This is a genomic window from Daejeonella sp. AP26 (assembly GCF_056680515.1).
The window spans coordinates 4496397-4611739 of record NZ_CM155286.1; the positions used below are offsets into that span (position 1 = coordinate 4496397).

104 protein-coding genes and 1 tRNA gene (2 of these 105 cut by a window edge) are annotated in these 115343 nt (G+C 41.2%); 65 read left to right on the forward strand and 40 right to left on the reverse strand.

What is annotated here, in order from left to right:
* Positions 1-291: the 5' portion of an ABC transporter ATP-binding protein gene (locus AC1MCB_RS19135; protein WP_479966325.1), read on the reverse strand. Its footprint begins 387 nt before the window's first position; the window shows 291 of its 678 coding nt (coding positions 1-291); it begins with the start codon at positions 289-291; its stop codon lies off the left edge, out of view.
* Positions 292-450: 159 nt separating this feature from the next.
* On the opposite strand from AC1MCB_RS19135, the gene AC1MCB_RS19140 reads away from it, so the two are divergent.
* Positions 451-831 (forward strand): four helix bundle protein, encoded by a 381-nt coding sequence (locus AC1MCB_RS19140; protein WP_479966326.1) that lies wholly within the window; start codon positions 451-453, stop codon positions 829-831.
* Between the two features lie 17 nt (positions 832-848).
* On the opposite strand, the gene AC1MCB_RS19145 is transcribed toward AC1MCB_RS19140, so the two are convergent.
* Complete coding sequence (locus AC1MCB_RS19145; RefSeq protein ID WP_479966327.1) at positions 849-2099, reverse strand: efflux RND transporter periplasmic adaptor subunit; 1251 nt, start codon at positions 2097-2099, stop codon at positions 849-851.
* Between the two features lie 288 nt (positions 2100-2387).
* On the opposite strand from AC1MCB_RS19145, the gene AC1MCB_RS19150 reads away from it, so the two are divergent.
* Together AC1MCB_RS19150 and AC1MCB_RS19155 are read left to right on the forward strand one after the other, a co-directional pair.
* The gene (locus AC1MCB_RS19150; protein ID WP_479966328.1) at positions 2388-3743 is read left to right on the forward strand and encodes a sigma-54-dependent transcriptional regulator; all 1356 of its coding nucleotides are present in this window, start codon (positions 2388-2390) and stop codon (positions 3741-3743) included.
* Positions 3733-5088, forward strand: a complete 1356-nt coding sequence (locus AC1MCB_RS19155; protein ID WP_479966329.1) for a sensor histidine kinase — start codon at positions 3733-3735, stop codon at positions 5086-5088. Before AC1MCB_RS19150 ends, AC1MCB_RS19155 begins: the two co-directional genes overlap by 11 nt.
* Positions 5089-5097: 9 nt before the next feature.
* Here the strand turns inward: AC1MCB_RS19155 and AC1MCB_RS19160 are convergent, their stop codons facing one another.
* The 3 genes from AC1MCB_RS19160 to AC1MCB_RS19170 form a co-directional block, all read right to left on the reverse strand.
* Positions 5098-5574, reverse strand: a complete 477-nt coding sequence (locus tag AC1MCB_RS19160; RefSeq protein WP_479966330.1) for an exonuclease domain-containing protein — start codon at positions 5572-5574, stop codon at positions 5098-5100.
* Positions 5575-6152: 578 nt separating this feature from the next.
* Positions 6153-6551 carry a GreA/GreB family elongation factor gene (locus AC1MCB_RS19165; RefSeq protein ID WP_479966331.1) on the reverse strand — a complete coding sequence of 133 codons (399 nt, stop codon included), beginning with the start codon at positions 6549-6551 and terminating at the stop codon, positions 6153-6155.
* A gap of 136 nt (positions 6552-6687) precedes the next feature.
* Positions 6688-7098, reverse strand: coding sequence for a GreA/GreB family elongation factor (locus AC1MCB_RS19170; RefSeq protein ID WP_479966332.1), 411 nt, complete (start codon positions 7096-7098; stop codon positions 6688-6690).
* Positions 7099-7776: 678 nt separating this feature from the next.
* Here AC1MCB_RS19170 and AC1MCB_RS19175 point away from each other — a divergent pair.
* Positions 7777-8295: a hypothetical protein gene (locus AC1MCB_RS19175; RefSeq protein ID WP_479966333.1), complete on the forward strand. Its 519-nt coding sequence runs from the start codon at positions 7777-7779 to the stop codon at positions 8293-8295.
* Positions 8273-9340 carry an FMN-binding glutamate synthase family protein gene (locus AC1MCB_RS19180; protein ID WP_479966334.1) on the forward strand — a complete coding sequence of 356 codons (1068 nt, stop codon included), beginning with the start codon at positions 8273-8275 and terminating at the stop codon, positions 9338-9340. Before AC1MCB_RS19175 ends, AC1MCB_RS19180 begins: the two co-directional genes overlap by 23 nt.
* 137 nt (positions 9341-9477) lie before the next feature.
* On the opposite strand, the gene AC1MCB_RS19185 is transcribed toward AC1MCB_RS19180, so the two are convergent.
* A complete protein-coding gene (locus tag AC1MCB_RS19185; protein ID WP_479966335.1) occupies positions 9478-10026 on the reverse strand; it encodes a hypothetical protein in 549 nt (182 codons plus the stop codon).
* Positions 10027-10336: 310 nt separating this feature from the next.
* On the opposite strand from AC1MCB_RS19185, the gene AC1MCB_RS19190 reads away from it, so the two are divergent.
* Positions 10337-10585 (forward strand): hypothetical protein, encoded by a 249-nt coding sequence (locus AC1MCB_RS19190; RefSeq protein ID WP_479966336.1) that lies wholly within the window; start codon positions 10337-10339, stop codon positions 10583-10585.
* A gap of 76 nt (positions 10586-10661) precedes the next feature.
* Here the strand turns inward: AC1MCB_RS19190 and AC1MCB_RS19195 are convergent, their stop codons facing one another.
* Positions 10662-11336 (reverse strand): SGNH/GDSL hydrolase family protein, encoded by a 675-nt coding sequence (locus AC1MCB_RS19195; protein WP_479966337.1) that lies wholly within the window; start codon positions 11334-11336, stop codon positions 10662-10664.
* A 382-nt stretch (positions 11337-11718) separates the two neighbouring features.
* On the opposite strand from AC1MCB_RS19195, the gene AC1MCB_RS19200 reads away from it, so the two are divergent.
* Positions 11719-13506, forward strand: coding sequence for an ABC transporter ATP-binding protein (locus AC1MCB_RS19200; RefSeq protein WP_479966338.1), 1788 nt, complete (start codon positions 11719-11721; stop codon positions 13504-13506).
* Positions 13507-13565: 59 nt separating this feature from the next.
* Here AC1MCB_RS19200 and AC1MCB_RS19205 read toward each other — a convergent pair whose 3' ends face one another.
* Both AC1MCB_RS19205 and AC1MCB_RS19210 read right to left on the reverse strand, forming a co-directional pair.
* Positions 13566-15503: a beta-N-acetylhexosaminidase gene (locus AC1MCB_RS19205; protein ID WP_479966339.1), complete on the reverse strand. Its 1938-nt coding sequence runs from the start codon at positions 15501-15503 to the stop codon at positions 13566-13568.
* Between the two features lie 117 nt (positions 15504-15620).
* Positions 15621-16571 carry an aldo/keto reductase gene (locus AC1MCB_RS19210; protein WP_479966340.1) on the reverse strand — a complete coding sequence of 317 codons (951 nt, stop codon included), beginning with the start codon at positions 16569-16571 and terminating at the stop codon, positions 15621-15623.
* A gap of 213 nt (positions 16572-16784) precedes the next feature.
* On the opposite strand from AC1MCB_RS19210, the gene AC1MCB_RS19215 reads away from it, so the two are divergent.
* The 4 genes from AC1MCB_RS19215 to AC1MCB_RS19230 all read left to right on the forward strand — a co-directional run bounded on the left by AC1MCB_RS19215 (position 16785) and on the right by AC1MCB_RS19230 (position 21012).
* Entirely contained in the window at positions 16785-18059 is a 1275-nt protein-coding gene (locus AC1MCB_RS19215; RefSeq protein WP_479966341.1) for an NAD(P)/FAD-dependent oxidoreductase, read from the forward strand.
* 13 nt (positions 18060-18072) lie between these two features.
* Positions 18073-18267 (forward strand): hypothetical protein, encoded by a 195-nt coding sequence (locus AC1MCB_RS19220; RefSeq protein ID WP_479966342.1) that lies wholly within the window; start codon positions 18073-18075, stop codon positions 18265-18267.
* Positions 18268-18757: 490 nt separating this feature from the next.
* Positions 18758-19981 (forward strand): IS256 family transposase, encoded by a 1224-nt coding sequence (locus tag AC1MCB_RS19225; RefSeq protein ID WP_479966343.1) that lies wholly within the window; start codon positions 18758-18760, stop codon positions 19979-19981.
* Positions 19982-20637: 656 nt separating this feature from the next.
* The gene (locus AC1MCB_RS19230) at positions 20638-21012 is read left to right on the forward strand and encodes a response regulator (RefSeq protein WP_479966344.1); all 375 of its coding nucleotides are present in this window, start codon (positions 20638-20640) and stop codon (positions 21010-21012) included.
* Here AC1MCB_RS19230 and AC1MCB_RS19235 read toward each other — a convergent pair whose 3' ends face one another.
* Positions 21013-21705, reverse strand: coding sequence for a DUF421 domain-containing protein (locus AC1MCB_RS19235; protein WP_479966345.1), 693 nt, complete (start codon positions 21703-21705; stop codon positions 21013-21015).
* Positions 21706-21801: 96 nt separating this feature from the next.
* The gene (locus tag AC1MCB_RS19240; RefSeq protein WP_479966346.1) at positions 21802-22053 is read right to left on the reverse strand and encodes a hypothetical protein; all 252 of its coding nucleotides are present in this window, start codon (positions 22051-22053) and stop codon (positions 21802-21804) included.
* Between the two features lie 173 nt (positions 22054-22226).
* Between AC1MCB_RS19240 and AC1MCB_RS19245 the strand changes: the two genes are divergently transcribed.
* Positions 22227-23192 (forward strand): isopenicillin N synthase family dioxygenase, encoded by a 966-nt coding sequence (locus tag AC1MCB_RS19245; protein WP_479966347.1) that lies wholly within the window; start codon positions 22227-22229, stop codon positions 23190-23192.
* 259 nt (positions 23193-23451) lie between these two features.
* Here AC1MCB_RS19245 and AC1MCB_RS19250 read toward each other — a convergent pair whose 3' ends face one another.
* Entirely contained in the window at positions 23452-23967 is a 516-nt protein-coding gene (locus tag AC1MCB_RS19250; RefSeq protein WP_479966348.1) for a hypothetical protein, read from the reverse strand.
* Positions 23968-24018: 51 nt separating this feature from the next.
* Entirely contained in the window at positions 24019-25383 is a 1365-nt protein-coding gene (gene tilS / locus AC1MCB_RS19255; RefSeq protein ID WP_479966349.1) for a tRNA lysidine(34) synthetase TilS, read from the reverse strand.
* Between the two features lie 132 nt (positions 25384-25515).
* Between tilS and AC1MCB_RS19260 the strand changes: the two genes are divergently transcribed.
* Positions 25516-27597, forward strand: coding sequence for an OstA-like protein (locus AC1MCB_RS19260; RefSeq protein WP_479966350.1), 2082 nt, complete (start codon positions 25516-25518; stop codon positions 27595-27597).
* Here AC1MCB_RS19260 and AC1MCB_RS19265 read toward each other — a convergent pair.
* Together AC1MCB_RS19265 and AC1MCB_RS19270 are read right to left on the reverse strand one after the other, a co-directional pair.
* The gene (locus AC1MCB_RS19265; protein WP_479966351.1) at positions 27594-28169 is read right to left on the reverse strand and encodes a non-canonical purine NTP diphosphatase; all 576 of its coding nucleotides are present in this window, start codon (positions 28167-28169) and stop codon (positions 27594-27596) included. The two genes, AC1MCB_RS19260 and AC1MCB_RS19265, sit on opposite strands and share 4 nt — an antisense overlap.
* Positions 28169-28717 (reverse strand): hypothetical protein, encoded by a 549-nt coding sequence (locus AC1MCB_RS19270; protein ID WP_479966352.1) that lies wholly within the window; start codon positions 28715-28717, stop codon positions 28169-28171. The genes AC1MCB_RS19265 and AC1MCB_RS19270 overlap by 1 nt, the downstream gene beginning before the upstream one ends.
* Positions 28718-28992: 275 nt before the next feature.
* On the opposite strand from AC1MCB_RS19270, the gene AC1MCB_RS19275 reads away from it, so the two are divergent.
* The 3 genes from AC1MCB_RS19275 (at position 28993) to AC1MCB_RS19285 (ending at position 33404) form a co-directional block, all read left to right on the forward strand.
* Entirely contained in the window at positions 28993-30879 is a 1887-nt protein-coding gene (locus AC1MCB_RS19275) for a peptidylprolyl isomerase (RefSeq protein ID WP_479966353.1), read from the forward strand.
* Positions 30880-31051: 172 nt separating this feature from the next.
* Positions 31052-32413 (forward strand): peptidylprolyl isomerase, encoded by a 1362-nt coding sequence (locus AC1MCB_RS19280; protein ID WP_479966354.1) that lies wholly within the window; start codon positions 31052-31054, stop codon positions 32411-32413.
* A 31-nt stretch (positions 32414-32444) separates the two neighbouring features.
* Positions 32445-33404, forward strand: coding sequence for an AAA family ATPase (locus AC1MCB_RS19285; RefSeq protein WP_479966355.1), 960 nt, complete (start codon positions 32445-32447; stop codon positions 33402-33404).
* On the opposite strand, the gene AC1MCB_RS19290 is transcribed toward AC1MCB_RS19285, so the two are convergent.
* Positions 33401-33715 (reverse strand): phosphoribosylpyrophosphate synthetase, encoded by a 315-nt coding sequence (locus tag AC1MCB_RS19290; RefSeq protein ID WP_479966356.1) that lies wholly within the window; start codon positions 33713-33715, stop codon positions 33401-33403. The two genes, AC1MCB_RS19285 and AC1MCB_RS19290, sit on opposite strands and share 4 nt — an antisense overlap.
* Before the next feature lie 48 nt (positions 33716-33763).
* Between AC1MCB_RS19290 and AC1MCB_RS19295 the strand changes: the two genes are divergently transcribed.
* Positions 33764-34810, forward strand: coding sequence for an isoaspartyl peptidase/L-asparaginase family protein (locus tag AC1MCB_RS19295; protein ID WP_479966357.1), 1047 nt, complete (start codon positions 33764-33766; stop codon positions 34808-34810).
* Between the two features lie 13 nt (positions 34811-34823).
* Here AC1MCB_RS19295 and AC1MCB_RS19300 read toward each other — a convergent pair whose 3' ends face one another.
* Together AC1MCB_RS19300 and AC1MCB_RS19305 are read right to left on the reverse strand one after the other, a co-directional pair.
* Positions 34824-35696: a nuclear transport factor 2 family protein gene (locus AC1MCB_RS19300; protein WP_479966358.1), complete on the reverse strand. Its 873-nt coding sequence runs from the start codon at positions 35694-35696 to the stop codon at positions 34824-34826.
* A 5-nt stretch (positions 35697-35701) separates the two neighbouring features.
* The gene (locus AC1MCB_RS19305) at positions 35702-36673 is read right to left on the reverse strand and encodes a sensor histidine kinase (protein WP_479966359.1); all 972 of its coding nucleotides are present in this window, start codon (positions 36671-36673) and stop codon (positions 35702-35704) included.
* Between the two features lie 36 nt (positions 36674-36709).
* Between AC1MCB_RS19305 and AC1MCB_RS19310 the strand changes: the two genes are divergently transcribed.
* Positions 36710-37387, forward strand: a complete 678-nt coding sequence (locus tag AC1MCB_RS19310) for a hypothetical protein (RefSeq protein WP_479966360.1) — start codon at positions 36710-36712, stop codon at positions 37385-37387.
* Between the two features lie 44 nt (positions 37388-37431).
* Here the strand turns inward: AC1MCB_RS19310 and cysS are convergent, their stop codons facing one another.
* Genes cysS through mutL form a run of 5 tightly spaced genes read right to left on the reverse strand, consistent with a single transcriptional unit; the run spans position 37432 to position 43490 of the window.
* Positions 37432-38895 carry a cysteine--tRNA ligase gene (gene cysS, locus AC1MCB_RS19315; protein WP_479966361.1) on the reverse strand — a complete coding sequence of 488 codons (1464 nt, stop codon included), beginning with the start codon at positions 38893-38895 and terminating at the stop codon, positions 37432-37434.
* Between the two features lie 34 nt (positions 38896-38929).
* Positions 38930-40042 carry an endonuclease/exonuclease/phosphatase family protein gene (locus tag AC1MCB_RS19320; RefSeq protein WP_479966362.1) on the reverse strand — a complete coding sequence of 371 codons (1113 nt, stop codon included), beginning with the start codon at positions 40040-40042 and terminating at the stop codon, positions 38930-38932.
* Positions 40042-40896: a rhomboid family intramembrane serine protease gene (locus AC1MCB_RS19325; RefSeq protein ID WP_479966363.1), complete on the reverse strand. Its 855-nt coding sequence runs from the start codon at positions 40894-40896 to the stop codon at positions 40042-40044. Before AC1MCB_RS19325 ends, AC1MCB_RS19320 begins: the two co-directional genes overlap by 1 nt.
* Entirely contained in the window at positions 40889-41605 is a 717-nt protein-coding gene (locus tag AC1MCB_RS19330; RefSeq protein WP_479966364.1) for a rhomboid family intramembrane serine protease, read from the reverse strand. Before AC1MCB_RS19330 ends, AC1MCB_RS19325 begins: the two co-directional genes overlap by 8 nt.
* A gap of 22 nt (positions 41606-41627) precedes the next feature.
* Positions 41628-43490 carry a DNA mismatch repair endonuclease MutL gene (gene mutL / locus AC1MCB_RS19335; protein WP_479966365.1) on the reverse strand — a complete coding sequence of 621 codons (1863 nt, stop codon included), beginning with the start codon at positions 43488-43490 and terminating at the stop codon, positions 41628-41630.
* A 313-nt stretch (positions 43491-43803) separates the two neighbouring features.
* Between mutL and AC1MCB_RS19340 the strand changes: the two genes are divergently transcribed.
* From AC1MCB_RS19340 to bshA, 4 genes are all read left to right on the forward strand, one after another.
* The gene (locus tag AC1MCB_RS19340) at positions 43804-45435 is read left to right on the forward strand and encodes an amidohydrolase (protein WP_479966366.1); all 1632 of its coding nucleotides are present in this window, start codon (positions 43804-43806) and stop codon (positions 45433-45435) included.
* 74 nt (positions 45436-45509) lie between these two features.
* Entirely contained in the window at positions 45510-47366 is a 1857-nt protein-coding gene (locus AC1MCB_RS19345) for a serine hydrolase domain-containing protein (protein ID WP_479966367.1), read from the forward strand.
* A gap of 26 nt (positions 47367-47392) precedes the next feature.
* Positions 47393-47860, forward strand: a complete 468-nt coding sequence (locus tag AC1MCB_RS19350) for a hypothetical protein (protein WP_479966368.1) — start codon at positions 47393-47395, stop codon at positions 47858-47860.
* A 654-nt stretch (positions 47861-48514) separates the two neighbouring features.
* Positions 48515-49654 carry an N-acetyl-alpha-D-glucosaminyl L-malate synthase BshA gene (gene bshA / locus AC1MCB_RS19355; protein ID WP_479966369.1) on the forward strand — a complete coding sequence of 380 codons (1140 nt, stop codon included), beginning with the start codon at positions 48515-48517 and terminating at the stop codon, positions 49652-49654.
* Between the two features lie 11 nt (positions 49655-49665).
* On the opposite strand, the gene AC1MCB_RS19360 is transcribed toward bshA, so the two are convergent.
* Together AC1MCB_RS19360 and AC1MCB_RS19365 are read right to left on the reverse strand one after the other, a co-directional pair.
* Complete coding sequence (locus AC1MCB_RS19360; RefSeq protein WP_479966370.1) at positions 49666-50805, reverse strand: lactonase family protein; 1140 nt, start codon at positions 50803-50805, stop codon at positions 49666-49668.
* A 76-nt stretch (positions 50806-50881) separates the two neighbouring features.
* Positions 50882-52621 carry a pseudouridine synthase gene (locus tag AC1MCB_RS19365; protein WP_479966371.1) on the reverse strand — a complete coding sequence of 580 codons (1740 nt, stop codon included), beginning with the start codon at positions 52619-52621 and terminating at the stop codon, positions 50882-50884.
* A gap of 214 nt (positions 52622-52835) precedes the next feature.
* Here AC1MCB_RS19365 and AC1MCB_RS19370 point away from each other — a divergent pair, with 214 nt between their 5' ends.
* From AC1MCB_RS19370 to AC1MCB_RS19380, 3 genes are all read left to right on the forward strand, one after another.
* On the forward strand, positions 52836-53669 hold the full coding sequence (locus AC1MCB_RS19370; RefSeq protein WP_479966372.1) for a lytic transglycosylase domain-containing protein: 834 nt from the start codon (positions 52836-52838) through the stop codon (positions 53667-53669).
* A 150-nt stretch (positions 53670-53819) separates the two neighbouring features.
* Complete coding sequence (gene uvrA, locus AC1MCB_RS19375) at positions 53820-56660, forward strand: excinuclease ABC subunit UvrA (RefSeq protein WP_479966373.1); 2841 nt, start codon at positions 53820-53822, stop codon at positions 56658-56660.
* A gap of 66 nt (positions 56661-56726) precedes the next feature.
* The gene (locus AC1MCB_RS19380) at positions 56727-58244 is read left to right on the forward strand and encodes an NAD(P)H-hydrate dehydratase (RefSeq protein ID WP_479966374.1); all 1518 of its coding nucleotides are present in this window, start codon (positions 56727-56729) and stop codon (positions 58242-58244) included.
* Between the two features lie 4 nt (positions 58245-58248).
* On the opposite strand, the gene AC1MCB_RS19385 is transcribed toward AC1MCB_RS19380, so the two are convergent.
* Genes AC1MCB_RS19385 through lipA form a run of 3 tightly spaced genes read right to left on the reverse strand, consistent with a single transcriptional unit; the run spans position 58249 to position 60521 of the window.
* Positions 58249-59070 (reverse strand): anti-sigma factor, encoded by an 822-nt coding sequence (locus AC1MCB_RS19385; RefSeq protein ID WP_479966375.1) that lies wholly within the window; start codon positions 59068-59070, stop codon positions 58249-58251.
* Between the two features lie 2 nt (positions 59071-59072).
* A complete protein-coding gene (locus tag AC1MCB_RS19390; RefSeq protein ID WP_479966376.1) occupies positions 59073-59621 on the reverse strand; it encodes an RNA polymerase sigma factor in 549 nt (182 codons plus the stop codon).
* A gap of 21 nt (positions 59622-59642) precedes the next feature.
* Entirely contained in the window at positions 59643-60521 is an 879-nt protein-coding gene (gene lipA / locus AC1MCB_RS19395; RefSeq protein ID WP_479966377.1) for a lipoyl synthase, read from the reverse strand.
* Between the two features lie 131 nt (positions 60522-60652).
* Between lipA and AC1MCB_RS19400 the strand changes: the two genes are divergently transcribed.
* The gene (locus tag AC1MCB_RS19400) at positions 60653-61075 is read left to right on the forward strand and encodes an OsmC family protein (protein WP_479966378.1); all 423 of its coding nucleotides are present in this window, start codon (positions 60653-60655) and stop codon (positions 61073-61075) included.
* Between the two features lie 8 nt (positions 61076-61083).
* On the opposite strand, the gene ytxJ is transcribed toward AC1MCB_RS19400, so the two are convergent.
* The 4 genes from ytxJ to AC1MCB_RS19420 form a co-directional block, all read right to left on the reverse strand.
* The gene (gene ytxJ, locus AC1MCB_RS19405; protein ID WP_479966379.1) at positions 61084-61419 is read right to left on the reverse strand and encodes a bacillithiol system redox-active protein YtxJ; all 336 of its coding nucleotides are present in this window, start codon (positions 61417-61419) and stop codon (positions 61084-61086) included.
* Entirely contained in the window at positions 61416-62153 is a 738-nt protein-coding gene (locus tag AC1MCB_RS19410; protein WP_479966380.1) for a hypothetical protein, read from the reverse strand. The genes ytxJ and AC1MCB_RS19410 overlap by 4 nt, the downstream gene beginning before the upstream one ends.
* A gap of 458 nt (positions 62154-62611) precedes the next feature.
* Positions 62612-63106, reverse strand: coding sequence for a 6,7-dimethyl-8-ribityllumazine synthase (ribH, locus tag AC1MCB_RS19415; protein WP_479966381.1), 495 nt, complete (start codon positions 63104-63106; stop codon positions 62612-62614).
* A 65-nt stretch (positions 63107-63171) separates the two neighbouring features.
* Positions 63172-63852 (reverse strand): tetratricopeptide repeat protein, encoded by a 681-nt coding sequence (locus tag AC1MCB_RS19420; RefSeq protein WP_479966382.1) that lies wholly within the window; start codon positions 63850-63852, stop codon positions 63172-63174.
* A gap of 131 nt (positions 63853-63983) precedes the next feature.
* Here AC1MCB_RS19420 and recF point away from each other — a divergent pair, with 131 nt between their 5' ends.
* A complete protein-coding gene (gene recF, locus AC1MCB_RS19425; RefSeq protein WP_479966383.1) occupies positions 63984-65114 on the forward strand; it encodes a DNA replication/repair protein RecF in 1131 nt (376 codons plus the stop codon).
* A gap of 102 nt (positions 65115-65216) precedes the next feature.
* Positions 65217-65507, forward strand: coding sequence for a DciA family protein (locus AC1MCB_RS19430; protein WP_479966384.1), 291 nt, complete (start codon positions 65217-65219; stop codon positions 65505-65507).
* On the opposite strand, the gene AC1MCB_RS19435 is transcribed toward AC1MCB_RS19430, so the two are convergent.
* Together AC1MCB_RS19435 and AC1MCB_RS19440 are read right to left on the reverse strand one after the other, a co-directional pair.
* Positions 65508-65702, reverse strand: coding sequence for a hypothetical protein (locus AC1MCB_RS19435; protein WP_479966385.1), 195 nt, complete (start codon positions 65700-65702; stop codon positions 65508-65510).
* Positions 65703-65807: 105 nt separating this feature from the next.
* Positions 65808-66227 (reverse strand): nucleoside-diphosphate kinase, encoded by a 420-nt coding sequence (locus AC1MCB_RS19440; RefSeq protein ID WP_479968762.1) that lies wholly within the window; start codon positions 66225-66227, stop codon positions 65808-65810.
* A gap of 120 nt (positions 66228-66347) precedes the next feature.
* Here AC1MCB_RS19440 and AC1MCB_RS19445 point away from each other — a divergent pair, with 120 nt between their 5' ends.
* From AC1MCB_RS19445 to AC1MCB_RS19605, 33 genes are all read left to right on the forward strand, one after another.
* Positions 66348-67358 (forward strand): DHH family phosphoesterase, encoded by a 1011-nt coding sequence (locus AC1MCB_RS19445; RefSeq protein ID WP_479966386.1) that lies wholly within the window; start codon positions 66348-66350, stop codon positions 67356-67358.
* An 80-nt stretch (positions 67359-67438) separates the two neighbouring features.
* Positions 67439-68392, forward strand: coding sequence for an FKBP-type peptidyl-prolyl cis-trans isomerase (locus AC1MCB_RS19450; protein WP_479966387.1), 954 nt, complete (start codon positions 67439-67441; stop codon positions 68390-68392).
* A gap of 583 nt (positions 68393-68975) precedes the next feature.
* The gene (locus tag AC1MCB_RS19455) at positions 68976-69764 is read left to right on the forward strand and encodes a TatD family hydrolase (protein WP_479966388.1); all 789 of its coding nucleotides are present in this window, start codon (positions 68976-68978) and stop codon (positions 69762-69764) included.
* 20 nt (positions 69765-69784) lie between these two features.
* Positions 69785-70804: an asparaginase gene (locus tag AC1MCB_RS19460; RefSeq protein ID WP_479966389.1), complete on the forward strand. Its 1020-nt coding sequence runs from the start codon at positions 69785-69787 to the stop codon at positions 70802-70804.
* A 489-nt stretch (positions 70805-71293) separates the two neighbouring features.
* Positions 71294-72076: a polysaccharide biosynthesis/export family protein gene (locus AC1MCB_RS19465; protein WP_479966390.1), complete on the forward strand. Its 783-nt coding sequence runs from the start codon at positions 71294-71296 to the stop codon at positions 72074-72076.
* 64 nt (positions 72077-72140) lie between these two features.
* Positions 72141-72629, forward strand: coding sequence for a transcription termination/antitermination protein NusG (gene nusG / locus AC1MCB_RS19470; RefSeq protein ID WP_479966391.1), 489 nt, complete (start codon positions 72141-72143; stop codon positions 72627-72629).
* 35 nt (positions 72630-72664) lie between these two features.
* Positions 72665-75001 (forward strand): GumC family protein, encoded by a 2337-nt coding sequence (locus AC1MCB_RS19475; protein ID WP_479966392.1) that lies wholly within the window; start codon positions 72665-72667, stop codon positions 74999-75001.
* 338 nt (positions 75002-75339) lie between these two features.
* Positions 75340-76392, forward strand: a complete 1053-nt coding sequence (locus AC1MCB_RS19480) for a Gfo/Idh/MocA family protein (protein ID WP_479966393.1) — start codon at positions 75340-75342, stop codon at positions 76390-76392.
* 1 nt (position 76393) lies between these two features.
* Positions 76394-76882, forward strand: coding sequence for an acyltransferase (locus AC1MCB_RS19485; protein WP_479966394.1), 489 nt, complete (start codon positions 76394-76396; stop codon positions 76880-76882).
* 8 nt (positions 76883-76890) lie between these two features.
* Complete coding sequence (locus AC1MCB_RS19490; RefSeq protein WP_479966395.1) at positions 76891-78009, forward strand: DegT/DnrJ/EryC1/StrS family aminotransferase; 1119 nt, start codon at positions 76891-76893, stop codon at positions 78007-78009.
* A 2-nt stretch (positions 78010-78011) separates the two neighbouring features.
* Complete coding sequence (locus AC1MCB_RS19495) at positions 78012-79043, forward strand: hypothetical protein (RefSeq protein WP_479966396.1); 1032 nt, start codon at positions 78012-78014, stop codon at positions 79041-79043.
* Positions 79040-79981 (forward strand): methionyl-tRNA formyltransferase, encoded by a 942-nt coding sequence (locus AC1MCB_RS19500; RefSeq protein ID WP_479966397.1) that lies wholly within the window; start codon positions 79040-79042, stop codon positions 79979-79981. Before AC1MCB_RS19495 ends, AC1MCB_RS19500 begins: the two co-directional genes overlap by 4 nt.
* 209 nt (positions 79982-80190) lie before the next feature.
* Positions 80191-81165, forward strand: a complete 975-nt coding sequence (locus AC1MCB_RS19505) for an NAD-dependent epimerase/dehydratase family protein (protein WP_479966398.1) — start codon at positions 80191-80193, stop codon at positions 81163-81165.
* A gap of 100 nt (positions 81166-81265) precedes the next feature.
* Positions 81266-82447 (forward strand): DegT/DnrJ/EryC1/StrS family aminotransferase, encoded by a 1182-nt coding sequence (locus tag AC1MCB_RS19510; protein ID WP_479966399.1) that lies wholly within the window; start codon positions 81266-81268, stop codon positions 82445-82447.
* 124 nt (positions 82448-82571) lie between these two features.
* Positions 82572-84056 (forward strand): O-antigen translocase, encoded by a 1485-nt coding sequence (locus AC1MCB_RS19515; protein ID WP_479966400.1) that lies wholly within the window; start codon positions 82572-82574, stop codon positions 84054-84056.
* Between the two features lie 112 nt (positions 84057-84168).
* Positions 84169-86574 carry a glycosyltransferase family protein gene (locus AC1MCB_RS19520; RefSeq protein WP_479966401.1) on the forward strand — a complete coding sequence of 802 codons (2406 nt, stop codon included), beginning with the start codon at positions 84169-84171 and terminating at the stop codon, positions 86572-86574.
* Between the two features lie 40 nt (positions 86575-86614).
* Positions 86615-87517, forward strand: coding sequence for a glycosyltransferase family 2 protein (locus tag AC1MCB_RS19525; protein WP_479966402.1), 903 nt, complete (start codon positions 86615-86617; stop codon positions 87515-87517).
* A gap of 33 nt (positions 87518-87550) precedes the next feature.
* Positions 87551-88672 carry a glycosyltransferase gene (locus tag AC1MCB_RS19530; RefSeq protein WP_479966403.1) on the forward strand — a complete coding sequence of 374 codons (1122 nt, stop codon included), beginning with the start codon at positions 87551-87553 and terminating at the stop codon, positions 88670-88672.
* Positions 88673-88678: 6 nt separating this feature from the next.
* Positions 88679-89272 carry an acyltransferase gene (locus AC1MCB_RS19535; protein ID WP_479966404.1) on the forward strand — a complete coding sequence of 198 codons (594 nt, stop codon included), beginning with the start codon at positions 88679-88681 and terminating at the stop codon, positions 89270-89272.
* 19 nt (positions 89273-89291) lie between these two features.
* Positions 89292-90551 (forward strand): glycosyltransferase family 4 protein, encoded by a 1260-nt coding sequence (locus AC1MCB_RS19540; RefSeq protein ID WP_479966405.1) that lies wholly within the window; start codon positions 89292-89294, stop codon positions 90549-90551.
* A gap of 99 nt (positions 90552-90650) precedes the next feature.
* On the forward strand, positions 90651-91934 hold the full coding sequence (locus AC1MCB_RS19545) for a hypothetical protein (protein ID WP_479966406.1): 1284 nt from the start codon (positions 90651-90653) through the stop codon (positions 91932-91934).
* Positions 91935-91983: 49 nt separating this feature from the next.
* Positions 91984-93807: a glycosyltransferase family protein gene (locus AC1MCB_RS19550; protein ID WP_479966407.1), complete on the forward strand. Its 1824-nt coding sequence runs from the start codon at positions 91984-91986 to the stop codon at positions 93805-93807.
* A 244-nt stretch (positions 93808-94051) separates the two neighbouring features.
* The gene (locus tag AC1MCB_RS19555) at positions 94052-95227 is read left to right on the forward strand and encodes a glycosyltransferase (RefSeq protein WP_479966408.1); all 1176 of its coding nucleotides are present in this window, start codon (positions 94052-94054) and stop codon (positions 95225-95227) included.
* Between the two features lie 87 nt (positions 95228-95314).
* Complete coding sequence (locus AC1MCB_RS19560; RefSeq protein WP_479966409.1) at positions 95315-96199, forward strand: glycosyltransferase family 8 protein; 885 nt, start codon at positions 95315-95317, stop codon at positions 96197-96199.
* 13 nt (positions 96200-96212) lie between these two features.
* Positions 96213-97382: an XrtY-associated glycosyltransferase XYAG1 gene (locus AC1MCB_RS19565; protein WP_479966410.1), complete on the forward strand. Its 1170-nt coding sequence runs from the start codon at positions 96213-96215 to the stop codon at positions 97380-97382.
* 43 nt (positions 97383-97425) lie between these two features.
* Complete coding sequence (locus AC1MCB_RS19570; RefSeq protein WP_479966411.1) at positions 97426-98214, forward strand: glycosyltransferase family 2 protein; 789 nt, start codon at positions 97426-97428, stop codon at positions 98212-98214.
* A 49-nt stretch (positions 98215-98263) separates the two neighbouring features.
* Complete coding sequence (locus AC1MCB_RS19575) at positions 98264-98845, forward strand: WcaF family extracellular polysaccharide biosynthesis acetyltransferase (protein WP_479966412.1); 582 nt, start codon at positions 98264-98266, stop codon at positions 98843-98845.
* Positions 98846-99011: 166 nt separating this feature from the next.
* Positions 99012-100292 carry a WcaI family glycosyltransferase gene (locus AC1MCB_RS19580; protein WP_479966413.1) on the forward strand — a complete coding sequence of 427 codons (1281 nt, stop codon included), beginning with the start codon at positions 99012-99014 and terminating at the stop codon, positions 100290-100292.
* 74 nt (positions 100293-100366) lie between these two features.
* Positions 100367-101371 (forward strand): GDP-L-fucose synthase family protein, encoded by a 1005-nt coding sequence (locus AC1MCB_RS19585; protein ID WP_479968763.1) that lies wholly within the window; start codon positions 100367-100369, stop codon positions 101369-101371.
* 307 nt (positions 101372-101678) lie between these two features.
* Complete coding sequence (locus tag AC1MCB_RS19590; RefSeq protein WP_479966414.1) at positions 101679-103031, forward strand: undecaprenyl-phosphate glucose phosphotransferase; 1353 nt, start codon at positions 101679-101681, stop codon at positions 103029-103031.
* A gap of 272 nt (positions 103032-103303) precedes the next feature.
* Entirely contained in the window at positions 103304-104095 is a 792-nt protein-coding gene (locus tag AC1MCB_RS19595; RefSeq protein WP_479966415.1) for a HipA family kinase, read from the forward strand.
* Positions 104073-104468, forward strand: coding sequence for a DUF3037 domain-containing protein (locus AC1MCB_RS19600; RefSeq protein ID WP_479966416.1), 396 nt, complete (start codon positions 104073-104075; stop codon positions 104466-104468). Before AC1MCB_RS19595 ends, AC1MCB_RS19600 begins: the two co-directional genes overlap by 23 nt.
* Before the next feature lie 32 nt (positions 104469-104500).
* Positions 104501-105049 carry a GNAT family N-acetyltransferase gene (locus AC1MCB_RS19605; protein WP_479966417.1) on the forward strand — a complete coding sequence of 183 codons (549 nt, stop codon included), beginning with the start codon at positions 104501-104503 and terminating at the stop codon, positions 105047-105049.
* A 563-nt stretch (positions 105050-105612) separates the two neighbouring features.
* Here the strand turns inward: AC1MCB_RS19605 and AC1MCB_RS19610 are convergent.
* A tRNA-Ser gene (locus tag AC1MCB_RS19610) sits at positions 105613-105699 on the reverse strand.
* A gap of 154 nt (positions 105700-105853) precedes the next feature.
* On the opposite strand from AC1MCB_RS19610, the gene AC1MCB_RS19615 reads away from it, so the two are divergent.
* The 3 genes from AC1MCB_RS19615 to AC1MCB_RS19625 are packed head-to-tail and all read left to right on the forward strand — an operon-like array spanning position 105854 to position 109383.
* The gene (locus AC1MCB_RS19615) at positions 105854-106825 is read left to right on the forward strand and encodes a polyprenyl synthetase family protein (protein ID WP_479966418.1); all 972 of its coding nucleotides are present in this window, start codon (positions 105854-105856) and stop codon (positions 106823-106825) included.
* 1 nt (position 106826) lies between these two features.
* On the forward strand, positions 106827-107879 hold the full coding sequence (locus AC1MCB_RS19620) for a TerC family protein (protein WP_479966419.1): 1053 nt from the start codon (positions 106827-106829) through the stop codon (positions 107877-107879).
* Between the two features lie 34 nt (positions 107880-107913).
* Positions 107914-109383 (forward strand): M28 family peptidase, encoded by a 1470-nt coding sequence (locus AC1MCB_RS19625; RefSeq protein ID WP_479966420.1) that lies wholly within the window; start codon positions 107914-107916, stop codon positions 109381-109383.
* A gap of 90 nt (positions 109384-109473) precedes the next feature.
* Here AC1MCB_RS19625 and AC1MCB_RS19630 read toward each other — a convergent pair whose 3' ends face one another.
* The 3 genes from AC1MCB_RS19630 to recJ are packed head-to-tail and all read right to left on the reverse strand — an operon-like array spanning position 109474 to position 113504.
* Positions 109474-110988, reverse strand: a complete 1515-nt coding sequence (locus tag AC1MCB_RS19630) for a GH3 auxin-responsive promoter family protein (RefSeq protein ID WP_479966421.1) — start codon at positions 110986-110988, stop codon at positions 109474-109476.
* Positions 110989-111001: 13 nt separating this feature from the next.
* Positions 111002-111742, reverse strand: a complete 741-nt coding sequence (gene lptB / locus AC1MCB_RS19635) for an LPS export ABC transporter ATP-binding protein (protein ID WP_479966422.1) — start codon at positions 111740-111742, stop codon at positions 111002-111004.
* A gap of 49 nt (positions 111743-111791) precedes the next feature.
* Positions 111792-113504 (reverse strand): single-stranded-DNA-specific exonuclease RecJ, encoded by a 1713-nt coding sequence (gene recJ, locus AC1MCB_RS19640; RefSeq protein ID WP_479966423.1) that lies wholly within the window; start codon positions 113502-113504, stop codon positions 111792-111794.
* Between the two features lie 142 nt (positions 113505-113646).
* On the opposite strand from recJ, the gene AC1MCB_RS19645 reads away from it, so the two are divergent.
* Positions 113647-114360: an MBL fold metallo-hydrolase gene (locus AC1MCB_RS19645; RefSeq protein ID WP_479968764.1), complete on the forward strand. Its 714-nt coding sequence runs from the start codon at positions 113647-113649 to the stop codon at positions 114358-114360.
* Here AC1MCB_RS19645 and AC1MCB_RS19650 read toward each other — a convergent pair.
* Positions 114341-114751: a response regulator gene (locus tag AC1MCB_RS19650; RefSeq protein WP_479966424.1), complete on the reverse strand. Its 411-nt coding sequence runs from the start codon at positions 114749-114751 to the stop codon at positions 114341-114343. The genes AC1MCB_RS19645 and AC1MCB_RS19650 overlap by 20 nt on opposite strands.
* 124 nt (positions 114752-114875) lie before the next feature.
* A protein-coding gene (locus AC1MCB_RS19655; RefSeq protein ID WP_479966425.1) for a YceI family protein crosses the window boundary here: on the reverse strand, positions 114876-115343 show its 3' portion. It continues 114 nt past the right edge of the window; the window shows 468 of its 582 coding nt (coding positions 115-582); the start codon falls outside the window, past its right edge; the stop codon is at positions 114876-114878.

Here is a 115343-nt window from a genome sequence, read left to right on the forward strand (position 1 = left end):
CTCATCAATCAGGTTAAAGCTCTGAAACACAAAGCCAATATTTCGCTTCCTGATCTGTGCTCGCTTGCTTTCAGAGTAGTGAGCGATCTCTTCGCTGTTAAACATAAAGCTGCCGCCATCGGGGTCATCAAGCAGACCCAGGATATTTAACAGCGTAGATTTGCCACATCCCGAAGGACCCATAATGGCTACAAATTCTCCCTCTTTAACCTCAAATGAGAGTTTATTCAGGGCTACCGTTTCAATGTCTTCCGTACGGTAGATTTTTTCCAGGTCAGTTATTTTGATCATGTTTTTAAGCTATCAGTAATCAGCTTTCAGCAGTCAGCTTAGACCGTTACGGTGTAAATATTTGTTTAAGTTTTTAGCTATCAGTAGTCAGCTTTCAGCTTTGAGTTATTAGCCTGACCGATATTTTATCTTTTAATTATATTAGTATAAATCTATTTTATGCGCGACTTTCAGCAGCTTTCAATCTGGCAACGGAGCCATCAGGTCACATTAAAAATCTATAAGATCACTCGAGCATTCCCTAAAGAGGAAATCTTCGGTTTAGTCTCGCAAATCAGGCGTTCTTCTGCATCCGTCCCTACAAATATTGCTGAAGGCTGCGGTCGGGATACTTTGCCCGAATTGAAACGATTCCTCATAATTTCATCTGGTTCTGCCTCCGAACTTCATTATCAACTGATACTCAGCAGAGATCTTAACTATATTTCAGAGCAACTATTTAAAGAACTTGAGGATGACCTCATTCAGATTAAAAAAATGATATATGCCTATTCTATCAAACTATCATCCTCTCAGATAACTCGAGGGGCTGAAAGCTGATGGCTGATAGCTCTCAGCTATTTCAACATTAACTCCTGGTTATCTCCATAATTCTCATAACTCGACGACACTACTTTATCACCTGGTTTTAATCCTTTCAGCACTTCGTAATAATCTGGGTTCTGACGTCCTAGCTGTATTTCTGCTTTGTATGCTTTTGTTTCGTCTTCACTGATCTTGTAGATCCAGTTGCCTCCGGTTTGCTGATAGAAGCCACCTTTAGCTACCAACACCGCTTGTGTTTCGTCGCTTAAGGATAAGCGCACCTGAAGGCTTTGTCCCCGCCGGATACCCTTAGGAACTTCACCTACGAATTCCAGATCCACCTGGAACCGACCATTGTTAACCTGTGTGTATATCTTGCGAACCCGCAGCTTGTAATCCGTGCTGTTCAACGTGAAAATACCCTCCAGATCAGTGAAGATCCTGGAGATATAATGCTCATCAATATCTGCCCGAACTTTATATCCTGAAATCACATCCACCTGTCCAAGGCGTTCTCCTTTATTTTTTGACTGACCTATTTCGGCGTCCAGCGAGGTAAGCTGACCGTCCACAGGTGCGCGCACAATCAGGTCGCCTACTTTACGGCGCATCAGCGATAACGCATTTTGCATCCGGCTGTATGATTGCTGCATCTGGCTCACCTGCTGCTTACCTGAGGATGAGTCTTTTTTTAAGGTTTCACGGGTTAGGTTAAGACGACGCACCTGGTATTTATAATTATTCTCAGACGATTTGAATTCCTGCGAGCCGATTGCCTTCTCCTGGAAAAGAAGTTTATTGAGCTTGTAAAGACGTTCGGCTTCTGCCAGAGCATTCTCTACTTCTGCAAGCTGGTTTAGCTGCCTGATCGTATTTTGATCCGAGTTATTCCGGGTATTCTGCATTTGCGTGAGCACATCGAAAACCGCCGTTTCCTGGTTCGCAAGACTTAATTCAAGATCCGAATTGGATAATCTGAGAATGGGTTGCCCTTTTTTCAGGAAACTACCATCCTCTGCATAGATCTCTTCTACTCTTCCGCCTTCTGTGGCGTCCAGATAAATGGTAGTTAAAGGCATCACAATCCCATTCACGGGTATGAACTCCTGGAACGGCCCTTTGACGACTTCTGATATCGTTATCTTTTCCTTTTCTACGTTTAGCTTTGACTTCCCGGAAGTGAAATAAAAGGCACTTACCATCAAAATAACTAAAAGGGCTATACCAGTCAGCGTTATGATCCGCCTGTTAGTCCATTTCTTCTTTTCAATAACTCTATCCACTTTAATTTTTTATTTTTATACGGATTACAACCATTGTTGACCAGTACCATTCTCTTAATCAATAAAATGCCATAAACCCAAAATGCTCATAATCAATACTTTGCAGTTGTATCCACTTGTGAGTTGTTCGCTTGCATTACAACTGGTGTTCGGTTTCGATACATATGGTAGGGAGTGTAGCCGTTAAATCACTCTGCTTCAGAAAATTAAAGAGCTGGTATAGTTGCTGTATAACCAGATCTTAGTCGTGTGCGGGTCTAACTACTAACTACTAACTACTGTCCTTCCATGAAATTAAAAAACGCCTCCATACTTGTAGTTGACGATGATCAGGATGTACTCACTGCCGTAAGATTATTATTAAAAACCGAAGTCAAAGAGGTAGTCACGGAACGGAATCCGGAAAATATTCTAAAGCAGATCAAATCAAAAACTTTTGATCTGATCATGCTGGATATGAATTTCAATACGTCCATCAACACCGGAAATGAAGGGCTTTTCTGGCTCCGAAAAGTCAAGGAGCAGAAAAGTGATGCTGCTATTATTATGATCACCGCTTACGGCGATATTAATCTTGCGGTACGCTCCTTAAAAGAAGGTGCTGATGATTTCCTGGTAAAGCCATGGCATAATGAAATATTGTTAAAAACAATAGCCGAGGTGCTCGATAAAACGGTTAAGACAAGCCCTGATCATTTTTCTAAAAGAAATGCCTCCAACGACAACGAACTTCTGGGGGAGTCTGAACCCATGCTTGAAATATTTCACAAGATTCGAAAAGTAGCACCAACTGATGCGAACATTCTTATTCTTGGAGAAAACGGTACAGGGAAAGATCTGATCGCTAAAGCTATTCATCAACAAAGCAGGCGGTCGGCAAACCCCTATGTCAAAGTAGATGTTGGAGCATTATCGGAAGGCTTATTTGAAAGTGAGCTCTTTGGTCATAAAAAGGGTGCTTTTACTGATGCGCGGGAAGACAGGATGGGACGTTTTGAAGCGGCTGATTCAGGTACCTTATTTTTGGACGAAATCGGGAATATCTCCTTACATCAGCAGGCTAAGCTTTTAAGCGTGCTTCAAAACCGCCAGGTCACCCGGCTTGGGGCCAATCAGCCGGTAGAAGTGGATATTCGTCTAATATGCGCCACCAACGTCTCCCTGAAAGATCTGGCCAATGAAAACCGTTTTAGAAAGGATTTGGTCTACCGAATTAATACGGTTGAGATCATAGTTCCCCCTTTAAGAGACCGGAAAGATGATATACTGTTATTAGCCAATCATTTTAGCCGTATATACGGGCGGAAATATTTAAAGTCCCCCCTTCAATTTGATAAAAAAGCTGAAGATAAATTGCTGAACTATCACTATCCCGGAAACGTCCGCGAGCTTCAGTACACGATTGAGCGGGCAATTATCATGTCCGAGGGAGACGTGCTGGAAGGTAAAGACCTTATCTTTTCACCTATTGAGCAGCAGGCTCCTGAAAATCATCAAGCCTCCGAGTCGAAGCTAAGCGCAATTGAACGGAATACCATATTGCGGGTAATTGAACAGAATCAAGGCAATATTTCCAAAGCCGCTAAAGAATTGGGAATTACACGTACCGCTTTGTACAGAAGGTTAAGCAAATATGACATTTAGAAAATACGAGATCAAGCTGGGTATAAGGATCAGCCTGCTGGTTTTGACAATGGCTATAATAGCTTATTTAATTTACGGCAGGCAGTCTAACTATCTCTACATTCCAGCTTTCCTGTTTTTATACCAGTTGTACGAGCTTTTCGCAAATCAGAAACGGGTTTACCGTGAACTGGAAGAATTCTCCGAAGCCATGTTTTACCGTGATTTTTCGAGGCACTTCGATGTGAAGCGATCTGCCGCTGAACTACAACCGTTAAGGCTTTCTTTCAATATAATAACGGATACCTTCAAGCGAATATCACGGGAAAAGGAGACACATTATCATTACTTGCAGCATATCCTTGAAGTAGTAGGTACTGGAATTATTTCTTATGAAACGGAGACAGGTGAAATTGCCTGGATGAACGACGCTTTGAAAAAGATGCTAAACCTGCCGCATTTTAAGAATGTTCATGCGATCGAAAAAAGAAATCCTGATTTATATTACGAGTTGAGCGATATTAAGATAGGAGATTCGAAAATTTATACGGCCAAAGTAAATAAGCAGAGTGTTAAGTTATTGCTATCTGCTACAATGTTTCAAATAGAAGATAAACATTTCAAGTTACTTAGCCTGCAAAATATAAATGAAGCGCTTGATGAAACGGAAGCTAATGCCTGGACACGCTTACTAGGTGTGATGACCCATGAGATCATGAACTCCATTGCCCCGATTTCATCCCTCGCTAATACCTTAAAAAGTCGCCTGCAATACTCACTTGAACACCATGAGGTGCAGCCGTCTTACCGCGAAGATTTGGAAATAGGTATTGATACTATTCGAAAACGAAGCGAGGCCTTGTTGAAATTTGCTGATACCTACCGGAATTTAAACCGTATCAACTCTTTGGTCTTAAACGAGATCTATGTTCGTGACTTGTTTGAAAATCAGCATAGCCTGATGATACCAACATTATCCGGACGGAATATAGAGCTTGAAATAGTATTAAAAGATCCCAACATCAAAATCCTTGCTGACAGTAACCTTGTAGAACAGGTTCTTATCAACTTGATATTAAATGCCATGGAAGCCGTTAAGGGCACAGAACATCCCCGGATCGTATTGTCAGCCTCCGCCGACCAGCAGAAAAAATGTGTTTTAAAGGTGACTGACAATGGCCATGGAGTGCCTCCTGAGTTGCTAGACCAGATCTTCATTCCTTTCTTCAGTACCAAGAAGAATGGCACAGGGATAGGGTTAAATCTCTGCAAACAGATCATGCATCTCCACAAAGGAACAATACAGGTTCAAACTATTGAAGGCTCAGGAACCAGTTTTGTAATGACCTTCAATGCGGGGGTGTAGTCTCCACACCTAAACCCTAGACAGGTGTATACGGTAAAGGTGTGCACAAGCCATAGCGTCACTCAAAGCATCGTGGTGTTTAAGCTCGATCCGGTGTTCCATGCATAGAGTTGCGAGTTTCTTTTTGAAGATCTTATAGGTACACATCTTATTATATTCGGGCTGCTGCAAACGGTAGTAATCTAAAGTTTGCGACAGACAGCTGAAATCAAAAGCTCCGTTATGCGCAACCACCGTTTGATTGTGAATAAACGGCCTAAGTTGGGACCATACATCATGGAAGTTTGGTGATCTTAAAGTATGTTCTGCTCTAATCCCATGAACTTCCGTATTCCTGTAAAAATAATAGTTATCTGGCGGGCATACCAATTGGTTAACTTGTGCTGTGACAACTCCTTTCTCTACCCTTACAAGCCCAACCTGGCAAATACTCCAACGCTTACCGTGTGCAGTTTCAAAATCAATGGCTGTGTAGGTATCACTCATAGTCAAATAGTAAAAATTATTGGCGAGCAATGATACGGCATTAAATTAGTTTGAACGATCTTTTTGTCAACCAGTAGTTGCTAGCATGCAGCTTGCTGACGTTCAGCTTACGATAGATTACACGTATTTTCCGGAGATTCGTTAAATACCTGAATATCCAATTCTTCAAAACCGCATTAGGTCGGCGATGTTAATTGGGAAGACCAGCGGAAGAATATCAAAGGCTGGGGGCAAGGAGCAAATCCCGAGAATGACCCTACATACCCTATGAATAAACAGGACCAATGAAGAACATAAGGTTATACATTGGACCGATCACCACAGCAGTCGGTGAATATGGAGATTCTTCACTCCAACGAAAGCCGAACATTGCGGTGTGTTAGACACTTCGACGCCCGACCTCCGGATTAACTGAAAGATTCGGAGGCCGCTTTTAATTATAGCTAGTCAGGTCTATGGTCATTAGTTCCCATAGTTTAAAAAATAGGTTGAAGGAGGGTGTAGGAGGTAAGGTCAAAGAATTTGGGGGCATTAAAACAAAGCAGCATCCACTTGTAAGTGGATGCTGCTTTGCACTATTATAACTTAGTTACCGACTCAATGCGGTATGATTTTATACCTTCAGGCATTTCCCATTTCACTTCGGCACCTTCAACATAGCCAAGTACGGCCACACCAATAGGGGATAGTATAGAAATAGTTTTATTCTTCTGCTTAGCCTTAGCTGGAGCTACAAGGTTATAAGTGTATTCTTGTCCCGATTCAAGTTCTTTCACCCGGACAGCCCTGTCAACAGTTACTACATCTTCTGGCAGTTCTTTATGTAATACCTGTTTGGCCGACTTGAGTTCCAGAATCAGCTTGTCTTCATTGTACCTGCTTAGTTTACGGGTACGCAAGTGGTTTTTCAGAAGGTCATAAATTCCGGTTGATAAAATAATAGGTGCCTTGGTTTCTTCTACTGTTGTCGTATTCATATTTTAAAAATTAGTGTTAATGGATAATTTCATTTTGAATTCTGCCACTTAAGTTAGTATACTGCTTGGCCCTGGTGGCTTAAGCTCTTATCGTGTCTTCTTTTTGGGGTGATTTTTACTATTAAAATGTTCCTGCTCAATGATTCTCCGATACAAGTACCTTGGTATCTGATCTTGATACGTGTAATAGCTTATATAACTTAAATCCAGTCGGCATTTCCCATTTAATTTCCGCATTCGTTTGATACCCGAAGAGTGCCATTCCAATGGGGGCAAGGCAAGAAACTTTGTTGCTTTTAATATTGGCATGCGCAGGCGCGACCAGGTAAAATCTATATTCCTGGTTAGTTTCAAGATCCAGAAGTTTGACGAACGTGTTCATCGTAACAACGTCAGCCGGAAGCTCACTTTCTTCAACAACCGTTGCTTCCCTCAAGTTATTTGCAAGCCGAGTCTTATTAAATACAGAAACATTAGCGCTGGAACTCAGATGGTTGTTAAATAGATCCAAGTCTTTCTGGGTAATGATTAGAGACCTTTCGTTCATAGTTGACATTAGTTTACTGTTCCGTCTGCTGCACTTTTGAACCTCTTTAAGAGGTATATCCTATGTTTATGAAGCTTAGAGCAACATACACAAGATGGCAGGGCAGCACAGAGGGTTATCCTTCGTGATGTTTATTGGTTACTAAATTTGAGAAATGAGAGGGGCCCTTACCCGGATCGGGTGGGCTTACTTTATAAAGTCCTTACTGGTTTTAAGGAACGCATCTCCTAGTCGGTACTGCAACGACAGGAAACGATTAAACATAGCAAGAGCAGTTCGCACCTTTTGTGCAAATTGAGAGCTGCCATTTATATGCTGGTTACGAGAGTCCATTAATTCAAATATAAGTCTTAAATGTATATCTAAAAATCTTACGGGCAATTATTACCTTAATATGCCAAACCGCATCTTGTAAATAGAGTGACTTCTTTTCCCTTAATTTATAGCTATCTTTGCCACGTGGTCATTCAAATCAATAATACTGCTCCGTACTACCAAAGGCTTGAAGAAGCCTTATGGATTCCGGTAACGAATGATCACTTTAAATGCTTTTGTTACAAGGTATTTTACTTCTCGAACTTTAAGGACTTCAACACCATAGCCCCGGCCTGCTAACCTACTGAAGCACCGGGGATCTAAATTTGGTTTCCTTATTAACTCACGAAAAATTTTAAAACTATGTCACGGAATCTTACGGTTTCGGCAAAGGGCATTATACTCTGGACTCTCTTAGTTCTGAATATAACTGCTCTAATTTTAGCCATCTTTGTTAACACCATTTGGTTTGCAGTTTTATTTATCACTTTTTCACTGCTCCTTTTGGCTCTTTATAATATTAAGCAGCGAGGTCACACTATCCTCAAGAACTTTCCGGTCCTTGGTTATTTTCGCTATCTGTTTGAAGCCATCCGGCCGGAGATGCGGCAATATTTCTGGGAGTCGGATCTGGATGGTAAGCCGTTTAACCGCAGACAGCGTTCAGTGGTTTATCAGCGTGCAAAAAATGTAAAGCAGACCGTAGCATTTGGCATGCAGGAAGATCCAAATAAGCCGGGGCATGACTGGGTGGCCCATTCAGTTTATCCTGTCAAGATTGAAGACAATGACCTTCGGGTTACTATTGGAAACTCTCAATGTAAGCAACCGTACAGTGCAAGTATTGAATGTAGGAGCGATGAGTTACGGCGCACTGAGTAAGACAGCAGTCAGCTCGCTGAATGAGGGTGCGGTGCTGGGCGGTTTTGCCCACAATACGGGTGAAGGTGGAATCAGCCTGTATCACCAGCGGGGGGGCGATTTAATCTGGCAAATTGGAACCGGATACTTCGGTTGTCGTGACAGTAATGGCAATTTCTATCCAGAACTATATAAACAGAATGCCGGACGCGAAAACATAAAGATGATCGAGTTAAAACTTTCTCAGGGAGCTAAACCCGGTCATGGCGGTATCCTGCCAGGTGATAAGAATACACCTGAAATAGCTGCGATACGTAATGTGCTGCCTGGTACAACAGTTTATTCTCCTCCTGCACATAGCGCCTTTTCAAATCCAATGGAGATGATGGGATTTATCAGGCAATTAAGACAGCTTTCGGCGGGTAAACCAGTGGGTTTTAAGCTTTGCATTGGGGACAAGTCGGAGTTTATAGACATTTGCAAAGCAATAAGCATAACGGGAATCATTCCAGATTTTATAGCTATTGATGGGTCAGAAGGTGGAACAGGCGCAGCTCCATTGGAATTTAGCGATAATATGGGGATGCCACTTTATGATGCCCTTGCATTTGCGTCACAAACACTGAATAGGTTTGGCTTAAAAGAACAGATCAAGCTTATTGCCGCCGGAAAGATCATCACGGCCTTTGATATATTAAAAGCTTTATCTCTTGGGGCAAGCGCTTGCTACAGCGCCCGGGGGATGATGTTTTCTCTTGGATGCATTCAGGCATTAACATGTGACAGCAACCGGTGTCCGGTCGGTATTGCTACACAGAATCCGTCACTCTACAAAGGTTTGAACGTTGAGGAGAAACGGGTGCGGGTGGCCAACTATCATAAAAACACTATAAAAGCAACCATTGAAATGATGGAGGCATGTGGTTTTAAAGAGGTTTCAGATATTCAGCCTCACAAGTTTTTTATGAAAGTTGACCCGCTAACAACAAGGAGTTTCCAGGATATCTACTTTAATGATAGTGACGAGAATATAAAAGGCAAATACTACGACCAGATTTTTAATTAATCTTCTCAAAGCACCATTTGCAATTTTGAGCTCTACGGAACAAATTTGAAGAGCAGCGGTTAAATTTTTCGAAAGGTATAATAAAAATACCCGAGTCTTGAAAGACTCGGGTTAGTAAATCTGTTATTCAGACAGGCTTATTTTTTACCCTTCCCATTTCCTTTACCCTTTCCATTACTTTTGCCATTGCTATTTCCGTGTCCCGAAGCATTATTCGATTTTGCTCCAACCGGTCGGGCTTTTTTAAGCTGGCCGGGAGCCCCGCCTTTCGGGTGACCTTTGACAACATAATATTTAGGATTATTGCTATATCGGATAGAAGGTTGTTTGGATTTATACCCTTTGTACTTCGCGTATTTTACCTTATGGGTGTTATATAATAAATACGGGCTTGGACTGTTCATCACAACTTTATAGCCGTTATACAGGTTGTACCCGCTGTAACGGGATGGCATAGTGTTGCTGAAAAGCCATCGATCATTCTGTTGATAAACATACTGCCTCTTAGAGACGCTGTAATAGGTGTCAATATCTGGCATATAATAGTAATCGGCACGGTCAAAACCAACAGGACCCCAAAGAGGCTGAGAGCCCACATTGAAATTAACCGAAATCTGTGCTTTTGAAGTGTTTGCGAAGAAGAATGTAAATCCAATCAAACAGGCTAATAGTACTTTTTTATTCATAATTTTTGTGTTGTTTTAATTACCGCAGATAGCCAATACCGATGCCAACAAATGATAATTCTTCCTAAAGTGACCGCTGAAAGGACGATATGCATTACAAAGTGTCATCGAAGGGCGTAGAGGGATTTAAATGATTCATGCCTCAAAGGGCGATTCTACAGAAAGGATTGGATCGCTGATGGTTTCGACCATCCACTGCACCAGTTCGTAAACTAAGCCACTCTAGTTAAGTAACCCCATGAACTCTGAAATTTTCTATCATAAAAACTTGTTAAATCAGAACATCTATCTTAAAATAGGAGAGTAAATTATGTTAGAGACACTAAATCCTGGAAAAAAAGAAGGTTCTGTAGCAAGAGCTATTGAGGAACAAACTGCTAAGATTCCTTCAGACGTATTTCTGTGGACCGCTATCGGCTGTATGGCTATATCGCTGACTTTGAAAATCATGGGACGGAACAGCGATGCGTTATTCCTTGGGCAATGGCCTGCACCGTTCCTGATTCTTGGACTTTACAACAAGATTGTTAAAGTTGAAGGTCACGACTGGCAAAGTTAAAACGGAAGCCTTATTTACCTTATAATGGTTGATTTCGAAACTATATATTCAGGTAGATGAGGCTTGGATTCGCGTTTTACTTTAATTGAGGTCTTAAGATTTCTCTCCACAAATCATATCCTTTCTTTACCATATGTAGGCTGTCTGATTGGAACAATTCAGGTCTTGGTTGACCATTTGCTAATAGCATTGGATTATAAACATCTACATAAGAAGTTCGTTTCTTAGTTTCTAAAAAGTCTTTTACAAGTCTGTTTGCTTCCACAATTTTTGGCATAAACTGTTTTCTGGAGGGACTTGGCTTGATTGAAATGAAGGTAATAAATGTGCGCTTTTTGTCCTTCCTGATTTTACTGAATAAAGCTTTAAAGTCCGCAAGTACAGTCTCCGGACTCTTTCCGTCGGCAATATCGTTGTCGCCGGTATAAAGTACAACCTGTTTAGGCTTATAGGGTGTGATAATCCTGTCTGCAAAATGCAGCACTTCAAATGTTTGAGAGCCACCAAACGCACGGTTCAGGACTTTTTTATCGGAGAAGTCTGCTTTAAGATTTTCCCAGCCGACTATAGACGAACTCCCGGTAAATACAATGTATTTTGCTCTTTGCACCTGACTTTCCTGATCAGCCTTTTCAAACGTCTGAATGTTCTCTTCCCATTTCTGAAAATCCTGTGCAGATACAGAATTGATGAAACAGTAGAATGGTAATGCAGCCAGGATTAGAACGAGGCTTTTTCGGAATATCCGCATTTTATATAATTTTAATAACTCCAAATGCTAAGGTTGCTAATTTAAAGTTTATTCACAATTTGATTTTTACCTTTCGAGAAGGAATGCTGTTTTTAACAATGCAATCCGCTTACTTAATACCGAATCGATCAATCAAATCAATCAGAATATCGGTATCATTGAAGCTTCCGTTAATAATAGTGCCTTGCATCTGATGGAGTTGGCATCTTGTGCAAGCAATCTACTCTGACCTGCCGGCAAACTCAATTGATTAATATCGGACAACTAAACTATTGGCTTGTTCTTTAGTTCAATTGATAAGGATTTTTAAGTCGAAAAAATATTTTAAAATCATTCAACGCTTGCTGACGCTTTCAGCACCTAATCTTTACAAGCGCCTATTATGCATATCCTCTGGCAATATCTTAAACCCTTCAAATGGCTGGTTCTGTTAACTATGCTGCTTGCCGCAATAACCCAATTGTTGTCCTTAATTGATCCAGTAATCTTTGGAAAGATCATCGATGAATATGCCCTGAATCCGGGCAAGAAAACCCAGGATGAATTAGTTAGCGGAGTGCTCATGTGGCTAGCTATTGCCATCGGGGTGGCTATGGCAGCCAGGCTTAGCAAAACCTTCCAGGATTATGTACTCAGACTGGTGGTTCAAAAGTTTGGAATGCAAATTTTTAATGATGGTTTGAAACAAACCCTGCGGCTTAGTTACCAGGAGTTTGAAGAGCAGCGCAGTGGCGAAACCTTATCTGTTCTCCAAAAAACCAGGCGGGACACGGAGGCTTTTATGACGGCTTTCATCAATATTGTTTTTTCATCCCTTGTGGGGATTGGATTTCTTATTTGGTATGCGGTCACCAAACACTGGGCGCTGGTGCCAGTATTCTTTGTAGGGGTACTCTTATTGGGAGGACTGACCGGGCTGCTTAGCAGAAAAATCAAGATCATTCAACGGTCTATATTCCGCGAAAACGCAAGAATGTCAGGAAGCATAACCGAATCGCTCAGGAATATCGAACTGGTAAAAAGTTTAGGGCTTACCTATTCCGAAGTACGACGATTAAAAGGCCTTACCCAAAAGATCTTCGACCTTGAAATGGATAAGGTAAGGAGAGTGCGCACGCTATCCTTCCTGCAAGGCACAACTCTGAACCTGCTGAAGCAGTCTATCTTGTTTATCTTACTATGGCTTATTTTCCGGGATGTGTTAACGGCAGGGGAGCTGATCTCGATGCAATTTATTACCAATGCTATTTTCGGCCCATTGCAGGAACTCGGCAATATCATTCTTAGTTATCGCGAGGCCGAAGCTTCGCTTCAGAATTTTGATGCTTTAATGAAGAAGCCCATTGAATACCGTCCTGAAGAACCTATCGACACCGGTGAGATGCAGAGTCTGGAATTTGATAACGTAATATTTAAGCACAAAACTGCCAGGGAGAACTCTTTAGACCAGATCTCTTTCTCAGCAAAAGTGGGTGACACCATTGCCTTTGTCGGCCCTTCAGGATCGGGCAAGTCCACCTTAGTGAAATTGCTGGTGGGGTTATACAGTCCCGTTGAGGGGGATATTTACTTTGACGGGATTTCAGTGAAAGACATCCGCTACAACAGGATCAGAAAACAAATAGGCTTTGTAACCCAGGAAACGCAATTGTTTGCCGGCACCATTCGCGATAACCTGTTATTTACCAAGGCAGATGCAACGGACGAAGAAATGATTTCTGCTCTAAATAAGGCATCGTCTGGAAAGCTTCTCACGCGCTCAGAAAAAGGACTGAATACGATGCTGGGAGAGGGAGGAACCAAGTTGTCGGGCGGTGAAAAGCAGCGGTTATCTATAGCCCGAGCACTGCTGCGCAATCCCCGGTTGCTGATATTTGATGAAGCCACATCTTCCCTTGATAGCATAACAGAAGAGGATATCACTGATACAATCAAGGATATCGCTGCAGAACAGAAGCAGATCATAATATCCATTGCCCACCGCCTGAGCACCATAATGCATTCTGACCGAATATACGTGCTCGAAAAAGGCCGTATAGTTGAGACTGGTAATCACACTGAACTGGTTGAATTGAAAGGGCTGTATTATGCCATGTGGCGTCAGCAAATTGGAGAGCGTAAGACCGTTACTTCGATACCATTAGCTGTTGTTGAAGATGAAGTGATCTGATAGAAGCGCCCAAAAAATAGAAGCCGGATTAAATGAATCCGGCTTCGTAATAAAGTCTTTTAAAAGCCAACAACTTGTTTCTTCGCTTTTGGCAACCTGCCTTTAAGTTCTGATACAGGCATGGAAATCATCCGGCCAACCGGCTCCTTCCCTTTATAGGTGATAACACGCAGCTGTGCGGCATCGATTGGTGCGACAAGTGTACCGGTATATTTAGGATAAAACCTGTCAGGGTATGAATTATCAAAGCTGTAGTAAATGTCCAAACCTTCCACTTCAAGAGAAAGATCGATGCAGAGTCGGTTTTTCGAATTGGTACTTACGGTGAATATCGGATCGTAAACACTGGGTGCATACTTTATCTCCGCTACTGCAAAACGATCAAAGTGCTTTTCAACCTTTCCAAAGAAATTATTCCAATTCTTCTTTTCTTTAGGCGACCATAAAGATTCTGCAATCGCAAATCCTCTTGGCCAGGTCATATATTCCGCCTGACGAAGATTATAAATCTGTTCAGTCCATAAATTTCCCTGTCCGCCTTTAATATATTTTGGATCGACACCCTCCGGAAGAGGGTCGAACTTATAACTTTGACTTAAACGAAGGGAAGCATAAACCAATGGTTCCATTATGCGGTCTGACTGCATATAATCCAAATAGGCGAAGTCGGTAGGACTCATCACTACTTCGTGCTTCTTTTTAGCAGCTTCTATACCGCTTTTCATCCCACGCCAGCTCATAATTGCGGCAGATGGAGCAAGATCGCCTTCAAGGATCTCATCCCAACCCATGAATTTTTTGCCCTTGGAGTTCACGATTTTCTCGACGCGTTTAGTGAAATACCCCTGGACGGCATGCATATCCTTCAGATTTTCCCTTTTCATTAAATCTTTGATGGCTGCGTTTTTCTGCCAGAAGTTGATTGGAGCCTCGTCGCCACCCATATGGATGTATTCGAAGGGAAAGAGTTCTGCCACCTGCGTCACTACCTTGTCTAAAAACTCGTAAACCTTTTCGTTCGCAGGGCAAAGGGTGTTATCAACCAATGCGATAGGTGGAGCTCCTCTCGACCAGTCCATAATCTGTTCGCCGGAGCGGACTACGTATTTGTCTGCACCTTCAGTACATGAGAGCTCGGGATAGGACGCGATGGTCGCAAGACTATGTGCCGGAACATTGATCTCCGGAAGGATATCAACAAACCTTTCTTTAGCATATTGCACTAACTCTTTGATATCTTCCTGAGTGTAAAAACCTCCGTTGTCACGTGGCTCATCGGGTGTTGTCGGAATGAATTCCCCAAACGTACCTACTCGCTTCACATTCCAGGCTCCAACTTCTGTTAGCTTTGGCAGACCTTTGATCTCAATTCTCCAGCCTTCATCATTAGTTAAGCCTAAATGAAGCAGGTTGTATTTATAGCGAACCATTGCATCGATATATTTCTTCACTTCCTCTTTTGTGAAAAAATGTCTGGATACATCCAGCATGAGCCCACGCCAGCCAAAACGCGGCCAGTCGGCAATGCTGATAGCCGGTACCGCCCACTTGACATTTTTAGCAAGTTCCTTGCTTTCTATTTCTTTCGGGAAAAGCTGAAGCAGCGACTGCACACCGTAAAATATTCCATTGGGTTCGTTGGCCCTGATAATGATGTTTTCTGGTGTTACAGCCAGACGATAACCTTCTTTGCCAATCACAGTATCTTGTTCCGCATTCAGAATAAACCGGATATTGAAATCAGAAGATTGTGCATGTACAGAGGTTACCGTTCTGCCAGCAGCGGTCGCAAACCGCTCTTCCAGCAATGCGACAATTGGTACCAGGGCGGGATGCTTGCTGCTTTGGATAATGACATTTTTGGGAAGAATAAATTGCCCTTCATGCCTGACCATTGACACAGGTTCAGGAATAATAGCCACTTTAAGACTGTCTGACTGTGCATATGCCTGTACGGATACTAAACAGCAAGAGATAAGGTAGAGTAGTTTCTTCATGTTCATGCTAAAAAGATCACAAGTTATTAATTTCAATGATAAAAGGTTAAACTTTAGCCCACAAAAGACCTAACAGCAGTGCCACATAAAGTAACATGCCTGAAAATATTTATATTATTACCAACCGCTTGCTTTTGTTAAAAGTTCAATGGCCTCCGTGTCGAGCTGAAGTCTCGTTGCGTCGACCAGCGAATTCAATTGTTCGATGCTGGTGGCACTTGCAATAGGTGCTGTGACAGAGGGGCGGGCGAGTAGCCAGGCAATCGAGACGCTTGCCGGAGTACTATCATAACGTTCGGCAACTTCATCTAATGCCGACAGAATGGCAAACCCTTTGTCATTGAGGTATTTCTTATTGCCTGCACCCCGCGGACTTTTAGAAAGGTCGACTTCTGAACGGTACTTCCCCGTTAAAAAGCCGCTGGCTAGAGCATAATAATTAATTACTCCGATGGAATGTTTGATACACAAAGGCTCCAATTCTTTTTCGAAAACTTCCCGGTCGTATAAGTTATAAAGCGGCTGCAGTGTTTGATAAACGGGAAAATTATGTTGTCTGCTTATTTCAAGAGATCTCGTTAACCTTTCTGCACTAAAATTTGAAGCACCGATAATTCTAACTTTGCCCTCATTTACTAATTGAGAGTAGGTTTCGAGGGTTTCTTCAATAGGCGTTTCTGCATCGTCATAATGGCTCTGGTACAGATCGATATAGTCCGTTTGTAGACGTTTTAAGGAGTTCTCTACCGACTGCAAGATGTGTTTTTTGGATAGGTCTCTTTTTCCCTGCCCCATATCAGAACCTACCTTGGTGCCTATGATGACCTTTTGGCGATTTTTTCGTTCCTTCATCCATTTACCAATGATCGTTTCTGACTCACCGCCTTGATGGCCGGGAACCCACAGGGAGTACGAATCGGCGGTATCAATAAAATTAAAACCCGCTGCAACAAAAGCATCGAGTATTTCAAATGATTGCTTTTCATCCAGAGTCCAGCCGAATACGTTACCTCCGAATGTCAATGGTGCTACCACTATTCCGGACCGACCTAATGTTCTTTTTTCCATGTAAATAATTTAAGTGTTATTTCTCTTACAGCCTACTCTGTATTCTCCAAGCAGAACGTGAATGTTATTAGCTTTGACGGAATTTAAAACAGCTATGCCGACTATTTGTTAGCAAACAGACATGATAGATACCAAGCAGGGTTAAATATACCAAACCCTGTAACCTTGAATATTGGTGGGTACGTCAGTACTTAATCAGATAACCGACTTTATATGGAGCAAAATACAAAAAAGGTAGTAGTTGTTGGTGGAGGCTTTGCAGGCATTAATTTAATCAAACGACTTGCAAATGACGAGCATTATCATATAACCCTGGTTGATACGCATAACTACCATTTTTTCCCACCATTGCTGTACCAGGTTGCCACGGCATTTATTGAACCTTCAAACATAAGTTATCCCTTCCGTAGGATGTTTCAGCAAAAGAAAAACCTGCGCTTCCATTTAGGTTGCTTCGTAAGGGTCAATCCCGAGCATAATACGGTTGAAACAGATACTGGGACATTGAATTACGATTACCTGGTGATTGCCCTGGGAACAGAAACGAATTACTTCGGTATGGAAAACGTTAAAGCGAAAGCACTGCCCATGAAAACCATTAGTGATGCCCTTAACCTGCGGAATTACTTGCTAATGAGCATGGAGAAGGCTGTGCACGAATCAGACAGAGAAGAAAAAGAGAAGTACCTAAATATAGTAATTGCCGGAGGTGGTCCTACCGGCGTCGAAGTAGCGGGAATGCTGGCCGAAATGGGCCATAATATCAGGCTAAAAGAGTACCCGGAAATCACCGACCTGCAGGGTCATATCCATTTGGTCGATGCGGGTCCGGTTCTTTTAGGACCGATGAGCAGGAAGGCCCAGGTGGAGGCTACCAGGGTCTTACTCAGGTTAGGTGTGCGCATTAAACTCAATACCGCCGTAAAAGACTATGTCGACGGTCAGGTGATACTCTCTACCGGCGAGGTTATTGAAAGCAACGTTCTGATCTGGGCTTCCGGAGTTATCGGGAGGGAGGTTCCTGGCTTGCCGGCGGAAGTGGTCGGCCGTGGTCGCCGGCTCCAGGTAGATGAGTACAATAAAGTGAACAGTACCTCGAATATTTTTGCTTTGGGTGATATAAGCCTCCAAACCGCTGATAAAAACTTTCCTGATGGCCACCCGCAATTGGCTCAGGTGGCCATCCAACAGGGCATAAACCTAGCGGCAAACTTTAAACGAATGATCCGCAACGAACCTCTCAAATCGTTTGGTTACGCAGATAAAGGAAGTATGGCCATTATCGCGAAATACAAAGCGGTAGCAGATCTGCCGAAGCTATTCTTTAAAGGCTTTTTTGCGTGGATGGTTTGGTTGTTCATTCATATAATTCCCATAGCCGGATTTCGTAATAAAGTAAATCTTGCCTTCAACTGGCTCTGGTCGTTTATGACAAATGACCCTACCTTACGATTGATCATCAGACCAAATAAGGAAGAATTCAAGTAAACAACTTTTCCTTATGGCCAACCCCATGGCGGTAACGATTAACGAGGATAAATTCCGGTTTGAAGCCACCGTGAACGATGGTACCGGATATATAGATTGCCGGTTCCTGGCACTATTGCATAATTTTGTTCCGGTTGGAAGCCGCAGTGAAGGCGTACCGGTAGAATTGGCTGAGTTCGCATTGGAATATGCAAAACAGAGAAATTAAAGATCATATTCCATTGCTCTTACATTGCAAACTATATCAAACAACATCCGGAGTATGAGTATTTAAAGGGAGCAGGCTATACTCTTTATAGAGTTTGAGGTTTTTCCCCTACGAGACCACCAAGTCAGTTATCGCACATGCCCGTTAAACAGGTCTTCTCACTTTTCAAGATTTTTTCGTCCAATTTCATTTGGCGAGGTGAGCGCACAAAAGTGTTCCCCAATAGAGCACGATTTCTTAGGGCTAATTCGTTCATTTTGGGCAGACCCGGGTCGGAATCGTTTTCGGACTAACTCTATACGGGTCAATCAGGGGTTTCCTAGTAGTTTCCTAGTAGTTTCCTAGTAGTTTGCTGGTAGTTTCCTAGTAGTCTGCTAGTAGTTTTTTACTACGATTCTATTAGGATATTACAAGCATTCTATACTTTGCATCGAGAGTGGAAAATGAACTGTGTCAAAAAGTAAAAAACATACTTTAGCCGCAGTTTATTATGAATAAGAAAGAGGAACTCGATTACGAGTTAATGAAAAAGAAAGCCCTTGAGCAATTTCGTTCGGGCAAGTCCCTGTTTGGAAGAGAGGGTGCCTTTGCACCCTTGATAAAAAGTTTTTTGGAAGCAACTTTGGAGGCTGAGATGGAAAGTCATCTGGATGAGGGTGAACGCCAGTCCGGGAACCGCCGGAACGGCAAAACCAGTAAGCAGATCAGGACCGGTAGCGGCACCCTAAGCATCGATACTCCGCGGGACCGCTCCTCCAGTTTTGAACCTCAGCTCATCAAAAAGCGGGAAACTATTCTGGCCGAAAGCCTGGAGGAGAGAATCTTATGCATGTATAGCACCGGAATGAGTTTGCGGGATATTTCCAGTCATATTAAGGCCATATACGATACGGATATCAGCCACAGTACCTTATCGGCCATTACCGATAAGATCATTCCGCAGGTGAAGGAATGGCAGTCGCGTCCTCTGGATGAGCTCTATACGACTGTGTGGCTGGATGCCATGCACTACAAAGTGAAAGCAGATTATCAGATCGTCTCGCGTGCGGTCTATAATATCCTGGGGATCAACCGGCATGGCCGGAAAGAACTGCTGGGCATGTATATTTCTCACAGTGAGGGAGCTAACTTCTGGTTATCGGTATTGACCGATCTGCAAAACCGCGGTGTGAAGGACATCCTGATTGCCTGTATCGATAACCTGAATGGATTTGCGGAAGCCATTCAGGCAGCCTTTCCCAAAACGGAAATACAAAGTTGCATTGTTCACCAGATTCGCAACAGCCTGAAGTACGTAGCCACCAAGGATAAACCGGAGTTCATGAAGAGTTTAAGGCCCGTATATCAGGCCACTACCCTGGACCTAGCCGAGCTGCGACTGGATGATCTGGAAGCACAATGGGGCAAGAAATATGAGAAGGTGATCGACTCGTGGCGGCGAAACTGGCCCAAGCTATCCACCTATTTCCGATATGATCTGGCGATTCGAAAGATGATTTACACCACCAATGCGATTGAGGCTTTTCACCGGCAGCTTCGTAAAGTAACCAAGACCAAAGGGGCTTTTACCTCCGATATGGCCCTGTTGAAGCTCATCTACCTGGCTCAAAACAGAATCAGTGAACGATGGACCTTAGCACTTCCCAACTGGGCGCAGACCGCTCAGAAGTTGGCGATTTGGTTTCCCGAGAGAATGAAATTAGATTTGAGCTAATTGGTAACCGCCCCTTTGGCCCTTTGGTGGGGCCAGGGGCTCACAACAAATGACACAGTTCATTTTACAGACCCTTTGCATCTTTTAAATCGAAACCTTTATGAGGGGGGCTGCCTTGCTTCGCTCTTCACATGACACATCACCTTATTAAATGCGTACTCATCAGAACATGCCCTAAACACTCGTCCATTTGTTTAAATTCCATGAAGTGCCAAAAGCTAAACTCGATCGTGAATCCGAAGATGCTGGAAGAAGAATTGAATGGTTTATTGCGGAGGTATGGCAGCTGCGGCAGAGGAGGCAGAATCGGCCCGTCTGCAAAAATATATATGCTTACCCTGCAAAACTATCGCTTGACATTTCGACCCGCCCAATTCTTTCCCTTATTATCCGATATGTAAACTAAAAAGGTCTTCGCATCTAAAAGACTATTAATATGCTCGTTTTTTTCAAACAAAGCTTTTCGGAGATATATGCCAGTCAGAAATTGTTCAGAATATTTTCGTAAATTATAGTTGGCTTTTGTGTGTAGGTGTCATTGAATTTAATCTTTAATTTCTATCATTGTACCTGAATTTACTTTAATAAATTTTTTAAAGAGAGTAAACTCCTATCAATAGTTTTTTATATTAGATAAATACTTTCAAGATAATAAAATGGCGAAACGCATTTTGATTTGTGATGATGATGCTGATATTCTTTCGATCTGCACCTATATTTTAGAAGAGCAGGGTTGGGAAGTTTATACTCGTACGCATTGCAATGATCTTTTAGATGTTATAACTGATTTTAAACCCCAGGTTATTTTGATGGATAACTGGATTCCGGAGACAGGAGGAATTGCGGCAACCCAGGCAATAAAGGAGGTTGAGGAATTCAAAAAAATACCTGTTATTTACTTCTCTGCTAACAACGATATAAAAAGCCTGGCGGAGCAGGCTGGCGCTGACACATTTTTGGCCAAACCCTTTGATATTGACGAATTAGAGCGTGTAATAAGCAGTGTCACCATTGAGTCGGATCTCACCTGATTAGCTTATTCGTAAAGCCTTTATCGCTTCAACCCACTCATCGCGCGTACACTCCGGGCATTTAAAAAACCCCTCTGAGATTTCCTGAGTCTGTCCGCAAAAAGTACAGGCATATAAAGCCTTTTTACGTATGTTTTTGACCTTGTTTTCAAAGACGGAAGGTATTAAGGGTAATCCAAACCGTACATCCTTGTCGGGATAAAAGAATAAGCTTATTTCACCCGTGGGTTCTATCAATCCCACCCGAACTTGTCCGAGGTGTTCTACACTCTGTTGTCTGAGTTCAGAAAAGAACTCTGTTTGAGCCAGATCTTCTTTTTTAAAGTTTTCGATAGAAAACCTGCCATTCATTATAAGGCATACTGGATCGCCCTCCAGTAGTTGACCAAACTTTTTGCTCTTGCCAGATAGCCAGGTGGTAGTCCGATATAATAAAATAATCATGGCAAATACGGTGATAGCCGGTAGTAGGCCTACATCTTCATAAAACATAGGGTCACCTGCGGCAGATCCTAAACCGATGATTAGTACCAGTTCGTAAATAGAGAGTTGTTTAACCCCGCGTTTACCGGATGATCGTAATGCAGTCAGCACGATCACGTACATAATCAGCGTGCGAGCGACCACTTCAATAAGGAATACATACGGCAGATCGTTAAACAAAAAGCGGTTCCATTCAAAAATTTCCTTCATAGCTACAGTCTTAGATGCTCAAAATGGGTATACTGGTTTTACTCAAATTAATCCCTGGGCTGGTGTGATTTGGTGATTGATGAAAGGCTCTAAAAATCACGAAGCTTTGCCCTTCAATTCCCAATGATCTTTCAATATCTTTCCCTCACTGTCTTTTTTTAAGGTCCGCGCGTAGCGGGAGCCATTTACCTGGCCTTTTTCATCAAGCTTACCTAAAAAGAGTAGAATCGGATTTCCCTCTTCATCGGTTTTAAATACAAGATCGAATCCTTTAAACTTTTTGTTGATCATGCTCTGCGGCTCATATCTTCTGCTAAGCAATTTCAAAAGGTCAGGTGCCAGTTTCATAACGTTATTTAAAACAGCTAAACACCTCGCCTGTTATGTTGTTTCATTTCATTTATGTGGATAACTTAACCTGCTGAATATTAAAATGTTTTTCCTCGGGCTCCCACTGGTTTAATTCGTTATCCACAAATGCTCGTATATTAGTTCTTTATCAACGCAAAAACCAGAAGCACATGGCAGCAGAAGTTAATATACCAAGACTTGATTTACATGATTATGTGAAGGGAAGCCCAGAACAGAAGAAGAAGTTCTCTGAAGATATAGGTAAAGCTTATAATGAGACCGGCTTTGTAACTATTGCTAATCATGGGATGACCTCTGAGCTCATGGAAGAGTTATATGCAGAAGTGAAAAGATTCTTTATGCTTCCTGATGAAGAAAAGTTAAAGTATGAAAAGCCGGAACTCGCTGGGCAGCGTGGATATACCAGCAAAGGAAAAGAGAAAGCGAAAGATTCTAAAACTCCGGATTTAAAAGAATTCTGGCAAAGTGGTCAGGTAGTTACAGATGGCGATCCTATAAAAAACGACTATCCCGATAACGTGATCGTTGAAGAATTACCGAGATTTAACGAAGTAACGCGCGAAGTTTACAAACGATTGGAGGAGGCTGGCAAGCACTTACTGCGGGCCATTGCCGTGTACCTCGAATTACCTGAAAACTATTTTGATGATAAGGTACATAACGGAAACTCCATCCTGAGAGCTATCCATTACTTCCCGATTGAAGATCCGGATGCGCTGCCATCGGATGCTGTCCGCGCTGGAGCTCATGAAGATATTAACCTGATCACGCTATTAATTGGTGCCAGTGCCGATGGTCTGGAAGTATTAACACGCGACAATCGTTGGTTCCCGGTTAAAGCAAATGTTGAAGATATTGTGGTGAACGTAGGGGATATGTTGCAGCGTCTTACAAACAACCGCCTGAAGTCGACCACACACAGGGTAGTAAACCCTCCACGTGCGATGATGCGTTCTTCACGTTTCTCAGTGCCATTTTTCCTGCATCCAAAATCAAATATGGATCTTACCTGCCTTGAATCATGTGTAGATGACAGCAATCCAAAGGCCTATGAAGATATCACCGCCGGCGCATATTTAGATGAACGTTTACGCGAGATAGGTCTAAAGAAATAAATCTTGCAATAATAAAGTAATAAGGCTGTTCAAATATGTTAGAACAGCCTTATTTGTTTTATGACCAGGCGAATGTGTATAGTGGCGCGTTCTGAGCTAAGTATTCTCAGTATTCCTAAAGCTTCTCGAGGATGTTTTAGCTGAACAAGAACTGTCCAGAGCTGAAGAAAATACTTTCTAAACAAATATTTATCCTGAAATAATGATTCACTATAACCCATCAGGCACGAAAAAAACCTTATACTGAAAAGAAAGAATATTACACTGCTCTGCTGCCTGGAAAAGAGGTGGGAGAGGATTTCATTGCTAAACGGATACTTCTTTCAAATTCCTCCGGGCAATGAGTACCTATAATATAATTTAAGCCATCGCGGTCAGTTAGCTTGATCGCATTGCTGCCACCGGCGTAAAACCTGATAGTCCCTTTTCTATGGAGGTTATAAACAGGATTATTAATAATAAATGAACTATAGGCTGTTCTTTCAATATTGGTAATACTATTCAGATCGATAGTTACCTTAGAGGTTGTCCATAATCCATCAATAATTATCGAAGAACTTGTAACAGTAGTACGGTAATGCAGTAAAAACATCATGATAATGGAAACGATCAGGATAGCACATCCAACCACCAGGAAAAGATCAGCGTTTTGCTCACGCCTTTCGGTTATGTAATATGCCGCGAAACAGAATAAAGCCATTACCATTCGGATACTTATACGCCCGTAATCGCGTCCTAAGTACTGTTTTTCCACAAATAATGGTTTGGTCTGCATTGTTTTCGTTGTTAGGCGGGTATAAAAGTGCTGCGAATATCTATTTGCTAATTAATTGATCAGCTGTATTTGTCCCTGATTATTTTGCCGCTCTAAGATAAATATTTTTTCAGTTTCGGGTCCGATTTTATAGCGCTCGTCAGCGCGATATCCCGAGATCCATAAGATGTCACCGTTGCCGTTTTCAAGTACTCCGATTCCTTCTTTACGCTGCCGCGGAATCTTTTGTTCAATAAAGTAATCACTTAACTTTTTTCGTCCCTTCATGCCCAGGGGGTAAAAGTAATCACCTTTATGCCAGGTGCGAAATTTAAGCGGAAAGATGAGCTTTTTATGATCTAGCTGCACAACTTCATTGGACCTTTTGAGTTTGTAACCTGAAGCAGGGAGATGATAAGATCTATAGCTTTCGCCATTCCAGATGAATTCGTTTTCCTGTCCATCAATCGAGAGATCAGGCGCTGGCGCACGCTGTTTCGGACTGACAATCAAACGCCCCCGATCCAGAGTTATCTGGTGCGATGGCGAAAAAAAGATTTTGCCGGGCTGACCCTCCAGGTTGTTAACCAGGTCGTGTAATATTGCCTCTGTAAAACCAAAAGGGCTGAAAAGTCCGAATAGTAGCGTATTTATGGGGTTAAGATTTTTAATATCACTGATTAATACCTCAATCTCAGAATTTGGTTTTTCGACGAATAGCATTGCCTTTAAATCATCGATCCTTTGCCGCAAAACGAGCTCAAGTTCGGAGAAGCGACGGGCATTTGCTTTAAAAGTCTCTTCAAGTTGCGGATTAAGTTCTTTCAAAATGGGTATTACTTCGAGCCTGATCTTATTACGGGCATATTTACTGGAACTGTTAGAGCTGTCGTCACGATAAACCATGTTCTCGGTTCTGACAATTTGATCGATTTCCTTACGGGTAAGAAATAAAAGTGGACGGATAAGCTTATCACGCCTTGGCTTTATACCATGTAATCCAGCGATACCAGTTCCGCGGGTCAAGTTAAGTAAGATGGTTTCGGCAGCGTCATTCTGATGGTGTGCCAGGGCAATGTAGCTGTAATTAAAGTCTGTCCTTATTTCCTCAAGCCAACGATAACGCAGGTCACGTGCGGCCATCTGAATTGAAATTCCTTTTTTTGCAGTATATTTTGCTGTATCAAAAAAAGTAACAAAGAAAGGTACCTCCAGCTCATCTGCCAGGTTAGAGGTAAAGATCTGTTCTTCATCAGCCTCCTGTTCCCGCAATTTAAAGTTGCAGTGTGCAATACCAAATTCAAGGCCAGCCTGTTTAAAGTAATGTGCCATTAGTACCGAGTCGCGACCACCACTAACGGCGAGCAATACCTTCTCGTGGGGTTCGAACAGGGCATGCTGTTTGATAAAAGAATAAAAGGCCGTAAGATTTAACATCGGGAAGGTTTAGCTCTAAGCTTTACAATATTACAAGGAATAATAAACTTTAATAACAAACCCTGCATTATTGCAAAGCTTAATAAGAAATTTTAAATCCATATTCCATAGTCAAAAAGCTAATTTTGCAGGGTGAGAAAATATTTAGTTTCTATTTTGATCATTATTCTTGGCTGTTCTGCGTTTGCGCAGTCTCCTCAGCAAGTTAAACTGATCTCTTCAGAAGTGTCAAAAGGCTTTACCAAGGCTGGCTTGATCCGTATCATTCGTCCGGTGTTTTCCCATGATGGTTCAACCCTGGCGGCAGATAGCGCTAACTTTGATCAGAAACGTAACACCTTTGATGCTTTTGGAAACGTGGTGATCACTCAGCCTAACGGCGCCACCGTATACTCTGATCTTTTAAATTATAATGGGAATACCAAGCATGCGGTATTAACCCGTAATGTGCGCCTGATAGATGGCGACGCAACACTCACAACTAATTTGATGACCTATAACATGGGTACTAAAATTGGAACTTATCTTGGAGGTGGCAAGATAGTAAATGGGCAAAATGTGCTCACCAGTACCAGAGGGTACTATTTTTCAAATTCCAGGGATGCCTATTTTCGAAACAATGTGGTGCTTACCAGTCCGGATGCGGTTATAAAATCCGACACGCTGCGGTATAACAGTACCAGTAAGATTGCTTTCTTTTATGGGCCAACAAATATTTATGGTAAAGACGACACGCTTTATACAGAGAATGGCCAGTACAACACGGTAAACGATCAGGCCCGCTTTGGGAAGAAAAATCTTTACACTCAGGGTAATAAGTCGCTGAAGGGAGACAGCTTGTTTTATGACCGAAAGGCTGGTTTCGGTCGCGCCCTTGGAAATATCACTTTTGTGGATGCTGCCGAGAATATCACTTTTAGAGGAGAAGTCGGCCACTACCGGAAAAATGATGAAAGTATTCTGGCGACTAAAAACGCTTATGTGATCATTACCACCGAATCGGATTCCGCTAAGGTCGATTCGATATATATGACTGCGGATACGCTTTTCAGTAAGATGGTTCTAAACAGTCGAATCAAGCCTTACAAAAAGGATGCACTGAAGTCGGACACCGAACTGGAAGATGAAGTAATAGCGGGTAAAGATGACAGCCGAAAAAAGGTGCCGGCGGAGCCCGATAAAAGAGCACCTGCTCAAAAGCTTAGCAGAAAGGCAAAGAAGGCTGCCAAAGACAAAAAGCCCGTAGCTGATAGCCTTGCCGTAAAGGCAGATAGTGCTATACTCAGCCGGGATAGTATAGCACTTAAAACCGATAGCAATAAAGTGTTGATTGACAGTGCTGCCGCTAAGTTGGATAGTATTGCAACAAAGAAAGATTCGAAAGCTTCTGCCGTTACAGATTCTATAGCAGTTAAACCAACATTCAAAAAAGCCGCAGCCAATCAGAAGCCAACGGCTCCGGTTAAGTCTTCTAAAAAGTCAGATAAAAAGCAAACTCAGGGCAAAGCGGCCCCAAAAGAACCAAATCCCATAAAGGGAACAGTATCAACAGATACTGCTAAGACACGAATTGTAATGGCCTACCATCGGGCTAAGATCTTTAAATCGGATTTGCAGGCAAAGTCTGATTCAATGTTTTTCAGTTACGGTGACTCCACAGTCCGTTGTTATGTGAATCCAATGATCTGGACGCAGGGTTCGCAACTTTCGGGCGATACAGTGTACCTGCAACTAAAAAATAAGAAGCTGGATAACATGCTTTTGCAACGTAATAGCTTTATTGTAAATACTGCAGAGGGTGACTCAACTCATTTTAACCAGGTAAAAGGAAAAGTGATAACTGGAATTTTTGCAAAAGGTAAACTGGACCGGATGTTTGTTGACGGGAACGCGGAGAGTATTTATTACGTAAAGGAAGATTCAACCTACACTGGAATGAACCGGATGTTGAGCAGCAGGATTAAAGTTGTATTTAAGGATGGCAAATTGAAGGATATTATTTCAATCTTAAAACCTGAGGGAAATTACTATCCTATTGAAAACATCCCGACAGACGAAGATATCTTAAAGGGTTTTATTTGGAAACCGAAAGACAGGCCACGCTCTAAAGAAGAGATTATTCCAACGCTGGCCCGAAAGACACCAGCGAAGCCAAAAGCTCCTGTTAAAAAGCCGGCTGTAAAATCAGTACCTGTAGCGAGGAGAATAAATTAAACCACGGTTTGCAGAAACGCTATTAGTTGTTGCATGGCTTTTGCACGATGACTGATTGTATTTTTCTGCTCGCTACTCATTTCTGCAAAGGTGATCTGAAATCCTGCAGGTTTAAAAATGGGATCGTATCCAAAACCTTTGACGCCAGCCTTTTCAAGGGTGATTTCCCCCTCGGCTACGCCTTCAAAGAAATGTTCCTGACCATCAATAATTAAAGAGATCACGGTGCGGAAACGTGCCTTTCTGTTTTCGGCGTGCGCAAGCTTCTCTAACACCAACTGGAGATTAGCTTCCGCGTCGCGCGTACCACCATAACGGGCCGAATAAACGCCGGGTTCGCCGTTCAGGGCATCTATCTCAAGACCGGAATCGTCACCAAAACAATTGAGCTTATAGCGATCAAAAATATAATGGCTTTTCTGGCTTGCATTGTCTTCGAAAGTATCTCCGGTTTCAGGGATATCGTCAAAACAAGCGATATCGTTTAAGCTTTTCAGCTGAATATGATTTCCAGTAAGGGCTTGCACCTCATCTAATTTGTGCTGGTTATTGGTGGCGAATACGAGCTGCATTAAAAGGTCTTCATTACGGTCCAAAATTCTCTTTTCTTATCGTCATTATTGCGCATTTCTTCCAGGCTATAGGTTGGCAAGATCTTAACACTACCCGCCGAATTTGCCTTGTTTAGGCTGGAAGCAGGTAAACCGATCTGCGCCGAAGGAATGCCGAACAAAACCACCCGGTTACAACTGAAAAAGTTTTTTAAAGCATTAAACTTGATTTCGGGGTAACGATTAATATTTAGAATAGCCAGGTCGCGAAGCTCCATTTTTTTAGCGCCCATAATTTTAAGAAGCATTTCCTGATGTGCAGGGTTCATCCGGGTGTGGATTTTATCCTCGATCAAGATCAGGAAGTATTTATTGTTATCACCGAGGTATTCAAAGTCGGTTCTTTGCGAAGTGTTGACCGGAGGCTGAATGGTATCCTCAGACTTGATGATTGGAACAGTGTTAACCGGCTGAACCGGGAGACCCGTTTGTCCTTCGGCTATCAAGTAGATATCTTCTGTAAAAAGCATTTTTAAGGCTGCCTGATTCTGGCTCAAAAGGTCTGACATGAATTATCGCTAGGTAAATAATAACTGTCCGGCAAAGGTAATGCGCGGTCTGCAATATTTGTTTGCTAATTTGGTTTTAGCTTTCATCATAACTATGCAGTCATCTTTTTTATTAAAGGCGGTGAGAGATGCTGCAACCGTCACAGTCCAGCTGAGCGGTATTAGATCAGCTTTATTAGCCGGCATAATTCTGTTAAAAATAGTTAAAGGGACTTCGTATCGTGCTCAAAAGACTAACTTAGGACCAAATAAACTATTTGGTATTTGTGTATTTGATGAGAAAACGTCTCTTTCCATTATTAGCGGTTTTTTGCGGATTTTCTCTCCAGGCGCAAACACTTGTTAATATCGGGCCCGCGGAGGTGGGTGTTCCTGAATTTTTATGGGTTTATAATAAGGGTAATGATGTTGTAAAGTCGGAAAAGGCAATTCGTGACTATCTGGACCTTTACATAAATTTCAGGTTGAAGGTACTTGATGCCGAAGCATTAGGGATGCACAAGGAGCAAACTTTCATAGACGAACTTGACGGGTACAGAAACCGTCTTGCTGAACGTTTTTTGTTAGAACGTGAAGTGAGCGATCAACTGGTGGAGGAAGCCTATGACCGATCTCTAAAAATTATAGATGCCAGTCATATTCTCGTGCTTTGTGCCGCAGATGCTGCAGCAAAAGATACTATGGTAGCATTTCAAAAGATCACCGCCATCCGAAGCAAAGCGGTGGCAGAAGTCCCCTTCGATGAACTTGCAGCCGCCTACTCAGAAGAACCCGGGGCAACTTCGACAAAAGGACACCTCGCGAACTTTTCTGTGTTTCAGATGATTTATCCTTTTGAAACAGCCGCATATAAAACTCCCGCAAAACAAGTATCCGGAATAGTGAGGACGCGTTTTGGCTACCATCTAATTAAGGTTCACGAAGTGAAAGTGAACCCCGGTAAGGTGAATGTTGAAGAGATCGTGATATCTACCGCTAGCGAAGAGAATTCGACTGATACGTTGTCCGCCAGGACAAAAGCTTATGAAATATATAAGCGATTAATGCAGGGAGCCGACTTTAGCACTTTGGCGAATCAGTTTTCAAATAACCGTGCTTGGGCGGCAAATGCAGGTACGCCGAGAGAAATTATGCCTGGTCAATCGAATAAAGCTATTGAAACAGCCGCTTTTTTTTTGGAAAACCCGGGAGACATTTCTTCCCCCATAAAAACAGAAAGCGGCTGGCATATTCTTCGTTTAGTCCGTAAGATACCGGTGCCGGCATTTGATCAAGTTAAAGAGCAGCTTAGAAACCGGGTTACTGCAGATGCTCGTTCTGTACTGGGGCAGGATATATTTATTGGCAGACTTAAAATGCAAAATCAATTTAGTGAGGATGCATCTATAAAGGATAATTCAGAAGCATTGAGATCAAAGCTATCCGCGGCTGAAAAAAACGGAAACGACCTGCTCTTCACTTTCAGCGGTGAGAAAGTTGTTCTTTCTGATTTTCTGAAATTTATTGCTTTGGAAAGGCACGAGAGTCAAAATATTGCTGAACTCTATCAAAAGTTCGTTCAGTTTAAATTGACAAGTTTTGAGAATCAACACCTGGAGGAAAAATATCCGGAATTTAAATTTTTGTTAAATGAATACCGAAATGGAATACTTCTGTTTAACTTGTCTGAGAGAAAGATATGGAATGTGACTGCGGCGGATAGCTCAAAGATTCAGAGCTTTTATAAAAGCAAGATTGCATCTTACAGTTGGAAGGAGCGGGCGGATGCGCAAATTTATATGGCGAGTTCGTCTGAAGATCTTAAGAGAGTGAAAGTTCTTCTTAGTCAGAACAAGACGGATGCGGAAGTTCTCGATACAATGAATTTATCGAATCCAATAAACCTTACCATCACACGGGGACTTTTTGAGCGGGGGAGCCATATGTTTGTTGATCGCGCCGAATGGCAACAGAAGTCAGACTCAGAAATCAACATTGGAAATGCTTTTGTTCTGGTCCGAATCAATAAAATTATCGGGCCATCAGTAAAACCTTTTGCCGAAATCGAAGGCTCTTTGTTGGCTGATTACCAGCAATTTCTGGAGAATAATTGGTTACGCGAACTGAAAAGCAGATATCCGGTGATCATCAATGACGCCGAATTGAAAAAGATCAGCAAGTAATAAGAGCGGAAAACGCGCTTTAATTTGAGGTCGGCCTTTTAAAATGCGTGATTAATAAATATATCTGATAATTTTGCGCAAATTAAGATGATTGCATTTTACGAGTGAGCCATCGCAAAAAAGAACAAGAACGGTTAAACCCGGTAAGATTAATATAGAGAATATAATAGAAATGAAAAAGACCTTAGGGATATTTGTTGCGTTGCTTTTTATAACATTAACACACGTTCAGGCTCAAAAGAAATCATTAGATAAAGTTGCTGCAGTTGTCGGTGGTAGTATCGTATTGCAATCGGATATAGAAATGCAGTATGCTCAATATCTGGCCCAGGGAAATAAAGAAGACGCCGATATAAAGTGTGTTATCTTACAGCAGATCCTTGCACAAAAACTTCTGGCTCAGCAAGCGGTGATCGACTCGGTTGCGGTAACTGAAGATCAGATTGATAGTGAAATTGACAGACGCTTACGTGCGATGACTTCCCGAGCAGGTGGACAGGAGCGTTTAGAAGAGTTTTTAGGCCGTTCAACCCTGCAATACAAGGATGAGATCCGTCCGGATATTAAAGAGAGCCTGGTGGCCCAAAAGATGGAAGCTAAAATAACCGAAAATGTAGGTATCACCCCTTTGGAAGTTCGCCGTTACTATGAAGCGATTCCAAAAGATAGTCTTCCCTCTTTTAATACTGAAGTTGAGATCGGAGAAATCGTGGTCTTCCCAACGTTAACTAAAGAAGAGAAGGAAACGTTTAAGGATAAGGCAGAGGTTCTGCGTTTGCGAATTAAGGGAGGAGAGGATTTTGCGACATTAGCTCGTTTGTATTCGCAGGATCCAGGTTCAGCTGGTGAAGGTGGTGATTTGGGTTTTCAGGATCGCTCAACTTTTGTGAAGGAGTTTGCTGCGATGGCGTTTAAACTTAAGCCAGGCGAGCTTTCACCTGTATTTGAGACGGAGTATGGTTTTCACATCTTACAGGTTGTTGAACGTCGGGGTGAACAGGTAAATGCACGTCACATCTTAATAAAGACAGAGTCCACACCAGCCAGCCTGACAAGGGCCAAAGCGCATATTGATAGTATCTATCAGCGAGTGGTAAACAAAAAGATTGACTTTGCAACAGCGGCTTCACTTTATTCGGGTAACACTGAGACTAAGTACAATGGTGGAATGATGCTTAATGCCGAAAATGTTCAAAGCAGAAGCACTTATATTCCAACAGATAAGTTAGATGCACAAGTATTTCTAACTGTAGATACTATGAAAGTCGGAAGCTATTCTGAACCGGCAATCTTTACGTCTGCTGCGGGAAAGCAGGGCTACAGATTTTTGTTTCTTAAGTCTAAAACTGATCCGCACCGGGCTAATCTGGAACAGGATTATCCCAAAATAAAGGAAGTGGCTTTCCAGGATAAAATGAATCGTAGCATTAGCGAGTGGTTTGAAAACCGCCGTAAAACGACCTTTATAAAGATTGATGAAGAGTTTCAAACCTGCAGCTTGTTAAAAGACTGGATTTCTAAACCAGCTCAATAACAACTTATCTAACTAATTTCATTCTGATAACATGTACAAAACTGAGGTAGAAGCCGTAGATGCTTTAAGTGCAGCTTACCGGGAAATCCGGAAAGAAATAGGACAAGTAATCGTGGGTCAGGATGAGGTTGTTAAGTCTGTTCTAATTTCAATTTTTAGTAATGGCCATTGCCTTTTAGTAGGAGTACCAGGTCTTGCAAAGACCCTGCTTGTGCAAACTGTGGCGCAGGTGCTGCATCTCACGTATAATCGCATTCAGTTTACTCCCGATCTTATGCCATCGGATATCATTGGCTCTGAAATCCTGGGAGAAGACAGGACGTTCAAATTTATTCGTGGCCCGGTATTTTCCAATATAATTTTGGCTGATGAAATTAACCGGACCCCTCCAAAGACACAGGCGGCACTGTTGGAAGCAATGCAGGAAAAGGTGGTGACAGTCGGCGGAGTTAGCCATCCATTGCCTAAGCCCTTCTTTGTACTGGCAACCCAAAACCCTATTGAACAGGAGGGGACCTACCCCTTGCCGGAAGCGCAATTAGACCGTTTCATGTTCAATGTATCTCTGACCTATCCAAGTTTTCAGGAAGAGTTACTAGTGGTTAAAAATACAACCGCCAACCGCCAGGTTGAGTTGAAGAAGATTCTTAATATTGACCAGATCCAGTATTTTCAGCAACTTGTCCGGAATATACCGATTACAGATAATGTACTCGAATATGCCGTTTCGCTTGCTGCTAAAACACGTCCGGGCACGGCTACTGCTACTGACGAAGTAAACAAGTTTTTAAGTTGGGGAGCCGGACCAAGGGCATCACAGTTTCTGGTTTTAGGCGCTAAGTGCCATGCAGCCATTACCGGTAAATATTCTCCGGACAGGGAAGATGTGCAGGCTGTCGCAGAATCCATATTGAGACACCGCATTGTCCGGAATTACAAGGCCGAAGCAGAGGGGGTTACCACTGAAAAGCTTATTTCTAACCTTTTCTAGTCCTCAACAGCAATATCTTTGATAAACGCCGCTTTGTGTTCATCAGCATAAGCGCCATAAGCGTCTATCAATATTCCTTTATGGCCTTGGTTGCTTTCAATGGCATAAACAATAGTGTTGTCATCAGGGTCACTTATTCCTTCGAAACGATAATACTCCGTTATTTTAAGATCGTCTGACTCAAATTTTTCACTGATTCTCTCGCAGTAAAGACACGCATTTTCAACTTCAAAATCGTAAGTGTAACCTCTTTCACGAAGCGCATTTACTGCATCCAGCATGGTCAAATAATTTCTTGGACTTGCACTCATGTTTTATAGATTTATAGGAATTAAATTTAAGTAATTTATCTCCGCATCATGAATTCAATGTTTATCAAAGCAGCTGTTTTTTGCTTGGCTATTATTCCAATAGATACACTGGTGGCGCAGCAGAAGCCTGCAGGCGAAAAATATGTAATGGTTATTCACGGTGGTGCCGGCACAATTCTGAAGTCGCAGATGAGCCCTGAAAAAGAAAAAGCATACAAAGCGGCGCTTACACTGGCTCTGGAAGCGGGGTATAAAAAGATCAAAGCGGGTGAGAGCAGTTTAAATGCTGTGGAGGCTGCGGTTACTATAATGGAAGATTCTCCCTTATTTAACGCGGGGAAAGGCGCTGTTTTCACCAATGAAGGTAAGAATGAATTGGATGCAGCTATAATGGATGGCAGTAATCTGATGGCAGGATCGGTGGCTGGTGTTACGACTATCAGAAACCCAATAACAGCGGCCCGTGCAGTAATGGAGAAGTCAGAGCACGTAATGATGGTCGGGGCAGGAGCTGAGAAGTTTGCTGCTGAAGTTGGCTTAAAGATCGTTGATCCTAAATATTTCTGGACTAAAGATCGTTGGGATGCACTGCAAAGGATTAAAAAGGACGACTCCTTAAAAACACAGCTGGATCATCATGATAAAAAATCGATCCGGTTAGGAATTGAGAATAACGACAGTAAATTCGGTACTGTAGGTGCGGTAGCCCTGGATAGTAAGGGCAATTTGGCCGCCGCAACTTCCACTGGCGGAATGACAAATAAAAAATACGGACGCGTTGGCGATGCGCCGCTGATTGGAATCGGGACTTATGCTAATAAGCTTGTAGGGATATCATGTACGGGCTGGGGCGAGTTTTTCATCCGGAATGTAGTGGCTTATGATGTCGCCGCTTTGATGGAGTATAAAAAACTAAGTGTGGAAGCAGCAACCAGCGAAGTGATCATGAAGAAAGTACCGGCACTGGGTGGTGACGGGGGGCTTATTGCTTTGGATAAAGACGGAAATGTGGCCATGCCGTTCAATACCGCCGGCATGTATAGAGGTACCGTTACTCAGGACGGCAAAATTGAAGTGTTTATTTATAAAGATTAGATTATTAAAAAGCTTATCCCTCTGTTTCAACGGGTGAGTATACTTCCAGTATGACGTTCCATTTATGGCCGTCCTGCACCTCCCAAATGCGTATGTAATTAAATATATCAGTCTGTCCGGCTTTTGCAATACTGGCAGTGCCATAAGTATAGGCCAGATCGCTGCCGGTGGCGCGGTCTGCGTCTATCACTTCAGTGTTTATTTCCAGTTCCTGGTAGCGTAAAAAATCAGTAATGTTTCTTTTGCCTATGATCGGCTCCTGGCCGGGAAATAACAGCCTGGCATCATCAGCCATGAAAACATTATACGCCAGGTTATTATACTTTTGCAGTGTTTTAGAGAACAGCTGGTCGCTGGTTAAGATCATTTCTTCCCTCTGCTTTTGCCTGACCGCCGATTTTTGTCTAAAGAATCTTGAGCTCTTCGGATCGGAATAAATAAGAGCAAGTTCCTTTTTAGGCTTTGGGTGCGAAACGCCAATGTCTATCGCCAGTTTCCAGACACCCTTACTATTCATTTTCCAGACAGATACATAAGTTCCGTAACTGGCCACACTATCGCGTGTGTAAATGAAAGGCCCTGTGGTGAAGCCCCAGTCGCCGCTTTTAGATATTTTCGCCAATGCCGGCTGCCATGTTAATTTACTGGTATCCTGGTTTTTTCGACTACCATAGAAGTCTTCAGCCTTTACAGGCGCCGGCTTAAAAACTATAGTTTCATCGTCACTTACAGCCAGAAATCCCTTATTGATCCCTTTTTGTTTTACAAGACTGGCAAAGTAATTCTCTGCTGCAACCAGCGAACTCACTTCTCCATTTGAAGTCTGAGCTACAGCAGGTTTAAGGGCAGAAAAAAGTATAAAGGAAATAATGAAAATAGATCTCATAGGGTTCAAACGGGATTTCTTTCCGGAAGGCGCTTCAATGACATGATAAAGCGACAAGAAAGGTTATTTTCCACTTGTACATGAATTGTGCCATTGTAATTTCGGATTGCCTGCTGACAAAAGTAGAGATCTATGCACTCAGGAAACTCGTTCTTTGTGGTTTTCGTAAACAGGCGATCAGAATTAAATAGATCTTTAGATGCTTCTTTTCGCAACTCCTCGCTTATTAGCACCAGCTCAATTACTATTCGGTCATCTGTTTGCTTCGCGCTGATTTTAATGGTTTGATTCTGTTCCGAGTAGCAAATAGCTTGAAGTATGAGATTTTTTAAGATTACTTTAAAGACCTGGGGATCGGCAAACAGCGTTGAATTTTCGGAGATAGCAAGATCAATTCGTAGCTGTTTTTTTGTCAGCCTTGCTTCTTCGCTCTGCAGGATATCTTGGGTTAATTCATGAAGCTTTAGATCCTCAAACGTTTCGGTTCTATAAGTGTCGGCTCGCATCAGCGACAATAAAGTCGACATCATATCCAGCTCTTTCTTTGCTGACTGCTCTATTAATTCTATGTACTGATTGCTTTCTGAAATTTCGTCTTTGCTTTTCAGGTAGCTGGCTAGCAGGATAATGCTGCTTAAAGGACTTCTCAGATCATGAGAAAGTACCGACGCAAAATACTTTTTCTCATTTTGCAGGTCTTTGATCAAATTATCTTCTGTTTCGGTTTCGATGTCATTAGTCAAACGTTCGTTGAGATACGCTGTTTCAGGTTTGTCTGGCCGGAAAATCGGTATACCGGATGCCAGTAAAATGATCAGGCTAGTCAGTAAAGCGAGAAAAACGATAATCTCATAGTCAGGATTGTCTGCATGGAAAAGAAACAGGAGCAGCAATGATATTATCAGGATTGCACAACTCAGGATGATAAATAAAAATAACGAACTTACAGAATGCTTTTTATTAAGATATTTAGACATGCAAGAGTTCAGTTAATTTCATAGGAAGCCAAAAATATGGAAAATTCATCAGCTAAGTTTATTTGTGTTCTTTACCTCTGCTTTGTTACGCTTTCCTTAAACGCTCAGGGCATACGAGATATAAATGGAAGGCCATTAGTAGAAATACAATATACGGATGTCAAGGGCAGTCCTTTTCTAGGGGATAGCTGGACAAAAGGGAAGGTGAAATTAGCTGATGGTGAGACGTTTGATAATATGGATTTAAAGTATGACCAGGTAAGTGATCAGCTTATATTCAAAACTTCTGCGGGAGCTGCCATGACGTTTGTAAAACCGGTAAATGAATTCACGCTGGTTAATTTGGCATCGCCTGCCTTGCAACAAGTTCTTTTTAGGAACGGGTATATAGCTGCCAATGGAAACACAGCAAAAACATTCTACCAGGTATTGAGCGATGGTGAAACCCCATTACTAAAAAGGAGTTTTAAAAAGGTATCGGAGAACAAACCTTACGGCTCAGCCACAGTAGTTAAAACCTTCGAAGAAATACACTTTTACTATCTCGTTCAAAAAGGGACACCGGTAAGAATCAAGAAAGATAAAAAAGCAGTGTTGGAAGTATTGGATAACTACAGAGAAGAGCTTGAAGAGTTTATAAAAAGCAATAACCTTAGTTTCAAATCAGAGACTGACTTGATCCTCCTTATAACTTACTATAATAGTCTTAAATAAAAACACCAGCGGATGGTATCCGGCTGGTGTCGAAGATTGTACGATTAGGCCTTGCTCCAGGAGGTTTCTTCTTTGGTGTCTTTTAGCTGTATCCCAATTTCCTGCAATGCGATCCTGATCTTGTCAGAAGTAGCGTAATCTTTTGTTGCTTTAGCTTCTGATCGTAAGCTGATGATCAGGTCCATTAACTTTCCAATATCGTCTGTTTGATTGCCTTCCTCTTTCAAACCTAAAACACTAAACACAAAATCGTAAATGAGTTTTTTCAGGCTCTCGAGGTCAGCCGATGAAATACTGGCCTTGCCGTCGTAAATGCTGTTAATAAAACGACTGGCCTCAAATAGCTCTGCGAGCAATACCGGACTGTTAAAGTCGTCGTTCATTGCAGCATAACAGCGCTCGGAAAAGTTATGCAGGTCAAAGTCAGAGGTGGTATCAGATGTCTTTAATTTATCGAGCAACACCACTGAGGCCATCAATCGCCGGAATCCTTTCTCCGAAGCTTCGAGTGCCTCATTTGAAAAATCCAAGGTGCTGCGGTAATGCGCCTGCAACATGAAGAAGCGCACCGCCATGGGTGAGTAGCCATGGTTGAGTAAGGGATGGTTACCTGTAAACAGTTCAGCGGGCAGAAAGCCGTTCCCCATTGATTTTGACATACGCGTGCCGTTAACTGTGAGCATGTTGGTATGCATCCAGTATCTGGCCGGGGTGGTATGATTACACGCCTGTGATTGTGCGATTTCATTGGTATGATGTGTTGCGGCAAGGTCCATTCCACCTCCATGAATATCAAACTGTTCGCCGAGGTATTTACGGCTCATGGCCGAGCATTCGATATGCCAGCCCGGAAAACCAACACTCCACGGCGAAGGCCAGTTCATAATATGTTCAGGCTTTGCTTTGATCCATAGTGCGAAATCAAGGCGCCCGCGTTTTTCATTCTGGCCCCCTAAAGCGCGGGTATTTTCAAGCAAGTCTTCCAACTGACGGTTTGTCAGAATACTGTAGTTATGTTCAAGGCTGTATTTCTCGACGTCAAAATAAACTGTTCCATTTACTTCATAAGCATAACCATTATCGATTATCTGTTTGATCATTTCTATCTGCTCAGAAATATGACCGGTAGCGGTAGGCTCAATGCTCGGTGGCAGCGTGTTGAAGAGACGCATCACATCATGGAACCCCAGCGTATACTTCTGTACGATCTCCATCGGCTCAAGCTGTTCCAGACGAGCTTTTTTCGCAAACTTATCATCTCCTTCATCACGGTCCCCTTCCAGGTGTCCTGCGTCGGTAATATTACGAACATAACGAACTTTATAGCCAAGATGAAGCAAATAGCGATAGATCAGGTCGAAAGAAATAAAAGTACGGCAGTTTCCCAAATGCACATCACTATAAACGGTAGGACCGCACACATACAGACCCACAAAGGGAGGATTTAAGGGTTCGAAAGGTTCTTTGGTCCTGGTGAGGGTATTATATACTACCATATCGCTTTTCATTGTAACAGGTTTGATGATTCAGGTTGAAATAGGTTTAATTTAGCTCCACATCGCTTCGTACCGGATAGTGGTCTGAGAGCTTTTTATCGATGATCAAATAATTCTTTATGTCAAATTGCTTTGAAGCAAGAATATAGTCAATTTGAAAGTTAGGGAAATCGCCATTATAGGTGATCCCAAACCCGCTTCCTTTCTTCTGGAAACTATTATGCATGCCACTAGCCATCGTATTGACAGCGAAGGAGACGGGTGTATCATTGAAATCACCAGCAATCATATACGGGAGCTTACATTTTTCTGCATGCTCTTTAACAATCTTCACCTGTTTGCTTCGCTTTAGGAAAGCCTGCTTCAATCTGCTTCCAATACGTCGCGAAGACTTCACATCGGTGTCGATCTCCTTGGTAACCTCCTTTAAGTACTGATAATCTTCAGGCTGAAAACTAATGGACTGGAAATGTACGTTGTAGATACGGAACGGTCGTCCTTTAAATTTAAGGTCGATGAACAGAGCCTCATTGACAGTGACATTTTCGAAGGGTATATTTCCCTTCTTTAAAATAGGAAGTTTTGTGAAAATGGCCATCCCGTAAGATTCATAATCATTGCTGATACTGGGGACAAAGTAATAATGCTCACTCTGCATAATCTCGCTAATCAACTTTCGGAAGTTGTATTCACCTTTCTCTCTTGAAAAGAATTCCTGGATACACAAAACGTCAGGCTGCTCTTTACGAATAATATCGAGGATCTGGTCTTTGGTAAACTGATCGTTCTTGTCGCCAAACTGCTTGAAACTATGGACATTGTACGTCATTACCCTGATAAAGTTCTGCGAGGATTTCGGAACAGCTATAGCTGTGCTTTCCCGGAAGCCTATGTAAGCCGTCAAGAAATTATAACCAATCAGGATGCAGCAAAAGGAGATCAGAGCATATTTAGGTGAACTCAGCAGCCAATAAATTATGAACAGCACATTTAACAGCAGGAACAAAGGATATGCTAGGCCAAAAAACGCAACAGGCCAGAAAGATGACGGGTCAAGGAAGGAGGCTGTGTAACTTAACAAAAGCAGGCCGGCTGCTATCAGATTAGTGAGTAATATTGTTTTATTCCAAAAACTAAACTTTGACTTTTTTTTACGCATTATTCTTTATTGCTCGCCTTAAATAACTGCTCTTTCTCCTTACTGCTCAGGCTTTCATAGCCGGATTTGGATATTTTATCTAAGATCTGGTCAATTATTTCCTGGTCAGGCAATTTTGATGCTTTAGCCATGGGGTTGTGTTTCTGAACGATGGTTAACTTCCTTTTCTTGACAAATATTTTGCTCCAATCATTGCCACTCTTCAGCTGTTTGATGTACACAAATCCTAGGATAGCCCCTCCTATATGGGCGATGCTTCCTCCCGGATTGCTCCCGGCAATGCCTATCAGGTCGAGCACAAAATATACCAGGGCTAGATATTTCAAACGTACCGATCCGATGAGTAACAAGCGGATAGAATAATCAGGCAGTAACGTAGCGGTGGCTGCCACTACGGCCATCACACTTGCTGAGGCACCAATAAGAACTGCCACGGGCAGATACGGCCGAAAAACGGGGAATACGTTGTATGAGATGATAAACAAAGCAGCCCCAGCTAGACCGCCTGCCAGGTACGTAAAGATAAACTGTCGCTTATTTAAAAAATCGAGAAAAATCCTGCCAAGCCAGTATAGCCAAAGCATGTTAAATAATATGTGAAACAAGCCGGCATGCCCGAACATGTAGGTGATGATTGTCCAGAACTTATATGGTAAGGCAGGCAGAGAAGCAGGCATCGACATCTGGAGCAGGAGCCACTTTGAAACAGCAGTGCTTCCGGTAAACAAAAATCCAATTACAGCAACCAGTTGTATCAGCAAAAAGACGAGCACATTAATGCCTAAAAACAGGAATAGGGGATTTCCTGATTTAAACACTTTATAATATAAATCGCTAAAAACTGATCTATTCATAGAAATTCCGTGGACTTTTAAGATTCCATATTTTAACTAAAATAAAACCAAATAACGCGCCACCCAAATGGGCGAAGTGGGCTATTGAATCACCGGCAAACTGAGCAACACCCAAAAATAACTCTAATAATATATATATGGGAATAATGAATTTAGCTTTTACCGGTACAGGTATAAACATAATAAAAAGTTCGGCGTTTGGGAAGAGCATTCCAAAAGCGATAAGCAGACCAAAAATGGCACCGGATGCACCAACCATTGGTGTATAATAGATTTCACTCAGCGTTTTAATAGCTCCCGCATCAGCAGATTGGTAAGTTAGCGGATCAATATTTAAGGCACCCGTAACGCTGTATATTTCGAATAGCTGCACCAGCATCTGTAACACCAGAGCCCCCAAGCCTGTAATCAGGTAAAAGTTGAGAAATCGCTTTGAACCCATTATTATTTCAAGCGATGAACCAAACGTAAACAGGGCAAACATGTTAAACAGGATGTGGGCGAAACCCCCATGCATGAACATGTAGGTAATGATCTGGAATACCTTAAAGTTGGGCGAATCAACATAATAGACGCCCAGCATTTTTATTAACGAAATACCCTTACTCTCAAATATCGCGGTAGCAATAAAGAAAAGAACATTGATGATAAGGAGATTTTTTACAACCGGTGGGATATTTGAAAATGGGGAGGACCGCACTGTATTCATAAGGGAAATCGCTTGTTAAGATTTATTTTTCAAATTTTTGAATCAATTCTTCTAAGGTAATGGTCACAATAACCGGTTTCCCGCTTAGTGATGTATTGGGCATGCTACAGGCAAACAGCTCATCTATCATTAGGTTCATTTCCAGAGCCGATAGGCGGGTTCCGGTTTTAACTGCAGCATTTTTTGCCAAAGAACGGGCCAGATTATCTCGCTTACTAAGTTTCAGCTCCGACTGATTACTTTTAAACCCTTCGATCAGGTGTTCCAGCATCTCGATTTCACTGATATTGTTTCCAAGATCTGCCGGAATTCCTTCAACAACTACCGTGTTTCTGCCAAACTCCCTGATCTGAAAGCCGAGCGCCTGGATGTCTGGCAGCAGATCTTTTACCAGTTCAAAGTCTGCAGCACTTAATGATACGGTTTGAGGGAAAAGGCTTTGCTGACTAGCGCCCTGGCGATTTTCCAATTGCTCCAGAAAGCGTTCGTATAAGATCCTTTCATGAGCCGCCTGCTGATCGATCAGCATAAAGCCGGATTTAATTTGTGAAATAATAAACCGACCGTGCAACTGGAAGATCTGCCTTTCTCCGAGCTTCTGCACCAGTTGGCTCGAAAGCTCAATTTCTTTGTTTCCGCCTAGCGGGAATTGCTCTTGCTGACGGTGTTCCGGCTGTACGATTTCGTATAGGCTACCCCAGTTCTGCGTCACTTGTTTCCTGTTTTCACCGCTGTTGCGCAAAAACGGGATTTCCCTGGTTTGGGTCAGGTCAGTGGCAAAAGGATTGAAGTCAGGATTAAAGACTATTTGAGGAGGCACAATATCTTCCGGAGCCTTCTGAGTGATCATCTGGCTAAAGCCGGTTTCCTGGTTAAAATCAAGGGTAGGGCTGATATTGTATTTCCCGAGCGAGCGCTTTACCGCCGAGCGTATGATGGCATAAATCGCTTTCTCGTCCTGATATTTGATTTCTGTTTTAGTAGGATGGACGTTAATATCAATATTAGCAGGATCAATTTCGATGAACAAAACGTACAGAGGAAAGCTTTCGGGTGGCAGAACCTCCTTGAAAGCTGATAATACCGCATGGTTTAAATAGGCATCTTTGATGTAGCGGTTATTGACAAAGAAAAACTGCTCGCCCCGGGTCTTCTTTGCGAACTCAGGTTTTCCTACATAGCCCTTCACCTGGATAATGCTGGTATCTTCTTCTACAGGCACCAGTTTTTGATTGTAGGCACTGCCGAACAGATGGATGATGCGCTGTTTTAAGCTCCCTTTCGGGAGGTGAAAAACTTCATTGCCATCATGATGAAAGGTAAAAAAGATATCGGGCTTGGCTAGCGCCACGCGCTGAAACTCATCAATAATATGGCGCATTTCCACCGAATTTCCTTTCAGGAAGTTGCGGCGGGCGGGAGTATTGTAGAAAAGATTTTTTACGCTGATGCTCGTGCCGGGCATTGCTGATACAGGCTCCTGGCTGATCACTTCAGACGCTTCGATAGAGATGCAAGTCCCAAGCTCGTCTTCGTGACGCCTGCTCTTAAGTTCAACCTGGGCTATGGCGGCTATCGAAGCCATCGCTTCGCCCCTGAAACCCATGGTGCGTATGGCAAAAAGATCCTCCGCCTTGCGGATTTTTGAAGTGGCATGCCGTTCGAAACACATACGGGCATCGGTAATACTCATCCCGCATCCGTTATCTATCACCTGGATTAATGATTTCCCCGCATCTTTTATAAGTAACTGAATTTTGTCGGCACCAGAATCGATGGCATTCTCTATTAGTTCTTTTACAGCGGATGCCGGTCGTTGTACTACTTCACCCGCTGCGATTTGATTAGCAACCGAATCCGGTAAAAGCTGAATTATATCAAACATATTGGCGCAAAAATAGCTAAATTTTCTCTCAAGCCGACCGGTAACCGAGGGCTTTGACACTGCTTTGTTGGTAACTATTCTACTGGAAGAAACGTCCATTTCACTCCGGGGGGTGCACCGAAATAGGGCTGCTATAACCGTTACTACCAGTTTTGAAGAGGACAGTTGATAATCAAACGATGGTTTAGTGATAAAAATGTTTATCAATTATATTTACAAAATTCAGAAACGCCGGACGGATCGGATAAAACTTTAGTTTTGTGACTGGTAAATTAACTGGTATAAACTCCGCAAATCAACTCAAAGTCTTTCAATGAAAAACCTTACCCTGCTATTCTTTGCTGTTACCGTGCTAACATCGTGTTCTGTTAAAAAGGAAGCTGACCTGTTAGTCTATAACGCGACTGTTTACACAGTCGATAATCAATTCTCAACAACGGAGGCATTCGCGGTTAAGGATGGAAAGATTTTGGAAACCGGTTTTACAAAAAAGATCAGGGAAAAATATAAAGCCGGCGAACAACTGGATGCGGGCGGGAAAGCAATTTACCCAGGCTTCATTGACGGCCATGCTCACTTCTCCGGATACGGTGAAAGTTTGCAGCAAGTAGATTTGACCGGAACGAAGAGCTGGAAAGAGATCGTAGAAAAAGTCACCGCTTTTGCAGATCAAAATAAAGAGGGTTGGCTTATAGGTCGTGGTTGGGACCAGAATGACTGGGATGAAAAGGAGTTTCCCAATAATGAGCACCTCAATACACTGTTCCCCGAAAGGCCTGTATTATTAACAAGGGTGGACGGCCATGCAGCTATTGTTAACCAGAAAGCCCTTGAACACGCAGGTGTAAGCGCCGGGCAGACACTTACCGGCGGAGAAGTGGAAACTAAACAAGGTAAGCTAACGGGTATCCTGGTTGATAATGCCATAGACCTTGTATCGTCTAAGATTCCGTCAACCACATTGACTCAGCAGAGAGAATCCTTGCTCGATGCTCAGAAGAATTGTTTTGCTGTAGGGCTAACAACCGTTGTAGACTGCGGTCTGGGTTACCCGATGGTTGATGTGATCAGCAAATTGCAGAAAGAAAATGAGTTGAAGATGCGGTTGTATGTCATGCTTTCTGACCATCCGGCAAATTTCGACTATCTCTTTAAAAAGGGTGCGATTAAAACAGACCGCCTCAATGTAAGATCGTTCAAGGTATATGCCGATGGAGCGTTAGGCTCCCGTGGTGCTTGTTTACTGCATCCATACAGCGATAAGCCCGGGCATTCCGGATTCTTGTTAAGCGATAAAAACCATTTCGCAGAGGTCGCCGAAAAAATCGCAGCCCATGGTTTTCAGATGAATACACATGCCATTGGCGATTCAGCAAACCGGGAGATCTTAAACGTTTATGCCAAAGTGTTAAAAGGCAAGAATGATTTGCGATGGCGTATAGAACATGCACAGGTGATCAATCCTGTTGATTTTAAACTGTTTGGCGATAATAATGTTATCCCGTCGGTGCAGAGTACACATGCCACTTCAGATATGTACTGGGCATCCGACAGGTTAGGAGGAGAGAGAGTTAAAAGCGCCTATGCCTACAAGCAGTTGCTGGATCAAAATGGATGGATTATACTCGGTACCGATTTCCCTGTGGAAGATATAAACCCGATGCTTACTTTTTACGCTGCCGTTGTGCGCAAAGATGCCAAGGGTTTTCCGGTTGGAGGTTACCAGATGGAGAATGCCCTTAGCAGGGAGGACGCCTTGCGTGGTATGACAATCTGGGCGGCAAAAGGAAGCTTCGAAGAAAAGGAGAAAGGAAGTATTGAAGCCGGAAAATTCGCCGATTTTGTAATACTTGATCAGGATATTATGAAAGCTGATCCGGCGAAACTGCTGAAAACGAAAGTCGAAAAAACATATATAAATGGTGAAGAGGTCTATAATCGTTAAAAGGTTAACTTTTAGGTGAAATTTTCAAACTAAATAGCACTCAAACAAGTCTTAATATATTGCAAATACTTAATATGCTGAAAACCATAGATCTATTTAAGAAATTCCTTCCGATTATTATTGTTCCGATCATTCAGATTACTTCACTAACCGCCTGTGCTCAACCGGCTTTGCACAAAAGCAATGAGAGCCGCCTTCAGGAAAATAAGAAAGTGGCTAAAGCTACGGTGCTCTTAAACAATGCCAGTGCGGTAATTCCACTTACTGATCTGACCAGTCTGAAGATAGCCAGTGTGAACATGGGCTCATCCTTCGCAGCCAATTTCGATAGCCTGCTTAACAAATACGATGCGGTTACCAGCTTCACTTCAACAGCCTATAACACTGATTCCCTGGACCTGAACGACCTGAGCGATGATCTTAAATTCTTCAATACCGTCATTATTCAGGTAACCGATGAATCGATGAAAGATCCGCGCACCATCGGCTTTATTTTGGATAACCAGCGTAGTAAGCAGATTATTGTTACTTTATTTGGAAACGCCAGAGCGCTCAAACTTCTTGATGCGATTGATGCACCCATAATCTGGACCGGGAAAGAAACTGCAGCCTCGGCTGAATTTGTTGCCCAGGCAATTTTTGGCGGGACCGCTGTTTCATCACGGTTAACACAGCATCTATCAGAAAAGTATGTGAAAGGTGAAGGCTTCGATACGAGGGTCACCCGGCTAAAATATTCCGTTCCGGAAGAGGCGGGTTTAAATGCATCAGATCTAAGATCTATTGATGATATAGCCGCTGAAGCGATACGCGAACGGGCAACTCCGGGGGCGGTAGTACTGGTAATTAAAAATGGTATGGTCATTTTCAATAAATCGTATGGAAAGCATACCTATGACGGGGCTCAACCTACGCTTATCACTGATATCTTTGATCTTGCATCAATCACAAAAATTTCAGCCACTACAATGGCGGTGATGAGACTGTATGAGCAGCAGAAGTTAAAACTTGACACCAATATCGGAGCCTACATTTTCAAAGCTCGCAAAACCGACAAAAAGGATATTTCGGTTCGCGAAGTAATGATGCACCAGGCAGGTTTTGTTCCTTTCATTCCGTTTTACAAGAACATCAGCCCAACAGACTACAGCCGCGATTCTTCAGCAGCTTATCCCGTAAAGGCAGCAGACCATTATTACATGCGCAGAGGATATTTTGATCAGGTGATGTGGCCGCAAATGTTAAAATCGCCTGTGGTAACCCGCGGTAAGTACGTTTACAGCGACTTGAGTATGTATTTCATGAAGGAAATTGTTGAACGACAATCCGGTCAGCCATTGCAAAGCTATGTTCAGGATGAGTTTTTTAAACCCCTGGGAATGAAAACCGCAGGCTTCAATCCGCGGAATCGTTTTGAAAAAGACCAGATAGTACCCACAGAGAATGATACCTATTTCCGCAAAACGCTGTTGCATGGATACGTACATGACCAGGGTGCGGCCATGGTCGGAGGTGTTTCGGGTCATGCAGGTTTATTTGCCAGCGCAAACGATCTGGCAATAGAATATCAGATGCTCTTGAATGGCGGCACCTACGGGGGCACACAGTATTTTAAGCCGGAGACCGTCAAAATGTTTACTTCCAAGCAATCGTCTGTCAGTCGGCGGGGGCTCGGTTTCGACCGTTACGATCCGGATACAACCAAAGAATACCCTTCTAAGCTAGCTTCACCTGAAACTTTTGGACATACAGGTTATACCGGTACCTGCGTCTGGGTTGATCCCAAATATGATATGGTATATATCTTTTTGTCAAACAGGGTTCACCCCCTGGTTACGGATAAACTATACAAGTTAAACATCAGAAGCCGTATTCAGGATGTGATCTATGAGGCAATTAATAAAGTAAAACCATCTACCGCTGCTGAATAACCCGTATATTTAAAAAAAAACATAAAATGAAAGCGCTCAAAAAATACCTTGCCATCGGCTGTACGTTGTTTGTGCTGGGAGCCTGTTCTTCCAAGATCAGTAATGAGAATATCAATAAATTGGAAGGCCGTGAGCTTTTGCTGAAAAAAACCACCGAGCTGAATGATCTTAAGCTTGACCTGGAAAAAAATCTGCTTAAGCAAACTCAGTTAACCAAAGACGTAAAAAATATTAATAAACAAGCATCTGCATCGTCTCGAGATGCCGAGGAGATTTCGAGAAAAGTGAGTCGCAATCCGGGTGACGCCAGCGTGGCTAAGGATGCCAACAGAGCTTCAAAGAGGGCAGCCAGTGACGCTAAGAGAGCTAAAAAGCTTAACGGCGAGCTTGAAGATGTAAATAACGAAATCAAAGATTTGCGCAAAGACATTGAAAAGAAGGAGCAGGAATTAAGCGAATTAAAAGCCAAGATTGAATTTGTGCCAAATAACTAATTGCTTATCCAAAATAGCCGTCCGGACTTAACTCAGAACGGCTTTTTTGTTTCCTGTTATAATGAAATAGCTTTCTTACCTTAAATCCTAAAGTTAGTTTCATAATTTGATTCAATGTGATGCGCGAAAGGCAATTTACACTTATTGCCATTTAAAACTACAAAACCCTTATCTCATTGCTTTCCTTTGACTTTGCTCGTGTCTTCTTCGTGTCTTGCCACTAATTTAGCAGCAAGACACGAAGAAGTCTTGAACCAGATCAGACCAACGTAGATGTTTGACCGGCATTTTTTTGATTCCGGGAGCAAACTGAAAACAGTTTCTCAAGTTTAACTGTAAAGAAAGTAGAAGTCAAATCGAATTTGGAATATATTGGAGATTTATGGTCTTTTTAAGCCCAGGCCGGATAGTCTAAAATATTAATTATAAACAGCCTGATTTGAGTTAATAGGGGGCGAAGGCTTTTTTGACAACATTTTTTAACCGCTATAAATTAGCTTTGATGTTTAAAATCCTTCGTTTATGTTACATTTCGTAAACACTTATGTCTGGTTAAAATGTTTACTTTGTTTGCCTGAAATGGTGATGCACCAGGGCATTTTCCGGGTGACCAATAATCAGGCGATAACATTAAATAAAAATTAGAAAATTCTAATGAAGATAGGTATTGTATGTTATCCAACCTTTGGCGGCAGCGGGGTGGTAGCTACCGAATTAGGTAAAGCTCTTGCAGATAATGGTCACCAGGTACATTTTATTACATATAGTCAGCCCGCAAGGTTAGATTTCTTCTCAGAGAACCTGTTTTATCATGAAGTCTCTGTTTCGAAATATCCCCTGTTCGATTATGCACCCTATGAACTGGCACTCGCCAGCAAACTTGTAGATGTTGCCCGGTTTGAAAAACTTGATTTGCTGCACGTTCATTACGCAATTCCACATGCTTCTGCAGCCTATATGGCCAAGCAGATCCTTGCTACCTATGGCATTCATATCCCCGTGGTGACCACCTTGCACGGTACCGATATTACGCTTGTGGGAAAAGATCCAACTTATAAGCCTGTGGTTACTTTTTCTATCAACCAGTCTGACGGTGTGACGGCGGTTTCTCAAAATCTAAAAGATGATACTTACAAGCATTTTGACATTCAGAATGAGATCCGTGTGATTCCCAACTTCATTGACCTGAACAGATTTAGCCTAAAGCCCAAAGACCATTTCAAAAAGGCTATCGCTCCTAACAACGAACGTATTATAATCCATACTTCCAACTTCCGTAAAGTTAAGCGTACGCAGGATGTGATCCGGATATTTGAGAAAGTGTTAAAAGTCGTTCCATCTAAGTTATTGATGGTTGGCGATGGACCCGACCGTGTGTATAGTGAGCAACTTTGCAGGGATCTGGGTATTTCCGAGAATGTAAGATTTTTGGGTAAGCAGGATGCAGTAGAAGAAATCCTGTCTGTATCTGATCTGTTCATCATGCCTTCGGAATCTGAAAGCTTTGGTTTGGCCGCACTGGAAGCTATGGCCTGTAAGGTTCCCATAATCACTTCTAACGCCGGAGGATTGCCAGAACTGAACGTAGAAGGTATAACTGGCTTTATGGATAATGTAGGAGACATTGATAGCATGGCTCAACATTCCATATATATATTGGAGGATGAAGCCCGGTTGACTGTATTTAAGGAAAACGCTCTTGCTCGTGCCCGCGATTTTGATCTGAGCCTTATTCTGCCGCTTTATGAAGATTTCTATAAGGAAGTTCTCGATAAGAGTCTGGTAAAAGATTAATTGGACTGGATTTAATTTTCAGGTGTAAAAACCAGGCATACCGGCGCACCCACCTTGATTCTTTTGTTGGTGTCAGTTAGTAATCCCGATTCATGGTCGCGTTTGAAAACAACTATTTCATCGCTGTTTTGATTAGCTGCCAGCAAGAAATTCCCGCTCGGATCGATGGCAAAATTACGGGGACCCGTTCCAAGTGTTGGCTGTCTGCCGGAAAGGCTCAGTTTTCCGGTTGCATCAATCACATAGATCACGATATCATTTGCGTCTCCACGGTTTGAGGCATAGAGAAATTTACCGTCAGCAGACACGTGAATATCGGCCGCACCTATGCTCCCGTTAAAGCCTTCAGCCAGCATGCTAATAGACTGTATCGGGATTAACGTCCCCTTATCATAATTGTAAACAGAAACATCAGCGGTCATTTCGTGAATAAGATATGCGATTTTTCCGTTCGGATGAAAAGTTAGGTGCCTGGGCCCGCTTCCCGGAGCGACGGCTGTAAACGGTGGTTGATGTTCTCTTAAGATGTGTGGAAAATTACCGCTGCGAATTCTGTAGGAGTAAACTTTGTCTGTACCCAGATCGCCAACGAGCAAGTATTTATTGTCAGGGGAAATAACAGTTGAATGCACATGCGGTTTTTCCTGCCTTGACTTATTGACGCTGCTTCCCTCATGCTGAATAACCTGCATCGCATCGTATAATGATCCATTTGGCTGCACCCGGAAAGCAGCAAGGTTGCCGCCGGAGTAATTTCCTACAAAAACGTTCTTGCCTTTTTTGTCAATACTGATATAGCATGGATCGTCGCCCATGGACTTTACTTTATTTAGAAACTTTAAGTCGCCGCTTTTAGAGTCGAATTGAAAGGAACTTACACCACCTGGGTTTTCGCGACCTGTTTCATTGACCGAATATACATACTTCTGATTTTTCGAAACCGCCAGAAAAGAGGGGTTAACTACTCCGGTAGCTTTATTCTTATAACTTAGTTCACCCGTTTCAGAATTGAACTCATAGACATACAAGCCCTCGCTTTTGCCTGGTTGAGTGTAGGTGCCAATGATTAGGTTGCTAACACGGGTATTCTTTTTCTGGGCTGTAACCATAAGCGGTAATAACATCACAACGAAAAGTCCGGATAATTTCATTCCACAAGATAGAGCAAAGCAACACCATCAACAAAAGTTAAATGAAAAAGGCTTCCGTTTTGAGGAAGCCTTTTTCTTATTTAATTAAATGCTTTAACTGGATAATCTCTTTTTCTTCAAGATAACGCCAGTGGCCTCTTGGAAGATCTTTTTTGGTAAGATTAGAGTAGACCACTCGGTCAAGTTTAACTACCTCATAGCCGAGGTGTTCAAAAATACGGCGAACGATGCGGTTTTTACCACTATGGATCTGGATGCCAATTTCATTCTTGCTGCCACCAGCCACGTAACTAACCAGGTCTGGCTTGATCAAACCATCTTCCAGTTCTAGTCCGAAAGATATCTTGTTTAAGTCGCCCTGAGGTACATTTCTATTAAGTTCTACCTGGTAGATCTTGGTGACGTTATTTCGTGGGTGTGATAACTTTTCCGCCAGATCGCCGTCGTTGGTCATTAGCAAAAGGCCTGTTGTGTTACGGTCAAGACGGCCAACCGGATAGATACGTTCTTTGGATGCTTTCTCCACTAGTTTCATCACCGTTTTACGTTCCTGCGGATCGTCAGTCGTGGTGATATAATCTTTAGGCTTATTCAATAGAACGTATACCATCTTCTCGCGTTTCAAGGCGACTCCGTTATAGCGCACCAGATCTTTAGCGGGATCAACTTTATGACCCAACTCAGTGACAGGCTCGCCATTTACTGAAACAACACCCGCTGCAATCAGCTCATCGGCTTTACGGCGAGAACATATGCCTGCATTAGCAATAAAACGGTTAAGGCGAATCAGTCCATCATCCTTTGCGACAGATGGTTTTTTGCTGCGGTTAACCGTTTTAAGGGTTTCTTCCGAGCTCCACTTGCGATCATCGCTACGGTAATTTTTTTCCCGGTCGTAAGGACGGTAATTATTATCGGATCCGGATGAAGGCTTCCTGTCGAAGTCTCTATCTGTTTTGTCGTAAGATCTTCTTTCGGCTTCCGGTCTTTCGTTATTGTATGGCTTACGCTCACCTGTAGGCCTGCTGCCATAAGGCTTGCGTTCTCCCTGTGGTTTGTCGCCATTGTACGGCTTGCGATCCCCTGCCGGCTTGTCGCCGTAAGGTTTACGATCGGACTGCGGTCTGTCGCTGTTGTAAGGCTTCCGGTCACCTGTAGGTCTGTCGCCATAAGGTTTACGGTCTGTTTGTGGGCGATCGCTGTTGAATGGCTTGCGTTCTGTGCGGTTATCATCGGTACGCCCGAAAGGCTTTCTTTCTCCCTGTGGGCGGTCATTATTAAATGGTTTCCGGTCTCCTTGCGGTCTGTCACCGTAAGGTTTCCTGTCTCCCTGTGGTCTGTCGCTACTGTATGGTTTTCGCTCTGAACGGCTGTCATCGGATTTTCCAAATGACTTTCTTTCACCGTAAGGTTTATCTCCGTAAGGCTTTTTATCACCCTGGGGCTTATCGCCAAATGGTCTGCGACCGAAGCGTGGTGAATTTTCACCCTGCCCCGAGCTATATGGTTTTCTTTCACCCTGTGGTTTATCACCATAAGGCTTTCTTTCTGAACGTTTGTTGTCTGAGAATGAAGAGTCTTTATTGAAGGATTTTTTTTCACCGTATGGTTTCCCGGAGTCGGAACGGTCAGTTTTGTTATAAGGGCTTTTAGGCCGGTCGGAGTCTGCTCCAAACAATTTCTTTCTGGTGGTGTTGCTTCCTTCGGGTCTGTCGGATTTACCTCGGGTACCTGACGAACTCTGATCAGTTCTGGCAGGCTTATTGAATTTGCTGGACTTGTCGTCGCGACTGTTCCGGTTGTTTTTGATTGGCATGTTTAAATTTTATTCGCTGTAAAAGAGCGGCTACAAATCTAATCAAAAATACTGGATAAAGGCCTGAAGGGGACAGTTTTTAAGGAGAGGTTTTAATCGAGAAAATTAGTACAAAACATGCGGCTCCACAAGGGGTGTTTTGTAACTATTTGATAATAAGGCTTATATTTTGTAAGTTTGCAAACTTTTTAATTTTAACCCTAAAAAGAAACTAATGATTAAGAAACACCTAATAACTTGCTCGGCAATGTTGGTAGTGTTGTTGACAGCAAAATTGTTCATCTATAGCACTCCAATCAATCACCTGGCGGTGATTAAGTATAACAAGAAGCCGCTAAAAGCGGAAGTCACCACAGACAAATACTTCAACTCATTAAGCTTTGCTGATGAAGGGATTCTTAAAGACAATAAGAACGTCAAGAAGAAAATGAAGCGGATCTTGAAGCTTCATGGGTACCAGCATCTGCGGACCAACATTCTTCATAGCAAAGCAGCCCTGTATTTTCCGACAATTGAACCGATATTAAAGCATTACGGTATTCCAGAGGATTTTAAGTACATTCCATTAGTAGAGAGTGGTCTTAAAAGTGGTACCTCTCCTAAGGGTGCATCCGGTTACTGGCAATTTATGCCTCAGACCGCCCGCGATTTCGGATTAAGGGTTGACTCTACTTTAGACGAGCGACAGACGATTTCAAAGTCGACAGTAGCAGCAGCTAAATACCTTCGGTCCTTATACCGCGAATTTGGTAGTTGGACATTAGTAGCTGCAGCATATAATATCGGCGAGGGAAGCTTGAAACGGCAGATCAGCCGTCAGAATGAAGACAATTATTTTAAGATGAAATTGAATCGGGAAACCGCTAGTTACGTGTATAAGCTGATTTCTATGAAAGAGATTATAGAGAATCCCAGACTTTACGGATACAAGGGCAAAGCCGCACGTTTGCTGGCAAAAGCCCCTGTTAAGGTTGAAAAACATTTCACTCACTTTAATCCGGTAGCAGAGAACTCATCATTCCTGGGAATGCCCTTTCAAAAAAACTGAATGCACACATACAAAGCCGGGGCTGGAGGTTACTTCAGCCTCTTTTTTGTGCCTTTTTTTTCGAGATCATCTGCTGTTGTTTGACTGTTTTAAAACATTAGCCTTGCTAAAAAATCGCATCTTTACAAAATTTTCATCCTGTATTTATATATGAGTAATCCTGTTACAGATCTAGGCGAGCAAAGTGAAGTTGAAGTTTTCGGTGCCCGGGTTCATAATCTTAAAAACATTGATGTTTCTTTCCCGAGAAATAAATTGGTTGTAATAACTGGTTTAAGCGGGAGTGGTAAGTCATCACTGGCATTTGATACTATTTATGCGGAAGGTCAGAGACGTTACATGGAAACGTTCAGTGCCTATTCCCGTCAGTTTTTAGGTGGAATGGAACGCCCGGATGTGGATAAGGTTTCCGGCCTTAGTCCTGTGATTGCGATTGAACAGAAGACTACCAGTAAGAATCCGCGCTCTACGGTCGGCACCATTACTGAGATATATGATTTTATGCGGCTATTATTTGCCCGTATTGGGGAAGCTTATTCCTATGTAACGGGTGATAAGATGGAGCGCATGTCGGAAGACCAGATATTTAACAATATTCTGGAAAAGTTTGATAATCAAGCGGTAAATATCCTGGCGCCGGTAGTAAAAGGCCGGAAGGGGCATTACCGAGAGCTTTTTGAACAAATCAGAAAACAGGGTTATCTGAAAGTGAGAGTGGATGGGGAGATAATGGACATCACCCCAAAAATGCAGCTCGACCGTTATAAGATTCATGATATTGAAATGGTTATTGACCGGCTGCTGATAACAGAAGGGGATAAGAAAAGATTATATGACTCGATTCAGTCGGCGATGAAGGTTTCCAAGGGAATCATTAAGGTCAGTGATAAAGAGAATAACGAATTTTTCTATAGTAAATTCCTGATGGATCCTGTTTCCGGGATCTCATATGATGAGCCTCAGCCTAATACATTTTCGTTCAATTCACCCTATGGGGCTTGTGATCGATGCAGTGGCCTGGGTTATATATTCGAAGTCGATCAGCATTCGGTGATTCCGAACACTAAACTTAGTATAATGCAGGGTGGCCTGGCTCCATTAGGTGAATACCGCGAAACATGGGTATTTCAAATACTTAAAGCGTTATCCAAGAAACACAATTTTTCAATGTCTGCGCCGATAGAGAAGATTCCTGCAGAGATTATTGAAATAATTTTAAACGGTTCTACAGATATTATCACTGTTCCGGTTGAGTACAATAAATGGAATGTTCAAAATTACCAGATTTCCTTTGACGGCATTATCAAGATGCTTGAAGAACAGACCGAACGGCGGGGAGATGCTGTAGGTGAGGATTTGGAGAATTACCGGATCTTAAAAACCTGTCCGACCTGCCATGGTGCCCGTTTAAAAAAGGAGTCCTTACATATTAAATTAGCTGAGAAGAATATCTTCGAGCTGGCTACAATGGATATATCAAGCTTGTCCGAATGGTTTAATGATATTGAAGCCCGTTTGAATGAGCGGCAAAATACCATTGCAAAAGAGATCTTAAAAGAAATTCGTTCACGCATTGGATTTCTGCTGGACGTAGGCTTGAATTATCTGACGCTTGACCGTACCGCCCGGACGCTTTCGGGTGGAGAAGCCCAGAGAATCCGTCTGGCTACTCAGATAGGTTCGCAGTTGGTTAATGTTTTGTATATCCTTGACGAGCCCAGCATTGGATTGCACCAGCGCGATAACGCCCGGTTGATTGGCGCTCTTAAAAATCTTCGCGATATTGGTAACACGGTTTTGGTTGTTGAACATGATAAAGATATGATTATGGAAGCCGATCATGTTATCGACATGGGACCGGCGGCTGGAGTGCATGGCGGCGAGGTAGTAGGGCAGGGTACTCCTGAGGAATTCGCGAAAGCACAGACTTTAACAAATGATTACATCAGCGGTAGACGAGAAATATCTGTTCCTAAGGAACGCCGCAAAGGAAATGGCAATTCAGTTTTTATAAAGGGAGCTTCTGGCAACAACTTGAAGAATGTTAATGTGGAGTTCCCCTTAGGAAAGTTTATCTGCGTTAGCGGAGTTTCCGGAAGCGGAAAGTCGAGCTTGATCACAGAAACACTTTACCCGATATTGAATCATCACTTTTTCAGGGCTAAAAAGAAGCCCATGCCTTTCAAAAAGATTGATGGGTTGGAGCACATCGATAAAGTGATTGAGATTGATCAAACGCCGATTGGACGTACACCCAGGTCAAATCCCTCAACATATACCGGCGTGTTTTCGGATATAAGGAATTTGTTCGTTATGCTTCCTGAGGCAAGGATCAGGGGTTATAAGCCGGGTCGCTTTTCGTTCAACGTTAAAGGCGGACGCTGCGAGACTTGTCAGGGCGCAGGCATGAAGCTGATCGAGATGAACTTTTTGCCAGATGTTCAGGTACCTTGTGAAGAATGTGGTGGCAGGCGCTACAATCGTGAAACCCTTGAGGTTCGTTATCGTGGAAAGTCCATCAGTGATGTGCTGGATATGAGCATTGAAGAAGCGGTTCCTTTCTTTGAGGCTATTCCTGCTATTTACCGTAAGATTAAAACGCTGGCTGATGTGGGCTTGGGTTATATCAAGCTTGGCCAATCATCCACTACACTCTCCGGAGGCGAAGCACAACGTGTAAAACTAGCTACAGAACTATCTAAAAAAGATACCGGAAACACCTTCTATATCCTGGATGAACCAACCACAGGCCTCCATTTTGAAGATATCAGTGTGCTGCTGGGAGTATTAAACCGTCTGGTTGAACATGGCAATACTATACTGGTGATTGAACATAACCTCGACGTGATCAAGGTTGCGGATTGGGTGATTGATATGGGCCCGGAAGGTGGGGCAGGAGGAGGAGAAATCTTGTTTTCGGGAACACCTGAAGGTTTGACCAAGTGTAAGAAAAGTCACACCGGACTCTTTTTAGCGCGGGAGATGAATTAAGTTAGACAGAACTTACCGTGAAATAACGACTACTGTAGACATTGGAAAATGCTCTATCTTAGTAATATGCTCAACCTTTTAACCTCCGAACAAACCCGTTCTGCCGATTCCTACACCATAAGCAATCGTCAGATATCTTCTGCCGATCTGATGGAAAAGGCTTCCCGTGCTTTTATCAGGATCTTTAAAGAGAATTACGCTGATCTTGATGTTAAAATCGGCGTCTACTGCGGTACGGGTAACAATGGTGGTGATGGTTTAGCAATTGCCAGGTTATTAAAGGAGCAAGGCTATGACAGGCTTTCAGCAAAGATTATACGGTTTAGTGAGCACGCCACTGATGATTTTACGGTCAACCTACGGCGACTTACTTTAACCGGCATACCTGTAACCGAGATTCATATTGCTGAGGATTTGCCGCCAAACGAGGATGCAAGTATTCTGATTGACGCAATACTCGGTTCAGGGCTAAGCAGGCCGCTGGACGGAGAATATAAAAAGCTTGTTCAGCAGCTCAATCAGTTAAATAAAATCATCGTCTCGGTGGATGTTCCTACTGGGTTCCCATCTGAGGGATTAATAGATCAGCTATCAACTATCGTAAAGGCCGACCTGGTTATTTCATTTCAACGACCTAAGATCAACTTCTTTTTTCCCGAGTCTGCCGCGTTTATTAAACGTTTCCGGTTTGTTGAGATCGGTTTAGATGAGAGCTACATTCAATCTCAGCCGGGAGGCTGGAAACTGCTTGAGGCTGATGATATCCGTAATATTATCAAACCTCGACCTGCTTTTAGTCATAAAGGAACTTTCGGCCATGCATTAGTTGTGGCTGGGCATACAGAGACGATGGGAGCTGCCTTGCTTTGCGGAGACGCTTGTGTGCACACAGGTGCTGGACTTACCACTCTGTGTATTCCACAAAATGGGCTGACTGCATTAAACACAGCGTTACCGGAAGCAATGGCGCTGATACGCCAACCATCAAAAGAATTACATTTATTAATTGACTTCGGGAAATACCAGTCTGTTGCCGTTGGACCCGGACTAGGAAGGGGTGAAACTCAGGATGAGCTTCTTAAATATATCCTGACTAATATTCACTCGCCACTGGTTTTAGATGCTGATGCTCTAAACATCCTTTCTGCTCATCCGGACTGGATGAGGATGCTGCCTTCTAACACTATCTTAACACCACACGTAAAAGAATTTGACCGGTTGTTCGGAGATAATTCCAGCTGGTGGGAACGCATTTTAACAGCAAGAAAGGCGGCGGAACAATTTAATGTGATCATACTTCTAAAAAATCAGTATTCCTTTATTATTCTGCCTGACGGCAATGTGATAGTAAATCCCACAGGGAATCCCGCAATGGCGGTTGGAGGCATGGGTGATGTTCTTACCGGAATGATCGTGTCACTGCTGGCTCAGGGATATAAACCAGAGGAAGCCACTTTAGCCGCTTGTTATCTGCATGGCAAAGCCGGTAACCAGTTAAAAGAGAAATTCGGGATGCATAGTATACCGCCGAGGTATCTGATAAGAAAGCTGCCTGAAGTAATTAATGGGTGTTCTTCGGTCTAAAAAGTCAAATAGATCCCATAACCATCAGTTGTTCCATGGTTGGTGATTCGCTTCCGCCGCGTGGTTCAAGCGTTACCGCAAAAGCTTGAGGACTATCTATGGCTTTCATTCTTTTCATACCATCATCATCAGCCTGCATGTCAAATACACCCAGATCCACCGGCTTACCGTCAACCATCGCCCAAAGCTGATATTGATGTTCGGTGTCATTGGCTGGCATTTTCATGGCTGCCATATCAATCATCACTTCTTTTTTCTGAGGGTTGAAAGCAACCATCATACTGGCTTGAGGAGCCTGTTTTGTTCCCTCGAGTTTAATCAGTTTGTATTGAGGATTTCTTAAAACGCCAAGAGCCAGCTCTCTGTCTGACAGTTGCTCATTCATGAAGTTAACCCTGTTGGAAAATTGTTGATTGCTTTCCTGTAACGCTATTAACTGGCTTCTTGAATCCTGGAGATCGGAGTAAAGCACAATTAAAGCAGCACAACTTAATATCAGCAAGGCAACACTGGCCGCAAAAGCATATTTGAAAAAATAAATTTGCCTCACGGGTATGTTACTGTCACCAGCCTGGCCTGATGTTTCGGTTTGACGGTTATCGTATAGTAAACTACCTAACACTTTTTCGCGCAAGGCTGGGGATAATTCAATGGAATAGCTCTTTGCATAGTGTTCGAGGCTCTTTTCTATTTCAGCTAATTCAACTTGAAGTTCAGGATGCTTCGAAACCATAGCTTCTACTTCCAACCTTTCTGAATCGGTTAGATCGCCGGCCGCGTAAAGCTCCAGTATTCCGCTTTCAATATATGCTCTAATCTCTTCCACTGCTACTTAAAAAATTTCCTCAAAGTGATGATGGCCATTCTCATTCGTGTTTTTACAGTCCCTAAAGGAATTCCAAGTTCTTCGGAAGCTTCAACATGGGTATAACCTCTAAAGTAAACTAAATCTAGAACACTCTTTTGTTCAGGCTTCAACAATTTTACGAGTTCTTTTACGCCTATAAGATCCGGGTTGATCTCCGTGCTCCTTTGCTCATCGATCACATTTACGGTATTTTCGATGTCCTGGTTTTTAGAGTTGTTCCTGAAATCCTTGGAGCGAATTTTATCGATAGAAAGATTACGTGCAAGGTTAACCATCCAGGTAAATAAGCGCCCTTTGGCAGGATCGTATAATGGGAATGAATTCCAGATCTTTACAAAGGTATCCTGAAGCAAGTCTTGTGCAATTTCTTCATGCTGCACAATACGGTAAATAACACCATATAACGAGCCTGAATACATGTCATATAACGCTTCAGCACCAATTTTATCCTTCTGCCTGATAGCCTGGACAAGATCATTTTCAGAAAGAGTCTTTTTAGCTTTAATCAAGGCGCAGGTTTTATCAAAATCTTAAAGTTCGAACAGGTGTTTTTCAGCGTGGTAAGACGACCTTACCAGGGGACCGCTTTCTACGTATCTGAAACCCATTTCTAACCCAATTTGTTTGTACCGGGCAAATTGTTCAGGAGTTATCCAGTCAATAACCGGATGATGGGTACGACTAGGCTGTAAATATTGCCCCAGCGTAAGAATGTGTACGCCAGCTTTCAACAGGTCTTCCATCGCCTCAAGTACGTCTTCTTCGGTTTCGCTTAGTCCCAGCATAATACCTGACTTGGTGCGCAGGCCTGTTTCAGCAATACGACGAAGACACTCAAGGCTTCGGTCATATTTCGCTTGTATTCTAACTTCCTTTGTTAAGCGTCGTACAGTTTCCAAATTGTGTGATACTACTTCAGGTCGAACGGCAAGTACCCTGTCGAGGTTTTCCCAGATCCCTTTAAAGTCAGGTATCAAAGTTTCTAAAGTGGTTTGGGGACTCTCCCGGCGAATAGCATTGATTGTTTCAGCCCAGATAATCGATCCGCCGTCCTTCAAATCGTCGCGGTCAACGGAAGTGATCACACAATGCTTAACCTGCATCAATTTCACCGAATTAGCTACACGGTTAGGCTCATCCAGATCAACAGCTAAGGGCCTGCCTGTAGCTACCGCGCAGAAAGAACAAGAACGCGTGCAGATGTTACCAAGAATCATGAAGGTAGCCGTACCGGCACCCCAGCACTCACCCATATTGGGGCAGTTCCCGCTTTCGCAGATCGTATGGAGCTTATGGGTATCAACCAGGCTTCTAACATGTGCATATTCTTTTCCAACGGGAAGTTTAACCCGAAGCCAGTTAGGCTTACGCTGCATTTGGTTGACAGGAATAACCGGTAAATCGATCATACTGCAAAAGTAATTATTTTAAGGAAGATATCAGATGCATCTTCCCACTAGTACAATTTTGACACTTCGATGTATTTGCCATTAATTCTTAGTTTTGTACCGTTATACTAAATTCAAAGACACAACATCCAATGGCAACTATTGAAACCACGTACATCGGCGATCTGCGCACTGAGGCTACTCATGTTAACTCCGGAAATAAATTGATAACAGATGCGCCGATAGATAATAAAGGTAAAGGCGAGGCTTTTTCTCCATCTGATTTATTGGCAACAGCTTTGGGCAGCTGTATGCTCACAATAATGGGGATGGCAGCTCGCGAACAGAACGTAAATATGGATGGCACAACCTGTTCAATAACCAAAATAATGGCTTCTGATCCACGCAGGGTTAGCGAAACTCAAATCAGCCTTAATCTGCCAGCAGGCGATTACCCCGATAAAGTAAAGACTATTTTAAAAAGAGCAGCACTAACCTGCCCGGTTGCGAAGAGTTTACATCCCGATTTATTACAAAATGTTGTTTTTAAATTCGGCGGGGTATCAGAACAATAGTTTGACTGTTAAGCTAAGCTAATTTGTTCAGCTGTTTCTTCAGCTGAGATCTCACCATGTGAGCTTTCATAGATACATTCACCGTCTTTAATCAGCAACAGTTGAGGTGATTCGTGATGTACGTCGAATATATCAGCTATAGAATTTGAGATTTCACGATAGCGGATAAGATCAAGAAAAAAGAGGTTTGTATTTTCGGGTAAAGCATCCCAGTCCAGTTCAAATCTTTTCTTAGCCATCATACTGATAGAGCAGCGGGTGCTATGCTTAAATATGAGCGAGTACTGGTTGCTTAATTTAATTTCTTGTAACTGTTCCTTGGTTTCTAAGAGAGTCCACTTCATTTTTTAGTAAATTTTTCTGGTTCCACACTAATCAATACACTAGCAACCGGAAAAGTAATAGCGTTGTTTTCATTGATATTTTCTTTCCGGGTTGATAACTTAAGCCCGCCACCCAGATCCTTGTATTTTGTCCAGTTAAATATGCCCGGTTCGTTCTTGCCCTGCAATAAAAATTTCCAGCGTTTGATCACACCTGTTTCCGAATCGACATACAACCAGTACTGATCGCCTGGCGTGATGCCTACCTTGTCGAAATTAAGATGCAGCACGTCGCACAAGGTTCCTTCAATATCTTCCTGACTGTCGAGGGTAACCGATACACCCGGATCTTCCAATTTTAGTGGTGCCAGGAGCCAGTAAGAATCATTGATGAAATGCCCGTAAGCTTTTTTTATCTCAACTGTATTTAAAGAATCGGAGACTGATTTCCCATTAATAAAAGATTTTCCTTTCTGATTGTTGACATTGAAAAGGACTAATACTGTCTGATTTTCAGCGGTCTTTGATTCGAACCGATAGTCACCGGTGTACCGGTCCCATAGATGGCTGCGTCTAAATACAGTCTTCCCGTTCTTTTCCGGTGCGAAAACAAAGGTAAGGAAGCGGGAGTTCTTCCAGGTTTTTTCACCACCGGCAGCATTCCACACTTTGTCAATGACATCTTCTTTAGTTTGACCGGTTACGCATCCCGATAAGACTGAGATAATGGAAATAACAAAACAAATCTTTTTCATTGTCAAATTTGCTTTAAGGTAACTACCAGTTGAGGTGTCCCGGACACTTTTTGTAAACTGAAGGTAAAACTTCCGGAAACAGATCTAACGAATTAAATCAATCATATGAAGCATCTGCCGGGTTGCCCGAGTATTTAAGATGGTTAAGGAATTCAATTGAAATAAAAACAATTAACGATCGTCTGGCTGAAAAGACGATCATGAAATTTTTCATCTGCCTCTGGATTGGGAACACTTATCTGCAAGCCGTTCTTTATAGAAATCCGAAGTCCGGCATTCTAAGTTAAGATTTACGGTTGTTGGGATATGAACCATATGCCGGACAGAGCTTAGAAGAGCAAGATTCTAAGACAGTTGTTGCTATAAGCAAGGCAAGAATTCCGAATACCAATCTTTTCATAATGATTTGCAGTTTTATAAAACTAATTTTTTTTTAGGGATTATCCAACACTAAAACGCTACACAACCAGGCTATGTTGAATATAGGCCATCTTGATTGCAGTCACTGCCGCTTCCTCGCCTTTATTACCATGCCGACCACCTGCTCTGTCAACTGCCTGTTGTAGGTTATCGGTCGTTAATACGCCAAATATTACCGGTTTGTTGTGTTTAATTGAAACATTCGAAATTCCGTTAGCCACTGCATCGCAAATAAAATCAAAATGCCGGGTTTCCCCTTGTATAACGCAGCCCAGGCAAATAACTGCATTATAATTTTTCGACGTTAAAAGCATGTCTGCTGCTGACGTCAATTCATAACTGCCCGGAACTTGCAGCGTGACAATATTCTCCTCCTGAGCCTCGTGCTTAAGCAGTGTATCATATGCCCCGCGGTACAACGCGCCGGTTACATCTTCATTCCATTGAGATACAACTATGGCAAAACGGAATGTCTTTGCTGAAGGAATCTCCAGATTCGAGAAATCTGATAAATTTTTAAGGTGTGTGGCCATGGCTTAAAATAATAAATGGCTGCCAGATATCCGGGCAACCATTTTAAATCGTCGAATGTTTTTATTTACTGACGTGCTTGCGCCCGCGCAATATAAGTATCGATAACTGTTGCTTCCTGACTTTCAGGATAATCAGTCTTAATCTTTTGATAAGCATCTTCTGCAGATTTGAATTCCTTCTGCTCTTCGTACACGAGGCCTAACTTTTTTAGATATATAGGAGAGGTAAATCCATTCTTTCCTTTATCAGCTGCTTTTTTGTAATAAGTAATGGCTTGGCCATAATCTTTTAATTCACTGTAGCCATCACCCAGCATGCCTAATACCAGGGGATCGATCACCGGGCTTCCTGTACTGCTGTATTCGCCTAAAGCATCTACCGCTTTTTGGAATTCACCTTTTTTCAAATATAAACCACCTAAATAAGCATTGGCAATATTAGCTGACTTCGTATTAGAATACTCATTGGCAATAGTTTCAAAGCCAGGATAAGAACCGTCGCCTTTTATAGCTTTGTCAGTCAGAGAATCGCTTGAAGCATACTGCTCAGCTCTGAACATTTCATTTGCTGCTTTTTCAGCTCTTGGCGCCAGGTAAAATTTTTGGTAACCAAAATATAATAAAATAAGTGCTACGATAGCTCCGCCAATAACCGCTAAGCTTTTAGCATTTTCCTGCATGAACTTACCAGATGTTGCAAGTGGAGTCTGAGTTTCCAGCAGAGTTTCTTTTTGTTGTTTTGACATTTGTGTTAAAAAATTGAAGATTGCAAAAATACATTTTTAGTGCTAAGTATCAACTTATAATTGGTATATGCTGTTAATTCTTTTTATGCTTAGCTAAACGGGCTTAAAAACACTAAATTTGCTTCCCTGTCATGTGGCTTCAAAAATTGTCTATTTTAAACTTTAAGAACTATTCTGAAGCAGAATTAAACTTTTCCGCAGCGGTAAACGCCTTTACCGGTAATAACGGAGCAGGCAAAACCAATCTGCTTGACGCCATCCACTACCTCTCACTTTGCAAAAGTTACTTTAACCCCATTGACGGTCAGCAGATCAGGCATAACCACGACTTTTTTTTGGTGCAGGGGATCTTCGACCGCGACAAACAGGATGAAGTTATCTCTTGTGGTTTAAAGCGAGGGCAGAAGAAACAGTTTAAGCGCAACAAAAAAGAATATCAGCGATTGGCTGACCACATTGGCCTTTTTCCGCTGGTGATGATCTCACCTAACGACATCAGCATTATAATTGAAGGTAGCGAAGAGCGTCGGAGATTTATTGATAATGCAATCTCACAAACGGATCACGCTTACCTCGACGAACTCATCTTATATAACCGGAATCTTCAAACCCGGAATGCCTTGTTAAAGCAAATCGCAGTGTCTGGCAAGTATGATCCGGAATTATTGGATATCTATGATTCGCAGCTGGTACTATCAGGAAACCGGATATTTGCCAAACGCTGTGCGTTCATGGGGGCCTTTACAAAGATATTTAATCAGCATTATCGCTATTTAAGTGAAGACGCAGAAAGTGTAGAGCTGGTATACGAATCGCCATTAATAAAGTCTGATTTTGCTGAACTGCTTAAGCAAACGCTAGAAAAAGATCGCATTCTGGAACGCACTACTGTAGGGATCCATAAGGATGACCTTGTATTTAGTATTGGTGGAATGCCCTTAAAAAAGTTTGGTTCTCAAGGGCAGCAAAAGTCATTTCTTATCGCTTTAAAGCTTGCGCAATATACTTTTTTGCAGAAACAAAAGGGTTTTAAGCCTTTACTGCTGCTCGATGATATTTTCGATAAGTTGGATGAAAACCGAACACGAAAGCTGATGAAGATGGTTTCCGACAAAGATTTCGGACAGATCTTTATTACCGATACCAGTCGCAAACGCATTGAAAGTATATTTAATCAGATTGACTGTCCCGTCAAAATCTTCGATATAGAGAAGGGTGAAGTGGAATCAAATAAAGAACAAGGAGTAAGGATCAAGGAATAAAAGAGTAGAAAGCGCGAATCTTTTAACTCTGCCCTTTAATCCATATCTCATTCTTTATCTTTGTTCTTTGCTCCTTACTCCTTAATCTGACTACTATCCTCCATGGGCCGCACAAACGATAAACCGATAAAAGATGCAATTGAACAAATGCTGAAAGTTTACAAGCTTAAGCGGAAGTTTGACGAAACCTCGCTGGTGGTCGCCTGGCCAGAAATGATGGGCATGGCCATAGCTAACCGTACCAAGGATATCTTTATCCGCGACCGAAAGTTGTTTGTTCGGATAGAATCAGCGGTAATAAAGAATGAATTGGTTATGATGCGCTCAAACATCATTGATAAGATGAACGAAAAAGCCGGAAGCCCGGTAATTGACGAGATTATATTTCTCTAATCATCGCTGAGCACGTTCCGAATAATTTTTCACCATCAGGTAATACAGAACAGTCAGAAAGAAAGCAATCGCGAAAGCTTTCAGAAAAAACAAGTAGTCAACATTAGTGTCAAATCCTGCCAGGTATGATATACCTGCCGGCACTATCAGCATCACCAAAAAGAATATAAAATAACGGCGCTGAAGGATTTTCATTACAACTAATGGAATTGGAGTATTTAGATAATATGCTGAAACAACCCTCTCAATTAAGAGAGGGTTATTCTAGAAGCCCTCTCCATAGCAGAGGGTAAGGGGAGGTTAGAAGCGCTCAAATGCCGAAAAGAAGAAATTTCCTTCTATTTGGGCATTTTCGTCAGAATCCGAACCGTGAATTGCATTAGCATCAATTGATTTCGCGTATTTATTACGGATAGTACCTGCGTCAGCTTTCAAAGGGTCGGTTGCACCAATGAGGGTACGGAAATCTTCAATTGCATTTTCTTTTTCTAAGATAGCTGCTACAATTGGTCCTGAAGACATAAAGCTCACAAGATCATTGTAAAAAGGACGCTCAGCGTGTACTTCGTAAAACTCGCCTGCTTTTGCATTGCTCAAGCTGGTAAGTTTTAAGGCTACGATTTTGAACCCCCCTTTAATAATATCGTCTAAGATTGCTCCGGTGTGGCCGTTTGCTACTGCATCAGGCTTAATCATGGTAAAAGTTCTGTTTGTTGCCATTTTATGTTTTTTCAAAAATCGCTGCAAAACTACTGTTAATAAACCACATGCAAAAGCATTTCTAAAATCAGCACTTGTCACATCAGTTATTTTAATAGCTTTGCATTTCTTTTAAATTGCATGTTAGAATTAGCCCAGCTCAAAGAACTTTTAAACGAACCACGTCATATAGTTATAACCACCCATCATAAACCTGATGGAGATGCGATGGGCTCATCCCTGGGTTTATATAACTATCTGATTCAGAAGGGTCACCAGGTGCGGGTAATCACACCGACAGACTATCCTACATTCCTTCAATGGATGCCTAATAATCCGGAGGTAATTATTTATACTGAAAAACCAAGTGAATCCGAAGTGTTAGTCGCCGCTGCTGATATTATTTTCTGCCTCGACTTTAATGCGCTTTCGCGGATCAATGAACTGGGCGAATTTGTTCGTCAGTCCAAGGCTGTAAAGGTGATGATTGATCATCATCTGGAGCCTGAAGGGTTCGATGATTTTCGTCACTGGTCAATAAACGCCTGTGCAAGTGCTCAGCTTGTATATGATTTTATTGTAAACCTGATGGGCGAGAAGCATTTGATCAATAAAGACGTAGCGACCTGTTTGTATACCGGCATTATGACAGATTCCGGGTCATTCCGTTTTCCAAACACCACCGCCGAGGTGCACCATATTGTTGCCGATCTGATTACCTGCGGGGCAGAGAATTCGCGGATCCATCAAATGGTTTATGATAACTTTTCAGAGAACAGGCTGCGGTTTCTTGGTCACTGCCTGATTAATAAGCTTGAAGTTTTCACGGAGTACAACGCCGCCTTGATTACAGTCACAAAAGAAGATCTCAAAAACTTTCAAATCACAACCGGAGATACTGAAGGCGTTGTTAATTACGCTCTTTCCATCAACGGGATTAAATTAGCTGCCTTAATTGTTGAACGCAAAGATCGCGTAAAGCTTTCCCTGCGTTCTACAGGCGATTTTCCGGCGAATGAGATTTGTAAGAAATATTTTAATGGTGGCGGCCATCGTAATGCAGCTGGCGGATTTTCAGACGAGAGTCTGGATCAGACAGTAGAAAAGTTCAAAACAATCTTACCAGAATACAAAACATTATTAGTTCAATAGTTAAATTTTAATAATAAACCGGCGAAACCAGTATATTGGGACCGTGAAAAGCGGAAAAGCGCTAAAAATTAAATAAGAAAATGAAAAAAATAGTAATCATTTTAGGGGTTGCAGTACTGGGATTATCCAGCTGTAAGCAGTATGAAAAAGGTGAGGGAGATATGATGTATAAACTTCACGAGGATAAAAGTGGGGAAACTATTAAAGACGGAGACTTTGTAGCGTTTAATGCAACGGAGAAAACTGAAGGTGACTCTGTATTATACAGCTCATACGATTATGACCGTCCGTCTTTACTGATCAAAGAGAAATCGTTATTCAAAGGAGACCTTTTTGGAGCTTTAGCTTTGTTAAGCGAAGGTGATAGTGCAACATTTAAAATCAACATCGACTCGATGGTGACTAAAATGGGACGTCCAAAACCGGCTGACACCACTTCAAAATACCTGATCTATACAATCAAGGTTGATAAGGTTATTCCAAAAGGAAAACTTACTGACAGTGTTTTTCGCACCCAAATTGACGGATACCTGAAGACTGAGATGGACAAAGCCAAAAATGGCGAAGCTTCTAAATTCAACGCATATGTTGCTAAAGAAAGTAAGAAGCCAACTGTTACTACCTCTGGCCTAAACTATGTGGTTACTAAAGAAGGCGCCGGTGCAAAAGCGGCCCCTGGTGACACTGTTTTGGTTAATTACACCGGACGTTTTCTAACAGGTAAAGTTTTTGATACCAGTGTTCTGGAAGTCGCCAAAAAAGAAGGAACATTTAATGCGCAGCGCCCCTACGAGCCGTTAAAAATGCCTGTAGGCATGAATGGTTCTATACCGGGGTTTGAAGAAGGCCTGATGCTATTCCCACAGGGAACGAAGGCTAAACTGATCTTACCTTCTAAATTAGCTTATGGCGAACAAGGAAGCCAGGGTATCGCTCCATACACGCCATTAGTGTTTGAGATCGACATCGTAAAGATCATTCCCGCTAAAGGTGGAGCAGCTCCGGCAAGCCCATCAGCAGTCCCGGTTAGATAATTTTTTTAAAGCAAATTAAGCTAAAGCCGCCCCGAACATAGTTCGGGGCGGCTTTTTTTGTGTTTTAAGATCACCTTACTGATTATTCTGGATGGGTCTTTTAGTGTAAGGAGTATTCTAATTTTTTGCCAGCCCCGGCGGCTTAATTTAAATTAGAAACTTCCTGCTTTAAGGCTGATATTATTTGCTATACGCACACGCTGGGCGGAGATTTATCTTTTGGTTGCACAGGCCTCTATCAACCTCATTGCTGATTTTATTTGCAACTCTCAGCTTTTTTTTGCTTGGTTAAAAGAGCTTCAAACCTGCTTTACCCATCATCGGCTCTGTTCTCGGTTTCTTAGGGGTTTCCTAGGGGTTTGCTAGGGGTTTCCTAGTAGTCTGCTAGTAGTATATTACTAGCCAACCTCTATGAACCCTTAATGAAAAATCAATTGAGATATAATTAGAAACATTGTCGACATGGCTAAGATAGGCCCTTGCTATTTCGAGATCATTACCCTGCCCTTCCATTATCTAAGGACTTCTTATCAATAACTGAAATCCCATTCATCTGAGTTCTCTTTTTTGTAGTTTTAGCGACATGATCTTAACAGATACCCATACCCATTTATATTACGAAGTTGAGCCGCAAAAGAGAAAGGAACTAATGCAAAGGTGTTTGGACAGCAATGTTCAAAGGCTGTTCTTGCCCAATGTTAATACTGCTACTATTCCCCTGGTTAATGGCCTTTGCGCTGATTTTCCAGATTATTGCTTTCCAATGCTTGGGCTGCATCCCTGCGATGTGAAGCCGTTTGCTGACGGTGATACGATGGCCTATCAGGATGAACTGGGTGCGATCAGAACTGCAATAGACCGTCAAAAGTTTTATGCAATTGGCGAAATTGGGATCGATCTGTATTGGGATAAAACTACACTACCTATTCAGCAGGAAGCTTTTATCAAGCAGATTGGCTGGGCAAAAGAATTGGATCTTCCCATTGTAATCCACTGTCGCGATGCCTTTGACGAGATCTTTGAGATTATTGAGCATGAGAAGGATCAAAAGCTTCGGGGAATTTTCCATTGTTTCACCGGATCTGCAGAGCAAGCTCAAAAGGTAATCGATTTGGGTTTTTTGTTGGGCATTGGTGGGGTAGTCACCTATAAGAACTCAGGTTTGGATAAAGTGGTTGCTGAAATAGACCTGGAAAATATGGTTCTTGAAACCGATTCGCCTTACCTAACTCCGGTGCCTTACAGGGGTAAGCCAAATGAAAGCAGTTACCTCGTTTATATTGCTCAAAAGGTTGCCGACTTAAAGTTAACATCTATCGAAGAGGTAGCACGCATCACTACCGAAAATTCAAAACGCCTATTCGGCACTTAAACCTTAAGCAGAACTCTTTGATGACCAGGATACTCATTATCTATACAGGCGGAACTATTGGGATGATCAATGATCCCGAAACCGGTGTTCTTATGCCTTTCAATTTCGAGCAAATTACTGACAACGTTCCTGAACTTAGACGTCTTGACTTTAAATTGACTGTACATTCTTTCGACCCCCTCATTGATTCATCGAATATGGATCCGGAAATATGGATAGGTATCGCAAAGTTGATTGAGAAAGAGTATGAGCAATTTGATGGATTTGTCGTTCTGCATGGTTCTGATACGATGGCGTTTACTGCCTCAGCCCTCAGTTTCATGCTTGAAGGGCTGCAGAAGCCTGTGGTATTAACGGGATCTCAACTGCCCATCAATGAAATACGGACTGACGCAAAAGAAAATTTAATTACTGCTCTTCAGATTGCTGCAGCAAAGCAAGATGGCAAGTCAACGGTACCTGAAGTTTCTATATATTTTGACTACCAGCTGTTCCGCGGTAACCGTACCATTAAGTATAATTCCACTAATTTTGACGCTTTTCGGTCGCCTAATTATCCCAAACTTGCTGAAGCCGGCGTATACCTGAAATTTAATGATAAAGTAATCTTCCCTTCACCAAAGGAAAATTTAAAGGTACACACCTGTATGGATCGTTCAATCGCTGTGCTTAAATTATATCCCGGCATTGGTATTCAGATTGTAGAAGCTATTCTGACTTCAGATTGCAAGGCGGTCATCATGGAGACATTTGGTGCCGGAAACACCTCTACTAAGCCATGGTTTATACGGTTGCTCAGACAGGCGATTGACTCAGGCAGAATACTGCTTGACATTTCTCAGTGCCCGGTCGGCTCTGTAGAGCTCGGGAGGTATCAGACCAGTAAGGAACTCAAGGATATGGGTGTGATAAGTGGCTACGATATGACTTTTGAAGCTGCGGTAACTAAACTTATGTTTCTGCTGGGTGCCAATAAGTCGCGAGAGGAAATAAACGGGCTATTGGAAACCGACTTAAGAGGTGAACTCACAATGATGTAAAATTAACAGTGTTTGGACTACTTAAGTCCGGCTGATTAAACTCTACAAAAGAGCAATAGGAAATATCGCTCCCTCCTGAAATTGTCACGGCCTTAATTGTGAAAAGTTCACCACGATAAATCTACACCCCTCCTTCACACTTTGCATACTAATTTGTTTTTGCATCATAGTAAATGAGAAAACCCTTTACACCTGGGGAAAATATTGCACAATTCACAAATAACCAATTTGCTCACGCTAATTTTATCTAAATTTAAATTAATAGAAGTTATTAATATTTATTATTAGGATTTTTTCTATTCTTGATTTAGTTAAAAAGAGCTATTTATTTACTCTTTTGCCACTTTACTCTACTAGCCGATACTTTCATAACTGTTATTCTAATACTTGGTTTGTGACTGAGGGCGGCGAAGCCGTTGGTATTGGTCAATAACGTGTTGATGTAGAAAGGTACATGACAACCAAGCCTGTAACTAACTATTAAGGGATATGAAGAACTTATTTTATTTAAGCGCCATCCGATATAGAGTATTTAGAACCTTAACAATATTAGCCTTTCTTTCCGTGGGATTAATTAGCTGTAATAGTTATAAAAAGGTCCTCTATTTTCAAGATTTAGATAAATCATCTATACATAAAGAGGTGATAAACAATTATGCTCCGCTTGCTATTCAGACAGAGGATATCCTTGAAATTAATGTTTCAAGCTTAAGCCCTGAAGCGTCAGCGATTTTCTCATTCTCGAGCTCAGGCGGAACAGGTGGGTTAAGTACGGGATCTCAGTATCTGGTAGACCATTCCGGTGCAATTAATTTCCCCATGTTGGGTTCCCTTAAGGTTGCCGGTTCAACTACCGCTGAACTCAGAGAACAACTACGTACGAAACTACTTAGCTATCTGAAAGAACCCATTGTAAATATAAGGATCCTGAATTTTAAAATTTCGGTGATCGGCGATGTGGTAAATCCTGGAGTGTATAACGTTGCTAATGAGAAAATAACGATTCCTGAAGTGTTGAGTATGGCGGGAGATTTACAGCTCACTGCTAAAAGGAATAACGTTTTGTTAGTGAGGGAACAAGATGGTAACAGGCAATTTATCCCAATCGATTTAACCAAAAATGTTTTTCAGTCTCCCTACTATTATCTAAAAAACAATGATTTGATTTATGTACAACCTGATAGAAGTAAAATAGGTGCTACCTCGAAGACATTTAACATAGTAGCATCTGTCATATCTATCACAGCTATCGTTATTCAGCTTCTTAGATAGATCTGTTATATGTAAATCATATAAAGGGGTTAACCTTTAACTCTTATAGTAAGCCAAAGATATTATGGATTTAAAATGGTATGCCGTTTATACAAAACCACGTTGGGAAAAAAAGGTAGCAGACCTTTTATCCAGAACCGATGTGGAGTATTACTGCCCGCTTAATAAGGTTTTGAAACAATGGAGTGACAGGAAGAAGGTGGTTGAAGAGCCGCTGTTCACCTCATATGTCTTTGTAAAAGTCAACACTAAATTGCAAACGAACGTCCGACAAATAGATGGAGTAGTGAATTTCGTTTATTGGCTGGGAAGGCCTGCGATTATACGGGATGAAGATATCGAACTGATCAAACGCTTTTTAAATGAATATACTAATGTCAGAATAGAGCGAACACAGGTTAATGTCAATGATAGGGTGCGGATCTTAAATGGGCCATTTATGGAGTTTGAGGCCAAAGTAATTAAGGTAAATAGCAGGACAGTAAGGGTAATTCTCCCTTCACTGGGCTACTCCATGATCGCAGAAAAGGAAAATGTAAAAGTGATTTCATAACAAACTGTTCCCATAGTTATCTAACAAGTACCATTATGAATATTGATAAAATACCATACTCAGATTTTGAAGAGTATCGTGAAGATATCAAGCCGGTGAATATTCGGGAAAAGCTAAGCAAAATGTTATTTCACTGGCCTTTGTTTGCTTTAAGCATTAGTATTTGTTTGACCTTGGCTTTCATATACCTTAAGCTGTCCAACCCTATATATTCTGTAAAAGCTAAGTTATTGATTAAGGATGGAGCAAATACAGAAAGTACGCTGTCAGAACGTGACCTTTTTAAAGGTTCGAAGATGATAGAGAATGAGATGGAAATCCTAAAATCGAAGACTTTAATGGAACAGGTGGTTAGAGATCTGCAGTTATGGACAACTTATAATATCGTTAGTGAATTCCGCATAAAAGATATTTATGGTGCAACCCCTGTTCGTTTCAACTTAGTTAATCCCTCCGAACCCCTCACCGGGCAAACAATAGAAATTACCATAATAGATGAAAATTCATTTTATCTGAAGCAACCACATTCTAAAGTTAAATATCCGTTTACGTCTCAACTCAAAAACCGGTTTGGCGTCTGGCAATTGCATCGGACTCCTGAGTTGAAGAATTATATAGGAAGTACTATTCGCATTACGCTTAATGATCCGATAGCTGTTACCCACAGTTACCTTGGAGCTGTAAATGCTGAGCTATCCAGGGAACAATCTACGGTGGTGGCTTTGAGCATCCGGGACTTGATTCTTAAGAGGGCTGAGGATGTATTGAATCGTTTAATTGTGGTATACAATAATGCTGCGATAACCGATAAGAATAGGGTTGCTGCCAGCACCCTGCGATTTATTGAAGACCGGTTGGCCTCCATCACAGGCGAATTGGTGTCAGTTGAGAAAGATGTGGAAGGTTATAAAAGCAGCAGAGGGTTGACCGATATTTCTTCTAAGTCAGCGATTTATTTAGATAATGTACAAGCAAATGATGCTAAGATAAACGAGGTCAAATTACAGTTTCAAGTTATTAATGAAATTGAACGATATATCAAATCTTCTGATAATTCTGAGATGGCTCCAGCTACGGTTGGAATAACAGATCCAATTTTGCTCAACCTGATTGATAAGCTGATGGGTCTGGAGTCTCAAAAGGATAAATTGCTCGCAACCGTTCCGGAAGGCAACCCTATATTTCAACCTATTAATAGACAAATAAATAGTACAAAGAAAGCTATCGAAGAAAATATCAGGGGTATTAAAAGTTCACTGAGAGTTACTCAAAATCAATTAAATAATTTCAATTCAAGCTTTAAAGCATCCATTCGGGAAATCCCCGGCCAGGAGCGTGAATACATTAGCATCAAGAGGCAGCAAAGTATAAAGGAAGACCTTTATATTTATTTATTGCAAAAGAGGGAGGAAGCGGCTGTCAGTTATGCATCAACAATCTCAGAGAATCGAATTGTAGACTCTGCCTACTCTGTGGGACAAGAAGGGGTAAACAGACCTTACACCTATGCACTCGCATTGATTCTTGGATTGATATTGCCAGCGTCATTTATCTATGCCCGGGAGGCTCTTAATAATAGAGTTGTTAGCAGGAAGGAAATTCAATCTTCTGTCTCTGTGCCGATCCTGGGTGAACTCTCATTTCAAAAAACTATTGGTAAGATCGTTACCCAGGATGCTCCTGGTAAACTAATAACGGAACAGTTCAGGTCGCTACGTACAAACCTAACTTATGCCCATGGCAAAAGGGAAGGTGGAAGAATCACGTTATTGACCTCGGGTATGCCGGGTGAAGGAAAAAGTTTCGTTACCAGTAACCTTGGGTTAGCGCTTGCCAACGCTGGACGTAAAACTATTATTCTCGAACTTGATTTTAGAAAGCCGGCGATAATGAAGTCTTTTAACCTCAGCAATTCAACCGGTTTAAGTGATTACTTAATTGGAAGTGCTTCAAAAGAAGAAATCATTCAACCCTCTGGGGTGTCACCAAACCTTTTCATAATCGGTACAGGTCCTCTTCCCCCAAACCCGTCAGAACTGCTTGAAGAGTTGGGAATGGAAGAATTAATCAGTTGGTTACGATTAAATTTTGATGAAATTTTAATTGATACACCACCTATTCTGGTTGTCACAGATGCCATGGTAGTTGCTCGCTTTAGTGATGTGAACCTGTATGTGATTCGTCAGCGATATACTTATAAATCCCAATTGGAGTCAGTAAATCAGCTTTGGAAAGAACACAAGCTACAAAAGATGAATATTGTTTTCAACGGTGTTGAAAGCGCTGGAGCCACATACGACTATGGATATTATACCAGGGAAGAAACCGTTGGGATAGGTGAAGGTCTCCAAAAATTTTTGAAAAGGTTTTAAGAGCCTTAATGCTTGTTTAAGATGGTGGACGACATCTGATTCTCCAGTTAAAAAATTGATATGCCTCCTATTGGCCTGCTCGATTATATAGATAAGGAAATTAAGAAGCCCGTTTGATGGACAAAAAAGACGGGTTGCCGGACCGTGCTACTTTTTATATCTATAACGATTCAACCAGTAATTGAAATATTACAAAAACAACTAAAATTTCAAGAATAAGAAAACTTATTCAATCTCCTGAACGCGGGACCTCAAAAACTCTAGGTTCGTCTTCACTCCACCGCTGCATTGTCCCAAGACCGTAACTTTTGTATTACTGACTTATAAAACATAGGTGTATGATCAATATCGGAATTATAGGCTATGGCTATTGGGGCCCTAACCTGGTTAGAAACTTTTTTGCAGTGAACGACTGCTGCATAAAGTCTGTTGCGGATGGGAGACCTGAGCGCTTAGCTGTGTTATATAAGAATTTCCCGGGCATAGCAGGAGTGAAAGATGCTGATGATATCATATATGATCCTGATATCGACGCTATTATTATTGCTACCCCCGTATCTGGCCATTTTCATTTAGCGAAACAAGCGCTTTTGGAAGGAAAGCACGTGCTAGTAGAGAAGCCAATGACCGCTTCAGTACTTGAAGCTGAAATCCTGATTGATCTTGCCGAAAAAAAAGGGCTATTATTAATGGTTGATCATACCTTCCTTTATACCGGGGCGGTGGAGAAGATGAAGTCCTTAATAGAATGTCGCGAGCTGGGAAATGTCAAGTATCTGGATTCTACTAGGATCAATTTAGGCCTATTTCAAAATGATGTAAATGTTCTGTGGGATCTGGCTCCGCATGACATTTCTATACTTAGTTACCTCATTGGAGAACAGCCGTATAGTGTTAACGCAACGGGAATTACCCATACCCATAACTCAATTGAGAACATAGCCTATTTAACCGTTAATTATAACTCAGGATTTATTGCGCATTTCAATTGCTCCTGGACGAGCCCGGTTAAGGTACGAATGATGCTGATAGGCGGGGATGAAAGAATGATCCTATATAATGATCTGGAGCCCACCGAGAAAATTAAAGTATATGATACTTGCTACGTTCAAACAACTGACGAGGATAAGAAGAATGTCATGGTCGACTATCGTACCGGGGATATTCATGTTCCGAAAGTAAGTACCACAGAAGCGCTTTTAGGGATGGTTAATGACTTTATTACCTGTATCAAAGAGGGAAGTCAACCCAGATCTTCAAGCCAACTCGGTTTAGATGTGGTGAACATCCTGGAAGCCTCTAATCACTCTATAAAACATAACGGTTGCGAAGTTTTATTACGCTGCCCTGTTAAGCTTAAACAACCAGAGAAAGAAGCCTTAATAAATTGACATGGAGACTATCACGATAAATACCGGAGAGCAATGCTTAAAAGACGTTACCATCGGGCAAGATGTACAGATATTCAATTTCGTAAATGCTTATGGTTGCACTATTGGTGATGGTTCCAAAATCGGGAGTTTTGTAGAAATACAGAAAGGCGCAACCATAGGAAGACATTGTAAAATTTCAAGTCATTCATTTATATGCGAAGGGGTGCATATTGCCGATAACGTATTTATTGGTCATAATGTCACTTTCATTAATGACAAATATCCAAGGGCAACAGCTGAAAATGGAAATCTTCAGACAGACAATGACTGGGTCTGCATTGAAACTCATGTGGAGCAAGGCGCTTCTATTGGCTCCAGTGTAACTATTCTTTGTGGTATACGCATTGGCGAAAGGGCGATAATTGGCGCCGGTTCTGTTGTGACTCGAAGTGTACCGGCCGATTCAGTTGTTGCCGGTAACCCTGCGCGGATTATGAAGAAAAATTGAACTCCAAGATGATGATAAATTTAGAGTTGCAAGACAAAATTTGCTGTCTGGACCTTAAGGGGCAGCATGAGCAAATTAAGAATGAGGTGTTCAGTATTTTTGAGCAGGTATATGATAACGCGGCATTTTCAGGAGGGCCGTTTGTCGAAGAGTTTGAAAAAAACTTTGCTGTTTTTTGCGACACTCAGTATGCTGTAAGCGTAAATAATGGCACTTCGGCGTTGCATCTGGCCATGCTGGCATTAGGCATCGGAGCCGGTGATGAAGTAATTGTTCCTGCTAATACCTTTATTGCAACCGCGTGGAGTGTATCATACACAGGAGCAGTACCTGTGTTCGTGGATTGTACGGCCGATACGTGGCAAATTGACGTTGAAAAAATAGAATCCAGAATTACCGCAAAGACCAAGGCAGTGATCGGCGTGCATCTTTATGGACAACCTTTTGATGTGGATGCGTTAACCAGGCTTTGCAGTAAACACCAGCTTTTTCTGATTGAAGATGCTGCCCAGGCTCAAGGCGCGGAGTACAGGGGCAAACGAGTAGGAGGTTTTGGGGAGATGGCTTGCTTTAGCTTTTATCCTGGCAAAAATCTGGGAGCTTGTGGAGAAGCCGGTGGAATTACCACCAATTTTGAGCCTTACTACGATCATTTGAAGAGTTTAAGAAATCACGGATCAAACGTTCGTTATTTTCACAATGAGATTGGATTCAATATGCGAATGGGCGGATTGGAGGCGGGTTCCTTAACTGTAAAATTAAAATACATCGACGAATGGAATGACCGCAGAAAACGTATAGCAAAAAAATATCAACAGCAAATAGTAAATCCTCAGATTCAGTTACAGAAACAACCGGAGTGGGCAGATTCAATTTATCACTTATTTGTAATAACCACTGCGGATAGGAGCGCGCTGCTTCAATACCTCAATGACCATCAAATATTTCCAGGGTTGCATTATCCGGTTCCATGTCACTTACAAAAAGCGTATCAAAATCTTGGCTATCAGGAAGGAGACCTTCCCAATTCGGAATACCTGGCTAATCACTGTTTATCGTTACCCATGTATGCTGAACTGCCGGATAAAAATGTTGATTTTGTTATTGACGTTCTAAACCGATATTAATCGTGTTAATTGATAAGTTAATAAAAAGAGTTAATTCGCTTGACCTTAATTTAAAAGGGAAAGTGGTGCTTACTGAAGCGGCAACCGGCGCCTATGTGGTTACCCCTATACTCGCTGCTTTAGCGGGGGCCAAAGTATATGCCTATTCGCGTTCGACTTACTACGGCTCTGTTAGTGAAGTGTTTCATAAGACTAAAAAGGTCTACCACGATCACGGAATGTCACTGGATATAGAGTTTATCGATTCCCTAACACCGGAAGTAATTTCTAGGGCAGATATCATTACCAACTCTGGACATCTTCGTCCGTTAAGTAAAGAAAAACTTCAATATGCAAAGGATAAGGTCGTGATTCCCCTCATGTATGAAGCCTGGGAGTGGCGAGATGAAGATATGGACCTTAATTATATCCGTCAGAGAGGTTTTAAAATAGGCGCCACAAACGAAAGGCATCTGGACGTAGATGTTTTTAATTACCTGGGAGATATGGCCGTCAAGCAGATATTGGATGCCGGACTATGTTTGTATAAAAACAAGTTCGTATTAATATGTAATAATGACTTTGGTCCTTATATCGCCAAAGTGGTTTCTAAAATGTGTAAGAGCCTTGGTGTCATTGATAAGAAAGAAAACAGACAAAAATATCAATATGATAACACAGACTGGATCGGAGATTTTCCGGAAGTGAAGATACCTGAAAAATACAGGGATGCAGAGGCCGTTATCTTCACCGCTTATCCTTTTAATAAATCATGGATCGGTCCGGATTTAACTATCGAAATTAAAAGTTTAAAGGAGGGTTTAAACCACCCATTTATTTTGCGTTATGCCGGAGATATTGACTGCCAGGCTTTGGATAGTAGCGGTATTGGATATTTCCCTCAAGATGTTCCCCCGGGTCATATGGGCATACTGCCTTCTGCTATCGGTTATGATCCGATTATCAGGCTTCAGGCAGGAGGATTAAAGGTTGGAGAAGCATTGTTGTCGGGCAACTACAATTACTCGAATATGCCATTGGTAGAATTGGTATGAGCGAGAACTTGATAGCAATTGGCAGGTCGCGGTATCTGTACGATGGTATTAAACATCTTGTGAATTGTGGTTACACATTTAAGGCGATCATCACTGCTGAGGCCTATGAGGAGTATGATATCAACAGTGAAGACTTTAAGAAACTTGCTATAGAAATAGGTGCGTCTTTCTTCATTCCGAAAACCCTTGATATCGAACATATCACCGGGATGATAAAATCGGATAAAATTCGGGTAGCCATTAGTGCTAACTGGAAATTCACTCTTCCTAAAAGCTTTCTTGACTTGTTTGAAGGTGGGATCCTTAATTTTCACCTCGGCAACCTGCCGGATTATAAAGGCAATGCGACAGTTAATTGGACCATTATAAACGGAGAAAAGTTTATCAATGCCAATGTACATAAAATGGACCCAGTACTTGATTCCGGAGACATCATTGCCAGAGAAGCCATCCCTATTACAACAGAAACGTACATAGCTGATATTATTAATGAAGCCGTGAGAATTGCCCCGCAACTCTACGAAATCGCTGTGGGGAAGATATTAAAGGATTCTAAGGCTTTTGAAGTGAAAGGCACTTCGTCCGGCTTGCGCTGTTACCCCAGACTTCCGGAAGATAGCCAGATTGACTGGAAGCAAACTCGTGAAGAGATATCGAAGTTAATCAGAGCATCTTCCCATCCATACCAGGGTGCTTATACTTTTCTAAACGGTCAAAAGATTATCATTTGGAAAGCAAGATTATTGGAAGCAAATGGCGACTATTTTGCGGTGCCAGGACACGTCGTCGAGGTTAAAGATCACGACGGCAGTATTGTAGTCGCCTGTAAAGATGGACCTTTAGAAATTCAACAAATAGGACACAACGAGCAAAACATACCTCCCGCTTCACGTATAAATAGTATTCGGTTGCGGTTTAAATACCTGGATAATTCATGAAACTGAAAAGACAGCAGTTCCCGTGACTATCATAGTAAATGATTAGGAGGGTGTTTCGTTTCTTATCAAAGTTTTGAATAATTTTTCCCGATTATTCCTTTAGCTACAAACATTCACAGTATTTTCTTCACGACAAATTACCTCTGTCCAGTTTTTTTGGATTTACACTTTATTAGTGGAATCATTATTCAGTTTAAATAATTAGCCTCATGCATAATAAAATTTATCAAAGCAGAATTCTAATTACCGGCGGAGCAGGTTTTATCGGGTCCTATGTCGTCGAAGAGTTAATAAAACATGAGCCTCAAAAGATTATCATAATTGATAATCTAATACGAGGAACATACGAGAATATGCAAGGCTTTATAGACAATCCTTTTGTGGAATTCATTGTAGGTGATATAAGGGATATTGATTTATTGGAACAATGCATTTCACAAGTTGATTACGTTTTTCATATGGCGGCATTAAGGATCAACGCTTGTGCTGCTGAACCAAAAGAGGGATTTGATGTGATGTTGAAATCAACGTTCCTGCTTTGTGAGCTGTGTGTTAAATATAAGATTAAGAAGGTCATTTACAGTTCAAGTGCGTCTGTGTATGGATTAGCGCAACACTTTCCAACCCCTGAGACGGATCATCCATACAATAATCAGACGTTCTACGGTGCGGCCAAGTTATGGGGAGAGCAGTTGCTCAGAAGCTATAAGTTCATGTACGGTTTGGATTATATCGCTCTTCGCTATTTCAATGTGTACGGACCCCGGATGGATACAGACGGAAAATACACAGAGGTAATGATCAGGTGGTTAGATTGTATACGTGATGGGAGAAATCCTTTGATATTTGGTGATGGCAGTACTACGATGGATTTTGTCTATGTAAGGGATGTTGCTGCAGCCAATGTAGCGGCTTTGTTGTCTGATTTAAGCGATGAGACTTTTAACGTGGGTAATGCTGAGGAAACAAGTTTGAAGGAGCTTTTAAGGGTGTTGTTAAAGGTCAACAATTCAGATCTTAGTACTGAATATGTAGAAGAGAATTCAGTCAATCCGGTGAGCAGAAGACTAGCCGACAACAAAAAAATCCAGGAGCTTTTAAATATTAAGCCGTCTTTTAATCTGGAGAAAGGCTTATCGGAGTTAAGTCAATGGTATTATAAATTTAAGCAGCCTGCAATTTGACCAGACCACTATTAACCTTCGGGCCTTTACAAATTAATAAATAAGGGCGCATTTTTTTTGTGCTATCTGGATTTAAACCTCATATTTTCAATAAACTGCAATGATTCCTATCGCGAAACCCTATTTAACGGAAGAGGAAGCACAGGCTGCTTATGATACAATCCTTTCGGGCTGGATCACCCAAGGGCCCAGGGTGCAAGAGTTTGAAGAAAAGTTTGCTGCCTATACCGGTGCAAAATATGCAGTTGCGGTGTCTAATTGTACCACCGCGTTGCATCTGGCATTAATTGTTGCCGGTATCGGGCAGGGTGACGAGGTTCTATGTCCTTCCATGAGTTATATCGCAACAGCAAACGCTATTCAATATGTGGGAGCGATTCCAGTTTTCGCTGAGGTACTTGCAGAAACTTATAATCTCGATCCGGTCGATTGTGAAACGCGAATTACAAATAAAACTAAAGCAATTTTGCTGGTACATCAAATAGGAATGCCCGCAGATATCGATGCTTTCAAATCTCTGGCAGAAAAATATAACTTAAAATTGATCGAAGATGCGGCATGTGCTGCGGGTTCTGAATATAAAGAGAAGAAAATTGGCTCACATTCTGATTTGGTTTGTTTTTCATTCCACCCCCGAAAAGTTATTTCTACGGGCGACGGTGGAATGATCACTACCAGCCGGGAAGATTATTACAATCGATTGAAATTATTAAGGCAACATGGAATGTCAATAAATGATCGGTTGAGACACGAGGCAAAGACAATAGTTTTTGAAGATCATCTGGAGCTTGGATATAATTATAGAATGACTGATATACAAGCAGCTGTGGGCATTAAACAATTGGAAAAGCTGGATTGGATAGTAGATGAACGAAGATGGATTGCGGCCGCCTATAATAATGCTTTTCAACATGTGCCGTTCTTGCGATTACCTATTCAAAATGACGGATATTATAGCAATTATCAATCGTACTGTATTTATTTAAATGACGACTGTCCCATCAACAGGAACACTCTCATGCAAAAGTTATTGGATAAGGGAATTGCTACCAGGAGAGGTATAATGACTTCACACCGGGAAACTGCCTACCAGAATCTAAGCTTAAATCTTTCTTTACCAATTTCTGAAGATTTACATGATCGCTGCATTATTTTACCATTGTATATTCCTATGGAAATTGAAGACATAAATTATGTTATTAATACTTTTTTAGATAGCCTATCATGCAAAATTTCTTCTTTTAAAAATGGTGAGGGTATCCGTGCAATTTATAAAGATTGATGGTCGGAATCATGCAATAGTTATGTAGTCAAGAATAATGCGCAGGCATTTCTTATCCTTTTGCAGTTACATATTATTTTAAATTTCTTTTCTTTTAATTTTTAGAGGGAGGTTCTCAAGATTAATGGCAGTTGATACATCTTCCTACAAACGAATTGTAAAAGCCACTTCATTATTCGGAGGAGTTCAGATTTTCAACATCATTATTGCAATTATACGTTCAAAATTCATTGCAGTATTACTTGGTCCTGCAGGTATTGGAGTTGCCGGATTGCTAACATCAACAATTGGTTTAATAGGCGGGCTAACTAATTTTGGATTGGGAACGAGTGCGGTGAGAAATGTTTCCGCTGCGGTTGATAATGATGAAAAAATTAGAACAACCGTCGCTATAATTCGTCGCCTGGTTTGGATTACGGGCATTTTAGGCACGGTAACGACTTTTGTTCTATCTCCATTTTTAAGTGAAATAACATTCGGTAATAGAGATTATACTATTGCTTTCATGGTACTTTCTATTACATTACTCCTCTCACAGCTTAGTACCGGGCAGGTTGTAATTTTGCAGGGAATGCGTAAACTTAAATATCTGGCAACAGCCGATATGGCGGGTATGACATTAGCTCTAATTATTTCTATCCCCATCTATTATAAATTCGGCGTTGCTGGAATTGTTCCTGCAATTATAGTAAGTTCCCTTTTAACATTCTTCTTTTCATGGTATTTCGCAGCTAAGGTTAATATTCTCAAAATTAGAGTAGAGACACCAGTTCTTAAATCAGAGGGGATTGGCATGTTGAAGCTGGGTTTTATGTTAAGCTTAAGTGGGTTCATAACCGTGGCCGCCGCCTACTTATTAAAGGTTTTTATAGGCAGGACAGGGGGGGTAGAGCAGGTTGGATTTTATAATGCCGGCTTTGCCATGATTAATACCTACGTCGGAATGATTTTTACAGCTATGACAACGGATTATTATCCTCGTTTGTCAGAGGTGTCTTCTGATAATAATGCGACAAAGAATGCTATTAACGAACAGGCGGAGGTAGCTATACTTATCATTGCGCCTATTCTGGTTGGATTTATAACATTCGTGGATTGGGCAATTATTCTTCTATATTCTAATGAGTTCTTAGCAATAAACGGCATGTTGCATTGGGCTGCACTAGGTATGCTTTTCAAAACAGCAAGCTGGGCCATTGGATTTGTATTTTTAGCTAAGGGAGCTTCCGGTATATTTTTTTTTAGTGAGCTGGCCTCCAGCATTTATATGATACTGCTAAGTGTATTTGGATACAAATTATTAGGTTTAAATGGACTAGGAATCTCGTTTATGGTTGGATATCTGCTGCTCTTTTTACAAAATTTTGGTGTGGCAAAAAACAAGTATGAGTTCAAGTTCGAGAAAGCATTTTATAAAATTTTCTTTTTCCAGCTTCTACTCGCATTTCTATGCGTTTTGACAATGGAAATGGTTTCTTTACCTTATTCATATTTGATAGGTTTAGCACTCACAGTAATTTCAATGATTTATTCTTTTATTGAATTAAATCGTCGGCTGGTAATTACCCAGGTTTTAAATAAGTTTTTCAACAAAACTCGATCAGTATAGAATTTCCGGATTTAGTTTAAGGTACTCAACAAGATCAGATTTAAATTACCGATCAGTTGTGTTCGCTTAACCACAAATCAAGAGTACCCGAGTTTGAAGTGGCAAAGTTGGTATGATAGTAACCAAGGGCAAACCAAAGCTGGTGTTTTTTCAATGGAACCATACGAATTCTCCAGAATTTCTGAAGTTGCATATGCAATTACACGTAAAGTGCTTATCCGAATTCTTTGAAGTAATTGTAATTAATAGTGACTGCGACTATGATCAGATATGCAACAGTTACCGACCGGATTTAACTCTTTTTGAAAGTGGTTTTAAAAGTTCGTTTTCCCGTAAGATAGTTATTCAAAATACATCATCAAATCCCGAAATACCTAAAATCGGGCTTCACAATGGAGATCCATGGTGTGACTGCCGCCCCGGTTTTATTTCTGACATGGAACATTGGGGAATTGAAGCTTTTTTCACAATCAGTACCACTACTGCTGAACACACCCCTGAAATCTCAGAAAACTTGTTTGTTTGGCCCAATTTTATTGATAGTGACATACACCGCGACTATAATGAATCTAAAATTATTCCAATACTTTTTACCGGCAGTAAAATTTCGTTATATCCCTGGCGTCAAAAAATATTCAAAAGAATTATTAACGATTATCCATCACTAAACTTTCCGCATTTAGGGTATGAAAGCCATTCGCCTTTGATGATTTATGGCACGCAGTACGCCCGTACAATTAACGCTTCCTGGTTTGTCCCCGCATGTGGGACTGTCGCAAAAGAAGTTGTTCGTAAACATTTTGAAGTGCCGGGATGCAAGGCTTGCTTAATAACAGAAAAATCACCTGCCCTTGAACTTGCCGGATTTGTTGATATGCAGAATTGTATTTTCGCAGATGAGAAAAACCTCTCCGATAAGCTTGACTTTCTATTCAAAAACACAATTGAACTCGAACGTATAATTAATACAGGATATGAGCTTGTTCAAACAAATCATACTTTAAAACAAAGGGATCAGATCTTTCAATGGTTTAATTTGAACAAGGATTTAAAATTTGGAGAAAAGATTGTTCAATTAAATCCATTTGAGCCACTCAGTATTGTTGGAAAAAGTTCAGCTATTACAAATAAACCAGTTGTTTGTTCCGGGCTGCATTTACAGCTTTTGAAAACGGGAGATAAAAAGTTATATGCAGGCGAATTCGATGAGGCCGAGGCACTGTATTTAAAATGCTTAAACTACATATCTTCTATGAGCGAACCGAAATTGAAACTAGCGATTTGTAATTTACACAAAGGTAAAGTTGACGATGCATTTCATTGGATTATTGAACCTATTCAATATAATTTGGGCGTTTATGGAGCAAGGGATTCCGATCCGGTTGAATGGGCTTACTATATTGTCACACTACTTTGTCAAGGAAAATTAAACGAAGCTATAATACGCCTTAATCAGTTTCCAGCCCTTAAGCATCTTGAGTTATATCGCATCTCTTGTGTTGTTAAATATTTGCAAAATGGAGGTAAAGGCAATTTGGTCGCTGATTATACATTTCCAAAATCCCGCTACAGTATTCATCAACTTCCTAATGTAAACTTTGTTGATTGGATCAGTCAACTTTGCCGGATGTTGAAAGCCTGTCGACAATGTAGTTATGCTGAAATGTTAATTAATGGGGTTTCTTTGAAAGATGGCTTGATAGAAACATCAGTTGCGGATCTGAATTTCATCATAACAATCAAAAATCTACTGTTATCATTTCGCGTTAAAAATACCGGAAGACTAAACAATGTCTTTGAAGCGCTTGATGTACCTGTTGGAAGAAGAGGTTTACCATCAATCTCTCTAAGCGACTACATTTTTCGACTATTGAAATGGATGAAATTAAGTTCTGTAGGGATGCATTTAAGAAAATTTCAATTTCATATTAGAAAGAATTCTGAAGTAGATAAGGATGAATTTTTGACGATCGTGAAAGATATTTTACAGAGTGAGGACATCAAAACAGTAATTTTTATTGGTTCATCTGCCCGGCCAAAATTAGAGTTCATTTTTACGGAGCAGAATAATATTGACAAACCAGCGGTTTTTAATGTTCACGTTCAGGCTGATAACTTCTCTAAGTCAAACCCTGAAAGCTGCAGTTTTAGCGCTTATGGAATTTTAAATGATTCCGAATCTTTTCAAGTTGAACTTAAGGATAGTATAAGTCGGGTGAAGCAAGAGTACGGTATAAGCTGTTTTGACGTGGTATTTTTAGACAATTCTGAGTTCGAAAGCAGAGTTGAATTGAATCAGTTAATGGGGTCGAATTTTATAATTATTGAGCATACTCATAAGCTTTTAAATTACCAGAATAAACAAACGCTGGCTTCAGATCCTGGCTATACTATTGTCTCTGAAGATCCTTTGGATCACGATGGATATGCAATTTTTAAAAGGGTTAGTAAATACCCTTTTACAGGTGATTTGTATACTTTGTTCTCAGGAAGATGTAATCAAACGTTTCAGAGCTAACGAATAGAATCTATTTTCAGTTAATGGATAATGAAGAATTATGTCGTTGCCAAAGGTTACTTTCTCCATATTATGTTATAACTACGGGAGATATCTAAGTCAGGCTATTACAAGTTGCCTGGAACAGACTTCGACTAAAGCAGATATTGAAGTTTTAATTATCAACGACGGATCTACAGATAATACCGAAGAAGTTTGTGCTCAATTTGCGGGAAGGGTTAAAGTTATTAATGAAGGTAACAAAGGTTTTCCATCTTCATTGACACGAGCCATTCGGTACGCGAGTGGTGATTATGTGTTTTTACTTGACGCTGACGATTATTTTCTAAACGGAAAGCTATCTGCCTTTCTACCTCACTTGCTTGAGGGTAAGCTTTATGTTCATGACCTTGTGCTTCCATCATACTCCCCTGATTTTGTTCCACAAGTCTTTGCATTGGATGGAGGAAGTACGTCAACTATTGCAGTTAATCGTGAAGCGGCATTGGATTTATTGCCGGTGGAAAATGAGCTTTCTTTTCATGTCTTGAGGCAGATGGGACATGGATCTACACTTAACAAAGCGTATACCGTATACCGTTTCCATACTGATAGCATGACTGTTCGGGACGAACCAGGGATACAGAATAATTACCTTGCCGGGATAACTCATCGCCTAGCTGATCGGATCGAAGATATTTTAGCAAGGGAGGAGTATCCTCAATGGATTCTTCCAAAAAGCTATGCTAAAAAAGTGGCCGCCACTTATAGATCACAAGCTTACTATAATGAACTAGAAGCTGCACTTGAATGTGAAGAACGGATAAAATCTTTTAGATCTTGTATAAAGATGATGGAGTATGCACAGGCAAGTCATGCAGGGTTAAGTAAATTTCATTTCAAAATGTTACTGAAAACGTTGTTAGGTCAGCCAAGTTTTAAAAGGAATAAAGTATTTTTTTGAAACGCCATTCATATCGGTTTACGAATAGAAAGTATGAGAATAACATTCATTTGTGGCTCGCTTGAAGTAGGTCGTGATGGGGTGGGAGATTATGTACGAAACCTGGCGACTGAATTAAAAAAGCAGGGTTATGGAGTAGCTGTTGTAGCAATTTTTGAAAGGCATCTGGATGAAAAATTTGTAGGCTCGCAACATTTCAATGGTGTGGATCTCGAAGTGCTGCGAATACCTTCTAAGTGGTCCGTCAAGCATCGGTTTTCTGAAGTAAAAAAATTTACTGATCGCTATAGGCCCGATTACTTCAGCCTTCAATATGTACCTTTTTCGTTTAGCGAAAATGGCTTGTCAGCAGGACTGGGCGGGCACTTAAATAAATGTTCCACTGGAAGACCTTGGCATATAATGTTCCACGAACTTTGGGTTGGCATGGATCGAGCTGCTCCATTAAAGCATGTTATTTGGGGTATGGTACAGAAGCAGTTAGTAAAATCTTTAATAGTTCAGCTAAATCCCAGAATGATTCATACTCAAAGCCATCTTTATCAAAGTCAACTTGCGGGACTAGGATATAAAGTGCGTTATCTTCCTTTATTTTCAAACATTCCAAGGGTTTTTATATCAGATAGAAATTTGGGACTAATTTCCGAACAACCAAAAATTCTTAAGCTAGTGATCTTTGGATCGATTCATCCGAATGCTCCTATTGAGCGCATGGCAATGGAAGCATCTCAATTTTCTCAAAGAAATGGAACGCAAATTTGTCTCACATTTTTAGGGATTTGTGGGGGGGAGCAAAGGCATTGGATAAAAGTATGGGAAGGGAATGGACTAGTCGCAAAAGTCGTTGGGGAGCAACCTCCGGAAGTTATTTCTCATATATTAGGAGAGGCCAACCTCGGAATATCCACTACCCCAGTCTCCTTGTTCGATAAAAGCGGTTCAGTGGCAGCAATGCTGGACCATGGCTTACCCGTGATGACGGTTTCAAAAGCTTGGCAACCTAAATGTGTCAACTGGTCAAATCTTCCATGCAGTGTAATGGAATATAGAGAAGGGAATTTTGCTGAATTGATGGATAAAAAATCAACTCTGATGAAACCACACAATGTATCTGATGTTGCAAGAACCTTAGTAGATGAAATGTTAGCTAATTAATAAAGGATGGCGAGTGTAAAATACCTTTGGTCAAATCGTGCACGTACGGAAATAGGCTCCAAAGCCTTCTATAAGACTTGGGGAAAACGACTTTTTTCGTTACCGGAATTATCACATCGAATACTTCATCGTCTTTTCCTATTACGACAGGGAGCCAAAATCCACAATAGTGCAGAAATCAGTCAAATTAGCTTCGAGGGAAGAGGCAGTCAGCTATCTATTGGACCCTTATCTTTTATAGGGAAAGTGCATATGGCACTTCATGATGAAATTATCATTGGGCAAAGAGTATGCATTAATGATGGGGTTCGAATTTTTACAGCCTCTCACGATGTTCAGGATCCGAAATGGAATCACTCTAAAAATAAGGTTATCGTAGAAGATTACGTATGGATTGGAACGGGTGCAATGATTCTTCCCGGAGTTAGATTAAATAAGGGAGCAGTTGTAGGTGCGGGTGCTGTTGTAAGTAAATCCGTAGCAGCAGGATCAATCGTAGTGGGAAACCCTGCAAGACCAACTTCAAAAAAGCGCTGTGACCAGCTTGATTATAATCCCTGTGAATTTTTGGCTGCCAATCGGGCATGGTTGATCGGATGAACTCGATCTTCTACTTGATATGAAGATAGTATTTTTACATCCAACCGGCAATGCCAATGTCCGTGCAGCGGCGTACGGTTTAGCGAAATCAGGTTTACTTTATCGGTTTCATACTGCAATTGCGTGCTTTTCCGGCGGGTTTTTAGGCTACTTGAGTGGCTTTCGTTTGTTTTCTGAAATTCGTCGTCGCAGCTTTGATGAGATACTGAAGCCCTTTACAAAGATGTCGCCGTCTCGGGAAATTGGTCGGCTCCTTTTTTCCAAGCTTGGCATTACCCAATTATTGAAACATGAAACAGGCATATTTTGTGTTGACTCTGTTTATCGAAACCTTGATAAACGGGTGGCCTTAGGATTAAGGAATGCGAAAAAGAATGGGGTAAAAGCAGTTTATGCTTATGAAGATGGTGCTGCTTTAACATTCAGGGAAGGTAGGCAACTTGGCCTCTATTGCTTTTATGACCTTCCCACAGGATACTGGCGAGCTTCGAGAGATCTGTTAGAAAGTGAACAGAAACGTTGGCCACAATGGGCAATGACATTCACGGGCTTCCAGGATTCTGAGGATAAATTGGCCAGAAAGGATGAGGAGCTACAATTGGCGGATTGCATCTTTGTTGCAAGTCAATTTACAGCCGAGACTCTTAAGTCCTATCCGGGAAAGCTGAAATCGATTCAAATAATCCCGTATGGTTTTCCGGATGTTGAAAATGACAAAGAGTATCGTAAATTCTCTGAACTTACTCAACTAAAACTATTATTTGTTGGGAAATTATCGCAACAGAAAGGTATTGCAGACCTTTTTTCAGCTATTCGAGATTTTGGCGATAAAGTTCAGTTAACAATTGTAGGTCAAAAAGCTAATAATGATTGTCCAGCTTTAAATGTGGAATTAGCTAAGCATACCTGGTTTCCATCTTTACCTCACGAATCGGTGATTAAGATTATGCGCGAACATGATGTACTGGTATTTCCTTCGCTATTCGATGGCTTCGGGCTAGTAATTACGGAAGCTATGGCTCAAGGCACCCCCGTAATAGCTACAGAGCGTACAGCAGGACCAAGTCTGATCGAACATGGCGTGAACGGCTGGTTAGTAAAGGCGGGCTCAACAGATGAACTTAAGACGACAATAAACCATTTGCTTGAATTCCCTGAGCAAATATCACAAGTTGGTATACGTGCTATGGAAACTGCGAAGCTACGGCCCTGGGCTGTGTACAGTATGGAATTAAATGACGCTATTTTAAAGCAGATGATTAAAAATAAATCTATCTAAAACATTTCTCCATTAGTTAGAATGGCATCGTACACAAAAAGTGTCCAGATTAGAAATTTAGCTAGCCGACGCAATAAGGAAATTTCGAACTCCGAATCGGTGAACAGCATTAATCTTTTTAAGCAAGGTATTTGGCTATATTTTATCCTGCTTATTTTTGAAGGTGCTTTAAGGAAGTGGTTCCTTCCGGGCCTTTCAACACCTTTGCTAATCATTCGGGATCCAATCGCGTTGTGGCTAGTGTTAAATTGTTGGCATAAAGGTCTCCTTAAGTTCAACCTTTACATGGCCGGAATGGCGTTAATTGGGCTTATAGGATTGTATACGGCCTTCTTTCTTGGACATGGAAATTTTATAGTCGCCACATATGGCGCGAGGGTGGTTTTTCTTAATATACCTCTCCTATTCGTTATCGGACGAATTCTAAATCCAATTGATGTAATAAGAGTTGGCAAAGCCGTATTGTGGCTTACAATTCCAATGGCCATTCTTATTGCATTTCAATTTTACAGCCCACAATCTGCATGGGTCAACAGAGGTGTTGGAGGAGACACAGATGGCGCCGGATTTGGGGGAGCGTTAGGATATTTTAGGCCACCGGGGACGTTCTCTTTTACAAATGGCACAACTCTTTTCTTTAGCTTAGCTGCCAGCTATATTTTTTATTTTTGGACGAATACCAAAAGTATTAATCGGCTCATTCTGATTTTGGCTACTGTAAGCCTCCTTGTTGCAATTCCGCTTTCAATTAGTCGTGGTTTATTTTTCCAGGTAGGAATATCCATACTATTTGCAGCTTACGCAACCGTTTATAAAAGGAAATACATGGGTAAAATGATTCTGGCGACCTGCTGCATGGTAATTGCATTGATGGTTTTGAGTAAAAGTGCTTTCTTCTCAACATCGGTTGAAGCATTCACTTCAAGATTTGAAAATGCCAATGAAACGGAAGGTGGTTTGGATGGAGTATTAGGTGATCGCTTTTTGGGAGGTATGGTGAGTGCCGTTAGGGATGCATCTAATGAACCCTTTTTTGGATACGGTATGGGCATGGGAACTAACGTTGGAAGCATGTTGTTGGATACCAGTAGAGTTAGATTAAATTTAGATCAGGAGTGGGCACGATTAATTAGTGAACTTGGACCGGTATTAGGAATCGGCTTAATTTTTTTCAGATTAGGTTTGGCCCTTGATATTTCATATAGATGTTATCAACGGTTATTGAATGGGGATTTACTTCCATGGATGTTATTAAGTTTTGGTTTTCTATCGCTTAGCCAAGGGCAGTGGGCACAACCAACTTCACTAGGCTTCTTCACGTTGATTGGGGGTTTAATAATTGCAGCATTAAAATTGCCGAAGCAAAAGGGTCGGGTGTTTTGATATTCGAATTCCAATTGCCAAAAGGATATTTCTGAAGAAGGAATCTTTTATGGAAGAGAACGGTGCTAAGCCAAGGCTGTTGTTTTTTCAATGGAGACACGAGAAATTGCCTGAGTTTTTGCAGTTACATATGAAGCTGCATGTTAAATGTTTAGCAGAATTTTTTGATGTTATTTTAATTAATCGGGATTGCGACTATCAACAGGTTTGTGATATATACCATCCCGATATAGCTCTTTTCGAAAGCGGGTTCAGAACGAAGATTTCCCGAAAAATAAAAATTAAAAACACATCCGCTTATACAACAGTACCAAAGTTAGGACTGCATAATGGCGATTCCTGGTGTGATTGCAGAGTAGGTTTTATTTCGGATATGGAGCAGTGGGGAATAGAGAATTTTTTTTCTATATGCACCACTACAGCCGAGCATACGCCAGAGATTGCAGAAAACCTTTTTGTGTGGCCCAATTTTATTGATAGTGAAATATGTCACGATTATGGTCAGCCTAAAGTTATTCCAATTCTATTCACCGGACTTATGAACTCATTATACCCATGGCGTCAGAAAATTTATAAGATTATTTCAGCTCATTATCCATCAACAACTCTACCACATCAAGGATATCAGAAACAATCGCAAACAATGATTCAAGGAGAGCAATATGCCAGAACAATCAACACTTCCTGGTTTGTGCCAACCTGCGGAACCATAGCTAAAGATGTTGTGCGCAAACATTTTGAAATACCTGGTTCAAAGTCCTGTCTGATAACTGAGAAAACACCTTCTCTTGAAGCAGCGGGCTTTGTGGATATGCAAAATTGTGTATTCGCAGACGACAATGATGTACTGGATAAGTTAAATTATCTTTTCGAAAATAAAAGCGAACTCAACAAACTGCTTAATGCTGGATATGAACTTGTTCAGTCTCGACATACTTTAAAGCAAAGGGATCAAATTTTTCAGTGGTACAATCTTAATAGGAACATTAACGGTAACGAAAAAATTATTCAGCTGAATCCATTCGATCCATTAGTTAGTGTTACAAATTCATCAGGAATAAAAAATGCTCATATAGTGTGTGATGGATTACATCTGGTGCTTTTGCGTAAGGGGGACGAAAAGTTAAACGAAGGTAAATTTGACGAAGCTGAAGCTTTGTATTTGAAATGCCTGCACTATATAGACTGGATGCGCGAACCGAAACTAAAGCTAACAATCTGTAATTTGCATAAAGGCAATACTGACGCTGCTTTTCGTTGGATTATTGAACCTATTCTCAACAATTCAAGAGTTTATAGAGCTTTCGAGCCCGATCCAATAGAATGGGCCTACTATATTATATCCCTTCTCTGTCGAGGTAGATTAGATGAGTCGATAGTTCGCAGTGGACAATTTCCTTCGCTTTCACATCCAGAGTTGGATCGTGTTCGATGGGTCATCAATTATTTGGAGAATAAAGAATATAAGAGTTTTATCGCGCATTCTAACCCACCCAATCCGCGACGGAGTATTCATCAGCTTCCTGAGAGGAGCTTGATTGATTGGATAAATGATTTTACCGTCATGCTTAGAGCCTGTCACCAGCTTAAATACGCGGAAACTTTAGGTACGCTGATTTCTGGTAACGAAGTGACCGTTGCAGAGCTTGCCAAAAGAAAGGTTCGCCTTGATAGATTTGTTAAGAAAAGGTTAATACTGTTGCGCATTTTTTGCACCGAGAAATTCAAAGTTTTTTTTAGAATACGATATTTACAAGATCCTAAACCAGGATTCCCGCCCATTTCTCAATTTGATTACATCGTTCGGCTGAGTAAACGAGAAAAAATAGATCTGGTAAAAAGAATCTTCTTCAAATTTTATAATCGTTTTTAGAATGACCATACTCTTAGGATCTAGTATCCAACTGTGATGGCCTATTAGAGAAAATTGCTGTGGGGTGAACTACCATTCGATGTTCTTGATTTTGACGGTTAGCTTTTGCTCAAGGTGCATGGCCTAGACCTATCTCCCAAGGCCTTGTTATCGTGATTGGCAAATTATAATCGCCGGAAAGACCGTCCCGCAATAACCGCTAAACGAGTGTCATTAGACTTTGGCATTTCCTTCTTATTTAAAAATGAAGCAAATACCTTCAAATATTAGAATGATTTTAATTGGGAATTATCGCCTTGACCACCTTGAGAGTATGGACCGATTCGCTCAAATTCTTCAGAAGGGATTTATTAAAAAGGGGATAACCGTTGATATATGGCGTCCGCCCGTCTTTTTTGGTCGACTAGTTAACAGAGCCAGTCACGGCATGGGAAAATGGTTAGGATACATTGATAAATTCATAATCTTTCCCGTGGTTTTAGCTATCAGGCTAAAAAATGCGAATTTCGATAAATTTAATACCCGCTTTCATGTTTGTGATCAGGGGAACGCTCCTTATTTAAAATTCCTGCCTGCGCACAAGACAGGTATCACATGCCACGACGTATTAGCTATACGAGGTGCATTAGGGTTTACTGATGCATACGCACCGGCTTCTGCAACGGGAAAAATTTTTCAAAAGTGGATTTTTTATCATCTCAGCAGATCGTGCTGTTTAGCTTCCGTAACAGAACATACGTTAACGCAACTAATTGCTTTAAGCTACCCTAAATCAACGTCCCATTTGCATTGGCGGGTAGTCTATAATTCACTCAATAACGACTTTGGGGTGATAGCTAACGAAAAATATGAAGGTTTACTAACTAAGGCCGGAATAGTTCCGGATATTCCTTTTATACTTCATGTAGGTTCAAATGATGTTCGAAAGAATAGAAAGCTATTGATCGATATGGTAAATTGTCTCGGAGACCAATGGTCGGGGCTAGTTTGTTTTGCGGGCGAGGGAGCTAACAAAAGTTTGATAGGTTATGCTGAATCCCTGGGGCTTAAAAACCGGATAATATCCATCGTCAAGCCTGATCATAAAACTCTCGTATCTCTTTACAATGCATGCTTTGCCTACATCTTCCCATCCTTTTCTGAGGGATTTGGCTGGCCATTGATTGAGGCTCAAGCCTGTGGTGCGCCTGTTATAACAAGTAGTTTCGAGCCTTTGCCCGAGGTCGGCGGTGATGGTGCTCTTTATGCTGATCCGTACAAGCCGCAAGAGTTTGCTAAAGCATTTCTCTGGTTAAAAGAAAATGATTTTCGTTCCAAATTAGTTGAACGTGGTTTTCAAAATTCCAAACGGTTCAAAGCTGAAAAGATGATGGAGGCCTACCTTGAACTACACGGTATTAATCAGTTGATGCTGGCATAAATAAAAATAAACTAAACTCTAAGAGAATTCCTTCTCTGTTCATTGCTGATATTCAATCGATCAAGTCTGGTTTCCAATAAGTAATTTATGAATATCGCTTTTTGCATCAATCAACTTGGTATGATTGGTCTAGGTGTGACCATTTCTTCATTGATCCGTAATTGTTCTAATCAAAGCAGTTTAAAACTTTGGATTTTGTGTGCTGGGCTTGCCCAATGCCAAAAAAAGCAAATAGTCGAACTTTTGGGCCGGGAATCCTTCAGCGGAGATTATCACTTTATTGATTTTGACCCTGTATCTTATTTTGGCTCTTTTTCTTCACTTCATGGGGATTGGACTACTTACGGCAGATTACTTCTGGCCGATCTAATTGTTTGTGACCAGGTGCTTTATTTGGATTCGGATCTTATAGTTGAGTTAGATGTTTTAGAGATTAACGACTTTAATTTCAACGGATATGCGTTAGCAGCAGTAGGGGGAGGCAGTTTTATGTACACTCTGGGAAATCAATTTTATATCAACAAGCTAGGGATATCGCCAAATGTTGAATATTTTAATGCGGGAGTGCTTTTAATTAACTTGAAGGAGTGGCGAAGAAATAATGTTAAAGTCAAATGTCTTTCAATAGCATTACAGTATCCGTTGGAGCTGCCATCTCATGATCAATCACTTTTAAACATCTTTTGCTCAGGCAACTTTGCGAAGCTGCCACGTCGCTTCAATTGTGAATGGTTAGCACATAAGGAAAAGCCTGAAGTATCGAGGAACATGATTCTGCATTTTGTTGGATCTCCTAAACCCTGGGATCCCATGGGATCTTTGTTTCATAAAGGATATTCAATGTATTGTAAGTATTTAGATCCTAAGTGGAATGCTATTTTCGGCGGCTACAAATTGTCTTCATTGACCAGAGCCTGGAGTATCCGGAGATCCTATGCAAGATCTATCTCAAGCAGAATTAAGAGCGAATAAGCAGATTGCTTGTATGAATATACTTTTTCTGACACCAACTTATAAACCCGCCTATGTTTATGGGGGAGTTACTGTGGTGACCAGTCTGCTGGCTGAGTCTTTAGTAAAAAGTGGTCATGATGTTACAGTTTTTACAACTAATGGAAACGGCGAAACCGAATTAGAAATAGAGGCAGACAACGAATTAATCGTGGACGGTGTGAAGGTATTTTACTTCAAACGTTTTTCAAGAGGGCATTCACATCTTTCGCCCGCATTTTGGAAGATGATTTACTTAAATGCTAATAAGTTCGACATAGTCCATTTGCATTCCTGGTGGAATCCTCCAATGGTAATTGCCGCTGCCATATGTAAATTTCGTGGAGTGAGGCCTGTATTGTCACCGCATGGAATGTTATGTGAATACATATTGAACACAAATAATAAGCGAACAAAGCAACTCCTGCACTACGTTATTGGCAAATACTTATTAGAGAATACATTTCTTCATGTGTCATCAGAAATGGAATGGAATGAAAGTCAGGAAATGATTGGGGGAAATTGGACCGGAGCTATTATTCCAAATCTGGTAGAATCCGAATACTTTGAGCACACAAAAATTAGAAATGATAATGAGCCCTTTGTAATCGGATTTTTATCAAGAATAGATCCTAAAAAAAGACTTGATCTATTAATCCAGGCTTTGTCTGCAGTCACCTTTGATTATAGATTGAAAATCGCCGGAAATGGGGAAGATGATTATATAAGTTACTTGAAAAAGTTAGCTATAGAATGTGGCAATGCAGATAAAATCGATTGGGTTGGATGGAAAAATAAGGTTCAGAAATATGAATTTTATTCATCAATAGACCTTTTTGCACTTCTCTCATTTAATGAAAACTTTGGTGTGGTTGTCATAGAGGCATTGTCGGTGGGCACCCCTGTGTTCTTAAGTAGTGAGGTAGGATTGTCAAAATATGTGGTTCAAAACCAGTTAGGCTGGATTAGCGAGGGTTCAATAAGCAAAGTGATAGAGAAATTAGAATCGATATACAAGGATTCTGAAAAACGTCTTCAAATTCAAGAAAAGGCCCCGGTGGACATCAAGAGAGATTTTAACTGGAGATCGCTTACAAACAGATATCTGGAATTTTATTCTAACGTCAATAACAGGCTACTATTAAAAAGTGAAGTCTCTCTTTAAAAACACTCTTGTATAGCAGTGCGATTTTATAATTGATAGTGTCGTGGATAAAATAAGATCAAATATTTTACAGGCCTTAATTATTACGAAGGACGAAGAACCCAATATTGAACGAGTCTTAATGAGGCTGATTTGGTTAGAAAAGATCGTTGTTTTAGATAGCTACAGTACAGACGCTACACTAGAAATTCTCAGCAAGTTTCCCAACGTAACTGTATACCATAGAGATTTTGACACATTCGCACACCAGTGTAATTATGGACTTTCCTTGATTAATAGTGAATGGGTAATAAGTTTAGATGCTGATTACGTGTTAACCGATCAGTTTATAACTGAAACGATCGGTTTTTTAAGAATTGATGATAGACATATTTCAGCCTACAATACCCAGTTTAAATTTTTGGTTTTTGGGAAACAATTGCTGACAAATAACACCACTCCACGTCCAGTTTTTTTTAGGAGATCTGAGTGCAGCTACATTGATGATGGACATGCTCATAGGCTGGTGATTTCTGGAGGAGAAGGGTTTTACAAATCTTTTATTTTACACGACGACCGCAAATCACTAACCAGATGGCTTAATAATTTAAACGGCTATTCTGTAAAAGAATGTCAGAAACTGCTAGACCCAGATAATCCGGGTCGAAATTCATTAATTACCAAGATTAGAAAGACCAAGGTTTTGGCCCCAATATTCGTATTTTTTTATTGCCTTGTCGTTAAAGGACTGATTCTAGATGGATGGGCGGGGTGGCACTACACCATTCAAAGGACCATGGTCGAAATGTTATTCGCGTTACGACTAATTGAAGAAGAAAAGCTCAAGGCCTGATGCACTGTGTTTTGAATTGAGTCTTACCCCCGGTAGAGTTTATTGTTTCATGAAGGTAGATCTTTCACAGTTTCATTGTGGTAATTACCAGGCAGGTCCCAGGTTGAAAGTATTGATATGGTTTTTTGTTAATTACTATGTTTTTAACAGCTCCTTTCCCTGGCCATATAGATTTAAGAAGAAGCTACTCCATTTATTTGGTGCCAGGGTAGGTAAGGGTTTGGTTATTAAACCTAAAGTGAGAATAAAAAATCCGTGGAGACTTTCAATTGGCGACAATTGTTGGATAGGAGAATCAGTTTGGATTGACAATCTTGAGAATATTGATATTGGCAACAATGTAGCAATTTCTCAGGGGGCTATGTTGTTGACTGGTAACCATGATTATACAGTTAGCAATTTTGCTTACCGATTAGAAAAGATAAAAATTGAGGATGGGGTATGGATCGGTGCACAATCTGTAGTCTGCCCGGGGGTTATCTGCAAGTCGCACTCCATATTAACCGTCAATTCGGTAGCCAGCAAAAACTTAGAGGCGTATGGTATCTATTCCGGAAACCCTGCGACATTTATCCGAAACAGGCAAATGAAAGTGGACTTCCATGCCACTGAACCTGCTGTTTTTAATTAATCAAGTTCTTTTCACTAAGGTTAATTAACCTGAGCCTGGATTCAGGCCAGTAAAAACATTATCCTCTTCTTCCGGAATAAATTTTATCTCCAATGTGTCTGGCGTTAATCGTCTGATCGAATTCCCCGGATTCAACTTAAGAAAATTTCTTTTTAGCCAATTAGATATGAAAAAGTCTATATTATTAATTGGGTACAACTTTTATCCGGAACCAACTGGAATTGGAAAGTACAGCGGTGAGCAAATTCAGTGGCTTGCTAAAAAAGGTTATAATTGCTCAGTGCTTACGTCTTATCCGTACTATCCATTTTGGAAGGTTCAGGAGCCCTATGTTAAGGATCGATTCAGGTACACTACGGAGGTTGAACATTTAGATTCAGGGGGTAGTATAACGGTCCATCGCTGTCCTATGTATATTCCGGGAACACCCTCAGGTTTGAAAAGAGTCTTGATGGACTTTTCATTTTTAATTTTAGCGTTTTTTAAACTCCTTCAATTACTCATAGGGAAAAGGTTTGATCTGGTTATCACAATTCTTCCCTCGGTCACCCTTGGCCTACTAGGGATATTTTATAAGAAGGTAAAAGGTACTCAACTAGTTTGCCATGTACATGACCTCCAAATTGAAGCGGCCAGGGATTTAAAAATGATAAGATCTGAGAAAGCTCTTAGAGCCCTGTTTAAACTCGAGAAGTACATCTTTGATCAATGTGATGGGATTACCTGTGTGGGCGAAGGAATGTTGCGGAAAGTTAAAGAAAAGGCCCATAGAGATATTTCTCTATTTTATAACACCACCGATTTAAATCAATTTTATCCGATCAATGATCGGGCTAGTCTAAAACATTCCTTCGGTTTTAACTCCTCAGATAAAATAATTCTCTACTCGGGAGCAATTGGTGAGAAGCAGGGGATTGAATCGGTACTTTACTCAGCTCAAAAATTCAGGAATAGGCTGGATTTGAAGTTTGTGATATGTGGTTCGGGACCATATAAAGATCGATTACAGAGCTTAGCATCCCAGCTTAAATTACAGAATGTCCGTTTTATTCCGTTGCAACCGATAGAGAACTTCAATAGATTCTTAAATATGGCCGATGTTCATCTTATTATTCAAAAAGGTAATGCCTGCGATCTGGTGATGCCATCTAAACTGAATACCGTTTTAGCTATCGGCGGGGTAGCGTTAGTTACTGCAAATATTGAATCGGGAATGCATTCATTAATTCAGAAACACGAAATGGGAATATTGGTGGAAGCCGAGAATCAAACAGCATTAAACGAAGGCATACTTGAAGCGCTTGGGGAAAATGCAAAAGTGCGAGCAGCAAATGCTCGAAGATATGCTGAAATGTATCTTTCGGTAGACAGGATAATGAATTCTTTTGAAGAGTCATTTTTAATGTTTGATTTAACAAAAGGGGAGCATGCAACAAGTTTGTCATGAAGTTGCATTTATAGGTCTAGCCAAGAATTCCTGAATTCTTTGAACAGGTATTTCAACTGTAATTTCTTCCCAGCATAGATTGTTTCACATTAGTCCACGTAAGTTTTTTATTCGCGTACGGGACTTATTTAATCAGGAAAAGTAGGATGGAAAAAACCGATAAGATATATGTGGCCGGCCATAGAGGAATGGTTGGTTCGGCAATTGTCAGGAAGCTAGAGAAAGATGGCTACAGCAATATCATTGTTCGCACCTCCCAAGAACTAGACCTAAGAAATCAACAGCAAGTGTGCACTTTCTTTGAGGTAGAAAAGCCTGGGTATGTTTTTTTGGCTGCTGCGAAAGTTGGAGGAATCATTGCAAATGATACTTACCGTGCTGAGTTTATATATAATAACCTCATGATTCAAAATAATGTTATTCATTGTGCTTTTTTGAACAAGGTTAAAAAATTGATGCTCTTAGGATCCTCATGTATATACCCGAAGGCTTGCTCTCAACCCATCAAAGAAGAATACCTTTTAACCGGAGAAATCGAACCAACTAACGAGCCCTATGCAATAGCAAAAATTGCTGGGATTAAGCTATGCGATGCTTATAGATATAATTACGGTTGCAATTTTATTTCTGTAATGCCAACTAACATATATGGGCCTAATGACAATTACGATTTGCACAATTCCCATGTTCTGCCCGCTTTACTAAAAAAAATCATTATTGCCCGAAATAACCTGGAGGCCTCGGTAACAATATGGGGAAGCGGAACTCCGAGAAGGGAATTTCTACATGCGGATGATTTGGCCAGCGCTCTACTATTCTTAATGCAAGTTTATAATGAACCCGGTGTAATTAACATCGGTGTAGGAGAGGATATCTCCATTTTAGATCTATCTAAACTAATCCAAAAAATAGTGGGTTTCAAGGGGGCTATTATCACAGACTTAACTAAACCTGATGGCGCACCGAGGAAGCTGATGGATATAAGCAGGCTCAGTTCCATGGGGTGGAAAGCTAAGGTCACTTTGGAAGACGGTATTCGCGAGGTATATAACGAAATGGACCGAAAACAATGGGCTTAGTTGTTTTTAGTCGTACTGTTTTCACGATAATCCCCCACGAGGCTATATATCCGAAAACTGTATTAATAGCTCAGATCAACCAAGAAATTATTGAAAACTCTGTTCCAGGGCTTGAGACATGCGAACCTAATTACAAGGAAATTTTCAATGCCTCCGATATCGAAGTTTCGTGTCGTATTTCATCAATTGCCTTCCATTTAGCTTGCAACTCTACAAATTCTAATCGACAACCATTTTCTAAAGAGGTTCTTCTTATTTCGAGATCATGCAAAACCGGTTCTTATACTCCCTGCGCATTATCCTAATTTTGTCTGATGTATTATTAATTAATAGTGCGTATTTCATCGCGCACTATTTCTATAATCTTGCAATCAATGTTCAGACATTTGATTATTATAAAGAAAATCTAATTAGTGTCAATCTAACGTGGCTTATCGCTGCCAATGTTTTTCAACTTTATAACAAGGCAAACATTGAAAATATTGAACAGATTTTTCGCAGCACATGGAAAAGTGTCACTTTGCATGGAGGGTTGTTTGTCTGTTATCTCGTATTTTTTCAGGAGACAAAAATCTCCGATTACTTAATATTCTTATTTTATTCTCTTTGTATCACAGGATTTATCACCAGCAGATTTCTTTGCACAATTGTTGAAATTGAATTTGTTCGACGCTATAAAACTGGACGACCGGTTGCCGTTTTGGGATTAAATCAAATGGGCTTGCGGTTAGCTTCATTTTTTGAGTCAAATAAGAAGCAATATTCCTTTCACGGCTTTCTTGATTCTGAGGATGATTCGGTTTTGGTCGACCCTTCCGGGCGCTTATTGCCAGTCACTTGTGCGCAAATAAAGAAGGCTTCTGAAAGAAATATCAAAGACGTATATGTCTCGTTAAGCGCAGATCGGATGAGCGAAGCCGGATCTCTAATACTTGAAGCAGAAAGGCAGTGTGTGAGATTAAAGTTCGTCCCAGATTTCAGCCAATTACTGGATGGCCCATTCACTATAAATTATATGGGCGAGTTTCCTGTTTTTAGTCTAAGAAATGAACCGCTGGAAGAAATAGATAATCGCTTTAAAAAGCGTTTGGCAGATATTGTCTTCAGTTCTGTTGTTATCCTGTTTTTATTGAGCTGGTTATTTCCTTTGATTGCTGTAATTATTAAACTCGAGAGTAGAGGCCCCGTAATGTTTAGACAACTACGCAGCGGTCGTGATAACTCTAAATTCTACTGTTACAAGTTCAGGAGCATGACAAGCAATCCCGACTCTGATACTCTGCAGACTTCCAGAAACGATAGCCGGGTTACTTTTTTTGGAAAAATTTTAAGAAAAACCAGTATGGATGAACTTCCTCAATTTTTCAATGTCCTAATTGGAAATATGAGTGTGGTTGGTCCCAGACCCCATATGCTAAAACATACAGAAGAATACCGCGCTATTATAGACAAGTATATGATTCGTCATCACTTAAAGCCTGGCATAACAGGTTGGGCCCAAATAAATGGATTTAGGGGTGCTACTGATACACCATACCTTATGGAAAAAAGGGTAGAACATGATATTTGGTATTTAAATAACTGGTCTATAATGCTGGATGTCAAAATTGTTTTTTTGACTATAATTAATATCCTTCGCGGGGAAACAAATGCTTATTAATAGCTGCTGATGAAGATTTAAAAGTAAAAAAACTATCCGATCAATCTAAATTTAAGCCTGGCCACTAGCCGGGCTTTTTTTTTCAAGATTTTTCAGCGTTAAGTGCCGTTAGAAGTTTTAAGTTTGATGAGCAGGGGAGCTTTAGCTGGTGAGCTACTTAAAGTTAGATGCTTTACATTTTTAAGCAGCTAAGTACAATGCGGTAATCAGGTGACGGCGTATGATATTTGAAATAAAAATGCCGTTCGTCCAACAAGCTAAGTGTAATTAATATGAATCATACTCATGATCTTTTAAGAACGGTAAATGTTACCCGCTATGTAACACCCCTGAGGGAGGGAGGCTCAATGCCGGCAATCGCCGAAGCTGACGATGGATTTTTATACGTACTTAAGTTTAGAGGGGCGGGACAGGGTGCAAAGGCTCTTATCGCGGAAATTATTGGTGGCGAGATAGCCAGGACGCTCGGTTTTAAAGTTCCAGAACTCGTTTTTGCAAATCTCGATGAAGCTTTCGGACGTACGGAACCGGACGAAGAAATTCAAGACTTGTTAAAATTCAGTGTTGGGCTTAATCTTGCATTCCACTATTTATCCGGCTCTATAACGTTTGATCCCACAGTTATGAAGGTAGATTCTAAACTTGCCTCGCAGATCGTATGGTTAGACTGCCTGCTCACCAATATGGACCGAACCTGCCGGAATACCAACATGTTGGTATGGCACAAGGAGCTATGGCTGATCGATCATGGTGCCTCGTTTTATTTCCATCACTCATGGCAAAACTGGCGTGAAAAGGCCATTCAACCTTTCGCACTAATCAAAGATCATGTATTACTTAAGCAGGCGACAGAATTAGATCAGGTCAATGAAGAATTTCGGGTAATACTGACTGATGAACTCATTAGTTCAATTATAAGTTTAATTCCTGATGAATGGTTGGGCGGGATATTTGAGACAACCGATGAACATCGGCAGGCTTACACCCAATTTTTACAACTGAGGATAGCAAACTCAGCAATATTCCTAAATGAAGCTCAAAATGCAAGAAAAGGACTTATTTGAATACGCGGTCATTAGGGTGGTACCGAGGGTTGAACGAGAGGAATTTCTCAATGTCGGAGTGATCCTATTTTGTTTTAAACAGAAGTACTTGAAGGCTTTGTGTAAATTAGATGAGGATAAAATTAGCGCTGTGTACGGCAATGCAATGGATGTAATGGAAATTGAGAATATTAAAGAGAATTTAAATTCTTTCGTAAAGATTGCTGAGGGAGGAAGGGAAGCCGGGCCAATTGGAGAGTTGGATATGCCTTCGCGTTTCCGATGGCTTACCGCGACACGCAGCACCGTATTGCAGACTTCAAAAGTTCATCCTGGCTTTTGTGAGGATCCACAGCAAACTCTCGAGCGTCTTTTTGATCAATTGGTTTTATAGTAATTTTAACTGCTAAATACTCTTAAAACATTATGCTTCAGGTTAATTTTACTCCTTTCCCAAATTTACGGTCTGAGCGTCTGATGTTAAGGCAGGTTACACCGGAAGATGTTGACCAGATCTATGAAATTCGTTCCGATACTGCGACCATGAAGTATATTCCCAGGCCGTTGGCTAAAAATAAACAAGATGCGCTAGATCATATTCAAACAATCACGAAAGGCCTGGAAGATAATGAGTCCATTGCCTGGGCGATAACGCTTAAGGGAGATGTCAAACTAGTTGGCATAATTTGCTTGTTAAGGATGCAGCTAAAAAACTTTAGAACCGAGCTGGGATATGTACTTCATCCTGACTACCATGGAAAAGGAATAATGAGGGAGTCTGTTAACCTGGTGATCGATTATGCATTCAACAGCTTGAAATTTCATTCTATTGAAGCGGTCATTGACCCGGAAAATTTAGCTTCTGAAAATGTGCTTCTTAAAAGTAAGTTTATTAAAGAAGGACATTTGAAAGAAAATGAATTCTATGAAGGAAGATTTCTAGACACTGTAATCTACTCATTGTTAAACAAGTAGAGTCGGGTCTTCTTTAGTCTTTGTTTAGTTGGCAGCGTTCTGAAGTACCTTAGCCCCATAGTAAGCGAAAGACCTTAACCCGAGCTTAAAAGTCACTCCATAGCATTATTAGGAGACACTGCAGATCGGGTAACTGCAGGCGGGATATCACAGTTGACCTGGATTGGAAACAATCAATATATCCTTTGTCAGAATATAAAAGAACCCGCTTTACTCAACAATGATGATCAATAAATAATACAACATATCATACTGATTTATGCTAACGGCCATCTCTGCAAAAAGGATGGCCTTTTTTCTTGATGTATTAGTTGACTACCCGCTTCAAACTTATCCTCATCTCCTTAGGAGATAAGCATCTACTTAACATATGAATACAGGGGTGCTCACAGGTGTTTGATCGAAGGGATGACATAGTAAGTATATAGTAAGCATATCGTTCATGCAAATAAAGGTATAAAGTCTTTTGACTGCAGTGTTCCAAAATATCCTGTGGATTACTGATTTGCTTGCCTATGGTCATCAAACAAAAAACTCCTGGGGCAAATGCCTCAGGAGTTTAGCGGAGAGGGTGGGATTCGAACCCACGGTACCCTTGCGGATACACGAACTTTCCAAGCTCGCTCGTTCGGCCACTCTGACACCTCTCCGAAGGGCTACAAAAGTATTAAAATTTCAGAAATTCTGAGTTTTAATTCAAAAAGGTAAAATGACTTCATGGCTGCCGTTTAATTCACTTAAATCATCATTTTTCAATATGTTTGCATCATTGTTCCCAAATCCTAAAACCGCATTCGAACTTTAATGCCTGGCTTAAACGAGATCAAACAACCTATTGCCTCCGAACTCGACGCTTTTGAAAAAAAGTTTAAGGCCTCGATGCACAGCTCAGTTCCACTTCTCGACCGGATTACACATTATATAGTCAAAAGAAAAGGTAAGCAAATCAGGCCGATGTTTGTTTTCTTTTCGGCTAGTTTGTGCGGTGGCATTACCGATGCAACCCATCGGGGGGCAGCTTTAGTTGAGTTACTTCATACAGCCACTCTTGTTCATGATGATGTTGTAGATAACTCATATGAACGGCGAGGTTTTTTCTCCATCAACGCATTATGGAAAAACAAGATCGCTGTTCTGGTTGGGGATTACCTTCTGTCTAAAGGATTACTTTTATCAATCAATAATGGCGATTTCGATCTGTTGAAGATAGTTTCGCTTGCTGTTGAACAGATGAGTGAGGGCGAATTACTACAGATCGAAAAAGCCCGGCACCTGGATATTGACGAAAAGGTTTATTATGAAGTAATCCGCCAAAAAACAGCTTCTCTTATCGCTTCTTGTTGTTCATGTGGAGCCGCGTCTGCAGGAGCTGATCCAGAAACCGTTGAAAGGATGCGTTTATTCGGGGAGAAGATCGGTTTGGCATTTCAGATAAAAGATGATCTTTTCGATTTTGGCACTGATGATATCGGAAAGCCTCTGGGCATTGATATCAAAGAAAAGAAATTGACACTGCCCTTGATTTACGCATTAAGTAAAGCTACCCGCTCTCAGAAAAGGCATATCATCAATCTTGTCAAAAATCATAATGAAGAGTCTGATAAAGTAACTGAAGTTATCAAGTTCGTCCGGATAAGCGGTGGCCTGGATTACGCCACCCAACGAATGCTTCAGTATCAGGATGAAGCTTTTGATATCCTAAAAACATTCCCTGAACACACATCGCGTACGGCCCTCGAGCAATTAGTACGCTTCACGACTGAACGAAAAAAATAGTATGTCAAACGAGTATATCTTTTTTGGGAGTTTTCTCCTTTTCATCATCCTGATGCTTTCTATTGATCTGGGGGTTTTTAATAAGAAAGACCACGTAGTTAAATTCAAAGAAGCTGCAGTGATGAGTTTTATCTGGGTATCGTTTGCGCTTGGATTTTATTTCCTTTTATTGACTGAAGGTCAGATCTTGCACGGTATCGACAACTTTGCCCGGCTTGAGGAGGTCACCCAAAAGCACTTTCACAATATCACGCTTATACCTGGAAACTTTGAAGAAAGTTTGCATCTCTATAATCAGAATCTTGCCCTTGAATTCATAACAGGTTATATTATTGAATATGCTCTCTCAGTGGACAATATTTTTGTTATGGTGCTAATCTTCAGTGCTTTTGGCGTTGATGAGAAATATTACCATCGTGTATTAGTTTGGGGTATTATCGGTGCTATTATCATGCGATTTACCTTCATATTTGTCGGTGCAACCTTAATCGCAAAGTTTGGATGGGTATTGTATGTTTTCGGTGCTTTCCTGGTTTATACCGGAGTTATGATGTTCCTTAAACGGGATGAAGATGATAAGATTGACACCCAGAATCATAAAGTTGTCAGGTTTGCATCACGTTTTTTCGCCGTATACCCGGATTATGTAGGGAATAGATTTTTTGTAAAGTTCGACGGAAAACGTTTTATTACCCCTTTGTTTGTGGTCTTGCTCATCGTTGAGTTTACTGACCTGGTATTCGCGGTTGATTCTATCCCCGCAATTTTCTCGGTAACAAAAGATCCGTACATCGTATTCTTTTCTAATATTTTTGCCATCCTTGGACTTCGTTCTATGTTTTTCCTACTGGTGAACGTGATTCATAAGTTTCATTATTTGAAAGTTGGATTGGCACTTTTGTTAGTGTTTATTGGGTTGAAAATGCTTGGTCACCATTGGTTAGATCAATGGGGTTTCAAAACAATGCACTCTCTTTTTATAATTCTAGGGATTCTAACAGTGAGTGTGGTAGCCTCCCTAATGTTTCCCAAAAAGCCAGAAAAGCATTCCTAACGTTGCATTGATTTAATTTAGCATCAATTTTAGCATGACGACTAAGTCCTTATTTCCCATCTTTTGTTTCATTTTAAGTTTTCAATCTGTATTTGCGCAACCAACTTCGGATTGGAATAAAGTTTTCGCAAAAATTAATCACGAAGTACAAAATAATTCGAGAGCGTATTCTACTCTAAAGGATGCATCGGAAAAGATCGGCCATCGTCTTACGGGTTCTGAAAACGGGAAAAAGGCAGAGGAATATGCCTTTAATCTCTTAAAATCATATGGTTTCCAGGTGAGATATCAGCCTTTCGAGGTTGAAAGCTGGAGTCGCGGAACATTAAAAACAATGGTCAGTCTGAATGGCAAGCTATTTGAAATTAAGTCGGTTTCTCTTGCACACTCTCCGGTAAAAGCCAATGTACACACCGCTCTTGTCGATATGAATAATGGTCTCGAAGAAGATTATTTAGTCAACCCTGATAAGGTAAAGGGTAAGGTTGCACTTATCTATCTGGGTATTCTGCCGGGTTCAAAGCCAGGTTTAAAAAACCTGCACCGGTCAGAAAAAACTGCTTTGGCAACAAAGTATGGTGCTGCTGGTGTTATGATATTCAACACCGTCCCTGGGGGAGTTTTGTTAACAGGTACAGCGTCTGTGACCGGTAAGCTTGTACCACTTCCGGCTGTTTGTATTGGTTTTGAAGATGGAATGAATTTTAAAGAGAAATTGAAAAATGAACAGTTGGAGGCCAGTATTTCAATGACTAATTTTTCTGGGTTAATCAGAGCCCGTAATGTAATTGCCACCTTTAAAGGCGCCGAATTACCGGGTGAAAAGATTGTGGTAGGAGGTCATCTAGATAGCTGGGATCTTGCAACCGGTGCTATTGACAATGGTATAGGATCATTTTCAATACTCGACATGGCGCGCACTTTTTCAGCTTTAAAATTGCAGGCTAAACGTAGCGTTGAATTCGTCATGTTCATGGGTGAAGAACAAGGATTACTTGGCTCGAAGGCTTATGTCGAAAACGCTGTTAAAGACAATTCCGCTAACCAGATCAGGTATATGCTAAATTACGACATGACCAACAATCCTAAAGGCTACAGTTCCAGCTCAGTTGAATCAAAAGAATTATTTGAATCGATTGGCAGCATTGCTGCAGCTATTGATACAAGCTTTAAAAATATCTTTTCAAGTGGTGCCGGTTTACATAGTGATCATCAGCCCTTTATGTTACAGGGTATTCCTACAGGTGGTGCAGCAGGAGGTAAGTTGCCGAATAATTCAGGTCGTTGCTATCATGCGGACTGCGACTCATTCGACCTTGTAGATGAGCAGGACATGAAAAATACCGTCCGTTTCAACTCTATGCTGATCTTTGGTTTGGCTGATGCCAAAACTATCCCCTCCATCAGATTAAACGATACACAAACCCGTGATTTTCTGCTCAGAAATAATTTGAAAGAGCCTTTGCAAATTTCAGGCGAGTGGAGATGGAATGACACGGAGTAAAAATTGCTAAACAGAATATGGTTTGCTAGTCTGTCTGGGCAAAATCGTAAGCATTGATTGATATAAAAATGGTTAAGGAATATGTCTGACCTACAGTTTCATCATTTTCAGTATATCATCTAAGTAAACCCTTTCATTCGCTAGTCTGGGCACTTTGTGCTGACCTCCCAATTTGCCTCTATTCTTCATCCAATTATAGAAAGTTCTTTCAGGGGCAATATGGATCAGGGGACGACGTAAGGCAAGATCCTTGAATCGCTTAGCATCATAGTCAGAGTTTATTTCCCTCAACGTTTTATCCAACACATCAGTAAACCGATCGCTATTATCTGGTAATTTCTCAAATTCAATAATCCACTCATGCCCCCCGGCTTCATTTCCCTTAAAATATATTGGTCCTGCAGTATAGTCCCTGATTATTGCTCCGGTTTCATGACAAGCCCTGGTTAAACCTTTCTCTGCGTTATCTATGATAAGTTCCTCGCCAAATGCATTTATAAAGTGCTTTGTACGACCTGTTATCTTAATTCTAAAAGGTGATAGTGACGTAAATTTCACCGTGTCGCCAATCATGTAGCGCCATAAGCCTGCGTTGGTTGATATGATAATTGCGTAATTTTTATTAAGTTCTACATCATCCAGTCCGAGAGTTTTCGGATTCTCATCGGCAATGTTTTCCATAGGTAAAAACTCGTAGAAGATTCCGTAATCAAGCATCAACAACATCTCTTCAGAATTTGACTGATCCTGAATACCAAAGAAGCCTTCGGATGCATTGTAAGTCTCCAAATAATACATGCCGTCAGAAGGAATCAAATTCTTAAACTGTTCGCGATAAGGTGTAAAATTGACCGCTCCATGAAAATAGAGCTCCAGGTTGGGCCATACTTCCAGTAAATTCTCTTTACCTGTTATTTCTAGTACGCGCTTGGCTAAAACAATATTCCAGGTGGGAACTCCTGATAAGTTGGTAACGTTCACATCAATGGTAGCTCTTGCGGTCTTCTCAACCTTCTCTTCAAAGTTATCCATCAAGGTAATAGACATTTCCGGAGTGCGATAGAATTCAGCCCAGAAAGGAAGGTTTTTAATCAAGACTGCCGACAAATCTCCATATGATGATTCTGAGTTCAGCTGATTAATCTGGTGACTGCCGCCTAAAACAAGGCACTTACCTGTAAAAATTTTAGTGTTAGGACGGTTATTGCAATATAAGGTCAGCAGATCTTTTCCTCCTTTAAAATGACACTCCTCAAGAGCTTCCTCGCTAACTGGTATAAACTTACTGCGATCACTGGTAGTGCCGGACGATTTGGCAAACCATTTAATTTCTGAAGGCCAAAGCACATTCTGCTCGCCTTTCAACATTCGCTCGATGTATGGCTTTAACGTATCGTAATTCTGAATCGGTACTCGCTCTTTAAAGGTATTTTGACTGTAAATTGATGAAAAGCCATGTTCCTTACCCCATTCAGTGTGTTGTGCTGACGAAATAAGGCTTTGAAACCATTCTTCCTGAACATCATGCGGATACTTGACAAATAGTTCTATTTGATGCATCCGTTTCTTCATGATCCATGTAAAAATGGAGTTTACGATCGTCATTTGTTCTAAGATGTTATATTGTGATTTTCTTCTTTCGGAGTTCGAAATTCTGCCCAAGGTAGAACTTTTTAGCCATTTCATTATTGGCAATTTCCATAGGAGTGCCTGTTAACATGATTTTGCCTTCAGCTAAAAGATAGGCCCTGTCTGTTATTGATAGAGTTTCCTGTACATTATGGTCCGTTATTAAAATTCCTATGTTCCGGAGCTTCAATCTCGCGACAATAGTTTGAATTTCTTCAACAGCAATTGGATCAACCCCTGCAAAAGGCTCATCTAGCAGGATGAAACTCGGATCTGCTGCTAAAGCTCGGGCTATTTCCGTACGCCTGCGTTCACCGCCAGACAATAGATCCCCACGGTTTTTGCGAACTTTTTGCAAGCTAAATTCAGTTATTAGCTGCTCCAGATTATCTCTTTGGTCGTTCTTGCTTAACTTGGTCATTTCAAGTACAGCCTTTATATTATCTTCTACTGATAACTTTCGAAATACGGATGCCTCTTGTGCCAGATACCCAATTCCTTTTTGGGCCCGCCGGTACATTGGATCAGAGGTGATGTCTTCATTTTCTAAAAAAACATGTCCTTCATTGGGTTTTATCAAACCTACAATCATGTAAAATGAAGTTGTTTTACCGGCTCCGTTAGGTCCCAGTAAACCAACAATTTCCCCTTGAGCAACGTGGAATGAAACGTTATTTACAACAGTTCGTTGCTTATATTTTTTTACGAGGTTTTCTGCCTTTAAAATCATTTTTACAAATATAAAAAAACGTGCTTGTCAGGTTGCTAGAGCATCCTCTTCAATGATGGTATTCGCTCAGTCTCATAGACTTAATATTCAACTGCAGCGACCGTTTATTTTTGAAAACATTCTCCTCAATAGTATAGCAAACATCAAACCTGGCTCCGTTATTCAAACTGTTAATATGTTCGGCAAGGCCGAAGCCTATGCTTTCAAAAAAAGTTGAATCCAGTTGTCTGATACACATCTTCAGGTGGTTGCTCCCAACTAATGCTGCTTGTCCCTGTACAAACACGTCGCGGCTTAGAAATACAGGTGCCATGTTTTGCGGGCCAAAAGGTGCAAACTGATTTAGAATACGGAAGAACTTGGCATCAATATGCTTCAGTTTCAAGACTGCATCAATATGTATGGCTTGCACTAAAAGCTCGTCAGGAATAGACGAAGAAACAACTTTCTCAAATTTGGCTTGAAATGCAGCTAGATTCTCCGGCATCATCGTTAGACCAGCCGCATATTTATGCCCGCCAAACTGTACAAGCAGGTCACTGCATTCGCTGAGGGCTTCATAAAGATCAAAGCCAAACACCGATCGTGCTGAACCAGCTATGTGCCCGTTAGAGTGTGTAAGTACAATAGTCGGTCTGTAGTATTTTTCCGTTAGTCTGGAAGCTACAATGCCAATAACGCCTTTATGCCACGCTTCGTTATAAACTACAGTAGTTTTTTGGGAAATCAATTGCTGATCGTTGTCGATTAAAGCCAGAGCTTGTTCGGTTATTGAACTATCGTGCAATTTCCGCTCCGTGTTTTTTAAATTGATATCCTCACCCTTTGCAAAGGCTGCTTCAATCGTGTCTGCAATTAACAGGTCTACCGCGTGTTTAGCATCATCTATCCGGCCAGCGGCGTTTATGCGGGGACCAATCATGAAAACAACGTCCGTAATAGAATAGGCGTCTTTTCTTCCGGCTATATCGATCAATGCTGATAAACCTTTACAAGGCTCAGAATTTAATCGTTTTAAGCCGTGCCATGCTAGTACTCTATTTTCACCTGTAATAGGTACGATATCTGAAGCGATGCTGACCATAACAAGGTCAAGAAAACAAAGGATATCGGCAAAGGGGATATTATTTCTATGTGCGAAAGCCTGTACCAGTTTGAAACCGATTCCGCAACCTGAAAGTTCTTTGTAAGGATATGGGCAATCTGTTCTCTTTGGATCTAAAACGGCCACCGCAGCTGGTAGTGTGTCACCTGGAAGATGATGGTCACAGATAATGAAATCTATCCCTTTCAGGTTGGCATAGTCTATTTTATCAACCGATTTTATACCGCAATCTAAAGCTATGATAAGCGAAAAGTTATGATCAGCAGCGTAATCAATGCCTGCTGTCGAGATTCCGTAACCTTCTTTATATCTGTCAGGAATATAATAATCTATTTTAGAATGATATTTTTTGAGGAAACTATAAACTAAAGCAACGGAGGTTGTACCGTCAACATCGTAGTCTCCGTATATCAAGATTTTTTCAGCGGAATTTATTGCTTTTTCGATCCGAAGGATTGCCCGGTCCATATCCTTCATTAGAAAAGGATCGTGTAGTTGCAACAAGTCGGGGCGAAAAAAGTCGCGTGCCTCATTGAAGGTTTTCACACCTCGTTTAACAAGCAAAGTAGCCAAAACTTCGTCAATTTTTAATGCTGTTTGCAACTCTGCTATTGTGGCGGGATTTTCAGGTTCCCGTTCCACCCATCTTTTTTGCATATCTTTGGCTCTTCGTAGCTGGCTGGAATTATGCTCTAACACGAACCGTAAAAGTAACTAATTAAGGTAATAAACATAACAAACATTGATAGCTACCGCTCTATACGAAGGATCATATTCAGTAGATGTTTCTAAAAAGTTCATGCCCTTTGATCCGGCCATACATCATGTCAAGGATCGTCCCGCTTCTTTATTCATTTATGTTCAGCCGTTTATAGTAGAAACCAAGGATGATTTAATACTTGTAGATACAGGGCTTGGTTTCAACGACGCAGAAGGTAATTTTATCCTGCATAATAACATTCGAAAAGCAGGCTTCAATCCCGATGATGTATCATTAGTTCTAATGTCGCATCTCCATTTTGATCATTCAGGAGGGATTGTACATCACAACGGCGAAAGCGTGCAGTTAAGCTTTCCAAATGCAGAGTATGTTATTCAGCGAGGCGAGTGGGAAGCGGCTTACAGCAAACCATCAAAGTCATATAAGACAGAAATATTCGATGTGCTGCAGCGAAGCGGAAGTATACGTTTTGTAGAAGGCTCCGGGCAATTGAACAATCAGATCAGCTACGAATTAACGGGAGGACACTGTGAATATCACCAGGTTTTTTTAATAGAGGAGGATAACGAAACGATTTTTTTTGGGGCTGACATTTTACCAGAACCTGAGCAACTTCTTCGAAAGTTTATGGCCAAGTACGACTTTGATGGGCGTCGCTCAATGGAACTACGGGAGGAATATGGTAAGAAAGCGGCGGAAAGCAATTGGACTTGTCTGTTCTATCATGCTAAATCAAAAGCAATAGCTAAAGTTAGTTTTGATGGTGAGCATTTTAAGATACTGCCGGTTTAGACTCGATTATTTCAAGGAATATTTTTGATAGAAACTCAAGGGTGATAGGTTTAGAAATAAATCCCGAAACCTCCGGATATTCCTTTGCCTGCTCCAAATCGGTAATATGTACTGATGACGATAGCATATACACCTTCTTAACCGTTTCAAACCCTCTGCCACTACTACGAAGTTCATTCAACACATCCCAGCCAGTCATTTGGGGCATATTAATATCTAATAGTATCAAATCAGGCGCTGCATTCTTTTCAGGCAAATTAACGATATAGTTAAGTCCGATAACCGGATCTGTAAACATTTTTGATTCTACAGGATAGTCGCTTTTCTTAAGCAAATGGCCTAGTAAAAAGTTGTTGATGTCATCGTCGTCAATAACCAAAAGCTTAATCATTTCGAATAGTTTAAAGTATAGTTTTTATCAATTAAGTCTCATTCATTACAGGCAGAGAGACTTCCCGAGCTCTAGTTACAAAAAAAGCCTGCGATGGAATGTCGCAGGCTTTCAAATAGCTTTATTATTTCTTCGCTACCAGGTTAATTCCAAGTTCAAAATTGTCGTCAATTGCCTTATTTCCAATATCATTGAAAAAGCTTTTCGAACCGTAGCGGATGTCAAATTTTGCACGGTCAACCAATACCTTTTTGGCTACTGCGACTAAAGAGTTTCCCTCTTTTTTTACGCTGGCTGGGAACGAAATTGATTCAGTGATTCCTTTGATCGTTAGATTACCAGTTACGCTGATACGGTTGGCACCGGCTGAGGTAACTTTTGTGATCACAAATTTAGAGGTGGGATTCTTTTCAACTGAGAAAAAATCATCAGTTTTCAGATGACCTGTTAATCTCTCAGAATCCGAGGTAATAGAGGTCATATCCATAGTAAAAGAGCCTCCTTTTATAGCGTTGCCATTCAATACAACTTCGCCTGATGTAATTTTAATCTTACCGGTGTGCTCTCCGGTCACCTTACGGCCAATCCAGTC

Coding starts and splice junctions, on each gene's coding strand:
- AC1MCB_RS19140 (WP_479966326.1), top strand. CDS start 451: ATGCGCGACTTTCAGCAGCTTTCAATCTGGCAACGGAGCCATCAGGTC.
- AC1MCB_RS19150 (WP_479966328.1), top strand. CDS start 2,388: ATGAAATTAAAAAACGCCTCCATACTTGTAGTTGACGATGATCAGGAT.
- AC1MCB_RS19155 (WP_479966329.1), top strand. CDS start 3,733: ATGACATTTAGAAAATACGAGATCAAGCTGGGTATAAGGATCAGCCTG.
- AC1MCB_RS19160 (WP_479966330.1), bottom strand. CDS start 5,574: ATGAGTGATACCTACACAGCCATTGATTTTGAAACTGCACACGGTAAG.
- AC1MCB_RS19165 (WP_479966331.1), bottom strand. CDS start 6,551: ATGAATACGACAACAGTAGAAGAAACCAAGGCACCTATTATTTTATCA.
- AC1MCB_RS19170 (WP_479966332.1), bottom strand. CDS start 7,098: ATGAACGAAAGGTCTCTAATCATTACCCAGAAAGACTTGGATCTATTT.
- AC1MCB_RS19175 (WP_479966333.1), top strand. CDS start 7,777: ATGTCACGGAATCTTACGGTTTCGGCAAAGGGCATTATACTCTGGACT.
- AC1MCB_RS19180 (WP_479966334.1), top strand. CDS start 8,273: ATGAGTTACGGCGCACTGAGTAAGACAGCAGTCAGCTCGCTGAATGAG.
- AC1MCB_RS19185 (WP_479966335.1), bottom strand. CDS start 10,026: ATGAATAAAAAAGTACTATTAGCCTGTTTGATTGGATTTACATTCTTC.
- AC1MCB_RS19190 (WP_479966336.1), top strand. CDS start 10,337: ATGTTAGAGACACTAAATCCTGGAAAAAAAGAAGGTTCTGTAGCAAGA.
- AC1MCB_RS19195 (WP_479966337.1), bottom strand. CDS start 11,336: ATGCGGATATTCCGAAAAAGCCTCGTTCTAATCCTGGCTGCATTACCA.
- AC1MCB_RS19200 (WP_479966338.1), top strand. CDS start 11,719: ATGCATATCCTCTGGCAATATCTTAAACCCTTCAAATGGCTGGTTCTG.
- AC1MCB_RS19205 (WP_479966339.1), bottom strand. CDS start 15,503: ATGAAGAAACTACTCTACCTTATCTCTTGCTGTTTAGTATCCGTACAG.
- AC1MCB_RS19210 (WP_479966340.1), bottom strand. CDS start 16,571: ATGGAAAAAAGAACATTAGGTCGGTCCGGAATAGTGGTAGCACCATTG.
- AC1MCB_RS19215 (WP_479966341.1), top strand. CDS start 16,785: ATGGAGCAAAATACAAAAAAGGTAGTAGTTGTTGGTGGAGGCTTTGCA.
- AC1MCB_RS19220 (WP_479966342.1), top strand. CDS start 18,073: ATGGCCAACCCCATGGCGGTAACGATTAACGAGGATAAATTCCGGTTT.
- AC1MCB_RS19225 (WP_479966343.1), top strand. CDS start 18,758: ATGAATAAGAAAGAGGAACTCGATTACGAGTTAATGAAAAAGAAAGCC.
- AC1MCB_RS19230 (WP_479966344.1), top strand. CDS start 20,638: ATGGCGAAACGCATTTTGATTTGTGATGATGATGCTGATATTCTTTCG.
- AC1MCB_RS19235 (WP_479966345.1), bottom strand. CDS start 21,705: ATGAAGGAAATTTTTGAATGGAACCGCTTTTTGTTTAACGATCTGCCG.
- AC1MCB_RS19240 (WP_479966346.1), bottom strand. CDS start 22,053: ATGAAACTGGCACCTGACCTTTTGAAATTGCTTAGCAGAAGATATGAG.
- AC1MCB_RS19245 (WP_479966347.1), top strand. CDS start 22,227: ATGGCAGCAGAAGTTAATATACCAAGACTTGATTTACATGATTATGTG.
- AC1MCB_RS19250 (WP_479966348.1), bottom strand. CDS start 23,967: ATGCAGACCAAACCATTATTTGTGGAAAAACAGTACTTAGGACGCGAT.
- tilS (WP_479966349.1), bottom strand. CDS start 25,383: ATGTTAAATCTTACGGCCTTTTATTCTTTTATCAAACAGCATGCCCTG.
- AC1MCB_RS19265 (WP_479966351.1), bottom strand. CDS start 28,169: ATGCAGCTCGTATTCGCCACCAATAACCAGCACAAATTAGATGAGGTG.
- AC1MCB_RS19270 (WP_479966352.1), bottom strand. CDS start 28,717: ATGTCAGACCTTTTGAGCCAGAATCAGGCAGCCTTAAAAATGCTTTTT.
- AC1MCB_RS19275 (WP_479966353.1), top strand. CDS start 28,993: ATGAGAAAACGTCTCTTTCCATTATTAGCGGTTTTTTGCGGATTTTCT.
- AC1MCB_RS19280 (WP_479966354.1), top strand. CDS start 31,052: ATGAAAAAGACCTTAGGGATATTTGTTGCGTTGCTTTTTATAACATTA.
- AC1MCB_RS19285 (WP_479966355.1), top strand. CDS start 32,445: ATGTACAAAACTGAGGTAGAAGCCGTAGATGCTTTAAGTGCAGCTTAC.
- AC1MCB_RS19290 (WP_479966356.1), bottom strand. CDS start 33,715: ATGAGTGCAAGTCCAAGAAATTATTTGACCATGCTGGATGCAGTAAAT.
- AC1MCB_RS19295 (WP_479966357.1), top strand. CDS start 33,764: ATGAATTCAATGTTTATCAAAGCAGCTGTTTTTTGCTTGGCTATTATT.
- AC1MCB_RS19300 (WP_479966358.1), bottom strand. CDS start 35,696: ATGAGATCTATTTTCATTATTTCCTTTATACTTTTTTCTGCCCTTAAA.
- AC1MCB_RS19305 (WP_479966359.1), bottom strand. CDS start 36,673: ATGTCTAAATATCTTAATAAAAAGCATTCTGTAAGTTCGTTATTTTTA.
- AC1MCB_RS19310 (WP_479966360.1), top strand. CDS start 36,710: ATGGAAAATTCATCAGCTAAGTTTATTTGTGTTCTTTACCTCTGCTTT.
- cysS (WP_479966361.1), bottom strand. CDS start 38,895: ATGAAAAGCGATATGGTAGTATATAATACCCTCACCAGGACCAAAGAA.
- AC1MCB_RS19320 (WP_479966362.1), bottom strand. CDS start 40,042: ATGCGTAAAAAAAAGTCAAAGTTTAGTTTTTGGAATAAAACAATATTA.
- AC1MCB_RS19325 (WP_479966363.1), bottom strand. CDS start 40,896: ATGAATAGATCAGTTTTTAGCGATTTATATTATAAAGTGTTTAAATCA.
- AC1MCB_RS19330 (WP_479966364.1), bottom strand. CDS start 41,605: ATGAATACAGTGCGGTCCTCCCCATTTTCAAATATCCCACCGGTTGTA.
- mutL (WP_479966365.1), bottom strand. CDS start 43,490: ATGTTTGATATAATTCAGCTTTTACCGGATTCGGTTGCTAATCAAATC.
- AC1MCB_RS19340 (WP_479966366.1), top strand. CDS start 43,804: ATGAAAAACCTTACCCTGCTATTCTTTGCTGTTACCGTGCTAACATCG.
- AC1MCB_RS19345 (WP_479966367.1), top strand. CDS start 45,510: ATGCTGAAAACCATAGATCTATTTAAGAAATTCCTTCCGATTATTATT.
- AC1MCB_RS19350 (WP_479966368.1), top strand. CDS start 47,393: ATGAAAGCGCTCAAAAAATACCTTGCCATCGGCTGTACGTTGTTTGTG.
- bshA (WP_479966369.1), top strand. CDS start 48,515: ATGAAGATAGGTATTGTATGTTATCCAACCTTTGGCGGCAGCGGGGTG.
- AC1MCB_RS19360 (WP_479966370.1), bottom strand. CDS start 50,805: ATGAAATTATCCGGACTTTTCGTTGTGATGTTATTACCGCTTATGGTT.
- AC1MCB_RS19365 (WP_479966371.1), bottom strand. CDS start 52,621: ATGCCAATCAAAAACAACCGGAACAGTCGCGACGACAAGTCCAGCAAA.
- AC1MCB_RS19370 (WP_479966372.1), top strand. CDS start 52,836: ATGATTAAGAAACACCTAATAACTTGCTCGGCAATGTTGGTAGTGTTG.
- uvrA (WP_479966373.1), top strand. CDS start 53,820: ATGAGTAATCCTGTTACAGATCTAGGCGAGCAAAGTGAAGTTGAAGTT.
- AC1MCB_RS19380 (WP_479966374.1), top strand. CDS start 56,727: ATGCTCAACCTTTTAACCTCCGAACAAACCCGTTCTGCCGATTCCTAC.
- lipA (WP_479966377.1), bottom strand. CDS start 60,521: ATGATCGATTTACCGGTTATTCCTGTCAACCAAATGCAGCGTAAGCCT.
- AC1MCB_RS19400 (WP_479966378.1), top strand. CDS start 60,653: ATGGCAACTATTGAAACCACGTACATCGGCGATCTGCGCACTGAGGCT.
- ytxJ (WP_479966379.1), bottom strand. CDS start 61,419: ATGAAGTGGACTCTCTTAGAAACCAAGGAACAGTTACAAGAAATTAAA.
- AC1MCB_RS19410 (WP_479966380.1), bottom strand. CDS start 62,153: ATGAAAAAGATTTGTTTTGTTATTTCCATTATCTCAGTCTTATCGGGA.
- ribH (WP_479966381.1), bottom strand. CDS start 63,106: ATGGCCACACACCTTAAAAATTTATCAGATTTCTCGAATCTGGAGATT.
- AC1MCB_RS19420 (WP_479966382.1), bottom strand. CDS start 63,852: ATGTCAAAACAACAAAAAGAAACTCTGCTGGAAACTCAGACTCCACTT.
- recF (WP_479966383.1), top strand. CDS start 63,984: ATGTGGCTTCAAAAATTGTCTATTTTAAACTTTAAGAACTATTCTGAA.
- AC1MCB_RS19430 (WP_479966384.1), top strand. CDS start 65,217: ATGGGCCGCACAAACGATAAACCGATAAAAGATGCAATTGAACAAATG.
- AC1MCB_RS19435 (WP_479966385.1), bottom strand. CDS start 65,702: ATGAAAATCCTTCAGCGCCGTTATTTTATATTCTTTTTGGTGATGCTG.
- AC1MCB_RS19440 (WP_479968762.1), bottom strand. CDS start 66,227: ATGGCAACAAACAGAACTTTTACCATGATTAAGCCTGATGCAGTAGCA.
- AC1MCB_RS19445 (WP_479966386.1), top strand. CDS start 66,348: ATGTTAGAATTAGCCCAGCTCAAAGAACTTTTAAACGAACCACGTCAT.
- AC1MCB_RS19450 (WP_479966387.1), top strand. CDS start 67,439: ATGAAAAAAATAGTAATCATTTTAGGGGTTGCAGTACTGGGATTATCC.
- AC1MCB_RS19455 (WP_479966388.1), top strand. CDS start 68,976: ATGATCTTAACAGATACCCATACCCATTTATATTACGAAGTTGAGCCG.
- AC1MCB_RS19460 (WP_479966389.1), top strand. CDS start 69,785: ATGACCAGGATACTCATTATCTATACAGGCGGAACTATTGGGATGATC.
- AC1MCB_RS19465 (WP_479966390.1), top strand. CDS start 71,294: ATGAAGAACTTATTTTATTTAAGCGCCATCCGATATAGAGTATTTAGA.
- nusG (WP_479966391.1), top strand. CDS start 72,141: ATGGATTTAAAATGGTATGCCGTTTATACAAAACCACGTTGGGAAAAA.
- AC1MCB_RS19475 (WP_479966392.1), top strand. CDS start 72,665: ATGAATATTGATAAAATACCATACTCAGATTTTGAAGAGTATCGTGAA.
- AC1MCB_RS19480 (WP_479966393.1), top strand. CDS start 75,340: ATGATCAATATCGGAATTATAGGCTATGGCTATTGGGGCCCTAACCTG.
- AC1MCB_RS19485 (WP_479966394.1), top strand. CDS start 76,394: ATGGAGACTATCACGATAAATACCGGAGAGCAATGCTTAAAAGACGTT.
- AC1MCB_RS19490 (WP_479966395.1), top strand. CDS start 76,891: ATGATGATAAATTTAGAGTTGCAAGACAAAATTTGCTGTCTGGACCTT.
- AC1MCB_RS19500 (WP_479966397.1), top strand. CDS start 79,040: ATGAGCGAGAACTTGATAGCAATTGGCAGGTCGCGGTATCTGTACGAT.
- AC1MCB_RS19505 (WP_479966398.1), top strand. CDS start 80,191: ATGCATAATAAAATTTATCAAAGCAGAATTCTAATTACCGGCGGAGCA.
- AC1MCB_RS19510 (WP_479966399.1), top strand. CDS start 81,266: ATGATTCCTATCGCGAAACCCTATTTAACGGAAGAGGAAGCACAGGCT.
- AC1MCB_RS19515 (WP_479966400.1), top strand. CDS start 82,572: ATGGCAGTTGATACATCTTCCTACAAACGAATTGTAAAAGCCACTTCA.
- AC1MCB_RS19520 (WP_479966401.1), top strand. CDS start 84,169: ATGATAGTAACCAAGGGCAAACCAAAGCTGGTGTTTTTTCAATGGAAC.
- AC1MCB_RS19525 (WP_479966402.1), top strand. CDS start 86,615: ATGTCGTTGCCAAAGGTTACTTTCTCCATATTATGTTATAACTACGGG.
- AC1MCB_RS19530 (WP_479966403.1), top strand. CDS start 87,551: ATGAGAATAACATTCATTTGTGGCTCGCTTGAAGTAGGTCGTGATGGG.
- AC1MCB_RS19535 (WP_479966404.1), top strand. CDS start 88,679: ATGGCGAGTGTAAAATACCTTTGGTCAAATCGTGCACGTACGGAAATA.
- AC1MCB_RS19540 (WP_479966405.1), top strand. CDS start 89,292: ATGAAGATAGTATTTTTACATCCAACCGGCAATGCCAATGTCCGTGCA.
- AC1MCB_RS19550 (WP_479966407.1), top strand. CDS start 91,984: ATGGAAGAGAACGGTGCTAAGCCAAGGCTGTTGTTTTTTCAATGGAGA.
- AC1MCB_RS19555 (WP_479966408.1), top strand. CDS start 94,052: ATGAAGCAAATACCTTCAAATATTAGAATGATTTTAATTGGGAATTAT.
- AC1MCB_RS19560 (WP_479966409.1), top strand. CDS start 95,315: ATGAATATCGCTTTTTGCATCAATCAACTTGGTATGATTGGTCTAGGT.
- AC1MCB_RS19565 (WP_479966410.1), top strand. CDS start 96,213: ATGAATATACTTTTTCTGACACCAACTTATAAACCCGCCTATGTTTAT.
- AC1MCB_RS19575 (WP_479966412.1), top strand. CDS start 98,264: ATGAAGGTAGATCTTTCACAGTTTCATTGTGGTAATTACCAGGCAGGT.
- AC1MCB_RS19580 (WP_479966413.1), top strand. CDS start 99,012: ATGAAAAAGTCTATATTATTAATTGGGTACAACTTTTATCCGGAACCA.
- AC1MCB_RS19595 (WP_479966415.1), top strand. CDS start 103,304: ATGAATCATACTCATGATCTTTTAAGAACGGTAAATGTTACCCGCTAT.
- AC1MCB_RS19600 (WP_479966416.1), top strand. CDS start 104,073: ATGCAAGAAAAGGACTTATTTGAATACGCGGTCATTAGGGTGGTACCG.
- AC1MCB_RS19605 (WP_479966417.1), top strand. CDS start 104,501: ATGCTTCAGGTTAATTTTACTCCTTTCCCAAATTTACGGTCTGAGCGT.
- AC1MCB_RS19615 (WP_479966418.1), top strand. CDS start 105,854: ATGCCTGGCTTAAACGAGATCAAACAACCTATTGCCTCCGAACTCGAC.
- AC1MCB_RS19620 (WP_479966419.1), top strand. CDS start 106,827: ATGTCAAACGAGTATATCTTTTTTGGGAGTTTTCTCCTTTTCATCATC.
- AC1MCB_RS19625 (WP_479966420.1), top strand. CDS start 107,914: ATGACGACTAAGTCCTTATTTCCCATCTTTTGTTTCATTTTAAGTTTT.
- AC1MCB_RS19630 (WP_479966421.1), bottom strand. CDS start 110,988: ATGACGATCGTAAACTCCATTTTTACATGGATCATGAAGAAACGGATG.
- lptB (WP_479966422.1), bottom strand. CDS start 111,742: ATGATTTTAAAGGCAGAAAACCTCGTAAAAAAATATAAGCAACGAACT.
- recJ (WP_479966423.1), bottom strand. CDS start 113,504: ATGCAAAAAAGATGGGTGGAACGGGAACCTGAAAATCCCGCCACAATA.
- AC1MCB_RS19645 (WP_479968764.1), top strand. CDS start 113,647: ATGCCCTTTGATCCGGCCATACATCATGTCAAGGATCGTCCCGCTTCT.
- AC1MCB_RS19650 (WP_479966424.1), bottom strand. CDS start 114,751: ATGATTAAGCTTTTGGTTATTGACGACGATGACATCAACAACTTTTTA.